77 protein-coding genes are annotated in these 86,918 nt (G+C 70.5%); 36 read left to right on the forward strand and 41 right to left on the reverse strand.

Going from position 1 to position 86,918, the window contains the following annotated elements; all coding sequences use genetic code 11:
- The first annotated feature begins 252 nt into the window (after positions 1–252).
- From GVN67_RS01775 to GVN67_RS01815, 9 genes are all read left to right on the forward strand, one after another.
- Positions 253–1,266, forward strand: a complete 1,014-nt coding sequence (locus GVN67_RS01775) for a TRAP transporter substrate-binding protein (protein WP_159992549.1) — start codon at positions 253–255, stop codon at positions 1,264–1,266.
- A gap of 61 nt (positions 1,267–1,327) precedes the next feature.
- On the forward strand, positions 1,328–3,319 hold the full coding sequence (locus GVN67_RS01780) for a M3 family metallopeptidase (RefSeq protein WP_159992550.1): 1,992 nt from the start codon (positions 1,328–1,330) through the stop codon (positions 3,317–3,319).
- 22 nt (positions 3,320–3,341) lie between these two features.
- A complete protein-coding gene (locus tag GVN67_RS01785; RefSeq protein ID WP_159992551.1) occupies positions 3,342–4,766 on the forward strand; it encodes an amidohydrolase in 1,425 nt (474 codons plus the stop codon).
- A 111-nt stretch (positions 4,767–4,877) separates the two neighbouring features.
- A complete protein-coding gene (locus tag GVN67_RS01790; RefSeq protein WP_159992552.1) occupies positions 4,878–6,464 on the forward strand; it encodes an ABC transporter substrate-binding protein in 1,587 nt (528 codons plus the stop codon).
- A 153-nt stretch (positions 6,465–6,617) separates the two neighbouring features.
- A complete protein-coding gene (locus tag GVN67_RS01795) occupies positions 6,618–8,045 on the forward strand; it encodes an aldehyde dehydrogenase family protein (protein ID WP_159992553.1) in 1,428 nt (475 codons plus the stop codon).
- Positions 8,046–8,203: 158 nt separating this feature from the next.
- Positions 8,204–8,779 carry a carboxymuconolactone decarboxylase family protein gene (locus GVN67_RS01800; RefSeq protein ID WP_159992554.1) on the forward strand — a complete coding sequence of 192 codons (576 nt, stop codon included), beginning with the start codon at positions 8,204–8,206 and terminating at the stop codon, positions 8,777–8,779.
- The gene (locus GVN67_RS01805) at positions 8,766–9,575 is read left to right on the forward strand and encodes an SDR family NAD(P)-dependent oxidoreductase (RefSeq protein ID WP_159992555.1); all 810 of its coding nucleotides are present in this window, start codon (positions 8,766–8,768) and stop codon (positions 9,573–9,575) included. The genes GVN67_RS01800 and GVN67_RS01805 overlap by 14 nt, the downstream gene beginning before the upstream one ends.
- Positions 9,576–9,591: 16 nt before the next feature.
- A complete protein-coding gene (locus GVN67_RS01810) occupies positions 9,592–10,392 on the forward strand; it encodes an SDR family NAD(P)-dependent oxidoreductase (protein WP_159992556.1) in 801 nt (266 codons plus the stop codon).
- A 161-nt stretch (positions 10,393–10,553) separates the two neighbouring features.
- On the forward strand, positions 10,554–11,465 hold the full coding sequence (locus tag GVN67_RS01815) for a tripartite tricarboxylate transporter substrate binding protein (RefSeq protein WP_159992557.1): 912 nt from the start codon (positions 10,554–10,556) through the stop codon (positions 11,463–11,465).
- Between the two features lie 52 nt (positions 11,466–11,517).
- Here the strand turns inward: GVN67_RS01815 and GVN67_RS01820 are convergent, their stop codons facing one another.
- The 4 genes from GVN67_RS01820 to GVN67_RS01835 all read right to left on the reverse strand — a co-directional run bounded on the left by GVN67_RS01820 (position 11,518) and on the right by GVN67_RS01835 (position 17,728).
- Positions 11,518–13,119 (reverse strand): ABC transporter substrate-binding protein, encoded by a 1,602-nt coding sequence (locus GVN67_RS01820; protein WP_159992558.1) that lies wholly within the window; start codon positions 13,117–13,119, stop codon positions 11,518–11,520.
- A gap of 76 nt (positions 13,120–13,195) precedes the next feature.
- The gene (locus GVN67_RS01825) at positions 13,196–14,542 is read right to left on the reverse strand and encodes a C69 family dipeptidase (RefSeq protein ID WP_159992559.1); all 1,347 of its coding nucleotides are present in this window, start codon (positions 14,540–14,542) and stop codon (positions 13,196–13,198) included.
- A gap of 119 nt (positions 14,543–14,661) precedes the next feature.
- A complete protein-coding gene (locus GVN67_RS01830) occupies positions 14,662–15,939 on the reverse strand; it encodes an MFS transporter (protein ID WP_159992560.1) in 1,278 nt (425 codons plus the stop codon).
- Between the two features lie 151 nt (positions 15,940–16,090).
- Positions 16,091–17,728, reverse strand: a complete 1,638-nt coding sequence (locus tag GVN67_RS01835) for an alpha/beta hydrolase-fold protein (protein ID WP_159992561.1) — start codon at positions 17,726–17,728, stop codon at positions 16,091–16,093.
- Between the two features lie 119 nt (positions 17,729–17,847).
- On the opposite strand from GVN67_RS01835, the gene GVN67_RS01840 reads away from it, so the two are divergent.
- The 4 genes from GVN67_RS01840 to GVN67_RS01855 are packed head-to-tail and all read left to right on the forward strand — an operon-like array spanning position 17,848 to position 22,684.
- Positions 17,848–18,630, forward strand: a complete 783-nt coding sequence (locus GVN67_RS01840; protein ID WP_159992562.1) for a DeoR/GlpR family DNA-binding transcription regulator — start codon at positions 17,848–17,850, stop codon at positions 18,628–18,630.
- Positions 18,631–18,681: 51 nt separating this feature from the next.
- Entirely contained in the window at positions 18,682–20,079 is a 1,398-nt protein-coding gene (locus GVN67_RS01845) for an NAD(P)/FAD-dependent oxidoreductase (RefSeq protein ID WP_159992563.1), read from the forward strand.
- The gene (locus tag GVN67_RS01850) at positions 20,079–21,266 is read left to right on the forward strand and encodes an NAD(P)/FAD-dependent oxidoreductase (protein ID WP_159992564.1); all 1,188 of its coding nucleotides are present in this window, start codon (positions 20,079–20,081) and stop codon (positions 21,264–21,266) included. Before GVN67_RS01845 ends, GVN67_RS01850 begins: the two co-directional genes overlap by 1 nt.
- The gene (locus GVN67_RS01855) at positions 21,263–22,684 is read left to right on the forward strand and encodes an FGGY family carbohydrate kinase (protein ID WP_159992565.1); all 1,422 of its coding nucleotides are present in this window, start codon (positions 21,263–21,265) and stop codon (positions 22,682–22,684) included. The genes GVN67_RS01850 and GVN67_RS01855 overlap by 4 nt, the downstream gene beginning before the upstream one ends.
- On the opposite strand, the gene GVN67_RS01860 is transcribed toward GVN67_RS01855, so the two are convergent.
- From GVN67_RS01860 to GVN67_RS01875, 4 genes are all read right to left on the reverse strand, one after another.
- Positions 22,681–24,264 (reverse strand): ABC transporter substrate-binding protein, encoded by a 1,584-nt coding sequence (locus GVN67_RS01860; protein WP_159992566.1) that lies wholly within the window; start codon positions 24,262–24,264, stop codon positions 22,681–22,683. The two genes, GVN67_RS01855 and GVN67_RS01860, sit on opposite strands and share 4 nt — an antisense overlap.
- A 125-nt stretch (positions 24,265–24,389) precedes the next feature.
- Positions 24,390–25,463, reverse strand: a complete 1,074-nt coding sequence (locus GVN67_RS01865; protein ID WP_159992567.1) for a phosphotransferase family protein — start codon at positions 25,461–25,463, stop codon at positions 24,390–24,392.
- 2 nt (positions 25,464–25,465) lie between these two features.
- A complete protein-coding gene (locus tag GVN67_RS01870) occupies positions 25,466–26,254 on the reverse strand; it encodes an SDR family NAD(P)-dependent oxidoreductase (RefSeq protein ID WP_159992568.1) in 789 nt (262 codons plus the stop codon).
- A gap of 2 nt (positions 26,255–26,256) precedes the next feature.
- Entirely contained in the window at positions 26,257–27,498 is a 1,242-nt protein-coding gene (locus GVN67_RS01875; protein WP_159992569.1) for an acyl-CoA dehydrogenase family protein, read from the reverse strand.
- A gap of 100 nt (positions 27,499–27,598) precedes the next feature.
- Here GVN67_RS01875 and GVN67_RS01880 point away from each other — a divergent pair, with 100 nt between their 5' ends.
- On the forward strand, positions 27,599–28,597 hold the full coding sequence (locus GVN67_RS01880; RefSeq protein WP_159992570.1) for an NADPH:quinone oxidoreductase family protein: 999 nt from the start codon (positions 27,599–27,601) through the stop codon (positions 28,595–28,597).
- Here GVN67_RS01880 and GVN67_RS01885 read toward each other — a convergent pair.
- The 13 genes from GVN67_RS01885 to GVN67_RS01945 form a co-directional block, all read right to left on the reverse strand.
- Positions 28,566–30,728 (reverse strand): acetate--CoA ligase family protein, encoded by a 2,163-nt coding sequence (locus GVN67_RS01885; RefSeq protein WP_159992571.1) that lies wholly within the window; start codon positions 30,726–30,728, stop codon positions 28,566–28,568. The two genes, GVN67_RS01880 and GVN67_RS01885, sit on opposite strands and share 32 nt — an antisense overlap.
- A gap of 11 nt (positions 30,729–30,739) precedes the next feature.
- Positions 30,740–31,723, reverse strand: a complete 984-nt coding sequence (locus GVN67_RS01890) for a branched-chain amino acid ABC transporter permease (protein WP_159992572.1) — start codon at positions 31,721–31,723, stop codon at positions 30,740–30,742.
- Complete coding sequence (locus tag GVN67_RS01895) at positions 31,720–32,589, reverse strand: branched-chain amino acid ABC transporter permease (protein ID WP_159992573.1); 870 nt, start codon at positions 32,587–32,589, stop codon at positions 31,720–31,722. The genes GVN67_RS01890 and GVN67_RS01895 overlap by 4 nt, the downstream gene beginning before the upstream one ends.
- Entirely contained in the window at positions 32,586–33,314 is a 729-nt protein-coding gene (locus GVN67_RS01900) for an ABC transporter ATP-binding protein (protein ID WP_159992574.1), read from the reverse strand. Before GVN67_RS01900 ends, GVN67_RS01895 begins: the two co-directional genes overlap by 4 nt.
- Positions 33,311–34,093 (reverse strand): ABC transporter ATP-binding protein, encoded by a 783-nt coding sequence (locus GVN67_RS01905; RefSeq protein WP_159992575.1) that lies wholly within the window; start codon positions 34,091–34,093, stop codon positions 33,311–33,313. The genes GVN67_RS01900 and GVN67_RS01905 overlap by 4 nt, the downstream gene beginning before the upstream one ends.
- Positions 34,090–35,235 (reverse strand): ABC transporter substrate-binding protein, encoded by a 1,146-nt coding sequence (locus tag GVN67_RS01910; RefSeq protein WP_159992576.1) that lies wholly within the window; start codon positions 35,233–35,235, stop codon positions 34,090–34,092. Before GVN67_RS01910 ends, GVN67_RS01905 begins: the two co-directional genes overlap by 4 nt.
- 95 nt (positions 35,236–35,330) lie before the next feature.
- The gene (locus GVN67_RS01915; RefSeq protein ID WP_159992577.1) at positions 35,331–36,392 is read right to left on the reverse strand and encodes an SDR family oxidoreductase; all 1,062 of its coding nucleotides are present in this window, start codon (positions 36,390–36,392) and stop codon (positions 35,331–35,333) included.
- The gene (locus GVN67_RS01920; RefSeq protein ID WP_159992578.1) at positions 36,389–37,345 is read right to left on the reverse strand and encodes a tripartite tricarboxylate transporter substrate binding protein; all 957 of its coding nucleotides are present in this window, start codon (positions 37,343–37,345) and stop codon (positions 36,389–36,391) included. The genes GVN67_RS01915 and GVN67_RS01920 overlap by 4 nt, the downstream gene beginning before the upstream one ends.
- 50 nt (positions 37,346–37,395) lie before the next feature.
- Positions 37,396–38,151, reverse strand: coding sequence for a tyrosine-protein phosphatase (locus tag GVN67_RS01925; protein WP_159992579.1), 756 nt, complete (start codon positions 38,149–38,151; stop codon positions 37,396–37,398).
- Between the two features lies 1 nt (position 38,152).
- Positions 38,153–38,947, reverse strand: coding sequence for a crotonase/enoyl-CoA hydratase family protein (locus GVN67_RS01930; RefSeq protein ID WP_159992580.1), 795 nt, complete (start codon positions 38,945–38,947; stop codon positions 38,153–38,155).
- Complete coding sequence (locus GVN67_RS01935) at positions 38,944–39,933, reverse strand: acyl-CoA dehydrogenase family protein (protein ID WP_159992581.1); 990 nt, start codon at positions 39,931–39,933, stop codon at positions 38,944–38,946. The genes GVN67_RS01930 and GVN67_RS01935 overlap by 4 nt, the downstream gene beginning before the upstream one ends.
- Positions 39,933–41,081 carry an acyl-CoA dehydrogenase family protein gene (locus GVN67_RS01940; RefSeq protein ID WP_159992582.1) on the reverse strand — a complete coding sequence of 383 codons (1,149 nt, stop codon included), beginning with the start codon at positions 41,079–41,081 and terminating at the stop codon, positions 39,933–39,935. Before GVN67_RS01940 ends, GVN67_RS01935 begins: the two co-directional genes overlap by 1 nt.
- Positions 41,078–42,355, reverse strand: coding sequence for a CaiB/BaiF CoA-transferase family protein (locus GVN67_RS01945; RefSeq protein ID WP_159992583.1), 1,278 nt, complete (start codon positions 42,353–42,355; stop codon positions 41,078–41,080). Before GVN67_RS01945 ends, GVN67_RS01940 begins: the two co-directional genes overlap by 4 nt.
- Before the next feature lie 118 nt (positions 42,356–42,473).
- Between GVN67_RS01945 and GVN67_RS01950 the strand changes: the two genes are divergently transcribed.
- On the forward strand, positions 42,474–43,286 hold the full coding sequence (locus GVN67_RS01950) for a helix-turn-helix domain-containing protein (RefSeq protein ID WP_159992584.1): 813 nt from the start codon (positions 42,474–42,476) through the stop codon (positions 43,284–43,286).
- Between the two features lie 3 nt (positions 43,287–43,289).
- Here the strand turns inward: GVN67_RS01950 and GVN67_RS01955 are convergent, their stop codons facing one another.
- Both GVN67_RS01955 and GVN67_RS01960 read right to left on the reverse strand, forming a co-directional pair.
- Complete coding sequence (locus GVN67_RS01955; RefSeq protein WP_159992585.1) at positions 43,290–43,913, reverse strand: flavin reductase family protein; 624 nt, start codon at positions 43,911–43,913, stop codon at positions 43,290–43,292.
- A 286-nt stretch (positions 43,914–44,199) separates the two neighbouring features.
- On the reverse strand, positions 44,200–44,619 hold the full coding sequence (locus tag GVN67_RS01960) for an NUDIX hydrolase (protein WP_235034899.1): 420 nt from the start codon (positions 44,617–44,619) through the stop codon (positions 44,200–44,202).
- A 180-nt stretch (positions 44,620–44,799) separates the two neighbouring features.
- Between GVN67_RS01960 and GVN67_RS01965 the strand changes: the two genes are divergently transcribed.
- Positions 44,800–45,444, forward strand: coding sequence for a DUF47 domain-containing protein (locus GVN67_RS01965; RefSeq protein ID WP_159992587.1), 645 nt, complete (start codon positions 44,800–44,802; stop codon positions 45,442–45,444).
- Between the two features lie 5 nt (positions 45,445–45,449).
- A complete protein-coding gene (locus GVN67_RS01970) occupies positions 45,450–46,454 on the forward strand; it encodes an inorganic phosphate transporter (RefSeq protein WP_159992588.1) in 1,005 nt (334 codons plus the stop codon).
- Between the two features lie 50 nt (positions 46,455–46,504).
- Here GVN67_RS01970 and GVN67_RS01975 read toward each other — a convergent pair whose 3' ends face one another.
- Together GVN67_RS01975 and GVN67_RS01980 are read right to left on the reverse strand one after the other, a co-directional pair.
- On the reverse strand, positions 46,505–47,506 hold the full coding sequence (locus tag GVN67_RS01975) for an alpha/beta fold hydrolase (RefSeq protein WP_159992589.1): 1,002 nt from the start codon (positions 47,504–47,506) through the stop codon (positions 46,505–46,507).
- Positions 47,503–49,023 (reverse strand): M81 family metallopeptidase, encoded by a 1,521-nt coding sequence (locus GVN67_RS01980; protein WP_159992590.1) that lies wholly within the window; start codon positions 49,021–49,023, stop codon positions 47,503–47,505. Before GVN67_RS01980 ends, GVN67_RS01975 begins: the two co-directional genes overlap by 4 nt.
- A 96-nt stretch (positions 49,024–49,119) precedes the next feature.
- Here GVN67_RS01980 and GVN67_RS01985 point away from each other — a divergent pair, with 96 nt between their 5' ends.
- From GVN67_RS01985 to GVN67_RS01995, 4 genes are all read left to right on the forward strand, one after another.
- On the forward strand, positions 49,120–49,557 hold the full coding sequence (locus GVN67_RS01985; protein ID WP_159992591.1) for a YqaA family protein: 438 nt from the start codon (positions 49,120–49,122) through the stop codon (positions 49,555–49,557).
- 194 nt (positions 49,558–49,751) lie between these two features.
- Positions 49,752–50,834 carry a helix-turn-helix transcriptional regulator gene (locus GVN67_RS01990; protein WP_159992592.1) on the forward strand — a complete coding sequence of 361 codons (1,083 nt, stop codon included), beginning with the start codon at positions 49,752–49,754 and terminating at the stop codon, positions 50,832–50,834.
- Positions 50,835–51,074: 240 nt separating this feature from the next.
- A complete protein-coding gene (locus tag GVN67_RS29865) occupies positions 51,075–51,164 on the forward strand; it encodes a DUF4820 domain-containing protein (RefSeq protein ID WP_235034900.1) in 90 nt (29 codons plus the stop codon).
- Positions 51,161–51,844 carry a LysE family translocator gene (locus GVN67_RS01995; protein WP_159992593.1) on the forward strand — a complete coding sequence of 228 codons (684 nt, stop codon included), beginning with the start codon at positions 51,161–51,163 and terminating at the stop codon, positions 51,842–51,844. Before GVN67_RS29865 ends, GVN67_RS01995 begins: the two co-directional genes overlap by 4 nt.
- Here GVN67_RS01995 and GVN67_RS02000 read toward each other — a convergent pair.
- From GVN67_RS02000 to GVN67_RS02020, 5 genes are all read right to left on the reverse strand, one after another.
- Positions 51,841–53,121 (reverse strand): ArgE/DapE family deacylase, encoded by a 1,281-nt coding sequence (locus GVN67_RS02000; RefSeq protein WP_159992594.1) that lies wholly within the window; start codon positions 53,119–53,121, stop codon positions 51,841–51,843. The genes GVN67_RS01995 and GVN67_RS02000 overlap by 4 nt on opposite strands.
- A 188-nt stretch (positions 53,122–53,309) precedes the next feature.
- Entirely contained in the window at positions 53,310–54,026 is a 717-nt protein-coding gene (locus tag GVN67_RS02005; protein WP_159992595.1) for a ribonuclease activity regulator RraA, read from the reverse strand.
- A gap of 28 nt (positions 54,027–54,054) precedes the next feature.
- Entirely contained in the window at positions 54,055–55,803 is a 1,749-nt protein-coding gene (gene araD, locus GVN67_RS02010; RefSeq protein WP_159992596.1) for an L-arabinonate dehydratase, read from the reverse strand.
- Positions 55,804–55,829: 26 nt separating this feature from the next.
- A complete protein-coding gene (locus GVN67_RS02015; RefSeq protein ID WP_159992597.1) occupies positions 55,830–57,407 on the reverse strand; it encodes an aldehyde dehydrogenase (NADP(+)) in 1,578 nt (525 codons plus the stop codon).
- Between the two features lie 113 nt (positions 57,408–57,520).
- Complete coding sequence (locus GVN67_RS02020) at positions 57,521–58,504, reverse strand: tripartite tricarboxylate transporter substrate binding protein (protein ID WP_159992598.1); 984 nt, start codon at positions 58,502–58,504, stop codon at positions 57,521–57,523.
- 156 nt (positions 58,505–58,660) lie between these two features.
- Between GVN67_RS02020 and GVN67_RS02025 the strand changes: the two genes are divergently transcribed.
- Positions 58,661–59,401: a GntR family transcriptional regulator gene (locus tag GVN67_RS02025; RefSeq protein ID WP_159992599.1), complete on the forward strand. Its 741-nt coding sequence runs from the start codon at positions 58,661–58,663 to the stop codon at positions 59,399–59,401.
- 125 nt (positions 59,402–59,526) lie between these two features.
- On the forward strand, positions 59,527–61,155 hold the full coding sequence (gene ggt, locus GVN67_RS02030) for a gamma-glutamyltransferase (protein WP_235034901.1): 1,629 nt from the start codon (positions 59,527–59,529) through the stop codon (positions 61,153–61,155).
- A 52-nt stretch (positions 61,156–61,207) separates the two neighbouring features.
- Here ggt and GVN67_RS02035 read toward each other — a convergent pair whose 3' ends face one another.
- On the reverse strand, positions 61,208–62,038 hold the full coding sequence (locus tag GVN67_RS02035; RefSeq protein ID WP_159992600.1) for an IclR family transcriptional regulator: 831 nt from the start codon (positions 62,036–62,038) through the stop codon (positions 61,208–61,210).
- Between the two features lie 165 nt (positions 62,039–62,203).
- Between GVN67_RS02035 and GVN67_RS02040 the strand changes: the two genes are divergently transcribed.
- The 11 genes from GVN67_RS02040 (at position 62,204) to GVN67_RS02090 (ending at position 75,727) form a co-directional block, all read left to right on the forward strand.
- Positions 62,204–64,276 (forward strand): hydantoinase/oxoprolinase family protein, encoded by a 2,073-nt coding sequence (locus GVN67_RS02040; protein ID WP_159992601.1) that lies wholly within the window; start codon positions 62,204–62,206, stop codon positions 64,274–64,276.
- Entirely contained in the window at positions 64,273–65,919 is a 1,647-nt protein-coding gene (locus tag GVN67_RS02045) for a hydantoinase B/oxoprolinase family protein (RefSeq protein WP_159992602.1), read from the forward strand. The genes GVN67_RS02040 and GVN67_RS02045 overlap by 4 nt, the downstream gene beginning before the upstream one ends.
- A gap of 130 nt (positions 65,920–66,049) precedes the next feature.
- Complete coding sequence (locus GVN67_RS02050) at positions 66,050–67,573, forward strand: ABC transporter substrate-binding protein (RefSeq protein WP_159992603.1); 1,524 nt, start codon at positions 66,050–66,052, stop codon at positions 67,571–67,573.
- Between the two features lie 4 nt (positions 67,574–67,577).
- Positions 67,578–68,531, forward strand: coding sequence for an ABC transporter permease (locus GVN67_RS02055; protein WP_159992604.1), 954 nt, complete (start codon positions 67,578–67,580; stop codon positions 68,529–68,531).
- A complete protein-coding gene (locus GVN67_RS02060) occupies positions 68,531–70,378 on the forward strand; it encodes a dipeptide/oligopeptide/nickel ABC transporter permease/ATP-binding protein (protein WP_159992605.1) in 1,848 nt (615 codons plus the stop codon). Before GVN67_RS02055 ends, GVN67_RS02060 begins: the two co-directional genes overlap by 1 nt.
- The gene (locus GVN67_RS02065) at positions 70,375–71,361 is read left to right on the forward strand and encodes an ABC transporter ATP-binding protein (RefSeq protein WP_159992606.1); all 987 of its coding nucleotides are present in this window, start codon (positions 70,375–70,377) and stop codon (positions 71,359–71,361) included. The genes GVN67_RS02060 and GVN67_RS02065 overlap by 4 nt, the downstream gene beginning before the upstream one ends.
- 20 nt (positions 71,362–71,381) lie before the next feature.
- Positions 71,382–72,077: an SDR family NAD(P)-dependent oxidoreductase gene (locus GVN67_RS02070; RefSeq protein ID WP_159992607.1), complete on the forward strand. Its 696-nt coding sequence runs from the start codon at positions 71,382–71,384 to the stop codon at positions 72,075–72,077.
- Entirely contained in the window at positions 72,074–72,349 is a 276-nt protein-coding gene (locus GVN67_RS02075) for a (2Fe-2S)-binding protein (protein ID WP_159992608.1), read from the forward strand. Before GVN67_RS02070 ends, GVN67_RS02075 begins: the two co-directional genes overlap by 4 nt.
- Complete coding sequence (locus tag GVN67_RS02080) at positions 72,346–73,716, forward strand: NAD(P)/FAD-dependent oxidoreductase (protein ID WP_159992609.1); 1,371 nt, start codon at positions 72,346–72,348, stop codon at positions 73,714–73,716. Before GVN67_RS02075 ends, GVN67_RS02080 begins: the two co-directional genes overlap by 4 nt.
- Positions 73,717–73,724: 8 nt before the next feature.
- A complete protein-coding gene (locus GVN67_RS02085) occupies positions 73,725–74,861 on the forward strand; it encodes an FAD-binding oxidoreductase (protein ID WP_235034902.1) in 1,137 nt (378 codons plus the stop codon).
- A 14-nt stretch (positions 74,862–74,875) separates the two neighbouring features.
- Positions 74,876–75,727 (forward strand): N-formylglutamate amidohydrolase, encoded by an 852-nt coding sequence (locus GVN67_RS02090; RefSeq protein ID WP_159992611.1) that lies wholly within the window; start codon positions 74,876–74,878, stop codon positions 75,725–75,727.
- A 6-nt stretch (positions 75,728–75,733) separates the two neighbouring features.
- On the opposite strand, the gene GVN67_RS02095 is transcribed toward GVN67_RS02090, so the two are convergent.
- The gene (locus GVN67_RS02095) at positions 75,734–76,879 is read right to left on the reverse strand and encodes an ABC transporter substrate-binding protein (protein ID WP_159992612.1); all 1,146 of its coding nucleotides are present in this window, start codon (positions 76,877–76,879) and stop codon (positions 75,734–75,736) included.
- 178 nt (positions 76,880–77,057) lie between these two features.
- On the opposite strand from GVN67_RS02095, the gene GVN67_RS02100 reads away from it, so the two are divergent.
- On the forward strand, positions 77,058–78,002 hold the full coding sequence (locus GVN67_RS02100; protein WP_159992613.1) for a nitronate monooxygenase family protein: 945 nt from the start codon (positions 77,058–77,060) through the stop codon (positions 78,000–78,002).
- A 265-nt stretch (positions 78,003–78,267) separates the two neighbouring features.
- Here the strand turns inward: GVN67_RS02100 and upp are convergent, their stop codons facing one another.
- From upp to GVN67_RS02115, 3 genes are read right to left on the reverse strand one after another with little or no spacing between them, the layout of a single operon-like run.
- Positions 78,268–78,909: a uracil phosphoribosyltransferase gene (gene upp, locus GVN67_RS02105; protein WP_159992614.1), complete on the reverse strand. Its 642-nt coding sequence runs from the start codon at positions 78,907–78,909 to the stop codon at positions 78,268–78,270.
- 20 nt (positions 78,910–78,929) lie between these two features.
- Positions 78,930–80,171 (reverse strand): URC4/urg3 family protein, encoded by a 1,242-nt coding sequence (locus GVN67_RS02110; RefSeq protein WP_235034903.1) that lies wholly within the window; start codon positions 80,169–80,171, stop codon positions 78,930–78,932.
- On the reverse strand, positions 80,168–81,472 hold the full coding sequence (locus GVN67_RS02115; protein ID WP_159992615.1) for a GTP cyclohydrolase II: 1,305 nt from the start codon (positions 81,470–81,472) through the stop codon (positions 80,168–80,170). The genes GVN67_RS02110 and GVN67_RS02115 overlap by 4 nt, the downstream gene beginning before the upstream one ends.
- 132 nt (positions 81,473–81,604) lie before the next feature.
- On the opposite strand from GVN67_RS02115, the gene GVN67_RS02120 reads away from it, so the two are divergent.
- A complete protein-coding gene (locus tag GVN67_RS02120; protein WP_159992616.1) occupies positions 81,605–82,252 on the forward strand; it encodes a TetR family transcriptional regulator C-terminal domain-containing protein in 648 nt (215 codons plus the stop codon).
- A gap of 44 nt (positions 82,253–82,296) precedes the next feature.
- On the opposite strand, the gene GVN67_RS02125 is transcribed toward GVN67_RS02120, so the two are convergent.
- From GVN67_RS02125 to GVN67_RS02150, 6 genes are all read right to left on the reverse strand, one after another.
- Complete coding sequence (locus GVN67_RS02125) at positions 82,297–82,623, reverse strand: nitrile hydratase accessory protein (protein WP_200845091.1); 327 nt, start codon at positions 82,621–82,623, stop codon at positions 82,297–82,299.
- Positions 82,610–83,266 carry a nitrile hydratase subunit beta gene (nthB, locus tag GVN67_RS02130; RefSeq protein ID WP_159992618.1) on the reverse strand — a complete coding sequence of 219 codons (657 nt, stop codon included), beginning with the start codon at positions 83,264–83,266 and terminating at the stop codon, positions 82,610–82,612. Before nthB ends, GVN67_RS02125 begins: the two co-directional genes overlap by 14 nt.
- A complete protein-coding gene (gene nthA / locus GVN67_RS02135; protein ID WP_159992619.1) occupies positions 83,263–83,913 on the reverse strand; it encodes a nitrile hydratase subunit alpha in 651 nt (216 codons plus the stop codon). Before nthA ends, nthB begins: the two co-directional genes overlap by 4 nt.
- A 114-nt stretch (positions 83,914–84,027) precedes the next feature.
- The gene (locus GVN67_RS02140; RefSeq protein ID WP_159992620.1) at positions 84,028–84,324 is read right to left on the reverse strand and encodes an HU family DNA-binding protein; all 297 of its coding nucleotides are present in this window, start codon (positions 84,322–84,324) and stop codon (positions 84,028–84,030) included.
- Positions 84,325–84,519: 195 nt separating this feature from the next.
- A complete protein-coding gene (locus GVN67_RS02145; protein WP_159992621.1) occupies positions 84,520–86,037 on the reverse strand; it encodes an N-acetylneuraminate synthase family protein in 1,518 nt (505 codons plus the stop codon).
- Positions 85,964–86,674, reverse strand: a complete 711-nt coding sequence (locus tag GVN67_RS02150; RefSeq protein ID WP_159992622.1) for an inositol monophosphatase family protein — start codon at positions 86,672–86,674, stop codon at positions 85,964–85,966. The genes GVN67_RS02145 and GVN67_RS02150 overlap by 74 nt, the downstream gene beginning before the upstream one ends.
- Between the last annotated feature and the right edge of the window lie 244 nt (positions 86,675–86,918).

An 86,918-nucleotide genomic window follows, 5' to 3' on the forward strand; every position in this document is an offset into this window, starting at 1 on the left:
GTGGGATCGGAGATGTGTATACGAGACAGCCTGCTGATCGACGAGCTCGAGGCGCTCTGGGCCCCGATCGCGGAATCCGACGACTGGTCGCTGTTCCACGCCAAGCTGGCGGCCATCGCCGAGCTCGGCCAGGCCATGGGCACCAGCCGGGGCTGAGCTTTCCCCCCTTGGACTGCAGCCCCGGCGGGCGCAGTCTGGCGCGGCGCGACCCGGGGCACCGCCAAAAGCCCGGGCGCCCAGGGAAACGACCGGATGACTGATGTGCTGACCCGCCGCCGGATCGGCGCGGCCTCGCTGGGCCTGGCGCTGGCCCTGCCGGCGCTGCGCCGCCCCCAGGCCGCCGAGACCGTGCTGCGCCTCTCCACCAACCTGCCGCCCAGCCACCCGCTGAACCAGCGCCTGCTGGAGGCCGCCGCCACCATCGGCCACCGCAGCGACGGCAAGCTGGAGCTGCGGCTCTTCCCCGCCAACCAGCTCGGCGCCGACACCGATGTGCTGAGCCAGCTGCGCTCCGGCGCGGTGCAGATGATGACCCTATCGGGGCTGATCCTCTCGACCCTGGTGCCGGTCGCCTCGCTGAACGGCGTGGGCTTCGCCTTCCCGGATTACGCGACGGTCTGGCGCGCCATGGACGGGCCGCTCGGCGCCTTCCTGCGCGGCGAGATCGCCAAGGCCGGGCTGACGCCGATGACCCGCATCTGGGACAATGGCTTCCGCCAGATCACCTCGGCCGCGAAGCCCGTCGAGAAGCCCGAGGATCTGGCCAATTTCAAGATCCGCGTGCCGGTCAGCCCGCTCTGGACCTCGCTGTTCCGGGCCTTCGGCGCGGCGCCGGCCTCGATCAACTTCGCCGAGACCTATTCGGCGCTGCAGACCCGCCTGGTCGACGGCCAGGAGAATCCCCTGCCCGTCATCGAGACCGCCCGCCTCTACGAGGTCCAGAAGTTCTGCGCGATGACCAACCACATGTGGGACGGTTTCTGGCTGCTGGCCAATCGCCGCGCCTTCGCGGGCCTCACCACCGGCCAGCAGGAGATGGTGCAGCAGGAGCTCGACGCCGCCGCGATGCGCGAGCGCGAGGACCTGGCGACGCTGTCCACCGCGCTGGAGGGGACGCTGGCCGCCCGCGGGTTGCGCTTCAACACCCCCGACCCCGCGCCCTTCCGCCAGAAGCTGCAGCAGGCCGGCTTCTACGAGCAGTGGAAGACCCGCTACGGCGCCGAGGCCTGGGGCCAGCTCGAGACGGCGGTGGGGCGCCTGGGCTAGTGGACAAGGCGGGCGACGCGGGGGATTGGTAACCCCCCGCCGCCAGCCCGAGGAGCGTCCCATGGCCGACAACCCCTTCTTCGAGACCTGGGACCACACGACGGGCCTGCCGCCCTTCCCCCGGCTGCGGCCCGAGCACTTCCCGCCGGCGCTCACCGCCGCCCTGGCCGCGCACCAGGCCGAGATCGCCGCCATCCTGGCCTCCCGCGACCCGGCCGGCTTCGCCAACGTGGTGGAGCCGCTGGAGCGCGCCGGCCGCCAGCTCAGCCTGGTCTCGCGCTGCCTGGACACGCTCGCCAGCAACCTGGGCGAGCCCGAGATCGAGGCGCTGGAGCTGGAATGGTCGCCGGTGCTGGCCGAGCACGATGCCGCCGTGACCGGCGACTCCCACCTCTATGCCCGGCTGATGGCGGTGCCCGATGACGGGCTGGAGGAAGACCAGCGCCGCCTGCTGGCGCAGCATCGCCGGCAGATGCGCCGCGCCGGCGCCGGGCTGGACGCCCCCGGCCGCGCCCGCATGCAGGCCATCGCCGCCGAGGCCAGCCGGCTGGAGACCGAGTTTTCCCAGAACGTCACCCGAGCGGAGCGCGACTGGACCCTGTCGCTGACGGAGGCCGACCTCGACGGCCTGTCCGACGACTTCCGCGCCACGCTGCAGGCCGCCGCCGACGAGCGGGGCGCCACCGGCTGGCTGGTCACCCTGTCGCGCAGCGTCATGGAGCAGTTCCTGGCGCAATCCACCCGCCGCGACCTGCGCCAGGCCGTGCACCAGGCCTGGTCGGTCCGCGCATCCGAGGCCAACGCCCCCCTGGTGCCGCGCATCCTGGCGCTGCGGGCCGAGCGTGCCCGGCTGCTCGGCTTCAAGAGCCACGCCGACTACGCCCTCGACGGCTCCATGGCCGGCAGTCCCCAGGCCGCCATGGCCCTGCTGGAGCGGCTTTGGGAGGCCGGCCGCGCCCGCGCCTTGCTGGAGCAGGCCGACCTGCAGGCGCTGGCCGATGCCGACGGGCTCGGCGGCACGATCGAAGCCTGGGACTGGGGTTTCTATGCCGAGCGGCTGCGCCAGCAGCGCCACGGCATCGACGAGGCCGCGCTGAAGCCCTACCTGCCGCTCGCCCGCGTGCTGGAGGCCGCCTTCGACACCGCGCACCGCCTGTTCGGCGTCACCTTCGTCGAGCGCGACGACCTGCCCGCCTGGCACGTCGATGCGCGCGGCTTCGAGGTGCGCTCGGGCGAGACGGTGCTCGGCCTGTTCCTGATGGACAATTATGCCCGGCCGGGCAAGCGCTCCGGCGCCTGGATGAGCAGCCTGACCGATGCCGCGACGCTGACCGGCGCCCGCGCCATCGTCACCAACGACAACAACATCGCCCGCGGCAATCCGACGCTGCTGAGCTGGGACGATGCGCGCACCGTCTTCCACGAGCTCGGCCATGCCCTGCACGGGCTGCTGAGCGCGGTGCGCTACCCCTCGCAATCCGGCACCAATGTCGAGCATGACTTCGTCGAGTTCCCCTCCCAGGTGCTGGAGAACTGGCTGGCGACGCCCGCCGTGCTCGACCGCCATGCCCGCCATGTCGAAAGCGGCGCGCCGATCCCCGCCGCGCTGCGCGACGCCGTGCTCGGCGCGCGGACCTTCAACCAGGGCTTTTTCACCACGGCCCTGGTGGGCTCGGCGCTGCTCGACATGGCGCTGCACAGCCTGGACGATCTCTCGGGCCTCGACCCCGCGGCCTTCGAAGCCGCCTTCCTGGCCGACAGAAAAATGCCGGCGGCGGTGGGGCTGCGGCATCGCACGCTGCATTTCAGCCACCTCTTCGGCGGCTCCATGTATGCCGCCGGCTACTACGCCTATCTCTGGGCCGAGGTGCTGGATGCCGACGGTTTTTCGGCGTTCGAGGAATCCGGCGACGTCTTCGATCCGCGCCTGTCGGAGAAACTGCGCGACATCTACGCCGCCGGCGGGTCGCGCGATCCGATGGCGCTCTATCTGGACTTCCGCGGCCGGCCGCCGCAGGAAGACGCCCTGCTGCGGGCCCGCGGCCTGATCTGAGACACCGGAGAGAAACGTCATCATGCAGAACACCCCCGATATCTGGGCGCTGGTCGAGGCCAAGCGCGACACCATGGTGGCGCTGGCCGACCGCGTCTGGGAGACGCCCGAGGTGCTCTACACCGAGGCCCGCTCCTCCGCCGCCCATGTCGAGGAGCTGCAGCACCAGGGTTTCGCGGTGCGCCAGGGTGTCGCCGGGATGCCGACCGCCATCGTCGCCGAGGCCGGCGATGAAGGCCCGGTCATCGCCATCCTCGGCGAATACGACGCGCTGCCCGGCCTCAGCCAGGCGGCCGGCATCGCCGAGCACCGCCCGGTCGAGGGCCAGGGCGGCGCCGGCCATGGCTGCGGCCACAACCTGCTGGGCGCCGGCGCCCTGCTGGCGGCGACCGCGGTGAAGGACTGGCTGGCGGCGCAGGGCATCAAGGGCCGCGTCCGCTACTATGGCTGCCCCGCCGAAGAGGGCGGCGCCGGCAAGACCTTCCTGGTGCGCGCCGGGCTGTTCGACGACGTCGACCTGGCCATCACCTGGCACCCGGATTCCTTCGCGGGCGTGGCGCCGGCCATCGCGCTGGCCAATACCCGCGTCGACTTCACCTTCACCGGCCGGTCCAGCCATGCCGCCGCGGCGCCGCATCTGGGGCGGAGCGCGCTGGACGCGGTCGAGCTGATGAATGTCGGCGTCAACTACATGCGCGAGCACATGAACAGCGAGGCCCGGGTGCATTACGCCGTGCTCGATGCCGGCGGCATCGCGCCGAACGTCGTGCAGGGCCGCGCCAAGGTGCGCTATGCGGTGCGCAACACCGACCTGGCCGGCATGCGCGCCCTGGTCGAGCGGGTGCGCAAGATCGCCGAGGGCGCCGCGCTGATGACCGAGACCAAGGTCGAGATGCGCATCGTCGCCGCCTTCTCCAACCTGGTCGGCAATGGCGTGCTGGAGCAGGCGATGCAGGCCGAGTTCGACCGGCTGGGCGCGCCCGACTTCGACGAGGCCGACCGCGCCTATGCCAACCAGATCCGCGCGACCCTGGATCCGGAGGACATCCGCGCCGCCTTCCGCGGCGCCGGCCTGCCCTTCGACAGCGAGATGGCGCTGTGCAGCACCGTCGTGCCGCTGGATGCGCCGCGCAGGCCCATGGTGGGCTCGACCGATGTCGGCGACGTCTCCTGGGTGGTGCCGACGGTGCAGGCGCATGGCGCGACCTGCGCCGTGGGCACGCCCTTCCACTCCTGGCAGCTGACCGCCCAGGGCAAGAGCCCGCATGCGCATAAGGGCATGGTGCATGCGGCCAAGGTGATGGCCGCCACCGCCGTCGCCGCGCTGCAGGACCAGGGGATCATCACCCGCGCCAAGGCGGAGCTGGCGCAGCGGCTGCAGGGCCAGGTCTATGCCAGCCCGATCCCGGCCGAGATCCCGCCGCCGCTGGACATGGCCAAGGGCTGACGCCACGCCGCGGGGCTTTTCTGACGGCCCCGCGCGTTGCATGCTGCGCGGAACGCGGGGCGGACCAACGAGTCCGCCCCCACGGGAAAAAGCCGGTCGAGGGAGAGTGCGATGCAGCGCCGAGCCTTCCTTGCCTCCACCGCCGCCGTGCTGGCGGCGCCGCGCCTGGCCGCCGCGCAGAGCGGGCCCGGCAGCCGCGTGCTGCGCTTCATCCCCGAAAGCGACGCGACCGTGCTGGACCCGGTCTGGACCACGGCCACGGTCACCCGCAACCATGGCTACCTGGTCTTCGACACGCTCTATGGCCAGGCCGATGATTTCTCCATGCAGCCGCAGATGGTCGAAGGCCATCTCGTCGAGGAGGACGGGCTGCGCTGGACGCTGACGCTGCGCGAGGGCCTGCGCTTCCATGATGGCGAGCCGGTGCGCGGCATCGACTGCGTCGCCAGCATCCGCCGCATCGCCGCCCGCGACGCCTTCGCCGCCGCGCTGATGGCGGCGACGGAGGAGCTGTCCGCGCCGACCGACCGCACCATCGTCTTCCGCCTGAAGAAGCGTTTTCCGCTTTTGCCGAATGCGCTCGGCAAGACCGGCACCTCGATGCCCGCCATCATGCCGGAGCGGCTGGCCAGGACCGATCCCGGCACCCGCGTCACCGAGATGGTCGGCTCCGGCCCCTTCCGGTATCTCGCGCGCGAGCATGTCGACGGCGCCTTCTCCGCCTATGGCCGCTTCGACGGCTACAAGCCGCGCGAGGGCGGCTCGGCCAGCTTCACCGCCGGGCCGAAGGTCGCGCATTTCGACCGCATCGAATGGCGCATCATCCCCGACCCGGCGACGGCGGCCGGCGCGCTGATGAATGGCGAGGTCGACTGGTGGCAGCAGGCGGCGATCGACCTGATGCCGATGCTGTCCCGCGGCAACCGCTTTTCCACCATGGTGCAGGATGTCAGCGGCAATCTCGGCACGCTGCGCTTCAACCACCTGCTGCCGCCCTTCGACAATCCGGCGATCCGCCGCGCGCTGCTCGGCGCCATCAGCCAGGCCGATTGCATGCAGGCCATCGCCGGCAGCGACGCCAGCCTGTGGAAGGACGGCGTCGGCCCCTTCCCGCCCGACACGCCGCTGGCCAACAGCGCCGGGATCGAGGTGATCAGCGGCAAGCGTGACTACGACAAGGTCAAGCGCGACCTGGCGGCGGCCGGCTACAAGGGCGAGCCGGTGGTGATGATGGTCGCCGGCGACTATCCGGCGCAGAGCGCCATGGGGCTGGTCGCCGCCGATGCGCTGAAGCGCGGCGGGCTGAATGTCGACCTGCAGGTGCTGGACTGGGGCACGGTGGTGCAGCGCCGCGCCAAGAAGGATTCTCCGCAAGCCGGCGGCTGGAACCTGTTCATCACCTTCCTGACGGGGACGAACAACTTCGACCCGGCCAGCCATCTCGGGCTGCGCGGCAATGGCGCCGGCGCTTGGTTCGGCTGGCCGACCCTGCCGCGGCTGGAGGCGCTGCGCCAGGACTGGTTCGACGCGCCGGACCTCGCCGCGCAGAAGCAGGTCGGCGAGGCCATCCAGCGGCAATTCTGGGACGACGTCCCCTATCTGCCGCTCGGCGTCTACTACCAGCCCACCGTCTTCTCGAAGCGGCTGACCGGGCTGCGCAGCGGCTTCCCGCAATTCTACGATGTGCGCTGGAGCTGACGCCGCCGCCGGTTGACCGTCATATCCATCCAGGAATAACGTAGCCGGTCAATTGCCCGTTGCCCGGCCTTGCCCGCGCGCGCCGAGGAGGGCACCATTGATAATGGATCGCAGTCGCAACATCGAAGCGGCGGCGCGCAGGAGGAACACAGCATGAACAATCTGAAATTCTACATCGACGGCGCCTGGGTCGACCCGGTCACCCCGAAGACGCTGGATGTGATCGACCCCTCCACCGAGGAAGCCTATACCAAGATCTCGATGGGCAGCGCCGCCGATATCGACCGCGCCGTCGCCGCCGCCTGCGCCGCCTTCCCGGCCTTCGCCGCCACCAGCCGCGCCGAGCGCGTCGCCCTGCTGAAGCGCGTCGTCGAGATCTATGAGCGCCGCTACGACGAATTCGTCCAGGCGATCAGCCAGGAGATGGGCGCCCCCGTCTCCCTCGCCCGCGACGCCCAGGCGGCGATGGGCCCGGGGCATCTGCGCGAGCTGATCCGCGTGCTGGAAGGCTATGACTTCGAGGAGCTGCGCGGCAGCACCCTGATCGTGCGCGAGCCGATCGGCGTCTGCGGCTTGATCACCCCCTGGAACTGGCCGATCAACCAGATTGCCTGCAAGGTCGGCCCGGCGCTGGCCGCCGGCTGCACCATGGTGCTGAAGCCCTCCGAGATCGCGCCGATCGACGCGCTGCTGATCGCCGAGGTGCTGCACGAGGCCGGCGTGCCGAAGGGCGTGTTCAACCTGGTCAATGGCGACGGCCCGACCGTCGGCGCCGCGCTGTCGGCGCATCCGGATGTCGACATGATGTCCTTCACCGGCTCGACCCGCGCCGGCGTGCAGGTGGCCAAGGCCGCCGCCGACACGGTCAAGCGCGTCAGCCAGGAGCTCGGCGGCAAGTCGGCCAATATCCTGCTGGCCGACGTCGATTTCCAGAAGGCGGTGACCAAGGGCATCGCCGGCTGCTTCGGCAACAGCGGCCAGTCCTGCAACGCGCCGACCCGCATGTTCGTGCCCTCCTCGAAGATGGAGGACGTCAAGAAGATCGCCAAGGCCGCTGCCGAGACCTACAAGGTCGGCGACCCGCGCGCCGCCGACACCAAGCTGGGCCCGGTGGTCAGCCAGATCCAGTACGACAAGATCCAGGACCTGATCCAGGCCGGCATCGACGAGGGCGCCGAGCTGCTGACCGGCGGCACCGGCCGGCCGGAGGGGCTGAACCGCGGCTATTTCGTCCGCCCCACCGTCTTCGCCAATGTGAAGCCCTCGATGCGCATCGCCCGCGAGGAGATCTTTGGGCCGGTGCTCGCCATCCTGCCCTATGAGACCGTCGACGAGGTCGTGGCCATGGCCAACGACACCGTCTACGGCCTGTCCTCCTACGTGCAGTCCGCCGACCTCGCCACGGCGCGCAAGGTGGCGTCGCAGATGCGCGCCGGCGACGTGCGCATCAACTACCCGGCCTGGGACTGGGGCGCGCCCTTCGGCGGCTACAAGCAGTCGGGCAATGGCCGCGAATACAGCGCCTTCGGCCTGGAGGAGTTCCTGGAGACCAAGGCGATCATCGGCTACGCGGCCGCCTGATCGCCGACCTTCGCCGACAAAGGGGGCCGGGCAGGGAAACCTGCCTGGCCCTTTTTCGTGAGCGGGCCGCGCCGTCGTTGACGCGTGACGGTGCTTGGTGTTCCGTGACCGCAACGCCGCGCGGCAAGCGACGCGGCGAGATCACGAGGAACACGCCCTTGGCCCGCATCGCCTATGCCGATCCGGATCGGCCCGAGACGCGCCCGCTTGTCGACCGCATCGTGCGGGAGCGCGGCTCCGTCCTGCATCTCTACGCCATGCTGCTGCACAGCGGGCCGGTGGCCGAAGGCTGGCTGCGCTACCTGACCGCCATCCGCCATGAATGCGCGCTGCCCGGCAAGCTGCGCGAGATGGTGATCATGCGCATCGCCCATCTCAACGCCGCCCCCTACGAGGCCGCGCAGCACGCCCCGATCGCGTTGAAGGAAGGCCTCAGCCAGGACCAGGTCGAGGCGCTGGTCGACTGGCGCGCGCAATCCAGCCTGTTCGACGCCACCGAGCAGGCGGTGCTGGCCTATTGCGACGCCATGACCCAGCATGTCCACGTCCCCGAAGGCGTCTTCGAGGCGCTGCGCCCGCGGCTGGAGCCGCGGCTGCTGGTCGAGCTGACGGCCACCATCGGCGCCTACAACATGGTCTCCCGCTTCCTCGAGGCGCTGGGGATCGACGCGGCCGATCCGCTGGCGCAACCCCGTTCTGCCTCCGATGGGGCGTCCTCCGATGGGAAGGCTTGAGGGCAAGGTCGCCATCGTCACCGGCTGCGGCTCGCAGGGGCCGGGCTGGGGCAACGGCAAGGCCATCGCCGTGACCTTCGCGCGGCAGGGCGCCACGGTCTATGGCGTCGAGCGCGACACCGCCGCGGCAGAGGAGACGGCGCGGCTGATCGAGGCGGAAGGCGGCAGGTTTGCCTTCGGCATCGGCGATGTCACCGACAAGCCGAGCGTCGACGCGCTGGTCGCCGATTGCGTGTCGCGGTTTGGCCGCGTCGATGTGCTGGTCAACAATGTCGGCCTGTCCCGCCCCGGCGACCCGGCGACGATGAGCGAGGACGACTGGGACTCGCAGATCGACATCAACCTGAAGAGCGCCTTCCTCTGCTGCAAGGCGGTGCTGCCGCTGATGGCGGCGCAAGGCGCCGGCGCCATCGTCTCGATCGCCTCGACGGCGGCCATCCGCTACACCGGCAAGCCGCAGGCCGGCTATGCCGCCGCCAAGGCCGGGCTGGTGCAGTTCAGCCGCGTCGTCGCCGTCGATTACGCGCGCCGCGGGGTTCGCCTGAACTGCGTGCTGCCGGGCCTGATGAACACGCCGCTCGTCGAAAAACTGGCGGAACAATTCGCCAGCCGCGAGACGGGCATGGATCGCGACGCCTTCTTCCAGCGGCGGCATGACCAGGTGCCGATCGGCCGCATGGGCGAGGCCTGGGACGTGGCCAATGCCGCGCTGTTCCTGGCCTCCGACGAGGCGAAATACATCACCGCCACCGAGCTGCTGGTCGATGGCGGGCTTTGCGCCGCGGTGCGCGGCTGAAAAGGGATTGAAGCGGATGCTGCGGCTGGACGGCAAGGTGGCGCTGGTGACGGGGGCGGGCTCGGCGGGGCCGGGCTGGGGCAATGGCAAGGCGACGGCGGTGCTGCTGGCCCGGCAGGGGGCGCGCGTCTTCTGCCTCGACAACCGGATCGAGGCGGCGGAGGAGACGCTGGGCCTGATCCGCGGCGAGGGCGGCGAGGCCCGCGCCCATGTGGCCGACGTGACGTCCTCGGCCGAGGTGGAATCCGCTGTGGCCGCCTGCGTCGAAGCCTTTGGCGGGCTCGACATCCTGGTGAACAATGTCGGCGGCTCGCATCCCGGCGGCGCCGAGACGATGGACGAGGCCGATTGGGAAAGGCAGATCGACTTCAACCTGCGCAGCGCCTTCCTGGGCTGCAAGCATGCGCTGCCGCATCTGAAGGCGCGCGGGCGCGGCGCCATCGTCAACCTGTCCTCGATCGCAGCGCTTCGCATGAGCGCAGAGCGCCCGCATATCGCGTATAGCGCGTCGAAATACGGCATCATCGCGCTGACCAAATCGGTCGCGATGGAGCATGCCAAGGCCGGCATCCGCTGCAACACGGTGATCCCCGGGTTGATGCACACGCCGCTGGTGGAGCATCGCCTGGTGCGTCAGCTCGGTGCGAATGACGCCGCGGCCTTGATCGCGAAGCGTGATGCGCAGGTCCCCATGGGCAAGATGGGCGATGCCTGGGACATCGCGCATGCGGTGTTGTTCCTGGTGTCGGACGAGGCGCGCCACATCACCGGCACCGAGATTCTGGTCGACGGTGGCATCGGCGCTGCCATGCCCTAGAAAAAAGATGGGGGTCTGGGGGAATTCCTTCCCCCAGCCTTGCTGTCTTCCTGCACTCTCTCCTTGGACCCGCCGCAGAGCGGGCCTCAAGGAGGAGTGTCACGATGGATTTCAAGCGCCGCGCTCTGGCGTTGGCTGGCCTTGGCTTGGCGATGCCTGCTGTGGCCCAGCCGCGTTTCCCCAGCCGCCCCATCATCCTGACCGTGCCCAGCCCCGCTGGCGGCGGCACCGATTACGCGGCCCGCCTGATCGCCGAGCCGCTGGGCCAGATCCTCGGCCAGCCGGTGCTCGTCGAGAACCGCCCAGGCGGCAACGACGTCGTCGGCCTGATGGCGGTCGCGCGCGCCCAGCCGGACGGGCATGCGCTGCTGATGGGCTATTGCGGCACCATGGCCGGGCGCGCCGCCATCGGCGGCACCGGCGGCATCAGCACCACGAATGACTTCCTGCCGATCGGCCAGGTGTCGGACACGCCGCAGCTGATCGTTGCGCACCCTTCCCTGCCGGTGCGGACGCTGCCGGAGCTGGTGGCCTATGCCAAGGCCAATCCCGGCAAGATCAGCTACGCCTCCGCCGGCAGCGGCTCGATGCACCATCTGGGGACCGAGCTGCTGAAGTCGCGCGCCGGCATCGACATGCTGCACGTGCCCTATCGCGGCACCGGCGAGACCATCAGCGATCTCATCGCCGGCCGCGTGCAGTTCTACATGAACTCGCCGCCACCGCTGGTCAGCCTGCTGCGCGAGGGCAAGCTGCGCGCGCTCTGCGTCAGCTCGAATGACCGGCATCCGGGGCTGCCGGATATTCCGTCGGCGGCGGAAGCCGGGTTCAGGGATCTGCCGCTGAATGTCTGGTTCGCTGTGTTTGCGCCGAAGGACGTGCCGGCCGAGACACGGCAGCAGATCACCAACGCGCTGCAGAAGGCGCTTCAGGACGAGAACCTCAGGAGGCGCGCCTTCGAGGCCGGGTCGCTGGTCAACTTCGCCACGCCGGAGCAGACAAGCCAGCGACTGAACAAGGAAATAGAAGGCTGGAAAGCCACGGCGCAGCAGGCGAACATCAAGGCAGAATAAGAAAAGGCTGGGGGAATGAATTCCCCCAGACCCCCATCTTTTTTCTATCCGTTCAGGCGCGCTTGATGTTCCACATGATCGCGAAACCGCCCACGCGATCCTTCAGCGAACGGTTCACGGCCGTCAGGCTCTTGTAGGCGCCGACAGGAATGTAGGGCAGCTCATCCATCACGACGCGCTGCATGTCCTCGGCGATCTTCTTCTGCGCGGCCATGTCGGGCGCCAGGAACCACTCGTCGCGCAGCTGCTCCAGCCGCGGCACCTCCGGCCAGCCGACCCAGGCCTGCGCGCCATTGCCGCGCAGCGGGAAATGGCAGGACGGATCGACGAAGTCGAAGGAGGAGAAGCTGGTGAACAGCATGCTCCACCCACCCTTGTCCACCGGCTCGCGCGAGGTGCGGCGCTGCACCACCGTGCCCCAGTCGCCGAAGGCGATATCGGCATTCATCCCCAGCCGGCGCAGCATGTCCGCGCCCACCTGCGACATCGCCGACGGCGCCAGGATGTCGGTCGGGCCGATCAGCCGCAGCGGCTGGTTGGTGTAGCCCGCCTCCTTCAGCAGCCCCTTGGCCCGGTCGATGCTGCGCGCGCCCAGCAGCGGCTCCAGCCCGACCTTGTTCGCCAGCGGCGTGCCCGGGGTGAAGACGCCGACATCGTCGAAATACAGCGACGCATCGGGGCCGACGATGGAGCTCATGAAATCCGACTGGCTCACCGCCGGCAGCAGCGCCTGGCGCACCTTCTTGTCGTTGAACGGCCCGTGCAGATGGTTGAAGCGCAGCACGCCGACCAGCGGCAGCGGGTCGATCTCCTCGATCGCCAGCTGGCGGTTGCGCTTCAGCAGCGCCTGGATCTCCGGCGGCGGCTGCTCGAACCAGTCGACCTCGCCGGTCTGCATCGCGGCCGCCGCGGTCGAGGCGTCGGTGATGATGTTCCACTCGACCCGGTCGAAATGCACCAGCTTCGGCCCGGCCGTCAGGCTCGGCGTGCCGTTGGGCGTCGGGCTGTACTCGGCATTGCGCTCATAGGCGACGAAGCTGCCCGAGTTGAACTCGTCGGCCTTGAAGCGATACGGGCCGCAGCCGGTGGTGTCGCGGATCTGCGTGAAGGCGTCGGTCTTCGCCAGCCGCTCCGGCAGGATGAAGGCCGGGCTGTTGCTGACCTGGGCCAGCGCCGACAGCAGCATCGGGAAGCGCTGCTTCATGCGGAAGCGCACCCGGCGGTCATCCACCGCCTCCAGCGCATCGACGAAGGTCGCCAGCTTCTGCCCGACCGGGCTGCGCTTCATCCAGCGCTGCAGGCTGGCGACGACGTCGACGGCGCGCACCGGCTCGCCGTCATGGAACTTCGGGCCCTGGCGCAGCGTCAGCGTCACCAGCTTGCCGCCATCCTCCTCGACCACGCCTTCCGCCAGCTGCGGGCGGGGGACGAAGTTGCTGTCCATGCCGTACAGCGTGTCATGGATCATATAGGCGTGGTTGCGCGTGACATTCGCCGTGGTCCAGATCGGATCCAGGCTGGTCAGATTGGCCTGCGGCACCAGCTTGAGCACGCGGTTGCGCGCGGGCTGCGCGATGGCGACACGCGACAGCCCCGCGCTGCCGGCAAGACCGGCCGCGGCGGCGCCCGCCAGCAGGCTTCGACGATGCAGCATGAGGCTCTCCTATCCGTGATGTAATCTGGGCCGCATGGAGCCCAGCTTTGGCCCGCTTGGCAAGCCGGATTTCGTCTCAGGCGGCTTCGCAGAGCAGCGGCAGCCCGGCGCGGCGATCGAGCTCCCGCCAGCTGCCGGCATGCGCCGCCTCGGCATCGGGCATTTCCGGCAGGGCGGCGGTGACGCGCGCCTCCAGCGTCGCGGCCTCGGCCCAGCAGGCATCCATCGCCGCCTGCTGCTCGGGGGCCGGCGCCCCGAGCACATCCTCGATGCGGATGCGGAACGCGGCTTCCAACCGGTCCCGCTGCGGCGCGAAATCGGCGATCACCGCGGCGAAGTCGCCCCGTTCGGCGGCGCGGTGCAGCCTCTCATGGCGCCACCACAGGCTGGTCGCGTCATAGCTGTCGCCACCGCGCGACGCCGCTTCCGGCACCACCAGCCCGGGCAGCACCGGCTTGAAGATCGACAGGCAGGGCGCCGAGCTCGCCGTCGCCCAATGCAGAACGCGCCCGTCGCCGCGCAGCTCGGAGACCATCGAGGCCGTGCTCTGCGACCGCCGCAGCCCCTCCCCGGCATGCATGCAGATGCTGCGGCCTTGCAGATGCGCCGGGTGCCAGCGCGGGTCGCGCTCCGCCGCGGCGCCGTGGTCGCGCAACGCGGCCATCAGATGCGCTGACGTCAGCCGCGGCGCGTCGCGGCCCAGCAGCTCGGTCGCGCGGCTGCAACGGGCGCGGCCCTGGCTGATCGCGTCGCGCTCCAGGCTGAGATAGCGGTCGGCAAGGTCCAGGTCGTCGAGCGCGGTGCAGAAGCCGGCGGCCCTGGCATGCTCCAGCAGCCCGCCACCGGCGCGCCAGATGGCGCCGCGGCCGATGGAAAAGGCGTTGGACAGGGCGCGGAAGCCGGCGACGCGCTCCACCGCCCAGAAGGTGCCGATCGTCTCCAGCACGAAGGCCTCGCGCCGGTCGGCGATGATATAGCCGTTGTCGTAGTAATGCTCGTGCAGATGGCCGCAGGGGCCGCCCTGGCCATGCGCTTCCAGCAGGCTGGTGATCACCTCGACGGCTTCGGCGGCGGTCGCGGCGCGCTCCAGCCCCAGCCGCACCAGGTCCATCCCGATCAGCTTCTTTTCGGTGCCCGGCGCCAGCGTCGCCACCATCGCCTCGTTGCCGATGACCACGCCATGCTCGTTGGCGCCGATCTCCGCGCCCCAGCACCAGTAGGGGCGGCTGAGCAGCGTGGCATGGGTCTCGGCCACCTGCGGGATGTCGATATAGGTGCAGCGCAGGCGGCTGCCGGCCGCATGCGTCGCGCGGGGGAAGGCGGCGAAGGGCTGGCCCTCGTTGCGCTCGCGGTCGCTGTTCTTGGCAAAGAGCACGGCGCCCGACAGGGTCACGGGCGGCAGGGCCACCATGGTGTCGCACATCGGGGCAGGCTCCTTCGACGGTCAGAAGCCGCCACCATGCCACGCGCCGCGCGATGCGCAAGCCGCGCGCCGCTGTTCAACCTTGCAGCGCGCGGCGTCCAGATTGCAGAGCGATACTATCAGGCGGCAGGCTGCGCCACCGGCTTCAGCCGCGACAACCAGGCCGCGCAGCCAATGGCCAGCAGCATGGCGCCGCCGATCAGCGAGACGACGCCGCCCCAGCCCCAGCCCGACCACAGCCAGCCGCCGGTCGAGCCCAGCACGCTGGCGCCCATGTAGCAGCAGAACAGGTACAGCGACGACGCCTGGGCCTTGGCGCGGATGGCGCGGCGGCCGACCCAGGCGCTGGCCATGGAATGCGCCGCGAAGAAGCCGAAGGTGGTGATGGCCAGGCCCAGGACCGCCGCGGTCACCGTCGGGATCAGCGTCACCAGCAGGCCGAGGATGGCGATGCCCAGCGCGATCCAGAACAGCCGCGCCCGCCCCAGCCGGTCGCCGAGGGCGCCCACGAAGGTCGAGCTGCCGATGCCGACGATATAGACGGTGAAGATCAGCCCGATCAGCGTCTGGCTCAGCCCCAGCGGCGGCGCCATCAGCCGGTAGCCGATATAGTTGTAGAGGGTGACCAGGCCGCCCATGATCAGGAAGCCCTCGAGGAACAGCACCCGCAGCCCGGGCTCGCGCAGATGCGTGGCAAACCCGCCGGCCAGCGCGCCGACATTCAGCGCGCGCGGCGTGAAATGCCGCGACGGCCGCAGGTTCACCAGGAACAGCCCGGCTGAGAGCAGCCCCAGCACCCCCATGAAGCCCATGGCGTAGTGCCAGGAGTAATGGTCGCTCACCAGGCCGACGCCGACCCGCCCGGCCATGCCGCCCAGCGCATTGCCGCTGATATAGAGCCCCATCGCCAACCCAATGGAGCGCGGATGCACTTCCTCGGCGAGATAGGCCATGGCCGCCGCCGGCAGCCCCGACAGCGCCAGGCCCTGCAGCGTGCGCAGCACCAGAAAGCTCTCCCAGGAGGGGGCGAAGGCCGAGGCCAGGGTCAGCGCCGAGGAGGCGAAGACGGCGCCCACCATCAGCGGCTTGCGCCCGAAGGCTTCCGACAGGCTGCTGGCGATCAGCGTGCCGAAGGCCAGCGCGATCGAGGGCAGCGACAGCGACAGCGAGGACGCCGCCGCGCCGATGCCGAATTCCTGGGAAAACGCCGGCAGCAGCGGCTGCACGCAATAGAGCAGCGCGAAGGTGGCGAAGCCGGCGCAGAGCAGGGCGATGCTGGTGCGGAAAAACTCCGCCGTGCCCTGCTGGATATAGGGGGTCTCGCCGTAAATTTTCTCGACCGGGCGGCTGGCGTCGAGGCCGGCGATCGGGGTGGCGGTGGTGGTCGAGAGCGACATGCGGGGCAGGGTCCTGGGAAAACCGGCCGCCTCTCTCCCGCTATTGGCGCTGGCCGACCCGGCCGCGCAACGCGATCAAAGCACGACCGTCACACCCCCGTCATTCATGCTGCACCGCAAAATAATTCGGATTTTCCGAATGATGCGCGACTCACGGTCGGAACAGCGCCTGCAGCCCCTCGGCCAGGCTGCTGCGCCAGGCGATATAGTCGTGTCCCGTCGACCATTCCCGATGCGTCACCGTGTAGCCGCGGGCGCGCAGCACCATGGCCATGTGGCGGTTGCTGTCGAACAGGCTGACCCGGCCGGGGCGGCCGCGCTCGAAGCTGCCGGCCTCCAGGTAGAAGCGCACCGGCAGCCGGGCCGACGACGCATACTGCTCTACCAGCCACTCAGGAGCGGCCCCCTCGGGCGACCAGCCATAGCTGCCGGACTGGCTCAGGACATTCCCAAAGACCTCGGGGTGGCGGAAGGCGGCGAAGGCGGCGGCGATGCCGCCATAGCTGGCGCCGCCCACCACGATCTGCGCCGGGTCCTCGGTCAGCCGGATCTGCGCCCGCGCCCAGGGCAGCATTTCCTCGACCAGCGCGGCGGCGAAGCGCGGGTTGCAAGGTAGTTCCCGGTCGCGGGCATCGCCGGGCCCATTGCCGACGAACAGCGCGGCGACCGGCGGGATCGCCCCGGCGGCGATCAGATTGTCCAGGATGGTCGGCGTGGGGACGACGTCCAGATAGCCATCGCCGTCGAAGATCACCAGCAGCGGCAGCGGTGCCGTGGGCGTCACCGCCGGGCTGTACAGCGCCAGCAGCCGGGTGTTGCCCAGCGTCGGGCTGGCGAAGCGGCGGCGCCAGACCTGGCCCTCGGCGACGCCGGGGCGGCGCGCCAGCCAGGGCGAGGCCGGCGCGTCCTCCAGCTCCAGCACCGAGGAGGAGGTGTAGCGGTCGCGCCGCGGATCGGCCGGCCACCAGGGGCGCGGGTTCAGCGGATCGGCCTGGGCGGTCGCGAAGACCGCCCTCTGCCGGGTCTCGGCATCGTCCGGCAGCTCCGGCACGTCGGGGGCCAGCTGGTAGGTCAGCCGGGTGCCGGGCGGCACGGCGACCGTCAGGAACCACAGGTCGGTCCCCGGCATCCGCGCCAGCGGCGGCAGGTCGCGGCTCGGCCCGCCGAACAGCCGGACATTCTTGGTGGTCGCCCCGCGCCACAGGAAGGAGACAAGGGCCCCGTCGGGGCGCTTCTCGATCAGCGGCGCGCCTTGCCGGGCGATCTCGGCCCAGAAGCGGGCCATCTCGGCGGGGGCGTCGGCGCCGTCGCGCAAGGCCTGGCGCAGCGCCTGCAGCCGCGGGCTGTCCAGCGGCGCCAGGGCCGGGTCGGGCGCCAGCTGGGCCGCGCGCGGCAGGATGCGGGTGATGCCGAGGCCGAGCTCCGCCGCCGCCCCGGCCAGCAGCCGCAGCCGGAACTCGCCCCGGGCGGGGGCGACGAACTGGAACGTCAGCGGCCCGCCGCCCGGGATCGCCAGGCGGCGCAGCGGGGCGTCGCTGCCGGGGGCCAGCAGGTCCAGCCCCGGCCCCTCGGCCAGCGGGTCGGTGCCACGGGTCAGCAGGCCCGCGACATAATCGCCCTCCTCCAGCGGCAGCAGCAGCTCCCGCCGTTCGCCGGCCTCGAGCCGCAGCGTCGCCGTCTCGCCCACGCTGAGCGCCTGGCCCGCCGATTGGGTGGCCGCCTGGGCCGCCGCTGGCAGCAGCCAGGGCAGCACCAGCATGCCGCGCCGTCCGATCTCTCCGCCCGCCATCCGCATGATCCGCCGGCCCTCGTCAGGACGGCTATACTCCCCTGCCGGGCCACCCCATGGCAATCCGCGCAAAAGCTGGCAGAACGGAAGCCGGAGCCCAGCAAGGAGACAGGCCAGCGATGCGCCTGAGTGCACGACGCGACCGCATCGTCGAGCTGCTGATGCAGCACCAGCGGATGACGGTGGAAGAGCTGGCGCAGCAGCTGGAGGCCTCGCAGGAGACCATCCGCCGCGACCTGACCGAGCTCGCCGCGCGCAACCGGCTGCGCAAGTTCCATGGCGGCGCCACCCTGCCCGACAGCCTGGGCGAGGGCGCCTTCCGCAGCCGCATGGTCGAGAACCTGGACGCCAAGCGCGCCATCGCCCGCTGCGCCGCGGCGCTGTTCGCGCCGGGCGATTCGCTGTTCGTCGACACCGGCTCCACCACCATCGCCTTCGCCAGCGAGCTGGCCCAGGCCAGCGACGTCACCGTCATCACCAATTCGGTCGGCATCGCCCAGGCGGTGTCGCGCAGCGGCGCCAACCCGACCTATCTGCTGGGCGGCGAGCACCGGCACGAGGCGGGGGAGAATGTCGGCTCGCTGGTGCTGCAGCAGCTGGCCGGCTTCAGCCCGCGCCATGCGGTGCTGACCGTGGGCGGGCTGGGACCCCAGGGCATCGCCGATTTCGACCTGGCCGAGGCCGAGATCGCCCGGCTGATGATCGCGCGCGCGGCCGAGGTGACGGTGCTGGCCGATGCCTCCAAGCTGGGGCGGGACGCGCTTTTCCACCTGTGCGGGCTGGAGCGGATCGCCCGGCTGGTGACCGACCGGCCGCCGCCGGCCGCGCTCGCCGCGGCGCTGGACCGGGCTGAGGTCAACGTGCTGGTTGCGCCTGACCGAAAGCGTGGCGAAATCGACTGAGCAGGCATTTTTCCGCAGAAATTTTGCCCGAACGGTCATATACCTTGTCGTATGACCCTGCCTTCCGATGCCCCCTACGACATCGCCGTGATCGGCGCCGGCGTGGTCGGCTGCGCCGTCTTCCGCGACTTTTCCCTGAGCGGCCTGCGGGTGGCGCTGCTGGAGCGCGGCGCCGATATCCTGTCCGGCGCCAGCAAGGCGAACAGCGCCCTGCTGCACACCGGCTTCGACGCGGTGCCGGGCAGCCTGGAATCACGGCTGATGCAGGAAGGCGCCGCCCGCTACCGCCAGATTCACGCCGGCATGGGCCTGCCGCTGCTGCCCACCGGCGCTGTGGTGGTGGCCTGGAACGAGGCCGACGCGGCCGCCCTGCCCGGCATCCTGCAGCGCGGCCATGCCAATGGGGTGCAGGACGTCCGGCCGATGGGGGTGGAAGAGCTCCGCGCCCGCGAGCCGCATCTGGCCCCCGAGGCGCGCGGCGCCGTCTGGGTGCCTGGGGAATCGGTGATCGACGCCTGGTCGGCGCCGCTGGGCTATGCGCTGCAGGGCATCGCCGCCGGCGGGCGGGTGCTGCGCAACGCCGGGGTGCGGGGCGGGACACGCGACGCGGCGGGCATCTGGCGGCTCGACACCGCGGCCGGCCCGGTCGCCGCCCGCATCGTGGTCAATTGCGCCGGCAACCAGGGCGACATTATCGAGGCCATCGCCCGCCCCAGCCCCTTCGAGATCCGCCCGCGCAAGGGCCAGTTCGTGGTGCTGGACAAGACGGCGTACCGCTTGGCGACCGCCATCATCCTGCCGGTGCCGAACGAGCGCACCAAGGGCGTGGTGATCAGCCGCACCGCCTTCGGCAACCTGCTGGTCGGCCCGACCGCCGAGGAGCAGCCCGACCGCGAGCGGGCGGCGACCGACACGGCCGCGCTGGAATCGCTGCTGGCCCAGGGCCGCCGCATGATCCCGGCCCTCGCGCAGGAGACGGTGACCACCGCCTATGCCGGGCTGCGGCCGGCGACCCAGTTCAAGGACTACCAGATCGAGGCGCTGCCGCGCGAAGGCTGGATCAGCATCGGCGGCATCCGCTCGACGGGGCTGACCGCGGCGCTCGGCATTTCTGCACACGCCCGCCGCCTGTATGAAGCCCACTTCGCCGCGCTGCCGGCGTTCGAAGAACCCGAAGGCCCGGTCATGCCCAACCTGACCGAGGAGTTGCCCCGCCTCTGGCAGCAGCCGGGTCGGGAAGAGATCATCTGCCACTGCGAGATGGTCACCCGCCGCGAGATCGAGGCCGCCTTCCAGGGCCCCCTGCCCGCCGGCGACCTGGGCGGGCTCAAGCGCCGCAGCCGCTGCATGATGGGCCGCTGCCAGGGCTTCTACTGCTCGCGCCGGGTGATGGAGATCGCGGCGCCGCACCTGCCCGACCTCGTCGCCCCGATCGGCGGCGCCCGCTGATGGCCCCCACCGTCATCATCGGCGCCGGCCCCGCCGGCCTGACCGCCGCCCGCGCGCTGATCGCCGGCGGCGTCACCGATGTCACCATCCTGGAGCGCAACCCGGAAGCCGGCGGCCTGCCGCGCTTCTGCGGCCATCTCGGCTGGGGTTTCTTTGACTACCACCGAATCTGGAGCGGGCCGCGCTATGCCCGCCGCCTGGTCGAGGACGCGCGCGGCGCCACCATCCGCACGAACGTCTCCGTGACCGCGCTTGGCCCGGGCGGGGTGCTGGAAATCTCCACCCCCCAGGGCCGCGAGACCCTGACCCCGCGCGCCGTGCTGCTGGCCGCCGGCATCCGCGAGACCAGCCGCGCCGCCCGGCTGATCGGCGGCACCCGGCCCTGGGGCGTGGTCAGCACCGGCGCGTTCCAGGAAATGGTCTATGCCGGCGGCCAGATGCCGTTCCGGCGCCCGGTGGTCATCGGCACCGAGCTGGTCAGCTTTTCGGCGCTGTTGACCGCCCGCCATGCCGGCATCCGCCCGGTCGCCATGATCGAGGAAGCCGCCCGCATCACCGCCCGCCGCCCCGGCGATCTCTTCGCCCGCCATCTCCTGGGCGTGCCCGTGCTGACACGGACAAGGCTGGTCTCGATCGAGGGCACGTCCCGCGTCGACGGCGTCATCGTCGAGGAGAATGGCGTCGAGCGCCGCATCGACTGCGACGGCGTCATCGTCACCGGCCGCTTCGCCCCCGAGGCCGCCCTGCTGCGCGGCGGCCCCCTGGCGCTGGACCCCGCCACCGGCGGGCCACAGATCGATTGTTTCTACCGTACCTCCGACCCGGCGATCTTCGCGGCGGGGAATGTGCTGCGCCCGGTGGAGCATTCCGGCCAGGCCGCCGCCGAGGGCGCCGCCGCCGCCGCCGCCATGCTGCGCGACCATCTGCCCGCCCCGGCCGAGGCGATCCCCGTCACCCCCGCCGGCGCGCTGCGCTACGCCTATCCGCAGCATGTCTTCCGCGATGCCGGGGCGATCACCCTCTACGCCCGCGCGTCGCAAGCCCATCGCGGCACGCTGCGGCTGAAGGCCGACGGACACACCCTGGTGGAGCGCCGCATCGACGCCCTGCCCGAACGCCGGATCACCCTGACCATCCCCGAAGGCGCGCTGACCCAGACAGGCCGCCTGGAGCTGGAGCTGGCATGAGCCGCGGCATCCTCGCCCTGGACCAGGGCACCACCTCGTCACGCGCCTATCTGTGGCGCGACGGCGCGCTGCGGCTGGTCGGGCAGCACCAGCACCGCCAGATCCGCCCGGCCCCCGGCTGGGTCGAGCATGATGCCGAGGAAATCCTCGGCCACCTGCGATCGCTGATCGAGGCCGCCGGCCCCTGCGCCGCCGCGGGCCTGGCCAACCAGGGCGAGACCGTGGTCGCCTGGGACGCCACCACCGGCCGCCCGCTGCACAACGCCATCGTCTGGCAGGACGAGCGCACCGCGCCGCAGATCGAGGCGATGCGCGCCCAAGGGCTGGAGGCCCTGACCCTGGCCCGCGCCGGCCTGCCGCTCGACCCCTATTTCGCGGCGGCCCGGATGCGCTGGCTGCTCGACCATGCCGAGGGCGCCCGCGACCTGCACCGCCAGGGCCGCCTCCGCCTCGGCACCAGCGACTCTTTTTTCCTCGCCCGCCTGACGGGGGAGGCGGCCACCGACATCGCCACCGCCTCCCGCACCAGCCTGATGGACATCCGCACCGGCGCCTGGGACGCGGCGCTCTGCGCCGCCTTCGGCGTGCCGATGGACACATTGCCGGAGATCCGCCCCAGCGCGGGTGACTTCGGGACGCTGGCCAACGGCACCCCCGTCGCCGCCAGCCTCGTCGACCAGCAGGCCGCCCTCTACGGCCATGGCTGCCACCGCCCCGGCGAATTGAAGATAACCTTCGGCACCGGCGCCTTCGCCCTCGGCCTGACCGACGGCGTGCCCGAGGCCGGGCAGAAGGACGGGCTGCTGCCGACGCTGGCCTGGCAGGTCACCGGCGAAGCGCCGCGCTACGCGCTCGATGGTGGCATCCTGACCGCCGGCGCCGCGGTGGAATGGCTCAGCGGTCTTGGCCTGCTCGATGGCGGCCATGCCGGGCTGGACGGCTTCGACGGGCCGCATGCCATCGAGCGCGGCATCGCCTTCGTGCCGGCGCTGGCCGGCCTCGGCTGCCCGCATTGGGACCGCGCGGCGCGCGGCTGCTTCCTCGGGCTGGGCCTGGAGACCGACAAATCGCAGCTGCGCCGCGCCGTGCTGGAGGGCATCGCCTTCCGCGCTGGCGAGCTGGTCCGCGCCTTCGAGGCCCGCCTCGGCCCCGCCCCGCGCATCGCCATCGATGGCGGGCTGAGCCGCAGCGCCCATTTCACCCGCTTCCTGGCCGCCGCCATCGGCCGCCCGATCGAGGTGGCGGGCTCGGCCGACATGACCGCGCTGGGCATGCTCTGGCTGTGCCAGGCGGCGACCGGCGATGCCGCAAAGATCCCGGCGCCGCCCGGCCGCGTCGTCGAGGCGGCGCCGCTGCCCCGGGCCTTGCACGACCGCTTCGCCGAAGCGGTCGCGCTCAGCCGGTCCTGGGGCGGCTAGCCCCGCTTCACGTTCCAGAAGGTCGCGAAGCCCGGCAGCACGCCGGTCAGGCTCGAGCGGAAGGCCGTCGGCTGGATATACTGGCCGAAGGGCAGGTAGGGCACGTCGACAAAGGCCTGGCGCTGGATATCGGCGGCGACCTTCTGCTGGGCGGCCAGGTCGGGGGCGGCGAACCACTGGTTGCGCAGCTCTTCCAGCCGGTCGCTCTTCGGCCAGCCGAAGAAGCTGGCATTGCCGCGCAGCAGCAGGTGGCCGGCCGGGTCCAGGTGGTCCATGCCGCCCCAGCTGGAGCAATAGGCGCTCCAGCCGCCCTTGTCGGTCTGCTCGCGATTGCCGCGGCGCTGGATGACGGTGCCCCAGTCCAGCGCCTGGTAGTCGACGTTCAGCCCGGCCTTCTGCATCATGTCGGCGGCAACATCGCAGGCATTCTTGACGTTCGGCACGTCGGTGCCGGCGAGAAGAACAACCTTCTCGCCCTTGTAGCCGGCGGCCTCGATGGCGCGCTTGACGGCGGCGAGGTCGCGCGGGCCGTTCAGCGCCTCCATCCCGGCGTCGGAGGCCATCGGCGTGCCGGGGCAGAAGACGCCGACGCCGGTGCGGTACATTTCCGGCAGGGCGCCGACCTGGGCCTCCATATAATCCTTCTGCACCACGGCGCCGAGCAGCGCGCGACGGATCGCGACGTTGTCGAAGGGCGTCGTCGTGGTGTTGAAGCGCATGGTCGGGATCATGCCGGTGGGGTCGGTGACCTCGACCTTCACGTCGCGGCCGCGCTGCAGCATCGGCAGCAGGTCGTGCAGCGGGTATTCCCACCAATCGGCCTCGCCGCTGCGCAGCGCGCTGGCCGCCGTCGAGGCGTCCGGCACCACGTTCCATTCGACGCGGTCGAAATGCACGACCTTCGGCCCGCCGGTCCAGCCCGGCTTGCCATCCTCGCGCGGCTTGTAGTCAGAAAACTTCTCGTAGACGACGCGCGCGCCCGGCACCCGCTCATCCGCCTTGAAGCGGAAGGGGCCGGAGCCGACCATCTCGGTCACCTGGGTGAAGGGGTCGGTCAGCGCCAGCCGCTCCGGCATGATCGCCGGCATCAGCGAGGGCGCCTTGCCCAGCGCATAGGGCAGCAGCGGGAAAGGCGTCTTCAGCCGGAAGCGCAGCGTGCGGTCGTCGACGGCGGCGAGCTCGTCGGTGGCCGCGAACAACGCCGCGCCGAAAGCGTCGCGCTTGCCCCAGCGCTGCAGCGAGGCGACGCAATCCTTCGCCAGGACCGGGCTGCCGTCATGGAATGTCAGCCCGTCGCGCAGGCGGATGGTCCAGACCTTGCCCTCGGCGTCGGAGACCGCGCCCTCGGCCATCTGCGGCACCGGGCGCAGGTTGGCATCCATGCCGAACAGCGTGTCGAAGACCATGTAGCCATGGTTGCGGGTGACATAGGCCGTGGTCCAGATCGGGTCCAGCGAGGCCAGGTCGGCCTGCGGGATGAACTTCAGCACCCGCTGCGACGGCGCCTGGGCCAAAGCGGGGCCCGACAGCGGCGCGGCCAGGGCGGCGGCCCCGGCCACCAGGAGGCTGCGGCGCTTCATTGAGCGAGGTCCTGAATCATGGGTCGTCCTTGGACTGCGGCAGGGTCGAGGCCGCAGGCTAAGGTCCCAATGACCGATCGGTCAAATTCTGATGACCGTTTCAGGGTGTTTCCTGGAGATGACGGCTAGGAGGCCTTCCCGTCGATGCGCTGTGCGATACCCCAGGCGGTCTCGGCCATCCCCCGATAGCGGTCGCGATAGCCGATGGCGCGCGGATCGGCCGCATTGCCGTCCAAGGCGCGCCGCCAGACGCCAGCGACGATCGAAGCCAGGCGGAACATCGAGAAGACGACGAAGACCTCCAGCCCCTGCGGCGCTGACCTGCCCGCCGCCGCGCAGTAGAGCCGGACGAATTCGGCCTGGTCCGGAATGCCCGTTCGGGCAAAATCGGTGCCGGCCAGGCCGGTGACGCCGCTCGGGCCGGGGGCCATGTGGTAGGTCAGGCAGGCATAGCCGAGATCGGCCAGCGGATGCCCCAGCGTCGCCAGCTCCCAGTCCAGCACGGCGACGATGCGCGGCTCGGTCGGGTGCAGGATGACATTGCCCAGCCGGTAGTCGCCATGGGCGATGGCGGTCTCCTCGCTGTCCGGCAGGTGGCGCGGCAGCCATTCGGCCAGCCGGTCCATCTCCGGCATCTCTTCCACCTTCACCGCCTCCCACTGGCGCGTCCAGCGGGCGACCTGGCGCGCCATGTAGCGGTCGGGCTTGCCGAAATCGGCGAGCCCCGCGGCCTGCCAGTCCACCTTGTGCAGCGCCGCCAGCACCCGGGCGAGATCGGCATAGATGGCGGCGCGTTCCCCGGGCGTGCCCTCCAGCATGACGCGATCGGCGAAGATCCTGCCCGGCACATGGTCCATGACGAAGAAGGGCGTGCCGATGACGCCTTCCTCCTCGCAGAGCAGCCGCACCGCCGGCACCGGCACGCCGCTGCCGGCCAGCGCCAGCATCACACGGTATTCGCGCTCCACCGCATGGGCGCTGGGCAGCAGCTTGCCCGGCGGCTTCTTGCGGAGCACATAGTCGCCGGCCGCGGTTGCCACATGGAAGGTCGGGTTCGACTGGCCACCCTGGAACTGGCGGATGGCGATGGCCCCGTCGAAGCCGGGCAGCCTGCCGCGCAGATAGCGGGCGAAAGCGGCCTCGTCGAAGCGATGGTTGTCCAGCACCGGCACCAGGGCCGGCGCGCCGGCATCCGCCATGCTCAATCCTCCCCCACCATCGGCGGCCCGGCGATGATGCCGCCATCGATCACCATGGTCTGGCCGGTCATGAAGCTGCCGGCGCGGGACGCCAGGAAGACGGCGGCGCCGGCGATCTCGTCCGGCTCGCCGATGCGCTGCAACGGCGTGTCGCGGGTGCGCTTGCGGTAGATCACCGGATTTTCCCAGAGCGCGCGGGCGAAGTCGGTGCGCACCAGGCCGGGGGCGATGCAATTGGCGCGGATGTTGCGCGGCCCCCATTCCACCGCCAGGTTGCGCACCAGCTGCATGTCGGCGGCCTTGGAAATGCCGTAGCCGCCGAGCACCGGCGACCCGCGCAGCCCGCCGATGGAGGAGACCACGATGACGCTGCCGCCGCCCTGCGCCGCCATGCCGGGCAGCGCCATATGCGCCAGCCAAAGGTTCGACTTGACGTTGGTCGCCATGATCTTGTCGAAGGCCTCGTCCGGCATGTCGATGGCCGGGCCGAAATAGGGGTTGATCGCCGCGTTGCAGACCAGGCTGTCGATCCGCCCCCATTTTTTCAACGTTGCATCGACCAAGGCCTGCAGCTCGGGTTTTCTCCCGATGTTGCAAGCCACCGCGATGGCCTCGCCGCCATGGGAAGAAATGGCGTCGACCACCTCCTGGCAGGCCTCGATCTTGCGCGAGGAGACGACAACCTTCGCCCCCTGCTGCGCCATCCGCTCGGCGATGGCGCGGCCGATGCCGCGCGAGGCGCCGGTGACGATGGCGACCATCCCCGTCAGGTCGAAGAGCGAGCGCTCCATGGTCACACGCCCTGCCCCGGCCCGGCATTGCGCGGCGGGCGGTGCTTGTTGAGCTCCATGCGGCCAAGCTGGAAGCGATGCACCTCGTCCGGCCCATCGACGATGCGCAGGGTGCGCGCGATCTTGTACATATAGGCCAGCGGGAAATCCTCGGTGACGCCGCCGCCGCCATGCGCCTGGATCGCCCAGTCGATGACCTGGCAGGCCATGTCGGGCGCCGCCACCTTGATCTCGGCGATCTCAGTGCGCGCGGCCTTGTTGCCGACCATGTCCATGCGCCAGGCGGCGTGCAGCGTCAGCAGCCGGCACTGGTCGATCAGGATGCGCGACTGGGCGATGCGGTCGACCATGACGCCCTGATCCGCCAGCGGCTTGCCAAACGGCCTTCTTTCAAGCGCCCGCTTGCACATCATCGCCAGCGCGCGCTCCGCCAGGCCGATGGCGCGCATGCAGTGATGGATGCGTCCCGGGCCAAGGCGGCCTTGCGCGATCTCGAAGCCGCGGCCCTCGCCGAGAAGGATGTTGCCCACCGGCACGCGGACATCGGTGAAGAAGATCTCGGCATGGCCGTGCGGCGCGTCGTCGAAGCCGAAGACCGGCAGCATGCGGCGGATATCCATGCCCGGCGTACCGCGCGGCACCAGGATCATCGATTGCTGGCGATACTTGTCCGGCGAATCCGGATCGGTCTTGCCCATGACGATGAAGATCTGGCAGCGCGGATCGCCGGCGCCGGAGGACCACCACTTGCGCCCGTTGATCACATAATGGTCACCGTCGCGGGTGATGCGCATCTGGATATTGGTCGCATCGGATGAGGCCACCTCCGGCTCGGTCATCGCGAAGCAGGAGCGGATCTCGCCCGCCAGCAGCGGCTTCAGCCATGTCTCCTTGTGCTCGTCGCTGCCGTAGCGCTCCAGCGTCTCCATGTTCCCGGTATCCGGCGCGGAACAGTTGAAGACCTCGCTGGCCCAGGGATAGGCGCCCATGATCTCGGCCAGCGGCGCGTATTCCAGGTTGGTCAGCCCGGCGCCATGGCTGGAAGCGGGAAGAAACAGGTTCCACAGCCCGGCCTCGCGCGCCTTGGGCTTCAGTTCCTCGACGATCGGCACCGGCTGCCAGCGATCCGGCATGGCCGCGTGCTGCGCGTGATGCGTGTGGTCATTGGGGATGACGTGCTCATCCATGAAGGCCTGCAGCTTCTCGCGCAGCGCCACGACCTTCGCCGAGTAGCTGAAATCCATGCCCGAACTCCTCCCGCCTGATTCATTGTCGATGCAGTGCTGCACGGGCTTGCGCTCTCTGGCAAGCCGGCGCCAGGGTTCTTCCCGGAGGAACCCCGCCATGAAAGCCATTCTCTGCGAGGCCTATGGCCCGCCATCCCAATTGACCCTGCAGGAGATCGACAGCCCCGTCCCCGGCCCCGGCCAGGTTCTGGTGCGCGTCGAGGCCTGCGGCGTGAATTTCCCGGATATCCTGCTGGTGGAGGGCAAGTACCAGCAGAAGCCTTCTTTGCCGTTTGCGCCCGGCGGCGAGATCTGCGGCACCGTGGCGGCGCTGGGCGAAGGCGTGCTGGCGCCGGCCATCGGCAGCCGCGTCGCCGCGCTGATGACCTATGGCGGCTTCGCCGAGGAGGTGGTGCTGGACGCCGCCAGCCTGGTGCCGGTGCCCGATGGCGTCGAGCCCGTCGCCGCCGCCGCGGTCTGCCTCGCCTATGGCACCGTGCTGCACGGGTTGCGCGACCGCGGCGCGCTGCGGCCCGGCGAGACGCTGCTGGTGCTGGGTGCCGCCGGCGGCACCGGCATGGCCGCGATCCAGCTGGGAAAGCTGCTGGGCGCCCGCGTCATCGCCGCTGCCAGCAGCGAGGCCAAGCGCCAGGCCTGCCTCGCCGCCGGCGCCGATGCCGTGGTCGACTACACCGACGCGAACTGGCGCGAGGCGCTGCGCGGACTGACGGAGGGCCGCGGCCCCGACGTGGTCTTCGATCCGGTCGGCGGCGCGGTGGCCGAGCCGGCGCTGCGCTCCATCGCCTGGCGCGGCCGCTACCTGGTCGTGGGCTTCGCCAGCGGCGAGATCCCGCGCCTGGCCTTCAACCTGGCGCTGCTGAAAGGCTGCAGCATCACCGGCGTCTTCTACGGCGACTTCGCCCGCCGCGAGAAGGCAGCGCAGCTGGCGCTGCTGGCCGAGCTCTTCGCCTGGGTGGCCGAGGGCCGGCTGGCACCGCTTGTCTCGGAAAGCTTCCCGCTGGCCCAGGCGGTCGCCGCGCTGGAACGGCTGGCGGCGCGGCAGGCGACGGGCAAGCTGGTGCTGCTCACCCATGCGGCGCCGCCTCCCGCGCAATAAGCGCATCGACGGCCAGCAGCCGCGCGCCGTGGCAGATCACCGGATTGACGTCGATCTCGGCGATCTGCGCGGCCTGGTCGGCGGCGAGCTCCGCCACGCGCTGCACGACGTCCGCCAGTTTCTCCATGTCGACCGCCGGCATGCCGCGAAAGCCCTTCAGCAGCTCCGCGCCGCGCAACCCTTCGAGCAGCCGCCGCGCCTCGGTCCGTGTCACCGGCGCCAACGCGACGGCACTGTCGCGCAGCAATTCAACGAGGATGCCACCCAGCCCGACCACGACCGTGGGACCGAACAACGGATCACGCCGCGCGCCGATGACCATCTCGATGCCCTGCGGCACCATGGGCTGGATGAGAACGCCGTTGATCTGGTCGTCGGTGGTGGCGCGGCGCGCATTGGCCATGACCTCGGCGAAAGCAGCGCGCAGCGCCTGCGCATCGCCGATGTTCAGGCGGATGACGCCCGCCTCGGTCTTGTGCGGTAGAGCCGGGCTCTCGACCTTGATCACCACCGGATAGCCGGTTCGCTCGGCCGCGCGGATGGCTTCCTCCGCGTCAGTGACCAGAACTTCCTCGACGACGGGCACACCATACTCGGCCAACACCGCCTTGGCCTCGCGCTCCGTCAGCACCGGGCCGGCGGCCTGCAGCAGCGCGGCGGCGCGCGACGCCGCCTCGGGGGTGGCGAGACGTTCCACCTGCCGCGGCCCTTCGGCGCGCAAGGCCGCGCGCGCCTGCCAGGCGGCGATGGCGGCCAGGCACCGGTCCATCGAGCGGAACAGGGCGACGCGCGGCTCCGCCTCCGCCTCGCGCGCGCCGGGGCCTTCCAGCCATTGCGTGGTCCAGACGACGCAGGCGGGTTTCTGGTGCTTCTCGGCCAGCTCGCCCAGCATGGCGAAGCGCGGCGTCGCCACGTCATAGGCATAGCCGTTCGGCAGGATCAACGCGCCATAGGCCGGATCGGCCAGCAAGGCGCCAGCGCAGGCGCGCAGCGATTCCGGATCGTTCAAGACCTGCGCGGTGACATCGCAAGGGTTGCGCGCCGAGCCGAAATCCGGAATGCGCGCCGCCAGCACGGCCTGGGCCTCAGCACCTGGCTGCGGCAGCGTCACGCCGCGCACCTCCGCCCGATCCGCCGCCATGATCGCGGAGCCGCCGGATGTCGAGACCACCGCGACGCCCGCCGCCCGCGGCGACGGCGCCTTGGCCAGGAAGCTGGCGCATTCCAGCAACCCTTCGAATCCCTCGACCAGCACCATGCCGGCGCGCGCGAAAGCGGCGCGATAGGTGGCGTCCGACCCCGCCAGCGACCCGGTATGCGACAGCGCCGCCTGCGCCCCCTGCTCGCCGGTGGCCAGCTTATAGACCACCAGCGGCTTGTCCTGCGCCCAGGCGATTTCCGCCGCCTCGATCAGCCGCCGCGGCGCGGCCATGCCCTCGAAGATCAAAGCGATGGCGGAGCAGGCAGGATCCTCGGCCAGCGCGGCGACCAGGTCGGCGACATCGACATCGGCGGAATTGCCGCAGGTCAGCACGCGGCCGATCGACATGCCGGCCTCCACCGCCTGGGCCAGCGCGAAGCCGAGATTGCCCGACTGGCTGACGATGCCGATGGCCGGCCGCGTTGGCGGCGTCGCCGGCTGCGGCACGGCGACGAAGCTGATCTTGGCGCCGCGCGCGTAATCGACCAGCCCGATGCAATTGGGCCCGACCAGCTTCACCCCGCCGCGCTGCGCCATGCCGACCAGCTTCGCCTGCAGCGCGATGCGCTCAGGCCAGCCGGTCTCGGAGAAGCCCGCGGCATAAAGCAGCAGCGCGCCGACCCCGGCGGCGATGCAATCCTGCAGCACGCCCTCCGCCGCCTCCATCGGTGTCGCGGCCACGACCAGATCGGGCACCCCCGGCAAGGCGGCGATCGAGGCGTGGCAAGGAAGATCACCAATCTTGTCGTAGCGGCTGTTGACCAGATGCAGCTGCCCGGAGAAGCCCGCCAGGTTGCGCATGGTGCGCTCGCCGAAGGAGCCCGCCCGGGCCGAGGCGCCGACGATGGCGATGCTCTGCGGGTCCAGCAGCGCGCGCAGATCGGCATGGCGGTAGAGGGCGCGGCGCGGCGCGGGCTGGCTCTCAGGCATCGGCGGGTTCCTCACGGAGATTCCTTGCCCATGGCCGCGCTGGGCAGCGCCGGCGGCCTCAGGCGGGCGAAGAGCAGGGTGAAGGCCGAGGCGAGCCCGCCCGGCAGGAAGGCCAGCGCCACGATCAACGCGCCGCCGAGAATGACGGCGTTGACGTCGCCGCCAAACGACAGGAAACGCTCCTGGCCGATGATCAGCGCCGTGCCCAGCAGCGGGCCGAGCAGCATGCGCTTGCCGATGATCACCACCGCCGTCAGCATCAGCACGAGGAAATAGGTCTCGAACAGATCCGGCCCGACATAGGCGCGCTGATAGGCGTAGAGCCACCCCGCCGCCGCGCTGAACGGCGCCGACAACACGAAGATGCCGAGCCGCACGCGGCGCACATCGATGCCCGACATGGTGGCCAGGCGCGGGTTGAGATGCACCATCATCGCCATGGCGCCGGGGCGCGAGCGGCGGAACTGCCGCACCGCATAGAGCGTGATCAGCAGCAGGCCGAAGGCGAAGGGCCAGAGCTCGGCATCGTTGCGCGCCGTCAGCCGCAGCGGCCCGATCGACAGGTCGAAGGTCGGAATGCCCGAAACCCCATCGGAGCCGCCGAGGAAGTTCCAGTTATGCGCCAGCGCCGCCGCCACCACCGTCGCCGCATAGGTGACGAGCGAGAAGACAAATTCGCGCAGCCGCAGCGTGATCAGCCCGAGCAGCAGGGCGATGGCGACGCCCGCCAGCAGCGCGGCGCCCAGCGTCGTCCAGGACCCTGCGCCGGCACGCGTCGCCAGCAGCCCCGTGGCATAGGCGCCGGCCGCGAAGAAGACGGTATGCGCCAGGCTTACCTCGCCGAGATCGGACAGCACGATGTCGAGGCCATAGGCTGCGACAGCAAGGATGGCGATGATGGTGAATGCGCCATGCAGCGCCGGCACCTGCCCGGGCAGAAGGAACAGCAGCGCGGCCGCGACCAGCAGACCCGCGAGGCGGAGCGGACCGCTCATCGCCCGGCCCTCGCGCCGAGGGCGAAGCCGCCCGGCCGCAGAACCAGCACCAGGATCAGCAGCCCGAAGGCCGCGGTGCTGGCATAGGCCGGCGAGACGAAGCCGCCGAACAGCGCGGTGAACATGCCCAGCGCCACGCCCGCGACATAGGAGCCGCCGACCGAGCCGATGCCGCCGAGCACGACGACGACGAAGGTGATGATCACCTCTTCGAAGCCGATATTGGTCAGGATCGGCGTGCGTGGCGCCACCAGTGCGGCGGCCAACGCGACGGCCGCCCCTTCGAAGGCGAAAACAGAAAAATAAACGCGGCGGACATCGATGCCGGCCAGCTGCGCCAGCTTCGGATCTTCCGCCACCATGCGCGCGGTGCGACCCAGCGCGCCACGCTCCAGCCCGAAGCGAAGCAGCGCGAAAACGGCGATGGCGGTGACGATGATCATCAGGTCCTGCGCGGTGACCCAGGCGCCGCCGAGCTCGAAGTCGATGAAGCTCAGCGGCGTCTCCAGCACCTGCGGGTTGCCGCCGAAGACCAGGCCGGCGACGCCGCGCATCACATGGCCGAAGCCCAGCGTGACGATCATGATCGAGACCAGGTCCTGCTCGAAGGTCAGGCGCAGCATCGCCGCCTGCATGATCAGCCCCAGCAGCAGCCCGGCGCCGATGGCGACGGCAATGGCCAGCGGATAGGGCAGGCCGAGCCGCGCCACCGCCCACCAGGTGACGAAGGCGCCGAGCATGTAGATCTGGCCATGCCCGAAATTGACCAGCCGCGCGACGCCAAGCAGCACGGTCCAGCCGATGGCGACCAGCGCATAGGCATGGCCGAGGATCAGCCCGTTGATCAGATGCTGCAGCAGGTTCATGCCACGGCCTCCCCGAGATAGGCCTGCAGGATTCGCGGATCGTCGCGCATGGTGGCGACCGGGCCTTCCGCCAGGATGCGGCCGCGCTCCAGCAGCACCAGGCGGTCGACAACCTCGATGGCGGCACGCAGATTCTGCTCGACCAGAAGAACAGAAAGCTTCGGGCCGACCAGGCTGCGCACCTGGCGCAGCACCTCGGTCACCAGCTTCGGCGCCAGGCCGATCGAGGGCTCGTCGAGCAGCAGCACCGAGGGCCCGAGACGCAGCGCGCGGGCGATGGCCAGCATCTGTCGCTCGCCGCCCGACAGCGCCGAGGCCAGGTGATGCAGTCGTTCTTTCAGTCGCGGGAACAGCGCATAGATCTCGTCCAGCGAGTGGGCGGGGCGGTCGCTGCCATCCAGCGGGCCGGCCGCCGCGAGATTTTCCTCGACGGTCAGCCGCATGAAGACGGCGCCGCCTTCCGGCACCAGCGACAGCCCGCGCGCCACCCGCGCATGGGTGGGCATGGCCGAGACATCCTCGCCACGCACGAAGACCTCGCCATCGATGCGCGGCTTGCCGCGCGACCAGCCGAGCAGCGCATTGACCAGCGTCGACTTGCCCGCGCCATTGGCGCCGACCACGCCGACCAGCTCGCCCGGCGCCAGCACCAGGTGCGGGATCTCCAGCGCGCGATGCCCGGCATAGGCGACGCGCAAGCCCCGCGCTTCCAGCAGCGGCGTCATGCGGCGCGTCCCAGATAGGCTTCGAGCACGCGCGCATCGGCCTGGACCTCGCGCGGCGTGCCGCTGGCCAGCATGCGGCCCTGCTCCAGCACGACGATGCGGTCGGCCAGCTGCATGATCAGGTCCATATGATGCTCGATCACCACCAGCGCCGCGCCGCGGTCGCGCAGGCGCCGCAGCAGCGTGGCCAGCCGCGCCATGTCGGCGCCGCCGAGGCCCGCCGCCGGCTCGTCCAGCATCAGCACCCGCGCGCCGCGGCCCCAGGCGAGCGCGATGGACAGCATGCGCTGGCTGCCATAGGGGATGTTGCCCGGGCGCAGCGCATGCATGCCGCGCGGCACGCCAAACTCCTCGAGCAGCGCCGCGGCTTCCTGCTCCAGCGCGGCGCGCGCCCGCGCCTCGCGCCAGGGCAGCAGCAGGCTGGCGAGCAACCCGCTGCCGGCGTCGCGCTGCAGCACGGCGATCATGTTGTCGCGCACCGTCAGCCCGGCGAAGAAGGCATTCTGCTGGAAGGCGCGCTTCAACCCCCGCGCCGCCAGGCCATGCGCCGGGACGGCGGTGACCTCGACGCCCTCCAGCCAGACGCGGCCGCTGCGCATCGCCAGATGCGTGGCCGCGTCGTAGCAGGAGCTCTTGCCGGCACCGTTGGGGCCGATGATGCCGAGGATCTCGCCGGCCGACACCTGCCAGCTGACATCCTGCAGCGCCACCAGCGCGCCGTAGCGCACGCCGAGCCCCTCGACCCGCAGCAGCGGACCGGCGGTGCCGGCGCCGGTCATGTGCGAACCTCGATCTTGCCGTCCTTCACGGTGAAGAGATGGTGGCTCGACTGCATCTGCCCGTCGGCGCTGAAAGAGACATCGCCGAAGACAGTATCCTTGAAGCTGCCGCCGCGGATGCGCCGCGCGATGGCCTCGCGCTCCAGCGTCTTCAGCTCATTCGCCGCCGCCGCCCAGACCTGCAGCGCCGCGGCGCCCAGCGCCATGAACTTGTCCGGCGTGTACTTGATCGATTCCTCGGCGCGCTTGACGAAACGCTGGTTCACCGGGTTGGAGGCGAAGGGCTCGACATTCGGAAAGTAGATGTCGGCGCCGATGATGCCATTGGCGGCCTCGCCCGCGACGCTGATGACGCTGGGCGCGACGGTGCCGACGGCGGTGACGAAATCGCCGCGGATGCGCATCTGCCGCGCCTGGCGGATCAGCGCCGGCAGGCCAGAACCTTCATTGGCGTTGATCGCCACCACGGCATCGGCATTCGCGCCGCGCACATTGGTCAGCGCCACGCGGAAATCGGCCTGGGCGAAGGGGAATTTCTCTTCGCCCACCTTTTCCCAGACATGGCCGATAGCCTGCAGCTGCGCCTCGATCGAGGCCTGGGCGCCATTGCCATAGGCGTCGTTCTGGGTGAGGAAGGCGATGCGCTTCGCCCCCGTCGCCTTCAGATGCTCGGCGATAACGCGGCCATCCTGGGCGTTGGAGGAATTCAGCCGCACCGCCAGCGGATTTCCGCCGCCGGTCAGGATCGGATCGGCCTTGGACACGGCGGTGATGTCCAGCACGCCGGCGCGCGCGATCACCGTCTGCGTCGCCAGCGTCACCGGGCTGTTCCAGCCTTCGATGATGACGGACACGCCTTCGGCGATCAGCTCGTTGGCGCGGCTGACGCCGACAGCGGGCGTCGATTCATCGTCGCGCTTGATGATCTGCACCGGACGGCCCAGCACGCCGCCGGCCTCGTTGACCATGGCCGCGGCGATCTCGATCGCCTGGGTCACGTGCTGCCCCTGCGGCGCGGCGCCGCCGCTGAGCGGGAACAGCGCGCCGACCTTGATCGGATCGGCCGCGTAAAGCCGGGCGGGGGCCGCCAGCACGAAAGCACCGGCCGCCGTCACCCGCAGCAACTGCCTGCGAGACGTCATCCTCTGGACCTCCTCCTGCGCGACCGTTTTCTTGTCGGTACGGTTCGCTGTCGAGCATGGTGCCGCGCCGGAAGCGCGGATGGCAATCCTCTTCCTCAGCGCGGCAGGATTCGCGACTCCTGCAGATGCCGCAGCCACCATTCCAGCATGGCGGCGCTGTCGATGCAGTCGCCGAAGCCGGCCTGGCGGATCTTGATGGTGCTGACCAGCGAGGCGACCTGGTCCTCGCGGCTGAAGGCGAAATCGGCGAATTGCCAGGACGCGCCGACCAGCGTCTCCAGGCTGTGCGGCGCCAGGCCATGGCGCTCGATCATGCGCTGCCACAGCGGCGCCTTGTCGCTCATGATGATCGGCAGCGACATCGGCTGCGGCGCGCCCATCTCCATGCCGAAGACCTTGGCCACGACAGGAAAGATGCCGCGCCAGGTCATGGCGTCGCCATTGGTCACGTTGAAGATCTGGTTCGCCGCCGCGGGCGTGCCGCCAGCCCAGGCGATGGCGGCGGCGAGGATGCGCGCATCGGTCACCTCGGTGATGCGGTCGCCCTTGCCCGGATAGACTAGCGGCAGGCCGAGCTCGCGGCTGATCGCGGCATAGGCGCCGACCGCGGTCAGCAGGTTCATCGCGCTGCCCAGCGCCAGACCGATCACCGCCTGCGGCCGGAAGATGGTCCAGTCCCAGCCGCTGCCCGGCTGGCGCGCGCGGATGTCGTCTTCCTGCGCCCAGTAGAAATTCGGATGGATGTGGCGCGGCGCATCCTCCTTGCCGGGGATCGGCATCTGGCCGAGATGCACGCCATAGGCCTTGGTGCCTTGCAGCAGCGCGACATGCCGCAGCCCCTGCCCTTCCAGCGCGTCGAGGCAGTTGCGCAGCATGGCGCGGTTGACCGCCATCTGCTCGGTGGCCAGCCAGCCACCGCGCAGGTCGGGCATTTCCTGCAATGCGCCATAGACCAGATGCGTGACGCCCAGGCCGGACAGCGCCGTCTTCGTCGCCGTCGCGTCGGCAAGGTCCACGGACAGGAACTTTGCCGTCGACGCGAAATCCGGCGCGCGGCGGGACAGGCCGATCACCTCGACGCCGGCCTCTTCATAATGGCGCAGCGCGGCGCGGCCGACCAGGCCCAGCGCGCCGGCGACCAGGATGCGGCTGCTCATTCGCGCTTGCCCGCCAGCCGCGCCACCACCGGCCGCCAGCGCTCGGCCTGCTGCGCCAGGAAGGTCGCGAAGTCATCCGGAGAGCCGCCGGCGACGAATTGTCCTTCGGCCAGCAGCCGGTCGCGCAGCTCGGTCGATTGCAGCGCACGCAGCGCCACGGCGTTGAGGCGGTTAATGGCGGCGGCCGGCGTGCGCGCCGGCGCCAGCAGGCCGAACCAGGTCTGCACCACCATGTCGGGGCCGAGCTCGGAGAAGTTCGGAATTTCCGGCGTCACCGCCAGCCGCTCCTCGCCGGTCCAGCCGATGATGCGGCCGCGGCCCGAGCGATGCGCCGCCAGGCCCGAGCTGCCGCCAACGACGATGACATCCAGCGTGCCGCCCATCAGGTCGTTGAGCTGCTGCGCATCGCCGCGATAGGTGATTTCCTGCATGCGCATCTTCATGCCTTCCAGCACGGCGACGGCAGCCAGGTTGTTGAAGCTGGTCGGCCCGTTCGAACCGTAGTTCATCGATCCGTTGCGGCTCTGCGCCAGCTTGACGAAGTCGGCGATGGTGGTGGGCAGGCCGTTGCGCACCACCACCGCGAAGGGCAGCTTGGTCACCAGCACGATCGGGGAAAAGTCCTCCGACTTGTAGGGCAGGCGGTCGGGCAGCAGCGGGTTCAGCGTCAGCGTGGTGCCCGAGGCCATCAGGATGGTGTGGCCATCGGGCTGGGCGCGGGCCACGGCCTCGGCGCCGATCACCGTCTGCGCGCCGGGCTTGTTGTCGACCAGCACCGGCTGGCCGAGCAGCGGCGCCATGCCCTCGGCCATCATGCGCGCGGCGACGTCGGTGGCCCCGCCCGGCGGGAAGGGCACGATGATGGTCACCGGCCGCGTCGGGAAATCGGCGGCCGCGGCGGGCAGGGCCAGCAGCAGGGCGGCCAGGCTCGCGAAAAGCTTCCTCCTCAGCATCCTTTTCTTCTCCTCCCTGTGGGCCGGCCGCTGCGTGGCGACCCGCTCCGTTATTCGAGTAGTTTTTGTCGTAGGGCGCGCAGCCGCGTCGCATCGAGGCCCAGCGAGGCCTCGGCAAAATCGTCGATCGAATCGTGGCCCGACAGCGCGCGTTCCAGCGCGGCCTCCAGCAGCGGCGCATGGGCGCGCATCAGCGTCTGCGCCACCTCCGGCGCGGTGCCGGGCGGGAAGACGCGCTCGCTGCGCCACAGCCCGTTGGTCGCCAGATAGTCTTGCATCACCGTGGCGCGCGGCACGCCCAGCAAGGTCAGCAGCAGCGCGGCGCCGAAGCCGGTGCGGTCCTTGCCCGCCGAGCAATGGAACAGCAGCGGCAGGCGATCCGCCTCCAGCATCGTCGCGAACAGCGCACGATAGACGGGCAGCTTCGCTGTCGCATAGGCGGTGTAAGCCTGCGCCAGCAGCGAAAAGACATCTTCGCCGGTGGCCTGGCCGCGCTCCAGGATATCGCGCAGCGAGGCGCCGACGGTGGGCTCGATCGGCATCGGCACAGCGGTCACGCCGTCTGGCAAGCGGCTCGGCGCGCGTTCGGCTTCGTGCAGCCCGCGCAGGTCGCAGACCGTCCTCAACCCCAGCGCGCCGACCGTCGCCAGATCGTCGTCGGTCAGGCCAGCGAGGGCCGCGGAACGGAACACCAGGCCGAAACGCATGCGGCGTCCATCGGCGGTGGCATAGCCGCCCAGGTCGCGCAGATTCGTCGCACCCTGCAGCGCGATCACCCGCGGCAGCGTGCCGAGGCCAGCGGACATGTCAGCGGCCCTTGAACTCAGGGCGGCGCTTGTCGAACCAGGCATCCACCGCCTCGCGATGGTCCTCGGTCGAATGCGCCAAAGCCTGGTAGGCGGCGGAGAGCTCCAACAGGGACGACAGCCGCATGTGCTGGCCTTCGCGCAGCAGCCGCTTGGTCATGCGCAGCGCCTGGGGCGGGTTGCGCGCGATGCGGCCGGCCAGCGCCCGGGCGGCGGGCAGCAGCTCCTCGTCGGGGACGATGCGGGAGATCAGGCCACAGGCCAGCGCCGCCTCGGCATCCAGCCGGTCGCCGGTGAAGGCCATCTCGGCGGCCATGCTCTGGCCGACGGCGCGCGGCAGCAGCCAGGCGCCGCCATCGCCAGGAACGATGCCGACACTGACAAAGCTTTCGGCATAGGACGACGATGCGGCGCCGATGCGGATGTCGCACATGCAGGCCAGGTCGAGCCCGGCGCCGATGGCCGGGCCGTTCACCGCGGCGATGGTCGGCACGTCCAGCTCATACAGCGCCAGCGGGATCTTCTGGATGCCGCGGCGGTAGCTGTCGCGGATCTCGGCGGGCGGCATGCCGTAGCGGGCGCGCATCGACTTCAGGTCGCCGCCGGCGGAGAAAGCGCTGCCGGCGCCGGTCAGGATCACGGCGCGCACATCGGGCTCGGCGGCGATACGGGCGCAGGCCTCGGTGAAGGCCTCGGTGCTGCCGCCTTCGATAGACAGGGCGTTGCGCTTCTCGGCGGCGTTCATCGTCAGGGTGACGATGGGGCCGTCGCGCTCGAAGAGAAGAAAGTCGCTCATGCCGTCTCCTGCGGCGCCAGCTTCTGGCGCACGAAATCAAGCGTGCCGGCAAAGTCCACCGGCGCCTCGGCCAGAAAGGCGCGGCCCAGCCAGCCGGCCCAATAATCGGCGCTGCCATAGAGCGCGCGGCCCTGCAGCAGGCGCGACGTCGACAGATGCAGCTCCAGCTCCTCGGTGATGCCGATGGCGCCGTGCACGGCATGGGCGATGCCGGCGGCCTCGCGCGCCGCCAGGCCGATGCGGGTCTTGGCCACGGCGACGCGGGCACGGTCCAGGCCCAGCGGCCCGTCGCCGCCGCCCAGGCTGCCCAGCTGCGCCGCCATGCGCGCGGCGAAGACTTCCTCCGTCAGCACCGACAGCTGCTGCTGCACCGCCTGGAAGCCGGCGACGGGCCGGCCGAACTGCTGTCGCACCGTGGCATGCGCGATGCTGGACTCCAGGATCTTTTCCAGCGCCCCCGCCATGGCGGCGGATTCCAGCCAGGCGCCGAGCAGCAGCCAATCGGCCTCCGGCACCTTCTGGCCGATGCTGGCTTCGGGCCATTCCAGACGGCGCTCGAAGGGCGCGGCGGCGCCGGTTTCCTGGGCATCGGCCAGCGGCAACAGCGACAGATCGCCGGGCAGGATCGCCCATTCGGCCGGGCGCTGCGCCGGGATGCGGGCCTGCAGGGGGGCCTCGACGGGCATGGCGATCAGCACCGGGCCGGGCGGCGTGGCGGCGCCGAGCAAAGCGCGGGCGACAGCGGTTTCGCCAATCGGCAGCGGCACGGAGAAACGGCCCGCGGCCAGCAGGACCGGCAGGAATTCGGCCGGGGTCAGGCCAGCGCCGCCCTCGGCCTCGGGGCGCAGCGCGTCGAGGAAGCCGGCCTCCTCGACCTTGGCCCAGAGCCCGTCATCGGCGCCGCCGCCGCGCAGCCGCCGGACCAGCGCCGGCGGGCAGTGGCGGGAGAACAGCTCGCCAGCGGCTTCGGCCAGCAGGTCCTGCATCAGCGCAACCCCATGCCGCGCGCGATCATGCCGCGCAGGATCTCGCGCGTGCCGCCGCGCAGCGAATAGGACGGCGCCATGGCCGCGGTATAGGCCAGCACCCGCAGCAGCCCGGGCGGCGGCGCGGCGTCGGGGTCGGCGCCCAGCGCCTCGGTCAGCAGCGCCGGGATGGCCTGCTCGAAGCTGGTGCCAAGGTCTTTTACAAGTGCCGCCTCGACGATGGGGCTGTCTCCCGCCACGAGCCGCGCCGTGACCGCCACCGACAGCGCCCGCAAGGTGGCGAGCTCAGCCAGCAGCCGGCCCAGCAGGCGTTCGGTGCCGGCATCGGCGCCGCGCTCGCGCAGGTAGTTGGCCCAACAATCCAGCAGGACAGCAGACGAAAAGATACGCTCGGGGCCGCTGCGCTCGAAGGCGAGCTCGGCATTGACCTGGGCCCAGCCGGCGCCTTCCGCGCCGATCAGCGCGTCCTCGCCCAGCAGGACGTCCTCGAAGACAACTTCGGAAAAATGCGCCTCGCCGGCCAGGTCGCGGATCGGGTTGATGGTGACCCCCGGCAGCGACAGGTCGACGATGACCTGGGACAGGCCATTCTGGCGGTCGGCCGAGCTGCCGGAGGTGCGGACCAGCGCGATCATGAACTGCGCGTGCTGGGCGTGGGTGGTCCAGATCTTGGCGCCGTTCAGCCGCCAGCCCTTCCCTTCGGGCACGGCGCGCGTCGTCACGCTGGCCAGGTCGGAGCCGGCATTGGGCTCGCTCATGCCGATGCAGAAGAAGGAAGTGCCGGAAACGATCTTCGGGATGTGGAAGCGGCGCTGCGCCTCGCTGCCGAAGCGCAGGATCAGCGGGCCGCTTTGCCGGTCGGCGATCCAATGCGCGGCGACCGGGGCGCCGGCGGCCAGCAATTCCTCCACCAGCACATAGCGGGCGAAGGGGCCGCGGCCGGCGCCGCCATATTCCACCGGGAAGGTCAGGCCGAGCCAGCCGCGCCCGGCCAGCGCCCGGCTGAAGCCGGCATCGAAGCCCATCCAGGAGCGGGCCCGGCGCTCGGGGGCGATCGACGGGATGCGCGCGCGCAGGAAGTCGCGGATCTCTCCCCGAAAGGCTTCGTCGGCGGCGGGGATGCTGCCGAGGGCCAGGGCGCCGATCACGACAGCGCCTCCGCCGCCAGCGGATCCAGCCCGATGACGCCGCGTGCCGCCAGGGCGGCGATGGCGGTCGCATCCAGCCCCAGCGCGGCGGACAGCACGGCAGCCGTGTCCTGCCCCAGCCGCGGCGGCGCCAGGCGGTAGCTCGGCGGCGTCGCGGAAAACTGCGTCGGGAAGCCGATGACGGTGACCGGCGTGCCGTCATCCCGCGTCATCGATTGCAGCAGCCCGCGGGCCGCGATCTGCGGATTGGCCAGGATCTGGTCGATGGAGTGGATCGGGCCGCCAGGGACGCCGGCCTCGGCCATGGCGGCCAGCAGATCCGCGGCCTTCCAGGGGGCGATGGCGGCGGCGAGCTGCACCTCCAGCGCGCGGCGGTCGCGGCTGCGGCCGGCATTGCTGGCGAAGCGCGGGTCGGCGCCGATCTCGGGCTTGCCCAGCAGCCGGCACAGCGCCTGGAATTGCCCGTCGGTACCGCAGGCAACGAGCAGATAGTCGTCGCTGCAGGCGAAGTCGCGATAGGGCACGACATTGGGGTGGTCGTTGCCCAGCCGCTGCGGCACGGCGCCGCCGACCAGGAAATTCATCGCCTGGTTGACCAGCACGGCGACCTGGCTGTCGAGCAGCGCGCAATCCAGCCATTGCCCCTGCCCGCTCGCCGCGCGGTGGTTCAGCGCCGCCAGGATGGAGACCGCGGCATAGAGGCCGGTGAACAGGTCGCTGACCGGCAGGCCGACCTTCATCGGCCCGGCGCCGGCGACGCCCTCCGGGCGGCCGGTGATGCTCATCAGCCCGGACATGCCCTGGATCAGGAAGTCATAGCCGCCGCGCTTGGCGTAAGGGCCGGTCTGGCCGAAGCCGGTGACCGAGCAATAGATCAGCCGGGGATTGGCGGCGCGCAGCGTCTCGGCATCGAGGCCGAAGCGGGCGAGCGCGCCGACGCGGAAATTTTCCACGACCACATCGGCCTGCAGCGCCAGCTGCTTCACCAGCGCAGCACCTTCCGGCTGGGAAAAGTCGATGGCCAGCGACTGCTTGTTGCGGTTGGCGCAGAAAAAATAGGCGGCGTCGGGTTGCGGGGCGGTGTCTTCCACGAAGGGCGGGCCCCAGCGGCGGGTGTCGTCGCCGCGGCCGGGCTGCTCGACCTTCAGCACCTCGGCGCCCAGGTCGCCCAGGATCTGCGAGGCCCAGGGCGCCGCCAGCACGCGCGACAGGTCCAGCACCTTCAGCCCGGCCAACGCCATCGGACGCGCGCCATCGCCTTCCGCCTGGGCCATGCGGCCTTCTCTCCCCTGGTCGTTTCATTGGTTGAAATTCTATTTCAGACAAACTATGGCATGGGGCGCGGCGCGGCGGGAAGCCCCAATCGGCGCCGCCGCCAGGAGAAGGACGTGCATGGCCTCCTATGAGCCGGTCACCGCCCTGCTGCGCGGGCTGGAGGTGCTGCGGGCGGTCAACCGCCTGCCGGTCGCCAGCGTGCGGGAAATCCACCGCCAGACCGGGCTGAACCAGCCGACCGTGGTGCGCATGCTGGAGACGCTGATGCATGCCGGCTTCGTCACCCGCGACGGGCAGCAGGCGGTGTATCGCCCGACGGGACGGACGCTGGAGCTCGGCGCCGGCTATGTCCTGCATCGCGAGGTGGGGGAGGTCGCCTCGCCGATCATGTCGGCGCTGCGGCGCCAGGTGGGGTGGCCGTCCGATGTCGCGGTCTTCGACGGCGACGCCATGGTGGTGGCCCATACCAGCCGCGGCGAGGGCCGTTTCCTGTTCGAACGACGCCAGGGCTATCGCGCGCCGATCCTGGCGACCTCGCTCGGGCTTTCCTTCCTGGCCTTCAGCGATGACGGGCACCGGGCGCAGGCGCTGGCCCTCGCCGCGCGCTCGCCCGAGCCCTGGAACGACGCGGCCCGCCATCCCGGGCGCGCCGAGGCGCTGTTCGCAAAGATCCGGGAGGACGGCTTCGCCGTGATGGACGAGGCCTATGCGCTGCGAGAGTACAGCGGGCTGGCCAGCTCGATCGGCGTGCCGGTGATGGTCGGCGGCCGGGCGCGCGCCGCGGTCAACCTGATGTATCTGCGCGAGGCGATCGACCGCGACGATGCTGCCACCCGGCTGCTGCCGGTGCTGCGCGAGGCGGCGGAGGAATTGGCCAAAGTCTTCGCCGGGCTGAATGCCGGCATCTGGCCCGCCCCCGCCGCGCGCTGAGCGCTACTTCGTCGGCCGCACCATGTCGAAGCGGTTGTCCGGGCCGATGGCGGCATAGGCGGTCGGGCCGCCGGCGCGCATGACGACGCCGGAGTTGAAGGTGTCGTAGATGCCGTCCTTCAGCAGGTGGCTGGCGATATGCACGGCCACCACCTCGGCCAGCACCAGCCAGCCGGCGGCGGGGCGGCCGTCATGGCCCTTCAGGTCGATGACGTCGCAGACCTTGCATTCGAAGCTGACCGGGCTTTCGGCGACGCGGGGCGCGGCGATGGTCCGCGAGGCCACCGGCGTCAGCCCGGCATGGGCAAATTCATCCTGGCCATAGGGCAGCGGGGCGCAGGTCAGGTTCATCGCCTCGGCCAGGTCGCGGGTCACCAGGTTCCAGGCGAATTCCCGGGTCTCCCGCGCGTTGCGCAGGCTGTCCTTCGGCGCATGCGTCGTGGAGAAGCCGATGATCGGCGGCGTGTAGCAGAAGGCGTTGAAGAAGCTGTAGGGCGCCAGGTTCAGCGAACCATCGGTGCCTTTGGTCGAAATCCAGCCGATCGGGCGCGGCCCGACAATGGCGTTGAAGGGGTCGTGCGGCAGGCCATGGCCTTTGGCGGGCTCGTAGAAATAGCTGTCGGTCATCGGGGCGGCGCCTTCTTGCGGTCGGGGCGCAGCCTGCCCTGGCCGGGGCGCGATGGCGAGAGCCTGGTCAGGATGGCGCCGCGCGGGGCGATCCTTCGCAAGCGACGCGCTGCAGCCGCGCCAGGCGGCTTTCCTGCGGGAGCTGGCGGGGCTCTGGCCAGTCTTCGGCCAGGAGGTCCTCGCGGTGTTCCGGAGCGGCACCGGCGCGCCCGCCATGCCGCGCGACCTGGAACGGCGGCGGCGCAAGGCAACCGGGGGAGAGCACGCCAGCCTCGGGGCCGCCTGGCTAGAGGCTGAAGTCGCGCAACAGCACGGCAAGCTCCGGCTCGATCACCCGATCGGCGGCCTCGGCCAGGCTGAACCATTCGGTCTCGCGCTCGGCGCGCTCGGGCCAGTCCTCGAGCTGGTGCTCGACCCAGAGCGGGAAGACGCCGACCGTGCAGGGCACGAAGCGGCCATCGCGCAATTCCTTGTCGTAATGGTATTCGCCGACAGAGAGCAGCTCCATGCGGCCGCGCAGCCCGGCCTCCTCGAAGGCCTCCTTGGCGGCGAGCTCATGCGGGCAGAGGCCGGGCTCGGCCCAGCCCTTGGGCAGCACCCAGCGCCGGGTGCGCCGGCTGGTCAGCAGCATCACCTGCAGCTCGGGGCCCTGCCGGCGCAGCGGCAGGGCGGCGTATTGCCGGCCACCCAGGGTCTTGTCGGCCACCGACGTCTTGTCCCGGATGGGCTTCGCGGTATCTGTCATCGAACTGACATAATAGTGCTATGGAGGCGCTTGGTGAAGGGCGGTCGGAAGGACAACCTCCGATTGCATTACATCGGGTGCATGTCGATTTACATGACCGATTCATGACAGTACGGTTACCCGCGCCGGGAGAGCTCGCGCATGCTTCATTGGTTCCGCCGGCTGATGCCGCGCGAGGAGCGGTTCTTCGAGATGTTCGCCCGCCATGCGGATTGCGTGGTGCGCGGGGCGGAGGCGCTGCGCGGCATGCTGGAGGGCGGCGAGGCGGTGCAGCGCTACTTCCCCGCCGTGCTGGCCGCCGAGGATGAGGCCGATGCGGTGACGCGGGAGGTGGTGCAGGCGGTGCGCCGCACCTTCGTCACGCCCTTCGACCGCGGCGACATCCAGGCGCTGATCGGGCGGATGGACGACACGGTCGACCAGATGAAGAAGACCGCCAAGGCCATCGTCTTCTTCGAGATGGCGGAGTTCGACGCCGACTACCAGCGGATGGGCGACCAGGTGCTGCGCGCGGCGACGCTGCTGCGCGAGGCGGTGCCGCTGCTGGCGCGGATCAGCGCCAATGCCGGGCCGATCGGCGTGGTCTGCGAGGCGATCCGCCAGGTCGAGGGCGAGGCCGACGACATCCACGATGCCGGCGTCACCGCGCTGTTCCGCCAGGCGCAGCCCGACCAGGTGCTGCGCTTCATCGCGGCGCGGGAGGTGTTCGACCTGCTGGAGAAGACGGTCGACCGCTTCGACGATGCGGCGAACGAGATCGAGACCATCGTCGTCGAGCACGTGTGACGGGCATGGACGCCACCCTCGCCCTGCCGCTGCTGATCGGGCTGATCGGCGTGGCGCTGCTGTTCGATTTCCTCAACGGGCTGCATGACGCGGCGAATGCCATCGCCACCATCGTCTCCACCCGGGTGCTGCGGCCGCAATATGCCGTGCTCTGGGCGGCCTTCTTCAACTTCATCGCCTTCCTTTTCTTTGGCCTGCATGTGGCCGGCACGATCGGGACGGGGATCGTCGAGGCGGGGATCATCGATCCGGCGGTGATTTTTTCTGCCCTCATGGGGGCGATCGCCTGGAACCTGATCACCTGGGGCTTCGGCATCCCCTCCTCGAGCTCGCATGCGCTGGTCGGCGGCATCCTGGGCGCGGGGACGGTGAAGGCCGGGTTCGGGGTGATCGTCTGGTCGGGGCTGGGCAAGACGCTGGCGGCGATCGTGCTGTCGCCGCTGGTCGGGCTGCTGCTGTCGCTGCTGCTGGTGCTGGTGGTGTCCTGGGTCTTCGTGCGGCAGACGCCCTTCGTGGTCGATAGCAGCTTCCGCATGCTGCAATTCGTCTCGGCCTCGCTCTACTCGCTCGGGCATGGCGGGAATGACGCGCAGAAGACGATGGGGATCATCGCCGTGCTGCTCTATTCGCAAGGCATGACGGGGGGTGAGTTCCATGTGCCGCTGTGGGTGGTGCTGTCCTGCCACACGGCGATGGGGCTGGGCACGCTGATGGGCGGCTGGCGCATCGTGCACACGATGGGGTCGAAGATCACGCGGCTGACGCCGATGCAGGGGTTCTGCGCCGAGACCGGCGGCGCGATCACGCTGTTCGTGGCGACGGGGCTGGGGATTCCGGTGTCGACGACGCATACGATCACGGGTGCCATCGTGGGTGTCGGCGCCGCGCGGCGCGCTTCCGCGGTGCGCTGGGGCGTTGCCGGCAATATCGTGATCGCCTGGGTGGTGACCTTGCCGGCCGCCGCCCTGGTCGCCGCCGTGACCTATCTGGTGGTGGATCTGCTTGGCTGATTGGCCAGAAAAAAGAAGGGGTCCAGGGGAATTCATTCCCCTGGCCTTGCTCACTCCAGCCAGCTTTGCACCGCGGCCTTGATGAAGTCGATATCCTGCGGGTTGCCGATCGGATTGCCCGCCCGGTGCCCCCAGATGCTGGGGATGGGCGTCAGCTCCGCCTGTCGCAGGAAGGGCAGTTCCGCCTCGTTGTCGCCCGTGCGGAAATAGAGGTCAGTGCCACCCGGCATCAGCAGTACCTTCGCCTTGATGCTGCGCAGCGCCTTCTCCAGGTCGCCGCCATAGAGCGGGTTGTCGCTGATATCGCCGGCGTTCCAGCAGCGGAGCTGGGCGTAGAGGTTGCCGGCGTCGCGGGCCAGGTAGCGGTCTTCCCAGCCGGTCAGGAAGCTTTCCAGGTCCGGCGCGCCGGAGGTCGAGAGATGCAGCCCGGCGCGGTAGAAATCCTGGCTGAGGGCCCAGCCGGCATAGATGCGGCCGAAGGCGCGCAGCGCGGCGGTGGGCTGGGCGGAGAAGCGGCCGTCGCCGGCATGCTCGGGCGCGGCCTGCAGCACCGCCAGCAGGGAACGGAGAAAGACCTGGTTGTGGATGGCGGTGCGGGCGCTGCCGCAATTGACCACCACGGCGCCGACGGCGTCGGGGAAGCAGGCGGCCCAGTGATAGGCCTGCTGGGCGCCCATGGACCAGCCATAGACGGCGTGCAGCCGCTCCACGCCGAGGAGCTCGGCGATCAGCCGGCGCTGGGCATGGACATTGTCCCAGGCGGTGACCAGCGAGGGATAATCCGGCGTGTTGGACGGGCTGGAGGACAGGCCGTTGCCGAACATGTCGACCTGCAGGATGCAGTGCCGCGTCGGGTCGAGGATGCCGTCCGGCCCGATCAGCCATTCCAGCTCCTGGTGCTGGGCGCCGTAGCTGGTGGGGTAGAGGACCAGGTTGTCGCGCGCCGCGTTCAGCGTGCCGTGGCGCTTCCAGCCGAGCGCGGCGGCAGCGATGGTGCCGCCGTGCAGGACAGGAAGATCGCCCAGGGCGAAACGGCCGGTTTCGGTGGTCATGCGGCGCCTCCGGTGGTGCTGGCGGGGTCGCCGGCGCGCAGGCGGACCCCGGCGCGCAGATGGCGGAAGGGCAGGGTCGCGGGGTCGGCGATGACCGGGCCGGGGGCGGCGGCGATGATGATGCGCTCGGCGATCGGGGTGTAGTCGGCGCGGAAATGCACCGAGGATTTCAGCGCGACGATGGTGCAGCCGGCAGGGTCCACGCCCAGATGGCGCAGGATCGACTGGTCATAGGCCTGGGTCTTGCGGCTGGCGACCATGACGCGGATGCCGGGGGCGAAGTCGAGCAGGGCGCAGGGGCCGAGGCGGGCGCGGTTGCCCTGCCCCATCGGCCCGGTCAGGGTGAAGTCGCCATCGCCCAGCGCCACGACGCGGGCGCGGCCGCGGAAGGGCACGCCGTCCGACTTGCCGCCGAGCGCCAGGTCGAGCTCCGCCCCCTGCCCGGCCGCATGCGCGGCGGCGGCCGATTCCGCGTCGTTGATCAGGCAGAGCACGGCGCCGCGCGCGCCTTGCGCCACCAGCTCGGCCAGCAGGCCGGTGGTGTCGGCATGGCCGCCGCCGCCGGGATTGTCCTGGGTGTCGGCGATGATCACCGGGCGGCGGGCGCCCATGGCCGAGTGCAGCGCCAGCGCGACGGCGTCACGCACCGGGATGGCGTCCGGGCGGAATTCGGATTCGCGCGCGGCCAGCAGGGCGAGCAGCGCGTCGGCGGCGGCATCCGCCTGGGCCTGGGTCTCGGCATGGCAGGACAGCGCCACGCCGCAATCGGCGAAATCGGCATAGGGGAAGCCGAAGCAGAAGCCGAGCTCGGCGACGCCGTGCTCGAGCGCGATGGCAGCGCGCGCGGCCATGATGCCCTGCATCGGCTCGGCCATGCTGCATTGCGCGCTGAGGCCCATCCAGTAGTCGAGCTGGCGAAACGCTTTCTTCCAGGGCTTGCCGCGGGCGATGCGCGCCAGGAGAAGCTCCGCCGCCAGCGCCCCGGTCTCGCGCTTGTCGACATGCGGATAGGTGCGGTAGGGCACGACCACGTCGCTGGCCTCGACCATCGCCGCCGTCAGATTGGCATGCGGGTCCAGGCTGATGGCGACGGGCACATCCGGCCCCAGGATGCGGCGCAGGCGGACCAGCAGCTCGCCCTCGACATCGGGGATGCTGTCGGCCAGCGCCGCCCCGTGCAGGTCGAGATAGACGCCGTCCAGCGGCGCCTCCAGCAGCGCGTCGGAGATGTCGGCCAGCAGCATCGCGGCGATGCGCTCGAAGGCGCTGTCCTGGATCGGGCCGGCCGGCATGCCGAGGCACCAGAGCAGCGGCACCTGCGCCACCCCGGCCGCGGCCAGCACCGGCATGGCGCCGGCCAGCGCCGTCTGGGTGCCGTCGAGGGCCGCCGGCATGGCCGCCCCCCGGGTCAGCGGCGGGAAGCCGCCCGGGCGCTGGAAATCGGCGAAGACGGTCGGCTGCGGCGCGAAGGAATGCGTCTCGTGCTGGAAGCCACCGATGGCGATGCGAAGCGGCATGCTGTTCTCTCAGGCTGCAGGGCTTCCATTGAGCAGATCGGTGCCGCCGGGTCGAGGGGGGTAGCGCGCGGTTTGATCGCCGCTATGGTGCCCGCCATGCAGGAGCTCGCGGCCTATTCCGGATTGTTCGCCGCGGCCCTGCTGGCCGCCACCATCCTGCCGATGCAGTCGGAGGCGGCCCTCGTCGGGCTGCTGCTGACCGAGCGCTTCTCCGTGGCGCTGCTGCTGCTGGTCGCGACCGCGGGCAATGTGCTGGGCTCGGTGGTGAACTGGTGGCTCGGCCGGCAGATGGTCCGCTTCCAGGACCGCCGCTGGTTTCCGGCCAGCCCCGCGGCGCTGGCCCGCGCCCAGCGCTGGTACCGGAAGTTCGGCCGCTGGTCGCTGCTGCTCAGCTGGCTGCCGGTGGTGGGCGACCCGCTGACCCTGGTGGCGGGGACGCTGCGCGAGCGGCTGCTGCCCTTCCTGGCGCTGGTGACGCTGGCCAAGGCCGGGCGCTACCTGGCGCTGGCCTGGATCACCCTCGGCTGGAGCTGAGTTGCGCCGCGCGCAAATCCGCGCGCATCCGAGGCTTCGCCGCTGGTCTTGCCAAGGGACCAATGCAAGTCTTGGAATCTACGCTGTCATATGAAGCGAAAAATCATTCCCCTTGCCGATCTTGTGTTCTCCGGTCCCGCTGACGCCCGGGGCAGGCATGCTAAGCAGCGCGCTTCTGGAGGGGCGCCCTGGCCATGTCCGAGATCGACGCGCTGGTGGACCGGATCTACGAGGCCGCCCTGCTGCCCGAACGCTGGGAGCCGACGCTGGAGGCGCTGCGCGAGCGCTCGGATTCCGCCAGCGCCGCGCTGCTGCTGATGCGGCTCGACCAGCCGCCACGGCATCGCGGCACGGCGCTGGTGCAGCCGGCGCTGCGGCAATTCTGCGAAAGCGATGCCTGGCGCAGCAATCTGCGCGTCTCCCGCCTGGCGGCGCGCGGCGATCCCGGCTTCCTGCTGGCCGATGACTGCCTGTCGGAGCGCGAGAAGGACGGCGACTGGGTCGAGCAGACGCTGAAGCGCCTGGGCCTCGGCTTCCAGGTCGGCATGATGATCCCGATGCCGACCGGCGAATTCGTCACCTTCACCCTGGAGCGCTGGCGCCAGGCCGGGCCGCACCCGCCGCCGATGCGCCGGCTGATCGACGCGCTGCGGCCGCATCTGGCGCGTGCCGGGCTGATGGCGGCGCGGCTCGGGCTGGAACGCGCCCAGGCCGCGGTGGAGACGCTGCAGACGCTGGGCCTGCCGGCCGCCGTCGTCGCCCCCGGCGAGCGGCTGGTCGCCGCCAATGCCGGCTTCCTGCAGAGCACGGCGATCCTGGCGCTGGCGCGCGACCGCATCGCGCTGCAGGGCAGCGCGGCGGATGCCGAGTTCCGCCGCATCCTGGCGGCGACGCTGTCGGCGGGGGGCGTCGCCTCCCGCTCGCTGCCGCTGCGCGACCGCGAGGGGCTGGCCAGCGTGGTCCACCTGCTGCCGCTGCGCGGCGCGGCGCGCGACCTGTTCACCGGCGCCCGGCTGCTGCTGGTGATCACCGGCATCGGCCCGCTGCGGGCGCCGGACGGGGCGCTGCTGACCAGCCTGTTCGACCTGACCCCGGCCGAGATCCGGCTGGTGCGCGGCCTGGTCGCCGGCCACACGCTGAAGACCATCGCCGAGCAGGGGCCGGTGGCGCTGTCGACGCTGCGCACCCAGCTGGTCTCGGTGTTCCGCAAGACCAGCACGGCGCGGCAGTCGGAGCTGCTGGCGCTGATTGCCTCGCTCTCGGTGATGCAGCGTTGATCACGCCAATGTGCGTGAATAAATCGGCCGCTATCCTGGTCCGCGACTTCGCTGTCCTGCACTGGAATCGATCAAAATACGGGTAGAAATATCGCCGCCGCGCCGGCTCACGATCCTTCGATGACGCGCTCCACCAAATGAAGGATGCCGCGCCGCCGCGCCGCCGCCACGAATGCCGTCGGCCAGGCGCGCCGGGGGTGGATTCCGGCGAGAAGCAGCGTGGCCCGCTGGAAGGATGCCATGCCGCTGCCTGCCGCCCCGTTCCTGTTCCTGCTGCTGACGCTCGCACCCCGCCGGGTCATCCGCGCCTGGCTCGATCCCGGCCGATGATCGAGGGCACGGGCCCCGGGGCCGAGCTGCTGCGCGGCGCCATGCTGGGCATCGCCGTCGCGGCGCCGATCGGGCCGACCGCGCTGCTCTGCATCCAGCGCACCCTGGCGGGCGGGCCGCGCGCCGGCATGGCCGCCGGCTTCGGCGCCGCCACGGTGCACACCCTCTACGCCGCCATCGCCGCCATCGGGCTGATCGCCCTGGCGCAGGTGGACACGCCGCTGGGCCGCGTGCTGCAGCTGGCCAGCGCCGCCTTCCTGCTGCGGCTGGCCTGGAAGGCGATGACCTCGCGCCCGCAGCTGGCGGCGACCGGGCACGCGACGCGGCCCTGGCGCGCCTATGGCATGGGGCTGGCCTGGACGCTGTCGAACCCGCTGACGCTGATCAGCTTCGCAGCACTCTCGCCGGCGATCCTGGGGCAAGGGCTGCGGCCGTGGCAGGACCTGCCGCTGCTGGCGGCCGGCGTCGCGCTGGGCTCCTGCCTGTGGTGGACGCTGCTGGCCGGCGTGGTCGGCTGCCTGCGCAGCCGGCTGAGCGCCGGCAAGCTGCGGCTGGCCAACATGGCCACCGGCGCGGCGCTGGCCGGCTTCGGCCTGGCGGTGCTGGCCAATGCCGCGGGGATCTCCCTGCATCTGCCCGCCACGGCGGCGGTGGCCGCCGTGGCGGTCGCGGCGCCTTAGGCTTCTTCCACCCCGCACCAGCCGGCGATGAAGGCGGCGATGGCGCGCGTGGTGTCGCGGATCGAGGCGATCTCGACCCGCTCGTTGAAGCCGTGGATCTGCTCGGCGCGCGGGCCGTAGCAGAAGGCCGGGATGCCGTAGAAGCGCGTGTAGAACCGGGCATCGTTCAGCCCGGTGCCGGCGCGGCTGGCCAGCGGCGCGTCGGTCACCGTGGCATGCGCGGCGCGCAGCAGGTCGACCGGCGCCTCGGCATTCTCCAGCACGTAGCCGTGGCTGAGATAGCCGGACCAGACCAGCTCCGGCGGGTTGTTGGCCAGGAAAGGATCCTTCTGCGCGGCGGCGCGGACGCAGGCCTCGATCTCGCGCTGGCAGGTGGCGACGTCCCAGCCCGGCAGGATGGCGATGCGGCAGTCGAGGTCGCACCAGGCCGGCACGCTCGACGCCCAGTCGCCGCCACGGATGATGCCGGGGTTGAAGTTGATCGGGCGCGGGATGCTGGCGTAGTGCGGGTCGGATTCCGCGCGCCTGTTCCACTCCGCCTCGAGGCCCTCGAGCCCGCCGATCAGCCGGTACGCGGCCTTGATGGCGTTCGACCCGGTGCCGGCATAGGCGACATGCACGGGGATGCCGCGCACCTTCAGGCGGAACCAGAGCACGCCCACGCAGACATCGGTGATGGTGCCGGCGCTGGGCTCGGGCAGCAGGGCGCAATCGGCGCGGTAGCCGCGCTGCAGGGTGGAGAGGGCGCCGACGCCGGTGCTCTCCTCCTCGATCACCGACTGGAAATGCAGCCGCCCCTTCAGCTTCAGCCCCGCCGCATGCAGCGCGTCGACGGCGTAGAGCGCCGCGATGGTGCCGGACTTCATGTCGCCGGCGCCGCGGCCATACATCCAGCCGTCGCGGATGACGGGGGCGAAGGGCGCGCTGTCCCACATCTCGATGGGGCCGGCGGGGACGACGTCGCAATGGCCCTGCAGGATCAGCGAGCGGCCGGTCTCCTGCGCCGGGCGCAGCGTGCCGACGACGGTGCGGGCCTTGGAGAAGTCATGCTCGATGACGCCGCAATCGGGCAGCGGCTTGAGGTCCTCCATGTCGATCTGCCAGTCGTCGACGGTGTAGCCGCGGGCGCGCAGCAGATCGGCCATCATGTCCTGCGCCGGGCCCTCGGCGCCGCGGGTCGAGGGGATGGCGGAAAAGCGCATGGTGGTGTCGATCTGCGCGTCGAAATTCCGGTCCACCGCAGCGGCGATGCGGGCGGCGAGGGCGGGGTCGATCATGCGGCAAGCCTCCAGGGGATCGAGGAGCCTTGCAGAGTTTTCGCCAGATGATCAGAGGGGGTTTGCCAAGCGCGACGCAGGCGGCTGAAAACAAACCGCTTCCGCCGCGGGGTCGCGGCGGAAGCGGGGTCTGCCGCGAGTCGCGGCATCGCTCTGCGATTCCCGGCGCCGCGGCGCCGGGGGCAGGATCAGCGGTTGTTGGCCTTCCGCCATTCGGCGAAGACCGCCAGGTTGCTCTCGTCGGTCGGCGGATAGAGGCCGGCGATGCTCTGGCCGCCGCGCACCTTCTCGGTGACGAAATCCTCGAAGGCGGTCATCTCGGTGGCTTCCTCGGCGATCTCCTCCGCCAGATGCGCCGGGATGATGATGACGCCATCGGCATCGCCCACCACCACGTCGCCCGGGAAGACCGGCGCGTCACCGCAGCCGATCGGCACGTTGATGTCGATCGCCTGGTGCAGCGTCAGGTTGGTCGGCGCCGAGGGGCGGCTGTGATAGGCGGGCATGTCCAGCGTCGCGATCTCGGAGGAATCGCGGAAGCCGCCATCGGTGACCACGCCGGCGACGCCGCGCTGCTGCAGCCGGGTCACCAGGATGCCGCCGGCCGAGGCGGCGCGGGCGTCCTTGCGGCTGTCCATCACCAGCACGGCGCCGGGCGGGCAGGCCTCGACCGCCTTGCGCTGCGGGTGGTTGGGGTCGCGGAACACGGCCAGGGTATTGAGGTCCTCGCGCGCCGGCATGTAGCGGAGCGTGAAGGCCTCGCCGACCATGCTCTCGGCGCGCTCGCGCAGCGGGCGGACGCCCTGCACCATCTGGTTGCGGAAGCCGCGCTTGAACAGCGCGGTGGCGAGCGTCGCGGTGCTGACCAGCTTCAGCTTGTCGCGGGTCTCGGGGCTCAGGGCCATGGGTTCTTCTTCTCGTCTCGTCGCGGGATCAGTAGATGACGGGCTCGGACACCGGCGCGCCGAAATCGGTGCGCAGGAAGTCGAAGTCGCAGCCTTCGTCGGCCTGCTGGATATGCTTGGTGAAGACCCAGCCATAGCCGCGCTCGAAGCGCGCCGGCGGCGGCACCCAGGCGGCGCGGCGGGCCTCCAGCTCTTCCTCGGAGACGCGCATGTTGATGGTCCGCGCATCGACATCGACATCGATGATGTCGCCGGTCTTCAGCAGCGCCAGCGGCCCGCCGATATAGCTCTCGGGCGCCACATGCAGCACGCAGGCGCCGTAGCTGGTGCCGGACATGCGCGCATCCGACAGGCGCAGCATGTCGCGATGGCCTTCCTTCAGCAGCTTCTTCGGCATCGGCAGCATGCCCCATTCCGGCATGCCCGGCCCGCCCTGCGGCCCGGCATTGCGCAGCACCAGGACATGGTCGGCGGTGACGTCGAGAGTCTCGTCGTCGACCGCCTTCTTCATCGAGGGATAGTCGTCGAAGACCAGCGCCGGGCCGGAATGCTTGAGGAACTTCTGGTCCATGGCGGCGGGCTTGATGACGCAGCCGCTCGGCGCCAGGTTGCCGGTCAGCACCGCCAGCGACCCTTCGCCATAGATCGCCTTGTCCAGCGGCCGGATGACGTCGTCGTTGTAGACCTTGGCGTCGGCGATGTTTTCGCCGAGCGTCTGGCCGGTGACGGTGATGCAGCTGAGATCCAGATGCTCGTGGATCACGCCCATCAGCGCCTTGATGCCGCCGGCGTAGAAAAAATCCTCCATCAGATAGGTGCTGCCCGAGGGGCGCACATTGCCGATGACGGGAACCTTGCGGCTGTAGCGCTCGAAATCCTTCAGGCCGATATCCTGGCCGGCGCGGCGCGCCATGGCGATCAGGTGGATGATCGCATTGGTCGAGCAGCCCATGGCCATGGCGACAGCAATGGCGTTCTCGAAGGCGGCATGGCTCTGGATGCGGGCCGGCGTCAGGTCTTCCCAGACCATCTCCACCACGCGCCGGCCGCTCTCGGAGCACAGGCGGATATGGTTGGCGTCGGCGGCGGGGATCGAGGAGCCGCCGGGCAGGATCATGCCCACGGCTTCCGCGATCGCCGTCATGGTGCTGGCGGTGCCCATGGTCATGCAGGTGCCGTGGCTGCGGGCGATGCCCTTCTCGACGCCCAGCCAGTCCTTGTCGGTGATCTTGCCGGCGCGCAGCTCATCCCAGTATTTCCAGGAATCCGAGCCGGAGCCGAGCACCTTGCCGCCCCAGTTGCCGCGCAGCATCGGCCCGGCCGGCACGAAGATCGCCGGGATGTTCATGCTGGTGGCGCCCAGCAGCAGGCCCGGCGTGGTCTTGTCGCAGCCGCCCATCAGCACGGCGCCGTCGACCGGGTGGCTGCGCAGCAGCTCCTCCGTCTCCATCGCCAGCATGTTGCGGTACATCATGGTGGTCGGCTTGACGAAGCTTTCCGAGACCGAGATCGCCGGCAGCTCCACCGGGAAGCCGCCGGCCATCAGGATGCCGCGCTTCACATCCTCCACCCGCTGCTTGAAGTGGGTGTGGCAGGGGTTCAGGTCGGACCAGGTGTTGATGATGGCGATGACCGGCTTGCCGGTCCATTCCTCGGGCGAGTAGCCCATCTGCATGGCGCGCGAGCGATGGCCGAAGGAGCGCAGGTCGGCGGGGCCGAACCAGCGGGCGGAGCGCAGCTCTTCCGCCGTCTTGCGGGGCGGGGGAACATAGGACATGGGCAGGGTCCTTGGGTCTTGGAGGCTCAGTGCCGGCCCAGCGCGCCGTCGAGGCGGCGCCAGAGGCCGAGGGGATTGCCGTCGCGCAGCGCCTCGGGCAGCAGGGCCGCGGGCAGGTCCTGGTAGCAGACGGGGCGCAGGAAGCGGCTGATGGCCAGCGTGCCGACCGAGGTGCTGCGGCCGTCCGAGGTCGCCGGGAACGGCCCGCCATGCACCATGGCGTGGCAGACCTCGACGCCGGTGGGCCAGCCATTGGCCAGGATGCGGCCGGCGCGGCGCTCGAGCGTCGGCAGCAGGGCGCGGGCGGCCTCGGTGTCGGCGTCGACCAGGTGCAGGGTCGCGGTCAGCTGGCCTTCGAGCTTCTCGGCCAGCGCCTTCATCTCGGCCAGATCCTTGCAGCGCAGGACGAGGCTGCTGGAGCCGAAGACTTCTTCCTGCAGGTGCGGATCGGCCAGGAAATCGGCGGCGCTGGCGCTGAACAGCGCGGCGCTGCCGGTGCAGGCCTTGGCCGGCTGGCCCTCGGCCAGCTTGGTCACGCGGCTGCTGCCGGCCAGCTGGGCGGTGCCGCGCTCATAGGCCTGCAGGATGCCCGGCGTCAGCATGACCTGCGGCGCCGCGGCGGCGACCGCCTCGGAGGCGGCGGCGAGGAAACGTTCCAGCGCGGGCCCTTCGACGGCCAGCACCAGGCCCGGGTTCGTGCAGAACTGGCCGGCACCCATGGTGAGCGAGCCGACGAAGGCCTTGCCCAGCGCCTCGGCCTTTTCCTCCAGCGCCGCCGGCATCAGGAAGACCGGGTTGATGCTGGACATCTCGGCATAGACGGGGATGGGCTCGGCGCGCTCGGCCGCGGTCTTCATCAGCGCTGTGCCGCCGGCGCGGGACCCGGTGAAGCCCACCGCCTTGATGCGCGGATCGGCGACCAGCCCCTGCCCCACCACGGCGCCCGAGCCGAAGAGCAGCGAGAAAACACCCTCGGGCAGGCCGCATTTGGCGACGGCGGATTGCAGCGCGCGGCCGACCAGTTCCGAGGTGCCGGGATGGGCCGAATGCGCCTTGACGATCACCGGGCAGCCGGCGGCCAGCGCCGCGGCCGTGTCGCCGCCGGCCACCGAGAAGGCCAGCGGGAAATTCGAGGCGCCGAAGACCGCGACCGGCCCCAGCGGGATCTGCCGCAGCCGCAGGTCGGCGCGCGGCAGCGGCTGGCGCTGCGGCAGGGCCGGGTCGATGCGGGCCTCCAGCCAGGAGCCCTCGCGCAGCATCGCCGCGAAGAGGCGCAGCTGGCCGACGGTGCGGCCGCGCTCGCCCTCGATGCGGCCGCGCGGCAGGCCGCTCTCGGCGCAGGCGCGCTCCACGAGCTCGTCGCCGATGGCGAGGATCGCCTCGGCGCAGGCCTCGAGGAAGCCCGCGCGGGTCTCGAGGCTGGTCTCGCGATAGGTGTCGAAGGCCGCCCAGGCGAGGGCGCAGGCGCGCTCGACATCGGCCGCCGCGCCGCCGCCGAAGCCGGGCTCCAGCTTCTGGCCGGTGGCCGCCTCGACGGCATGGATGGGGCGGTCGCCGCCGCGAAGCGACGTGGCGCCGATCAGCATTTCGCCGGTGATGGTCATGTTTTCTCGTCCGTTCCTGGCGACGCCAGTCTGCCCACTCGTCAGAGGTCGTACAACCTCCCCTCATCGAACGGCCGGGGTCGCCCCCTCGAGGGCGACCCCGGCCGACAGAATCACTCGATGCGGATCTGGGCCTTGCGCGCCACCTCGCCCCAGCGCGTCGTCTCGGCGGCGACGAAGGTCCGGAAGTCGTCGGGGGTGCTGCCGATGGCGGTGATGCCGAGCTCGCTCAGCCGGGACGCCACCTGCGGGCCCTTCAGCGCCGCGACGGCCTCCTGGTGCAGCCGGGCGATGATCGCCGGCGGCACCGCGGCGGGGGCGAAGAAGCCGTGCCAGGACAGGCTCTCGAAGCCCGGCACGCTGTCGGCGATGGCGGCGATCTCGGGGGCCGCGGCGTTGCGCTCGGTCGAGGTGACGCCGAGGATGCGCAGCTTGCCCTCCTTGTGGAAGGGCAGAACAGAAGAAAGATTGTCGAAGGCCATCGGCACCTCGCCGGTCAGCAGCGCCGTGGTCACCTGGCCGCTGCCGCGATACGGCACGTGCTCGATCGTGGTGCCGGTCATCTGGGCGAAGAGCGAGCCGGCCAGATGCACCGAGGTGCCGACGCCGGAGGTGGCGAAGGCCACCTCGCCGGGCTTCGACTTCAGATAGGCGATCAGCTCCGGGATGGTCTTGGCGGGGAAGTTGTTGGTCACCGCCAGGGCATTGGGCTGCGCCGCCAGCTGGGTGATCGGCGCGAAGTCGCGCTGCACGTTGTAGGGCAGCACCGGATAGATCGACGGGTTGATGGCGTGGCTGCTGATGGTGCCCAGGCAGAAGGTGTAGCCGTCGGGGGTGGCGCGGGCGCAGGCCTCGCTGCCGATATTGCCGCCGGCGCCGGCGCGGTTCTCCACCACCACCGGCTGGCCCAGCGCGCGGCTCATGCCCTGGCCGACCAGGCGGGCGATGGTGTCGGAGGTGCCGGCGGAGAAGGGCACGATCAGCCGGATCGGCTGGTTGGGGTAGGTGGCCTGGGCGGCGGCGCCCCTGGGCAGCAGGGCAGAGAGGCCGGAACCGGCGAGCAGCGCGGCGGCGCCACGGCGGGAGAGGCGAAGCATGCGATGGCTTCCTCGATGGTGCCCCTTCGGAGCACAGGCTTTGCTTGGACGTCGGCGGCACAGGGACCGCCTGGCCGCAAAACTGATATATTAGATTTTTCCCGTCAAGCGGCAGCTTTCCGCCGGCGGCCCCCTTTGCTAAGCATCTGAAACACGATGTCAGACGCCGAAGCCCCCTCTGTCCTGGACCTCGACCGCGCCGCCGTTCCGCGGCCGGAAGACGCCCTGCCCAGCTTCGGCCGCCGCCCCTCCGCCGCCGAATTCGCCTACGAGTCGCTGCGCGAGGCGGTGATCTCGCTGGCGCTGCCGCCGGGTGCTGTGCTGTCGCGGGCGGCGCTGGCGGCGCGTTTCGGCGTCAGCCAGACCCCGGTGCGGGAGGCGATCATCCGGCTGCAGGCCGAGGGGCTGGTGGAGGTGGTGCCGCAATCGGCCACCCGTGTCGCCCGCATCGACCTGGCCAGCGCCCGCGAGGCCAGCTTCCTGCGGCTGGCGCTGGAGCTGGAGATCGTCCGCCGCCTGGCCGCCAGCCCGCGCGACGTGGATTTCGAGGCTGGGCTGCTGCAGGAGCTGGCCCGCATGCGCGCGCGGCTGGCGGCCGGCGACGCGCCCGGCTTCTCGGCCGCCGACGAGGCCTTCCACGCCGCGCTCTATGCCGCCGCCGGGGTGCCGCGGCTGCGTGAGCTGGTGCGCAGCCGCAGCGGCCATCTGGACCGGCTGCGCCGCCTGCACCTGCCGAGCCCCGGCAAGGCCGAGGCCGTGATGCGCCAGCACGAGGCTTTGGCCGAGGCGATCCTGGGCGGCGACCCCGAGGCCGCGGCCGCGCAGCTGCAGCAGCATCTGTCGGGGACTTTTTCAGAGGTCCGACGCATCAGCGAGGCGTTTCCGGAGTTTTTCTGAGGCGTCCCGCGCTGCCAAGGCCGCGCGGCAGCACTGACAGAAAGAAGAAGGGGTCCAGGGGAATTCATTCCCCTGGCCTGCCCCTGCCTTGCCCTCGGACTTCTCTTCCCTCTTGATGTCCGCCCATGAGCGGACAGGGGAAGACGATGAACGGCATGGTGGTCGCAGCCCAACCCGAGGCGGCGGAGGCAGGGGTCGAGGTGTTGCGGCGCGGCGGCAATGCGGTGGATGCCGCGATCGCCTGCGCTTTCAGCCAGGGCGTGGTCGATCCGCAGATGTGCGGCATTGCCGGCTTCGGCGCGATGCAGATCTGCCTGCCGCAGCGGGGCGTGCACACGGTGCTGGAGTTCTTCGGCCGGGCGCCTTTAGCCGCCACGCCGGACATGTGGGAAAAGAAGTTCATCGGCCAGTCGCGCGATGGCTTCGTCTTCCTGCTGGACGACCAGAGCAATGATTGCGGCTATGGCGCCATCGGCGCGCCGGGCAATGTCGCGGGCTATTGCGAGGCGCTGTCGCGCTTCGGCACGCTGCCGCTGGCCGAGGTGATGCGGCCGGCGATCGAGCAGGCGCATCGCGGCGTGCTGGTGCGACCCTATATGCATTACTACTGGGCGCTGGACCATCATGGCGATGGCCAGGTCAATGTCGAGGACAAGCTGCGCTTCAGCGAGACCGGGCGGCAGGTCTATTTCCGCCCCGACGGCCGGATGAAGAAGCCCGGCGAGATCCTGCGCAATCCGGAGATGGCGCGCACGCTGGAGCGGCTGGCCGAAGGTGGCGCCGAGAGCTTCTATCGCGGCGAGCTGGCGCTCCAGATGGTGGCCGACCTGGAGCGCGGCGGCAGCCTGCTGCGCGCCGCGGATTTTGCCGAGTACCGCGTGCGCGAGAAGGCGCCGGTCTGGGGCCGCTATCGCGGGCATCGCATCGCCAGCAACCCGCCGCCGGCGGGTGGCGGCTCGCTGCTGGAGCTGCTGCAGATCCTGGAGAATTTCGACCTGGCCAGCCTGCCGCATAACGGGCCGGAGCATCTGCGCATCCTGGCGGAAGCCATGAAGTGGATGACCATCGACCGGGACGCGCATATGGGCGATCCCGACTTCGTCGATGTGCCGCTGGACCGGCTGCTGTCGGCGGATTACGCGGCAGCGCTGGCAGCGCGCATCCGTTCCGGCGAGAAGGCGCATGTGATCCGCGCGGAAGAACCGAAGGACCCGCCCGACACCACGGTGGTCTGCGTCATCGACAAGGACGGAAATGCGGTGTCGCTGACGCATACGCTGGGGATTCCCTCGGGCGTCATCACGCCGGGGATGGGCTTCATGTATAATGGCTGCATGAGCGGCTTCGACCCACGACCGGGGCGGGCGGCGTCGATCGCGCCGGGCAAGAGCCGCGCCAGCGCCCTGGCGCCGACCATGCTGTTCGAGGGCGACCGGCCCAGCCTGGTGCTGGGCGCGCCGGGTGGCACCTATATCGTGCCGGCCATCGCCCAGGCGCTGATGAATGTCGTCGATTTCGGCATGAGCATGGCCGAGGCCGTGGCGGCGCCGCGCATCGTCGCGCTGAGCGACACCATCGATGTCAGCAACCGCATCCCGCATGGCGTCACCGCGGCGCTGGAGGCGATGGGCTATCCGGTCGCGCGGTCCTACCAGAGCCATGCCTTCGGCGCGGCGCATGGGCTGCTGGTGAAGGACGGCGTCATCACCGGCGGCGCCGACCCGCAGCGCGACGGCATGGCATTGGCGGTTTAGTTTGAGCGGGTGATTCACGTCTGCGGCGAAGCGCGCCGCAGACGATCACGCGCTAGCCAAACTCCATCGCCGAGGCGGCGCGGCGCAGCACCGGGTCGAAGGGGCTGACCTGCGCCGCGATCGCCGCCGCCTCGCGCCGCAACAGAACAGCGATGACGGCGCGGCGCTCGGCGGTCAGGCGGTCGGTGGTGGTGCCGACGCTGATCGCCGCCAGCGCCCGCCCCTGGCGGTCCAGCACCGGCACGCCAAGCCCCGCCATGCCCGGGATCAGCCCGGTGGCGCCGCCGGCATGGCCATCGGCGCGGATCTGCAGCAGCTCGGCCCTGAGCGCCGCCTCGTCCTGCCCGACGAACTGCCGCAGCCGCGGCAGGTTGTGGCGGATGATTTCTTCCTGTTCGGCCTCGGGGAGGAAGGCGAGGATCGCGCTGGCGCCTTGTCCGAGTCCCAGGGGCACGCGCCCGCCGATATCGCCGGTGAAGGAGCGGATCGGCAAGGGCCCGGCGCTGCGGTCGATGCAGACGGCGTCGTAGCCGTTGTGGACCAGCAGGAAGAGCGTCTCGCCCAAGGACGCCGTCAGCCGCAACAGCACCGGCCGCGCGATCTCGCGCAGCCCATGCGGCGTGCCGGCGCGCGCGGCGAGCACGAAGAGGTCGAGCCCCAGCGTGTAGCGCTTGCTGCGCGGGTCATGGCCGACCACGCCTTCCTCGACCAGGCTGCGCAGCATGCGGTGCACGCTCGGCCGCGGCAGGCCGGCGGCTTCCGACAGGGCGGTGAGCCGCAGCCCGCCCGGGCCGCTCTCGCCGATCAGCCGCAGCAGGCCGAAAGCGCGCTGCACCGCACCAGCCGTCTCGCTCACCGCGGCGAGCCCGCGCGGATGTTCCATTTTCCGGGCCAAACCGGCGGCATTGAAAGCCTCCACTTCCGCTCAGCGAAATTCTGAACGCATAGCTCTCATTCACAGAAAATGTGGCTTGCGGAGCGGCCCGGTGCAACGAAATAGTAATCGCCATCCACCGCATTCATCCTTCCAAGGGGGAGTTGCTCGGGCATGGCGCGTTGGCGTGTAGGCGTGGATTCGGGCGGCACCTTCACCGATGTCTGCCTCTTCGACGAGGAAGACGGCCGCGTCGAAGTCTGGAAGGTGTCCTCGACGCCGGATGATCCGTCGCGCGGCATCGCCCAGGGTGTCGAGGAAGGTATGCGCCGCGTGGCGCCCGAGGCCGGCGACAAGCCCGGCGCGCCGGTCGCCTATTTCGGCCATGGCACCACGGTCGCCACCAATGCGCTGATCCAGCATCGCGGCGTTCGCACCGGCCTTGTCACCACCGACGGTTTTCGCGACCTGCTGGAGATCGGGCGCCAAAAACGGCCCGACCTCTACGACATGCAGGCCGACAAGCCGCCGACGCTGGTGCCGCGCGACCTGCGCCAGGAAGTGCCGGAGCGCGTGCGCTACACCGGCGAGATCGACACGCCGCTGGACGAGGCGAAGATGCGCGAGGCCGCGCGCGCGCTGAAGGCCGCCGACGTCAAGGCCATCGCCGTCTCCTTCCTCTACGGCTTCATCCGCCCCGAGCATGAGAAGCGCGCGGTGGAGATCCTGCGCGAGGAGCACCCGGACGCCTTCATCTGCGCCGGCCACGAGATCGCGCCCGAATTCCGCGAATATGAGCGGCTGTCGACCGTCGTGCTGAACGCCTATCTCGGCCCCGTCATGCGCCGCTACATCGAGCGCCTGACGCCGCGGCTGCAGGAGCTGGGCATGACGGCGACGCCGCATCTGACGCAGAGCAATGGCGGCGTCATCGGCTTCGCCGCGGCGGCCGACATGCCGGTGCGCACCGTGCTGTCCGGGCCCTCCACCGGCGTCGTCGGCGCCCAGGCGATCGGCACCCTCGCCGGCTTCGAGGAGCTGATCACCTTCGACATGGGCGGCACCTCCACCGATGTCGCGCTGCTGCAGGGCGGCCAGTGCAAGATGACCTCGGAGGCCGTGGTGCATGGCTATCCGATCAAGGCGCCGATGCTCGACATCCACACCGTCGGCGCCGGCGGCGGCTCGATCGCCTATGTCGATGCCGGTGGCCTTCTGAAGGTCGGCCCGCGCAGCTGCGGCGCCGATCCCGGCCCGGTCTGCTACGCCCGCGGCAACGAGGAGCCCGCCACCACCGACGCGAATGTCGTGTTGCAGACGCTGAACCCGGAATATCTTCTGGGCGGCCGCATGGCCGTGCGCCAGGATCTGGCGCGCGAGGCCATTGGCAGGCTGGCCGAAAAACTCGGCCTCGGCGTGATGGAGACGGCGCAGGGAATCCTGTCGGTCGTGACGGCCAATATGGCCCGCGCCATCCGCGTCATCTCCATCCAGCGCGGGCATGATCCGCGCGACTACACGCTGATGGCCTTCGGCGGCGCCGGCCCCCTGCATGCCGCGCGCCTGGCCAAGGAGCTGGAGATGAAGCGCGTGCTGGTGCCGCGCAACCCCGGCATCCTCTGCGCCATGGGCCTGCTGCTGACCGACCTGCGCGCCGATTTCGCCGCGACCAAGCTGCTGCCGGCGACGGAAGCCTCGGTGATCGAGGTTGCCGCCAGCTTCGCCAGCCTCACCGCCCGCGCCGAAGACTGGTTCGACCAGGAGCATATCGCCGCCGCGGCGCGCCGCCTGACGCGCACCGCCGACATGCGCTATGCCGGGCAGAATTACGAGCTGGCCGTGCCGCTGCCCGATGGCCCGGTAACCGCCGAGACCATGCAGGCGCTGGGCGTCGGATTCGCCGAGCTGCACCGCCAGCGCTACGGTTTCGTGGCCGAGGGCGAGCCGGTGCAGCTGGTCACGCTGCGCCTCGAGGCCACCGGCCTGGTGCGCAAGGCCGAGCTGAAATCCTATCCCGATGCCGGCCCCGACGCCGCCAGCGCCATCATCGGCCAGCGCCAGGTCTGGTTCCCCGAGGCGGGCGATTTCGTGGCCACGCCCATCTACAGCCGCGACGGGCTGCTGCCCGGCAACCGCTTCGCCGGCCCCGCCATCGTCGAGCAGATGGACACCACCACCGTGGTGCCGCCGGGGATGAAGGCGCGCGTCGACGCCTATCTCAACCTGATCCTGGAGGTGACGGCATGAGCTCCGCCCTGCAGCCTTCGAGCGCGCCGGTGCTGGACCCGATCACCGTCGAGGTGATCGGCGCCGCCCTCTCCTCCATCGTCGAGGAAACCGGCGAGGCGCTGATCCGCGCCTCCTACTCGACCAACATCAAGGAGCGGCGCGACTGCTCCACCGCTCTGTTCAACGCCGCCGGCAACACCCTCTGCCAGGCCGAGCACATCCCGATCCATCTCGGCAGCTTCATCGGCATCGTGCCGCATATCATGAAGCTGCACGACGTGGCCGAGATGAAGCCGGGCGACGTCTTCGTCGGCAACGACGCCTATGAAGGCGGCGGCACGCATCTGCCCGACATCGTCCTCGCCGAGCCGATCTTCGTCGACGGTGCCATCGCCGCCTGGACGGTGAACCTGGCGCATCATTCCGACTTCGCCGATCGCGGCCATGCGCATATCTACCAGGAAGGCCTGCGCATCCCGCCGGTGCGCCTCTACCGCGCCGGCGTGCTGCAGAAGGATGTGCAGGACCTCATCCTGCTCAACTGCCAGGTGCCGCGCGAGCGCCTCTCCGACCTGCGCGCGCAGATGGCCGCCAACCGCGTCGGCGTGCAGCGCTTCCAGGCGCTCTGCGCGAAATACGGCACCACCACGGTGCTGGCGGCTGGCGAGGCGCTGCTCGACTACGCCGAACGCAAGATGCGCGCGGGCATCGCCGCAATGCCCGACGGCACCTGGCGGTTCGAGGATGTCTTCGACAACCCCGAGATCACCGTCAACCTGCCGCTCGCCGTCGATGTCACCATAAGCGGCGACAGCATGGCGCTGCATTTCGAATCGCCCGACCAGCTGCGCGCCGGTCTGAACATGACCTACACCGCGCTGCTGGCCACGGCCTACTACGTGGTCAAGTCGGTGGTCGACCCGACCATCCTGCCCAATGCCGGCCTGGCGCGCCCGATCACCGTGACCGCCCGCAGCGGCACCGTGCTGAACTGCGCCCACCCCGCCGCCGTCAACGGCCGCGTGCAGACCTGCCAGCGCGTCTCCGACCTGATCCTCGGCGCGCTCGCGCAGGCCGTGCCCGATCGCGTCACCGCCTGCTCCAACTCCACCTGCACGGTCGCCACCTTCATCGGCCAGCGCAAGGACAACGGCGCCATCTGGGTCTATCTCGAGACCATGGGCGGCGGCGGCGGCGCCCGCGCCTCCAAGGACGGGCTCGACGGCGTGCATGTCCACGTCACCAACACCTCCAACCTCCCCGTCGAGGCGCTGGAGCTCGAATACCCGCTGACCCTGCTGCGCTACGAGCTGGTGGAAGAATCCGGCGGCGTCGGCGAGTTCCGCGGCGGCATGGGCCTGCGCCGCGTCTACCGCGCCGACGAGGATTGCCGCGTGCGCGTCGACGTCTCCCGCTTGCGCTCGCAAAGCTGGGGCCTGCTCGGCGGTGGCCCGGGTGGCCACGGCCATGTCGAATGCGGCCCTGGCGTCACCTTCGATCGCGACAACGCGGTGCTGAAGGCGGGACAATGGTTCGCCGTCGTCTCGCCCGGCGCCGGTGGCTATGGGCCGCCGGAGAAGCGTGATCCGAAGGCGATTCAGCGGGATCTCGCCGAAGGCGTCATCGGCGAAGCGACCGCAAAAAACACGTACAAAGCATAGACAAGACTGGGGGAAGGAATTCCCCCAGACCCCCATCTTCTTTTCGACTTACAAGAAAAAAAGCAGCGGGCCACCAAGCAGGCTCGCGCGGTTGCAGGGCATCTTCAACGCTGGAGCAGGAGAGTTCGCGATGGCCACCCTCCCCACCACCCGCCGCGCCGTTATGGCTGGTGCGGCGCTGCTGCCCTTCCTGCGCATGCCGCAGGCCCGCGCGAAGACGCCGGGGGTGCTGACCTTCGGCCTCTCCAGCTACCCGCCCACCATCCAGCCCTGGGCCAACAGCGGCACCGCCGCCGCGACCATCAAGCTGATGATCTATCGCGGCCTCACCTCCTACGGCGCCGACGGCAAGCTGCAGCCCGAGCTGGCGGAATCCTGGACCCGCGAGACCGACACCAGCTGGGTCTTCAAGCTGCGCGACGCGAAGTTCCAGAACGGCGAGAAGGTCACCTCCGCCGATGTGAAGTGGACCTTCGAGCAGATCGCCGGCGAACGCTCCACCGCCTATTTCCGTGCCGAGGTGCAAGGCTTCGAGCGCGTCGAGACGCCCGATGACCTGACCGTGCGCATCGTCACCAAGCAGCCCGTGGTGACCCTGCCGGTCTGGATGGCCAGCTACCACCTGCCGATCATCTCGCGCAATTCGCCGCGCGGCCAGTTCGTCGGCGCCGGCCCCTTCGTGCTGAAGGGCCAGGAACGCGGCGTCTCCCTCGACCTCGAGCCTTTCGAGGGCTACTACAAGCCCGGCCTGCCCAAGCTGCGCGGCATCCGCGTCGTCGCCTATGCCGACGAGAACCTGCGCACCGCGGCGCTGCAATCCGGCGATGTCGACCTGATCGAATACGTCCCCTGGCAGGCGATGGACGCCATCACCGCCAACCCCGAGCTCTCGCTCGACGCGGTCGACGGCGCCTTCATGTTCCTCGTCTTCAACGGCAGCAAGCCACCCTTCAACGACGCCCGCGTCCGCAAGGCCGTCGCCCACGCCATCAACCGCGACGACCTGGTCAAGGCCGCCTTCTTTGGCCGCGGCTCCGGCCTCGCCCATCTGCCCATCCCGGAATCCAGCGCCTTCTACAACGCCGACTTCAAGAACGCCTGGAACTACGACCCGGCGCTGGCGAAGAAGCTGCTGGCCGAGGCCGGCCATGGTGGCGGCATCAACTGCTCGCTGCTCTCGACGGCGCAGTATGGCATGCACAAGGACACCGCCGAGGTCGTGCAGCAGCACCTCGCCGCCGTCGGCATCAATGTTACGCTGAACCTGCCGGACTGGGCCACCCGCGTCGCCGTCGGCAACCGCGGCCAGTACGACATGGCCGTCATGGGCACCGCCGCCGACAGCAACGATCCCGACGGCCTCGCCAGCTTCATCGACGGCGCGCTGTCGCCCTCCTATGTCCGCAGCTTCGGCCTGAAGACCGAGCGCATCACCCAGCTTCTCGCCGCAGGCCGCGCCGAGTTCGACGAGGCCAAGCGCCGCGCCATCTATCGCGAGATGGAGCAGGTCGCCATCACCGAGGCGCCGATGGTCGGCCTCACCTGGCGCAGCCAGGGCTATGCCATGCGCAAGGCGGTCACCGGCTTCCGCAACCTGCCCGGCGCGCTGACCTTCTATTCCGGCCTGACCTTCGAGACCGCCGCGGTCGGCTGAGGGCATGCTGGCCTTCGCCGCCCGCCGTCTCGCCGTCTCGCTCGCCCTGGTCTGGGTGGTGGCGACGCTGGTCTTCCTGGTGATCCACATGATCCCGGGAGACCCGGCAGAGCTGCTCCTGGCCCAGGGCGGCGTCGCGCCCGATCCAGGCCTGGTCGCCGATCTTCGCGAACGCCTCGGCCTCGACCGCCCGCTGCTGGAGCAATACGCATCCTACATGGGCGGATTGCTGCAGGGCGATTTCGGCCTCTCCTTGCAGGACGAGCACGCGGTCGCCGACGAGATCGCGCTGCGCCTGCCCCGAACCCTGGAGCTCGTCGTCACCGCCGGTTTTCTGTCCGTCCTGATCGGCCTGCCGGCGGGCGTGCTCGCCGCGCTGCGCGCCGGACAGCTGACCGACCGCATCCTCTCCAGCATCGCAGCCCTCGCGCTCTCCATCCCGGTCTTCGTCATCGGCACCCTCGCCGTGCTGCTGCTGGCGCAGAAACTCCGGCTCGTCTCGGCCGGCGGCTATGTCCCCTTCGCCACCGATCCGCTGCGCCACATCGGATTGCTGCTGATGCCGGCAGGCACCATCGCCTTCGGCCTCGCCGCGGTCGTGCTGCGCGTCACCCGTGGCGCCGTGCTGGAAGTGCTGGAGCGCGAGCATGTCCGCGCCGCCCGCGCCCGCGGCCTCGCCGCCGGCGCCATCATCCGCCGCCACGTGCTGCGCAACTCGCTGACGCCCGTCGTCACCGTGGTCGCGCTGCATCTCGGCGCGCTGCTCGGCGGCACCGTGCTGGTGGAATTCGTCTTCAACTGGCCCGGCCTCTCGGGCTATCTCGTCCGCTCGGTCGAGGCGCGCGACTATCCGGAAGTGATGGGCATCGTCCTCGTCGTCTCCGCGCTCTTCGTGCTGCTGAACTTCCTGGTCGATATGCTCTACGCCGTCATCGACCCCCGCGTGAGGCAGGGCTGATGCGCGGCCGCTCGCTCCGCCGCCTGGCCCTGCCCGGCACGTTGCTCGCGCTCATCCTGCTGCTGGCCCTCGTCGCGCCGCTGCTGCCGCTGACCGACCCGGTGCGCCAGAACATCGCCGGCCGCCTGGCCACGCCTTCCGCCGGCTATTGGCTGGGACAGGATGAATACGGCCGCGACGTGCTGTCGCGCATCCTCTGGGGCGCGCGCGTCTCGCTCACCGTGGCGCTCGCCGCCTCGGTCATCGCCGCCATCGCCGGCACGCTGCTCGGCATCCTCGGCGGCTATTTCCGCGGCGTCGTCGAGCTGGTCACGGTTCGCCTGGCCGAGGTCGTGCTCTGCTTCCCGCCGATGCTGCTGGCGCTGCTGGTCGTCACCCTGCTCGGCCCCGGCGCCGGCACGCTGGTCGTCTCGCTCGGCATCCTCTTCGCCCCTGCCTTCGCGCGGCTCGCCTATGCCGAGACGCTGTCGGCCCGCGCCCTCGACTATGTCACGGCGCAGGAGGCGCTGGGCGCGCGCCCCAGCCGCATCCTGCTGCGCACCCTGCTGCCCAACATCGCGCCGCCGCTGATCGTGCAATTCTCGCTGACCGTCGCCTCCGCCATGGTGCTGGAAAGCGGACTTTCGTTTCTCGGCCTCGGCGTGGTGCCGCCCTCGCCCTCCTGGGGGCTGATGATCCGCGGCGCGCGCGCCACCATGGAACAGGCGCCGCTGCTGCTGTTCTGGCCCTGCCTGGCGCTGGCCGGCACGGTGCTGGTGCTGAACCTGTTCTGCGACCGGCTGCGCGACGCGCTGGACCCGCGCTCCGGCGGCGGCGGCCCCGCCGGCTTCCTGCGCCGCGCCGCCGCCCTGCCCGGCCCCGCGGCGCGCCCGGACGTGGCGCCCGGCCTGCTGCGCATCCGCGGGTTGACGCTGGAAATCGACGGCCCGCGCGGCCCTGTCGCCGTGGTGCGCGATGTCGGCTTCACCCTCGCGCCCGGCGAGACCCTGGCGCTGGTCGGCGAAAGCGGCAGCGGCAAGACGCTGACCGGCCTCGCGGTGATGGGCCTGCTGCCCGGCGCCGTGCGCGTCGCGTCGGGCGAAATCCTCTACACCGGCCGCGACGGCGCGACCCGCGACCTGCTGCGGCTGCCGGAAGCCGCGCTGCGCGCCCTTCGCGGTCGCGACCTCTGCATGGTCTTCCAGGACCCCTCCAGCAGCCTGAACCCTTTGCTGCGCATCGGCAGCCAGGTGGCCGAGGCCCTGCCGCGCGGCCCCGGCCGCATGGCGCGCGTGATCGAGCTGTTCCGCCAGGTCGGCCTGCCCGACCCCGAGGGCCGTGCCCGCGCCTGGCCGCATGCGCTCTCCGGTGGCCAGCGCCAGCGCGTGATGATCGCCGCCGCCATCGCCAACCACCCGCGGCTGCTGCTGGCCGACGAGCCGACCACCGCCCTCGACGTCACCGTCCAGGCGCAGATTCTCGAGCTGCTGGCAGAGCTGAAGCGCAGCGAGCAGGGCATGGGCATGGTCTTCGTCACCCACAACCTGGCCGTCGTCGCGCAGATCGCCGACCGTGTCGCGGTGATGTATGCCGGCGAGGTGGTGGAGGAAGGCCCGGTCGCAGAGATCTTCGCCGCCCCCCGCCACCCCTATACCGCCGCGCTGATCGCGGCGACGCCGGAGGGCGAGGCCGAGCGCCTCTCTGCCATACCAGGGGCGGTGCCGCAGGCCTGGGCCATGCCCGCCGGCTGCCGCTTCGCCCCCCGTTGCAGCGAGGCCCGCCCCGCCTGCGCCCAGACCGCGCCGCCGCTGCAGCCCATCGCCCCCGGCCGCACCACGCGCTGCCTGCGCTGGAAGGAGCTGGCATGAACGCGCTCTCCCCCCAGCCACCGCTGCTGCGCGGCGAGAACCTCTCGCGCGCCTTCGGCAATGCCGGCTGGTTCGGCCGCGGCCGGCCGATCCTGGCGGTGCGTGGCGTCGACCTGCAGCTCGCCCGCGGCGAGGCGCTGGGCGTCGTCGGCGAATCCGGCTGCGGCAAGTCGACCCTGGGCCGGATGCTGCTGAATCTGCTTCCCCCCAGCAGCGGCAAGGTGATTTTCGAAGGCGAGGCGCTGGACACCCTGCCCGCCGTCCGCCTGCGCGCGCTGCGCCGCCGCATGCAGATGGTCTTCCAGGACCCCTATGGCAGCCTCGATCCGCGGCGCAGCGTCGGCGCGCAGATCGCCGACGGGCTGCTGATCCACCGCATGGCCGATGCCGCCGGCGCCGCCGCCCGCGTCACCGAACTGCTGCGCCAGGTCGGGCTGGAGCCCGCGCATGCCGCGCGGCTGCCGCATGAATTCTCCGGCGGCCAGCGCCAGCGCATCGCCATCGCCCGCGCGCTGGCGACGCGCCCCGACTTCATCGTCGCCGACGAGCCTGTTTCCGCGCTCGATGTGTCGATCCAGGCGCAGATCGTCAACCTGCTGGCCGACCTGCGCAGCGAGCTCGGCCTGGCGCTGCTGTTAATCAGCCACGACCTGCATGTGGTGCGGCATCTCTGCGACCGCGTCATGGTCATGTATCTCGGCCGCGTCGTCGAGCAGGGCAGCGCCGCCGCGATCTTCGCCGCGCCCGCGCATCCCTATACCCGCGCGCTGCTGGCGGCGACGCCGTCGATGCGCCACCCGGTGACCGCGGCGCCCTTGCCGGGCGAGGTGCCCAGCGTCGCCAACCCGCCTTCCGGCTGCCCTTTCCGAACGCGCTGTCCCGCGGCAGAATCCCGCTGCGCCGAGGCCATGCCTCCGCTCGAGGCGCATCCCCGCGACGCGTCGCGCCAGCTGGCCTGCTGGCGCGCCGCCGAGCTCGCCTGACCCAAGGATTTTTCGCGACCATGCTGAACCCCGAAGGCCGCGTCGTCATGCTCTCCGGCGCCAGCCGCGGCATCGGCCGCGCGGTGCTGGAGCGCCTGCTGGCCGCCGGCTGCAGCGTCAGCGCCGGCGTGCGCGACCTGGCCCGCCTGCCACAGCACCCCAACCTGACCCACGCCCGCTACGACGCCGAGAAGCCCGGCAGCGCCGAGGCCTGGGTCGAGGCCACGGTCCAGAAGCACGGCCGCATCGACGCGCTGGTCAATGCCGCCGGCATCAATCCGCGCGGCACGCTGTTCGATGCCGACGAGGCCGTCTTCGACACCAGCTGGACGGTCAATGCCAAGGGCCCGATGCGCGCCATCCGCGCCGCCTGGCCGCATCTGGTCGCCTCCGGCACCGGGCGCGTGGTCAATATCGCCTCCCTCTCCGGCAAGCGCGTCAAGAACGACAACCTTGCTTACGCCATGAGCAAGTTCGCCGTCATGGCGCTGACCCAGGAGGTGCGTCGCGCCGGCTGGGACAGCGGCATCCGCGCCACCGCGCTCTGCCCCGGCTTCGTCGACACCGACATGACCGCGCATGTCACCAAGACGCCGCGCAGCGCCATGTCGCGCCCCGACGATGTCGCCGCCCTGGTCGAGACCGTGCTGCACCTGTCCAACAACGCCACCGTCGCCGAGCTGCTGGTCAATTGCCGGCATGAGGAGCTGGTGTGAAGCTACACCGGCTGCGCGACGCTGCCCGTCCCGCCATCGCGCTGCAGCTCGATGGCCAGGGCATCGTCGCGCAGCAGGGCGACACGCTGCTGACCGCGCTGCTGGCTGGCGGCGCCGGGCATCTGCGCCGCAGCGATTTCGGCGACGAGTCGCGGGCCGGCTTCTGCCTGATGGGCGCCTGCCAGGATTGCTGGGTGACGGTCGAGGGCCTCGGCCGCGTCCGTGCCTGCGCCACCCCGGCCGGCCCCGGCATGGTGGTGCATCGCGGATGAAGGTGGCCGTCATCGGCGCCGGCCCCGCCGGCACCCGCGCCGTCGAAACCCTTTTGGCGCACGGCATCTCTCCGGTCTGGCTGGAGGAATCCGCCGATGGTGGCGGCCGCATCTACCAGCGCCCGCCGGCGCCGCTGGCCCGCGACCATCGCACCCTCTATGGCTTCGAGGCGAAGCGCGCCGCCGCCCTGCATTCAGCCTTCGACGCTGCCCGGTCCCGCGCCGATTGGCGGCCGCAGACCCTGGTCTGGCATATCCGCCCCAGCACCCGGCAGCTGCACACGGTCAGCCAGGGCCAGCAGGCCGTGGTCGACTACCATGCCGCCATCCTCTGCACCGGCGCCATGGACCGGGTCATCCCGATCCCCGGCTGGACCCACCCCGGCGTCACCAGCCTGGGCGCGGCGCAGATCGCGCTGAAATCCCAGGGCTGCGCCATCGGCCAGCGCCCGGTTTTCCTCGGCAGCGGGCCGCTGCTCTGGCTGGTGGCCTACCAATATGCCAAGGCGGGGGCGCCGCCGGCCGCGGTGCTGGACACCACCCCCTTCGCCACCAAGCTCGCCGCCACCCCCGGACTGCTGCGCGGCGGCGCCACCTTTGCCAAGGGGCTTTTCTACATCACCTGGCTGCGGGCGCATGGCATTCCGATTGCCGAGGGGGTTTCTCCGATCGCCATCGACGGCGCGGAGGACGGCGTCACCGCGCTGCGCTGGCGCGATGCCGCCGGCCGCGAGCACCGCACCGAATGCGACGCGCTGGGCCTCGGCTGGGGGCTGCGGCCGGAGGCGCAGCTGGCCGATCTCGCCGGCATTCCCTTTCGCTTCGATGCCGTGCAGCACAATTGGATTCCCGAACGCGACCTGGCCGGCCGCACGCCGGTCGCGCATCACTACCTCGCCGGCGATGGCGCCGGCATCGGCGGCGCCGAGATGGCGGAGCTCGCCGGGCGCCGCGCGGCGCTAGCCGTGCTGCAGAATGCCAGAACGCCCATCGACACCGCCGCCGCGGCGGCCCTCGACCGCAAGCTCGCGGCGGGCCAGAAGTTCCGCGTGGCGCTGGAACGCGCCTTCCCCTTCCCGGCCAAGCTCGCGGCATCGCTGCCGGACGACACCATCCTCTGCCGCTGCGAAGGCCTGCGCGCCGCCGATATCCGCGCCACCGCCATGGTGGACTACCATGCCGGCGTCGCGCCCGAGCTGAACCGCGCCAAGGCCTTCAGCCGCGCCGGGATGGGCCGCTGCCAGGGCCGGCTCTGCGGCGCCGCCACGGCCGAGGTGCTGGCGGCCGCCCTCGGCCAGCCCGTCGAGGCCATCGGCCGGCTGCGCGGCCAGCCGCCGGTCAAGCCGATCCCGATCGCCGCGGCATGAGCACTCCCGTGGAAACGGCCGAGGTGATCATCCTGGGCGGCGGCGGCGCTGGCTGCTCCACGGCGCTGCACCTGGCGCAGCGCGGGGTGCGGGCGGTGCTGCTGGAACGCGGGCTGGTCGGCGGCCAGGCCAGCGGGGTGAATTACGGCGGGGTGCGCCAGCAGGGCCGCAACCCGGCGGAGCTGCCCATCGCCCGCCGCTCGCGCGAGATCTGGGGGCGCCTGCCCGAGATCATTGGCACCGACGCGGAATTCTCCGAAACCGGCCATCTGAAGCTGGCGCGCAACGAGGCCGAGGAAGCCGATCTGATCGCCTATCTCGACACGGCGCGGCAGCATGGCCTGCCGCTGCGCATGGTCGGGCGCAACGCCATCCATCGCGACTATCCCTGGCTGGGGCCCTCGGTGCTGGCCGGGTCCTTCGCGCCCGAGGATGGCTCGGCCAATCCTCGCTTGCTGGTCCCCGCCATCGCCAAGGCGGCGCGGGCCGCCGGTGCCGTCATCCACGAGCAGACACGCGTCACGGGATACTACCATGGCGCTGGGCGTTTCGAGCTGACCGCGGAGGATGGCCGCCGCTTCGCCGCCCCCGTGCTGGTGAATACCGGTGGCTATTGGGGCGGCGCGGTGGCCGCTGCCTTTGGCGAGGCCGTGCCGATCCAGCCGCTCAACCCCAACATGGCGGTCACCGAGCCGATCCGCTATTTCATCGAGCCCAATCTCGGGGTGGTCGGCGGCAATGTCTATCTGCGGCAAATTCCGCGCGGCAATGTCATCCTTGGCGGTGGGCATGGCGAGAGCGAGGCCGATCCGGCCAATGGCCGCCCCTGGTCGCGGCCGCTGGCGGAGGTGACGCTGGAGACCTTGCGGCATGCCGTCCGCCTGGTGCCCGCGCTCGCCGGCGTGCAGCTGATCCGCAGTTGGAGCGGCATCGATGGCCAGATGCCCGACCGCATTCCGGTGATCGGGCCCAGCCGCACCACCCCCGGCCTGTTCCACGCCTTCGGCTTTTCCGGCCATGGCTTCCAGCTCGGCCCGGCGATCGGCGCGATCCTCGCCGAGCTGGTCACCGAAGGCCGCAGCACGACGCCGATCGACGCCTTCCGCATCGACCGTTTCCCGGTCGCCGCCGCCACCGCTTCCTGATGGAGCTACCGCCTATGCTGACCACGCTTCGCCCCGGCGTCTTCGTCCGCCGCGACCCCGAGGGCGCTGCCGCCCCCGTCATCTTCGACATCCCGCGCAGCGGCGCCGAATATCCGCGCGACTTCCGCAGCATCGCCTGCCTGACCGACCTGCAGCGCTCGATCTCGATGTATGTCGAGGAATGCTATGCCGACGTGCCCAAGGCGGGCGCGACCTGGCTCTATGCGAGCTTCCCCAATGCCTATATCGACCCCAACCGCCACGCGCTGGACATCGACCCGGCGGCGCTGGACGGCGAATGGCCGGAGGCGCTGAAGCCCTCGCCCAAGACCAGCGCCGGCATCGGGCTGATCCCCATGGTCTGCGCCGGCACCAAGCCGCTGTATGACGGCAAGCTCAGCCTCGCCGATGTGCGCAACCGGTTGGACAACTACTACCTGCCATACCACGGCGAGCTGGCGCGGCTACTGCAGGCGGCGCGGGAGAAGCACGGCGTCGCCTATCACCTGTCCTGCCATTCGATGCCGGCCATCGCCGCCACCGGGCCGGATGCCGGGCAGCAGCGGTCGGATTTCGACCTTGGCGACCGCAACGGCACCACCTGCGCGCCCGAGCTCGTCGAGGTGGTGGAGAAGACGCTGGCCGGCTTCGGCTACAAGGTCACCCGCAACACGCATTTCATCGGCGCCGAATGCGTCCGCCAGCATGGCAATCCGGCGGGCGGCATCCACAGCCTGCAGATCGAGATGAATCGCGGCCTCTACATGGACGAGACGGCGCGCACCCGCGGGCCGAAGCTCGGCCAGGTGCGCGACCACCTCACCGCCGTGGCCCAGGCTGTCGCCGACTTCGCGGCCCAGGGCTGAAGGAAATCAGCTGGGCCCGTCCTGCTTCGGGTCCAGGCTGATCCAGTAGGTTCCCTCGAAGGGCACCGCCGCGAAGCGCTGGTTGATTTCCTGCAGCGTCGCGGCGGGGTCTAGCTCGGGGAAGAGCGCGGGCCAGGTCCAGCGCGCCATGGCCTCGGCGGCCAGGATGCCGATGGCGGTGCCGGCGAAGTAATTCCACAGCCCATGCACGCGGCCGGATTTCACCGCCTCCAGCGCCGCCATCTCGCGCGTCGCGGCGACGGCGGCCAGGCTTTGCCGGGCGCGGTCGGGGCTGACGCCGCTGCCCAGCAGCAGGCCGAGCTCGTCGCTCGGGCGGTGCATGCCGGTGCCGACGACGATCCGCGGCTGCAGCGACATCAGCACCTCGAGGCCGATGGCGCCGCCCTGGGCCTCGCCCAGCACCTGCGCCGTCGGATTGGCCAGCTGCAGCAGCGCCAGCACATCGCCGCCGCCGCCCTGCCCCGCCACCCAGCAGCAGGGCCAGCGGCCGGGGAAGGCGGTCAGCAGCGTCGGCGGGCCGTTGCGGCCACCCGGCGCGGGGGGCGCCGGCAGGCGGTCGCGGATGCGCGCCAGATGGGTTTCATGCAAGGCGATGAATGCCTCGGCCTGGGTCTCGCGCTCCAGCACCTGGCCGAGCAGGCGCAGGCTGGGCGCGGTGTTGCGCAACGGCTGGCGGAACAGGTCGATGAAGATCGTCGGGATGCCGGCCGAGGCCAGGCGCTCGACCGCCTGCATGGTCTCGGCCGAGCCCTCCTGCCAGGCGCCCAGAATCACCAGATCCGGTGTCAGCGACAGCGTCCGTTCCAAGGGCAGCGCCTGGCCGACGGTGGTGGTGACCTCGGGCAGGCGGTCCAGCGCCGGGAAGGCGCGGCGCCATGCGGCGTCGATCACCGGGTCCAGCCGGCGCAGGTCGCCGCCGGTGCCGACCAGCAGCGAGACCGGGTCGGGATGCAGCAGGCCCAGCGTCAGCAGGTACATGCCCTCGCCCAGCAGGATGCGGCGCGGCGGGCGCGGCAGCGTCACCTGGCGGCCCAGCAGGTCGGTCACGCGCCGCGGCCAGGTCTCGGCCCGGGCGGCGGTGGCCGCGAGCAGCAGCGGGGCAGCCAGCAGCGATCGGCGGTTGAACGGCATGGTCGGGTGGGATCCTGGCGATGAGCGGTCAGAAACCGGGCAGCGGCGCGACCAAGCGGAGGGGTGGAACTGGCAGACTAGTCGGTCAGTGGCGGTTTCTCCAGGGCAGCGGCCTCGCTTGGCAAGGGGGGCCCGGCGGTGGCAGGCTGACCGCCCACAGCGAAAGGCTGCCCGTGCCATGCCCTTGCCCGCCGCGCTGCAGAACCGCCTGGTCATCCCCGCCGTGGCCGCGCCGATGTTCCTGGTCTCCGGCCCCGACCTGGTGGTGGAGACCTGCACGTCGGGCGTGCTGGGCACCTTCCCGACGCTGAACCAGCGTTCGACGGAAGGCTATGTCGAGTGGCTGGACGAGATTTCGTCGCGGCTGGCGGCGGCGCCGGGGGCGGCGCCCTTCGGCGTCAACCTGATCGTCCATCGCAGCAACAAGCGGCTGGAGGCTGATCTCGCCGCCACCGTGGCGCATCGGGTGCCGCTGGTCATCACCTCGCTGGGCGCGGTGAAGGCGGTGGTGGAGGCGGTGCATGGCTATGGCGGGCTGGTGTTCCACGACGTCATCAACTTGCGCCATGCCGCGAAGGCGGCGGAGGCCGGGGTGGATGGGCTGATCGCGGTTTGCAACGGCGCCGGCGGGCATGCGGGGCTGCTGAACCCCTTCGCCTTCCTCACCGAGCTGCGCAGCATCTTTTCCGGCACGCTGCTGCTGGCGGGATCGATCGGCAATGGGCGGCAGATCGCCGCGGCGCAGCTGATGGGGGCGGACCTGGCCTATCTGGGCACGCGCTTCGTCGCCACCGCCGAGAGCATGGCGCCGCCGGAATACAAGCAGATGGTGCTGGACTCCGTCGCCAAGGACATCGTCTACACGGCGGCGATCAGCGGGGTGAAGGCGAATTTCCTGCGCGCCTCGATCGCGGCGGCCGGGCTGGATCCGGACAAGCTGGACGAGACGATGCGCATGAATATCTCGGACCATGAGAAGCGGGCCTGGAAGAACATCTGGTCCGCGGGGCATGGGGTGGGCAGCATCGAGGATGTGCCCAGCGCTGCGGCCTTGTGCGCCCGCCTGATCGCCGAATATCGCGCCGTGGCGCCGCGTTCGTTGCTGGCCGACGCAGCAGAGTAGAAGAGCAGGCCAGGGGGAATGAATTCCCCCTGGACCCCCATCTTCTTTCTGCGGTGACTGCCGTGTCCACGTGAAGACGGTCGGTGAAACGGCCAAGCCTGAGCGCGACCTGTGAGCTGGCGCTGATTTTATGAGAACGGCGTCCCACCGTGATGCCCTGACGACGGTGCCAGCTTGGCGCCGGTTTTCGAACGGCCGGTCATCAGAAAAAAGAAGGGGGTTTGGGGGAATTCATTCCCCCAACCTACCCCTGAATTCTTCCCCTTCACTTCGTCCCGTACAGCCGATCCCCCGCATCCCCCAGCCCCGGCCGGATATAGGCGTGGTCGTCGAGCTCCCGGTCGATGCTGCAGGTGAAGACGGGCACGTCCGGGTGGGCCTCGGTCAGCACGTCGAGGCCAACGGGTGCCGCGAGCAGGCAGGCGAAGCGCAGCTGGTCGGCGCCGGCCTGCTTCAGGCGGGAGAGGGCCGCGGCGGCGGAGTGGCCGGTGGCCAGCATGGGGTCGACGACGATGACCAGGCGGTCGGCGATGTCGTCGGGCAGCTTCAGGTAGTATTCCACCGGCACCAGGGTCGCCGGGTCGCGGTAGAGGCCGATATGGCCGACGCGGGCGGAGGGGACGAGGTCGAGCATGCCCTCCATGATGCCGTCGCCGGCGCGCAGGATGGAGACGATGCAAAGCTTCTTGCCGGCCAGGATCGGCGCCTGCATGGGCTCCAGCGGGGTCTCGATGGCGGTGGTCGCCAGCGGCAGGTCGCGGGTCAGCTCATAGGCCATCAGCAGGCTGATCTCGCGCGCCAGGCGGCGGAACTCGCCGGTCGAGGTCTGCTTCTGCCGCATCAGCGTCAGCTTGTGCTGCACCAGCGGGTGCTGGATGACGGTGACGGCGCGCGGGGCGTCGGGCATGGGCGTTCAAGCTTTCAGGGTCAGAAGACGGTGCCGTCGCTGGCGACGGTCAGGGGTGGGGCGCCGTCGGGGCGCAGTTCGCGGGCGATGCGGCGGCCGGCGGCCCAACTGCCGCCTTCCAGCACGCGGGCCAGCGGCAGGGCGGCGGCGTCGAGGCCGAGGCGGTCGCGCACAGCCTGCGCCAGGCGGTCGAGCAGCGCCACGGTCAGGGCGCGCCATTCGACGATGGCCGGGTGGTCGACGGGCAGGCTTTGCCGCGACAGCGACGGGTCGCGCAAGGCCAGGACGCCCAGATCGAGGAAGAGGCCGCCATTGCGGTATTCGGGCAGGCCGGTGAGGGCGTCCAGCGCCAGGACGGGGATGCCGGCATCCTCCAGCACCTCGGCCAGGGAATAGCTCATCCATTGCGACAGCTTGTGGAAGGGGACCAGGCCCTCGCCCGGGCCGCCGGGGGCGGCGAGCGGGTGGTGCCAGACGTCGCCGAGATTCTCGCCGTGCAGGGTCAGGCGGCGCGGCCAGACCGGGGCCAGGGCCTCGAGCAGCAGGGCCAGGATGTTCTCGGCCGGCAAGCCGCGCGGGCGGGCGTCGGCGGCGAGGATGTCGAAGAGGCCGCCGGGGCGAGGGGTCTCGGCGCCGAAGAATTCGGGGGCGGCACGCAGCGCCGCGCCGAGGTTGCGCATCAGCGCCGCGCGGCCTTCGAGGCCGGCGAGCGGGTTGCTGCGCTCGGCATGCTGGAAGGCGTGGCCGAGGCGGGCGGCGTCGAGGGATTCCAGCGCCTCGGCATCGACACGCAGCGGGTCGTCGGGGTCGGCGGAGAAGAGGCCATTGGAAAAGGCTTCCAGGCTGGCGACGCCGAGGCCTTCGGAACGCGCCAGCACCTCGCCGCGCGTGTCGCAATAGCGCCAGCGCGGGCCGGCGCCGGCATCGAGCAGGACCGCGACGATTGCGAGGTCAAAGCGGCGGCGGGCGATGTCGGCCGGCTGCTCGCCGGCGAGGGTCGCGGCGATGCGGCCCCAGCGGTCGATGCCGCCGGCGGCGAAGTGGCGCCAGCGCGCGTGGTAGGGGATGCGCAGGTCCGGGTAGTTCTGTCGGATGGTGTCGACGACATAGTCGGCCGTCGCATCCATGCATTCCAGGTGCAGGGAGAAATGCGGCAGGGCGCCCTGCTCGGCGAGCGCCAGCAGCGCGTGGCAGCGGCTGCGGATGCAGGCGGGCTGGCGCAGCAGGGCGACGGTCGGGTGGCTGCGCGTCGTCAGGCTCACAGGGCGCGGCCCTTCACAATGGCGAGCTCGGCCGCGTCGGGGACATGTTCGGAGAAATAGCCGGCGGCCTTCTTGGCATCCATCTCGACCTGGGCGTCGGGCGGGATCAGGCCTTCGGGGATGGCGACGCGGTCGAGCACGGTGATGCCGCTCTGCACGATGGGGGCGAATTTCATGTTGCTCATGGAGACCAGGCGGTCGATGCGGGTGATGCCGAGCCAGTGCAGCACGTCAGGCATCAGCTCCTGGAAGCGCATGTCCTGGACGCCGGCGACGCATTCGGTGCGGGCGAAATAGGCCTCGGCGCGGTCGCCGCCTTCCTGGCGTTTCCGCGCGTTGTAGACGAGGAACTTGGTCACCTCGCCGAGCGCGCGGCCTTCCTTGCGGTTGTAGACGATGACGCCGACGCCGCCTTCCTGGGCCATGCCGATGCAGGCCTCGATGCCATGCGCGAGGTAGGGCCGGCAGGTGCAGATGTCGGAGCCGAAGACGTCGGAGCCGTTGCATTCGTCATGGATGCGGCAGGCGATGCGGGTTTCTTCCCGTCCCAGCTTCGCGGTGTCGCCGAAGAGATAGACGGTCATGCCGCCGATCGGGGGCAGGAAGACCTGCAGGTCGGGGCGCGTCACCAGCTCGGGGAACATGCCGCCGGTCTGCTCGAAGAGATGGCGGCGCAGCTCGGTCTCGGTGATGCCGAAGCGGGCGGCGACGCCGGGGATGAACCAGACGGGCTCGATGGCGATCTTGGTGACGCGGGCATCGCCGTTGGGCAGCAGCACCTCGCCATCGGGCTGCAACCGGCCGTCGCGCATTGCCGCGGTCAGCTCGGGCATGTTGATCTGGGCGCGGGTCACCGCGATGCTCGGCCGGATATCGAGGCCAGCGCCGGCGAAGAGCTCCGGCGCCAGGTGGCCGAAGGGGTCGATCGAGACGATCTTTTCCGGATCGCCCCAGGCGGGGAAAGGGCCGATCGGGCTGGCCGGGCGGGTGTTGTGGAAATCGGGGCGGTGGTCGGCCTTGAGCTGGCCGGCGGCGACGGCCAGGGCGCGGTACAGCGCATAGGCGCCGGAATGGGTGCCGATGGCGTTGCGAACCGTCGGGTCCTGCAGGGTGGCCACCACCGGGCCACGCGCCAGCGGGTCGGCCGCGCCCCAGCGCAGCACCGGCGCGTCGCCGGTGGCATGGCGCGGGTGCGACGTCAAAATGATCGGCCGCGGGATCGGGCCGTTGCCGCGCAGCCGGTTGAGGGGCAGCGCATCGGCAGCGGGGGCGGGCACGCCAGGCGGGGTCAGGCCAGTCATGGTTGCGGAACAACCTCCGGCAGCGCGCCAGGACAGGATGACCCGGCAGCGGGCTTGGTGCGGCAGCGGAAGAAGGCTAGGGTTATGCTGACCGCGTGGTCAAGCTTTCCCGCAAAGCCTGGAGACGCCCCGATGCAGCAGCCCGCCCCCGGTCGCCGCGCGCAGCAACGGCAGCAGCGGCTGGCGCAGATCCTGGGCGCGGCCGAGCAGATCTTCGCGACGTCGGGGTTCGAGGGGGCCAGCATGGCGGCGATCGCCGCCGAGGCGGGGCTGCCGAAGGCCAATCTGCACTACTACTTCGGCACCAAGGAAGCGCTGTATGCGGCGCTGCTGGAGGATCTGCTGCGGCTGTGGCTGTCGGCCACCGATGCGATCCGCCCCGACAGCGAGCCGGCCGCGGCGCTGGAGGGGTATATCCGCGCCAAGATGGCCTGGTCGCGCAGCCGGCCGCATGCGTCGAAGCTTTTTGCGAATGAGGTTTTGCGCGGGGCGCCGCTGCTGGCGGCGCATCTGTCGGGGGGGTTGCGGGCGCTGGTGGAGGAGAAGGCGGCGGTGCTGCGCGGCTGGATGGCGGAGGGGCGGATGGCGGTGGTGGAGCCACGGCACCTGTTCTTCGCGATCTGGGCGATGACGCAGACCTATGCCGATTTCGACACGCAGATCCGGCTGGTGCTGGATGTTCCTGCGCTGGGCGACCGCGAGTTCGATGACGGCGTGGCGACAGTGCTGCGCCTGGTGTTGGGCGGTTGTTTCGCCGATAGCGCGCGGCAGCACGGATAGAAAAAAGATGGGGGTCTGGGGGAATTCCTTCCCCCAGCCTTTTTCTAGAGGTGGATCGGCTGCCCGTGCGGCGTCCTGGCGGCGGCTTGTTCCCAGGCCTGGCGCCTGTGTTCCAGCACGTCGGTGGTGACGATTTTCTTGTCCGTGACGATGCGCTCGAGCGCCGCCAGCCAGTGCTCGTAATAGGGTTTTTCGCTGCCGGCGATCTCCGCGCCCAGGCATTGCGCCCATTCGCCCCAGGCGAAGCAGCCGGCCTCGTGGAGCGCCAGGGTCATGGCGAAGGCCTGGGCTTCCCAGGGGGCGGCGAAGACCGGGCCGTCGGCATCCTGCGGCAGGCCGGGCAGGTCGCGGGGGTTGTCACAGGCTGACAAGGTAGGATTCCCAGGCGTCGATGGAGACCTCGAGGGTGGGATCGGCGCCTTCGCCCCAGAGCTCCTCGCCGGTGAAGCGCAGGGTGTAGAGCCATTGCGGCGCCTCGCCGGCGCCATGGGCGTTGGTGTCGGGGAAGATGAAGACGCCGCGCACCGCCTCGATGACGCCTTCGCGGCCGCGGGCGTAGCGCGGCAGGCGGGTGTGGTGGGTCGGGTTGAAGCGGCGGGTGCGGACGCGGTCGCCGGGGGCGAAGCGGGCCGGGGCCGAGGCCGGGCGGTCATAGGGCGAGCCGCGGGAGAGGGCGGCGTCGACCTGGGCCACCGCGAGCGGCTTGACCGCGGCGCCGGGGGCATGGGCGCGGCCGTCGCGGATTTCCTCGGGCGTGACGAGGTCGGCCTGGAGCAGCAGCTTCTCCAGCCCCTTCACCCAGATCTCGTAATAGGTGGAGGTCAGGTATTCGCCGGGCGGCAGGGTCTCGCGCGCATGGCGGGAGATGTCGATGTTCCAGCGGCCGAGCGCGCCTGCGGCCAGCGTCACGGCCAGGGCCCGCTTCTCCCAGTCGCCGTGGAAGATTTCCGATTCAGGCTCCGGGATGACGCGGCCGAAGCCCATCATGCCGCCGAGATCCTGGGCGCCGTTCATGCCTCGGCGTCCTGCGGCGCGCGGGCCAGCGCGGTGCCGATCATGGAATCGCGGCTGACAAGGGCCGCCAGGCGGTCGGCGTCCCAGCCCTCGGTGCCCTCGGGCCGGGCGGGGATGACCAGGTAGCGGGTCTCGGCGGTGGAATCCCAGACGCGGATGCGGGTGTCGGCCGGCAGGGTCACGCCGAAATCGGCCAGCACCCCGCGCGGGTCGATGACGGCGCGGGAGCGGTAGGCGGGCGCCTTGTACCAGGTCGGCGGCAGGCCCAGCACAGGCCAGGGATAGCAGGAGCAGAGGGTGCAGACGACCAGGTTGTGGGTCGTGGCCGTGTTCTCGACGGCGACCATGTGCTCGCCCTGGCGGCCGGTGAAGCCCATGGAATGGATGGCGGCGGAGGCGTCGCGGCGCAGCCATTCGGCGAAATCGGGCTCGGTCCAGGCGCGGGCGACGACGGCGGCGCCGTTGCGCGGGCCGATTTTCGTCTCGTAGGTCTCGATCAGGCGGTCGAGCGTCGCGGGCTCGGCATATCCCTTCTCCACCAGCAGCGATTCCAGCGCGCGGACGCGCAGCTCGATGGGCGAGAGCTCGCTGGCATGATCATGATCATGATCATGGTGGTGGTCGTGATGGTCGTGGTCGTCGTGCATGGCGTCACCCCCGCTCGAAGCGGCGAAGGTTCCGCCTTGAACGCGCGCCGGTCAAGCGGCGGACGGCGAAAGGGAGGGGCACGGCGCCCGGGCGGGGCGCCGTGCCGCCGGGCGTCAGACGCCCAGCTTCTCCTTCAGGTCCTTGGCCGGCTTGAACTTCACCGACTTGGAGGCGGCGATCTCGACGATCGCGCCGGTGGCCGGGTTGCGGCCCTGGCGGGCGGCGCGCTGGCTGACGGCGAAGCTGCCGAAGCCGGCGAGACGGACTTCGCGGCCGTCACCGAGCGCATCGCCGAGCGTGGCCAGCACGGCCTTCAGCAGGGCGTCAGCCTGGGTCTTGGGCAGGCTGGTGGCCGCGGCAGCGGCATCGACCAGGTCCTGGCGGCTGAGCGGGCGGGTTTCTTCGGTCAAAAGGCGAACTCCACGAAAACAGGAATACGGGGCAGCAGAGACACATTCCGCCAGGGCCGGTCAAGCGCGCCGGCCCTGCGGCGGCGGCTCTGATAGCTCCAAGGGGCGCAAATGGCTACATTGTCATGCGAAAACGCGGCGGGCGCGGCGCGGCAAGGTGGCGCCGGGGGGCAGACGCCCCCGGCGCGATCCGTTCTACTTCCGGAAATACTTGTGGTGCTCGCTGGCATTGACCCGCTTCTCCTCGGTGCCGAGGATCAGCTCGGTCTCGCGGATGGCGTCGACATAGTCCTTGAACTTGGACGTCGTCAGATCGACCGCGACGGCGTCGAAATGCGCCCATTCGGTGTTGCCGAGCTTGACGTGCTTCTCGACCATGCGCGCGCCGGCGGCGACCGCCAGCGACGAGGCCTTGGCGCCGAAGTCATGGCTGGAATAGGCCGGCACGATGCGCGGGTTGCTGCGGGCCAGCACGTCGTAATGCCGCACCACCGCGACATTGCAGTCGTTGAGCGGCGTCGGATAGGCCGAGTTCGCCTGCATGAGGTAGAGCTTCTCGCAGCGCGTGAAGTTCTCCAGCACCCATTTCTCGTAGACCGTGTCGGTCATGCCGGTGGAGAGCACGATGCTCTTGTCGTAGTTGCTGGCGACGAAGCCGAGATAGTCGGTGTGCTCGGAAATCGTCGAGGGCAGCTTCACCAGCTCGGGGCTGAACTGCAGCATGAACTCGAAGGAAGGCTGGTCGAGCACGGAGGCGAACCAGCGGATGCCGAGCGACCGGCACAGCTGGTCGACATAGCCGAAATCATCGGCCGAGAGCTCCAGCGCGTGGCGGTAATCGCCGAAGGTCTTGCCGAAGGGCGAGCGATAGGCGGAGGCCAGCTGCTCGGCGCTGTAGAAGCTGACCACGTCGCGCTTCTGCAGCTTGACATAGTCGGCGCCGGCGGCGGCGGCGGCGCGGATCATCCGCTCCAGCCGGCTGCGGTCGCCGAAATGGTTGGTGGTGATCTCGGCGATGACGGCGACCAGGTTGTCGCGCGGCGCGTCCGAGGTCTCGCCCAGCACCTCGCGGTTCAGCGCATCGGCGGTCAGCGCGCTGAAGGCGCGGTCGCCGACATGCTTGACGGTCAGCGGGCTGTTCTGCAGGAAGTACAGCGTGTTGAGGAAGTAGAATTCCTGAAGCGAGATGCGCGCCTGCCGCTCGTCGGCGACATGCGGGGCGAAGTCGGTCGAGATCTGGTGGCTGTAGCCACGGTCGGCGTTGAAGTCGAAGCCGACCATGTAGACGGTCTGCGGCCGGCCGCGCTGCTCGGCGATCAGCCGGGCGAGCTTCAGCGCCGAGAGGAACAGGATGTCCTCGATGCCGAAATCGTCGGTCAGGAAGCGCTGCATCACCAGGTCGGAAGATTCCTGGGTCAGCAGGTGGTGCGGGGCGCGCAGCACCTGGCGCCCGGGCGCCTCGAAATCGGTCGAGGTGATGTAGAGCTGCGAGCGGTAGCCCGCCTCGGCGATGCCCTTCTTCACCCAGTCGGCATGGAAGATGCTGATATCGACGGGAACGATGCGTTCCGCATCGTTCAGCCCGATCACCAGGGAGGAGGAGAGAACCTCCGGCCGCACCAGGTCGGCCGAAGGTCCCTTACCCAGGATGAAGATCGTGTCGGTGGAGTATGTCGACGCGATACTTGCGACCGGGCTCAAGAAGGGTTCCATCGAAAATCTCTCCATCGACCTTCACGTCGCAACCATGCTCGAGGGCCAGCATCAGCCCCGGCAGCAGATCCCAGGCATAGGCGCCCTTGGGATTGCTGAAGCGGCGATAGGCGCCGCGCACCACATTGTAGAGGTTGTAGACCGCGCAGCCCATGATGCGCGATTCGACCTCGTCCCGCATCTGCTCGAGGATCTGCTCGGAGAAGGAGGAGGAGAAGCCGGTGATGCGCGAGCGCACCCGCTGGATCGGCTCGCCGGTCATCATCCGCTCGCCGAGCTCGGGCAGCAGCAGCATCGAGCCGAGATGCTGGCCGGCGCGCCACAGGCCGAAGGAGACGCCCCATTCCTTCAGGCCGGAGCAGAAATTCTCCGTCCCGTCGATCGGGTCGAGCAGCGCCATGTAGGTGCCGGTGCCCAGCGTCGCCGGGTCGAAGCTTTCCTCGCCGACGAAGGTCAGGTCGTCGATCCGCTCTTTCACGTAAGCGTGAATGAGCTGCTCCAGCAGGATATCGGCCTGGGTCACCGGGCTGCCGTCCGGCTTCAGGGTGATGTCGTAGCGCCGCGCCTGAATCCGGGGCATCTCGGCCGCGACGAGCGCGGCGATCCCGTTCAGCAGATCGCGTGTCTGGGGCTCCATGCAGGCTCCAAGCGTCATAATGATGCGGCCGGGGAACGGGGCAGGACCGCCCGTTTACCCGACCTCTGCGTTCGGCGTGATTGTGCGGGGCGCGAGGGCACCGCACAAGGGGGCAGCCTGGCCGGGCGCCCTGGCCTTGCTGGGCAAGCCCCGCCCTATGCGCTAATCCCCCGGCCGACAGCCCCTGCCGGGGCGCCGCCTGACGCGAATTTTTCACGAACCACCCCCCGGGAGGGCCACCCCC

This window comes from Roseomonas sp. 18066, assembly GCF_902706185.1.
Taxonomy (GTDB): Bacteria; Pseudomonadota; Alphaproteobacteria; order Acetobacterales; family Acetobacteraceae; genus Pseudoroseomonas.

Excerpts from the sequence above, each read along its gene's own strand:
- GVN67_RS01775 (WP_159992549.1), top strand. The coding sequence starts at position 253 with ATGACTGATGTGCTGACCCGCCGCCGGATCGGCGCGGCCTCGCTGGGC.
- GVN67_RS01780 (WP_159992550.1), top strand. The coding sequence starts at position 1,328 with ATGGCCGACAACCCCTTCTTCGAGACCTGGGACCACACGACGGGCCTG.
- GVN67_RS01785 (WP_159992551.1), top strand. The coding sequence starts at position 3,342 with ATGCAGAACACCCCCGATATCTGGGCGCTGGTCGAGGCCAAGCGCGAC.
- GVN67_RS01790 (WP_159992552.1), top strand. The coding sequence starts at position 4,878 with ATGCAGCGCCGAGCCTTCCTTGCCTCCACCGCCGCCGTGCTGGCGGCG.
- GVN67_RS01795 (WP_159992553.1), top strand. The coding sequence starts at position 6,618 with ATGAACAATCTGAAATTCTACATCGACGGCGCCTGGGTCGACCCGGTC.
- GVN67_RS01805 (WP_159992555.1), top strand. The coding sequence starts at position 8,766 with ATGGGAAGGCTTGAGGGCAAGGTCGCCATCGTCACCGGCTGCGGCTCG.
- GVN67_RS01810 (WP_159992556.1), top strand. The coding sequence starts at position 9,592 with ATGCTGCGGCTGGACGGCAAGGTGGCGCTGGTGACGGGGGCGGGCTCG.
- GVN67_RS01820 (WP_159992558.1), bottom strand. The coding sequence starts at position 13,119 with ATGCTGCATCGTCGAAGCCTGCTGGCGGGCGCCGCCGCGGCCGGTCTT.
- GVN67_RS01825 (WP_159992559.1), bottom strand. The coding sequence starts at position 14,542 with ATGTGCGACACCATGGTGGCCCTGCCGCCCGTGACCCTGTCGGGCGCC.
- GVN67_RS01830 (WP_159992560.1), bottom strand. The coding sequence starts at position 15,939 with ATGTCGCTCTCGACCACCACCGCCACCCCGATCGCCGGCCTCGACGCC.
- GVN67_RS01835 (WP_159992561.1), bottom strand. The coding sequence starts at position 17,728 with ATGGCGGGCGGAGAGATCGGACGGCGCGGCATGCTGGTGCTGCCCTGG.
- GVN67_RS01840 (WP_159992562.1), top strand. The coding sequence starts at position 17,848 with ATGCGCCTGAGTGCACGACGCGACCGCATCGTCGAGCTGCTGATGCAG.
- GVN67_RS01845 (WP_159992563.1), top strand. The coding sequence starts at position 18,682 with ATGACCCTGCCTTCCGATGCCCCCTACGACATCGCCGTGATCGGCGCC.
- GVN67_RS01850 (WP_159992564.1), top strand. The coding sequence starts at position 20,079 with ATGGCCCCCACCGTCATCATCGGCGCCGGCCCCGCCGGCCTGACCGCC.
- GVN67_RS01855 (WP_159992565.1), top strand. The coding sequence starts at position 21,263 with ATGAGCCGCGGCATCCTCGCCCTGGACCAGGGCACCACCTCGTCACGC.
- GVN67_RS01860 (WP_159992566.1), bottom strand. The coding sequence starts at position 24,264 with ATGAAGCGCCGCAGCCTCCTGGTGGCCGGGGCCGCCGCCCTGGCCGCG.
- GVN67_RS01865 (WP_159992567.1), bottom strand. The coding sequence starts at position 25,463 with ATGGCGGATGCCGGCGCGCCGGCCCTGGTGCCGGTGCTGGACAACCAT.
- GVN67_RS01870 (WP_159992568.1), bottom strand. The coding sequence starts at position 26,254 with ATGGAGCGCTCGCTCTTCGACCTGACGGGGATGGTCGCCATCGTCACC.
- GVN67_RS01875 (WP_159992569.1), bottom strand. The coding sequence starts at position 27,498 with ATGGATTTCAGCTACTCGGCGAAGGTCGTGGCGCTGCGCGAGAAGCTG.
- GVN67_RS01880 (WP_159992570.1), top strand. The coding sequence starts at position 27,599 with ATGAAAGCCATTCTCTGCGAGGCCTATGGCCCGCCATCCCAATTGACC.
- GVN67_RS01885 (WP_159992571.1), bottom strand. The coding sequence starts at position 30,728 with ATGCCTGAGAGCCAGCCCGCGCCGCGCCGCGCCCTCTACCGCCATGCC.
- GVN67_RS01890 (WP_159992572.1), bottom strand. The coding sequence starts at position 31,723 with ATGAGCGGTCCGCTCCGCCTCGCGGGTCTGCTGGTCGCGGCCGCGCTG.
- GVN67_RS01895 (WP_159992573.1), bottom strand. The coding sequence starts at position 32,589 with ATGAACCTGCTGCAGCATCTGATCAACGGGCTGATCCTCGGCCATGCC.
- GVN67_RS01900 (WP_159992574.1), bottom strand. The coding sequence starts at position 33,314 with ATGACGCCGCTGCTGGAAGCGCGGGGCTTGCGCGTCGCCTATGCCGGG.
- GVN67_RS01905 (WP_159992575.1), bottom strand. The coding sequence starts at position 34,093 with ATGACCGGCGCCGGCACCGCCGGTCCGCTGCTGCGGGTCGAGGGGCTC.
- GVN67_RS01910 (WP_159992576.1), bottom strand. The coding sequence starts at position 35,235 with ATGACGTCTCGCAGGCAGTTGCTGCGGGTGACGGCGGCCGGTGCTTTC.
- GVN67_RS01915 (WP_159992577.1), bottom strand. The coding sequence starts at position 36,392 with ATGAGCAGCCGCATCCTGGTCGCCGGCGCGCTGGGCCTGGTCGGCCGC.
- GVN67_RS01920 (WP_159992578.1), bottom strand. The coding sequence starts at position 37,345 with ATGCTGAGGAGGAAGCTTTTCGCGAGCCTGGCCGCCCTGCTGCTGGCC.
- GVN67_RS01925 (WP_159992579.1), bottom strand. The coding sequence starts at position 38,151 with ATGTCCGCTGGCCTCGGCACGCTGCCGCGGGTGATCGCGCTGCAGGGT.
- GVN67_RS01930 (WP_159992580.1), bottom strand. The coding sequence starts at position 38,947 with ATGAGCGACTTTCTTCTCTTCGAGCGCGACGGCCCCATCGTCACCCTG.
- GVN67_RS01935 (WP_159992581.1), bottom strand. The coding sequence starts at position 39,933 with ATGCAGGACCTGCTGGCCGAAGCCGCTGGCGAGCTGTTCTCCCGCCAC.
- GVN67_RS01945 (WP_159992583.1), bottom strand. The coding sequence starts at position 42,355 with ATGGCCCAGGCGGAAGGCGATGGCGCGCGTCCGATGGCGTTGGCCGGG.
- GVN67_RS01950 (WP_159992584.1), top strand. The coding sequence starts at position 42,474 with ATGGCCTCCTATGAGCCGGTCACCGCCCTGCTGCGCGGGCTGGAGGTG.
- GVN67_RS01955 (WP_159992585.1), bottom strand. The coding sequence starts at position 43,913 with ATGACCGACAGCTATTTCTACGAGCCCGCCAAAGGCCATGGCCTGCCG.
- GVN67_RS01965 (WP_159992587.1), top strand. The coding sequence starts at position 44,800 with ATGCTTCATTGGTTCCGCCGGCTGATGCCGCGCGAGGAGCGGTTCTTC.
- GVN67_RS01970 (WP_159992588.1), top strand. The coding sequence starts at position 45,450 with ATGGACGCCACCCTCGCCCTGCCGCTGCTGATCGGGCTGATCGGCGTG.
- GVN67_RS01975 (WP_159992589.1), bottom strand. The coding sequence starts at position 47,506 with ATGACCACCGAAACCGGCCGTTTCGCCCTGGGCGATCTTCCTGTCCTG.
- GVN67_RS01980 (WP_159992590.1), bottom strand. The coding sequence starts at position 49,023 with ATGCCGCTTCGCATCGCCATCGGTGGCTTCCAGCACGAGACGCATTCC.
- GVN67_RS01985 (WP_159992591.1), top strand. The coding sequence starts at position 49,120 with ATGCAGGAGCTCGCGGCCTATTCCGGATTGTTCGCCGCGGCCCTGCTG.
- GVN67_RS01990 (WP_159992592.1), top strand. The coding sequence starts at position 49,752 with ATGTCCGAGATCGACGCGCTGGTGGACCGGATCTACGAGGCCGCCCTG.
- GVN67_RS29865 (WP_235034900.1), top strand. The coding sequence starts at position 51,075 with ATGCCGCTGCCTGCCGCCCCGTTCCTGTTCCTGCTGCTGACGCTCGCA.
- GVN67_RS01995 (WP_159992593.1), top strand. The coding sequence starts at position 51,161 with ATGATCGAGGGCACGGGCCCCGGGGCCGAGCTGCTGCGCGGCGCCATG.
- GVN67_RS02000 (WP_159992594.1), bottom strand. The coding sequence starts at position 53,121 with ATGATCGACCCCGCCCTCGCCGCCCGCATCGCCGCTGCGGTGGACCGG.
- GVN67_RS02005 (WP_159992595.1), bottom strand. The coding sequence starts at position 54,026 with ATGGCCCTGAGCCCCGAGACCCGCGACAAGCTGAAGCTGGTCAGCACC.
- araD (WP_159992596.1), bottom strand. The coding sequence starts at position 55,803 with ATGTCCTATGTTCCCCCGCCCCGCAAGACGGCGGAAGAGCTGCGCTCC.
- GVN67_RS02015 (WP_159992597.1), bottom strand. The coding sequence starts at position 57,407 with ATGACCATCACCGGCGAAATGCTGATCGGCGCCACGTCGCTTCGCGGC.
- GVN67_RS02020 (WP_159992598.1), bottom strand. The coding sequence starts at position 58,504 with ATGCTTCGCCTCTCCCGCCGTGGCGCCGCCGCGCTGCTCGCCGGTTCC.
- GVN67_RS02025 (WP_159992599.1), top strand. The coding sequence starts at position 58,661 with ATGTCAGACGCCGAAGCCCCCTCTGTCCTGGACCTCGACCGCGCCGCC.
- ggt (WP_235034901.1), top strand. The coding sequence starts at position 59,527 with ATGAGCGGACAGGGGAAGACGATGAACGGCATGGTGGTCGCAGCCCAA.
- GVN67_RS02035 (WP_159992600.1), bottom strand. The coding sequence starts at position 62,038 with ATGGAACATCCGCGCGGGCTCGCCGCGGTGAGCGAGACGGCTGGTGCG.
- GVN67_RS02040 (WP_159992601.1), top strand. The coding sequence starts at position 62,204 with ATGGCGCGTTGGCGTGTAGGCGTGGATTCGGGCGGCACCTTCACCGAT.
- GVN67_RS02045 (WP_159992602.1), top strand. The coding sequence starts at position 64,273 with ATGAGCTCCGCCCTGCAGCCTTCGAGCGCGCCGGTGCTGGACCCGATC.
- GVN67_RS02050 (WP_159992603.1), top strand. The coding sequence starts at position 66,050 with ATGGCCACCCTCCCCACCACCCGCCGCGCCGTTATGGCTGGTGCGGCG.
- GVN67_RS02055 (WP_159992604.1), top strand. The coding sequence starts at position 67,578 with ATGCTGGCCTTCGCCGCCCGCCGTCTCGCCGTCTCGCTCGCCCTGGTC.
- GVN67_RS02060 (WP_159992605.1), top strand. The coding sequence starts at position 68,531 with ATGCGCGGCCGCTCGCTCCGCCGCCTGGCCCTGCCCGGCACGTTGCTC.
- GVN67_RS02065 (WP_159992606.1), top strand. The coding sequence starts at position 70,375 with ATGAACGCGCTCTCCCCCCAGCCACCGCTGCTGCGCGGCGAGAACCTC.
- GVN67_RS02070 (WP_159992607.1), top strand. The coding sequence starts at position 71,382 with ATGCTGAACCCCGAAGGCCGCGTCGTCATGCTCTCCGGCGCCAGCCGC.
- GVN67_RS02080 (WP_159992609.1), top strand. The coding sequence starts at position 72,346 with ATGAAGGTGGCCGTCATCGGCGCCGGCCCCGCCGGCACCCGCGCCGTC.
- GVN67_RS02090 (WP_159992611.1), top strand. The coding sequence starts at position 74,876 with ATGCTGACCACGCTTCGCCCCGGCGTCTTCGTCCGCCGCGACCCCGAG.
- GVN67_RS02095 (WP_159992612.1), bottom strand. The coding sequence starts at position 76,879 with ATGCCGTTCAACCGCCGATCGCTGCTGGCTGCCCCGCTGCTGCTCGCG.
- GVN67_RS02100 (WP_159992613.1), top strand. The coding sequence starts at position 77,058 with ATGCCCTTGCCCGCCGCGCTGCAGAACCGCCTGGTCATCCCCGCCGTG.
- upp (WP_159992614.1), bottom strand. The coding sequence starts at position 78,909 with ATGCCCGACGCCCCGCGCGCCGTCACCGTCATCCAGCACCCGCTGGTG.
- GVN67_RS02115 (WP_159992615.1), bottom strand. The coding sequence starts at position 81,472 with ATGACTGGCCTGACCCCGCCTGGCGTGCCCGCCCCCGCTGCCGATGCG.
- GVN67_RS02120 (WP_159992616.1), top strand. The coding sequence starts at position 81,605 with ATGCAGCAGCCCGCCCCCGGTCGCCGCGCGCAGCAACGGCAGCAGCGG.
- nthB (WP_159992618.1), bottom strand. The coding sequence starts at position 83,266 with ATGAACGGCGCCCAGGATCTCGGCGGCATGATGGGCTTCGGCCGCGTC.
- nthA (WP_159992619.1), bottom strand. The coding sequence starts at position 83,913 with ATGCACGACGACCACGACCATCACGACCACCACCATGATCATGATCAT.
- GVN67_RS02145 (WP_159992621.1), bottom strand. The coding sequence starts at position 86,037 with ATGGAACCCTTCTTGAGCCCGGTCGCAAGTATCGCGTCGACATACTCC.
- GVN67_RS02150 (WP_159992622.1), bottom strand. The coding sequence starts at position 86,674 with ATGGAGCCCCAGACACGCGATCTGCTGAACGGGATCGCCGCGCTCGTC.